The organism is Weissella uvarum (assembly GCF_016908785.1).
Classification (GTDB): domain Bacteria; phylum Bacillota; class Bacilli; order Lactobacillales; family Lactobacillaceae; genus Weissella; species Weissella uvarum.
This window is the reverse complement of the sequence record NZ_JAFBEO010000001.1, coordinates 115,343-230,685: the sequence shown is the minus strand read 5'-3', so window position 1 is coordinate 230,685 and position 115,343 is coordinate 115,343. Positions and strand designations below refer to the sequence as shown.

Genomic DNA, 115,343 nt, shown 5'->3' with positions numbered 1-115,343 from the left:
CATCAGCAAGTTGCGCGGTATGTGTTTGATTGGCCACCATCCCCGGACTTAGTGTTATAATATTATTAGTCATATAAATATGTTCCTTTGAATGATGGAGTTAGGCGGATAACGTCTAGCTCCTTTTTTTGTGTGGCTACATGTTATTTAATTGCCATAGTTGATTGCTTAATAGTTCAGCTAATTCACCGAGTGTTTGCTTATGTGATGTGCCATCTTCGTTTGGTACGTAACCTAAAGCATCATAGTCATCTAGCGCACGGTATAGCGTGTGACTAATATCTTTTACTATTTGGATGGTATCGGCATCATCATCGGAAATTAGGTACATGCCCTGATAAATTTCTAATGCGTCATCTAATTGGCGTTGCAAAGAACGAATGACTACCTTATTTAGCTCATCTTTGCTAACCTCTTGTTCCAATGCATATACAATATTGGTTACCATTTCGCTGAATGGCTGTTCGCTATTGTGCTCGGATAGTTTTACATCATTTTCTTCTGATAACGCGTCAGAGGACATTAGAGTACCACCTAGTGACTGGGATAGATCTACAGCTTGTAATTCAAACTGACTTAATGCATCAGTAACATTGGCACTTGTCGCAACGCTTAAATCTGGGTCGGCTTCAGCGAAATAAATAGCACTTAGCAACTCATTCGCTGTCCGGATAATTCCGTACGTATCTTCTACTTCAATGTATGCTTTGGTCATATTCAATTCTCCATTTTTATATTTTTGGTCGTTTAATTTGATTGGGAGCTGATTTGATACCGCAGTATCTTATTTATTGTGTTAACTGTTGCTTAATTTGTTGGTAGTCCATCCCCAATTCAATGAAATTAGCGATGATTGTCCGGTAGTGTTCTACCTTGTTTAATTCGTCAGTTGTAAGGGCTTCTTGAGCGTTTGAAACTTTGCGAGATTGCTTTACTTGTTTCGGGCTCTTATCGATAGCGACTTTATAGGCTAGCTTGTGGAAAGTACTATACATAAACGGTTTGTCCGGGAAGTGTTCTTTGATGACTTCGCTCAAGTCTTTATTAGTTTGATGATTACGTTCTAGCAAAACACGTTTTTCTGACAGTTCCTTTTTAACTTCAAAGAACTCGTCGACAAGAGCCATCTTGAATTTAATTACTTGGCGTGTATTTTTCATGAAGGTAATAAATAAAGTGGCTTGTCTTTGATTGTAGTGCCAGATTTTTCGACTTTGCCCGCTAGGCATAGGTGCGATTTCAAATCTCATCTTTCCAAATTGTTCGAGCTCTTTTTTATGTTCATTTGTTAGCTTATTTATGCTTCGTAAACTAACGCCACTGAATTCAGCGATCACATCACTAGTTGTATACGGCTCATCTTTAATGTTGTGGTAAAACACGAGTTCGTTATCCATGTTATAATCTCCTTGTTGTTGTTCAGCACTATCTCTTTATTGAGGTGGTGCTTTTTTGTGCATCCCCTAGTTAAGGTCATTGAAGTAGGGTTGAATGTAGCGAACGCCTAACTGTTGAGACAGATAGAACTCAAACTGAGTAAGCCATGTATCTGTGCGATCTTTTGAATAACGCCCTGTTAGTGTGTATGTGATGTTGGATTTAGAAATGTGGTAATGTTCTGCTAAATCTCCAAATGTGATATTTGCTCGTTCCATATTTGCTCTGACTGTCGAGCACCTTTCTTTTTCTTCTTCTGTTTGTTTTCTTGGTCGATGTTGTGGCATTTATTTGCTCCTTTCTACTTATTAACGTTAATTGACAAGTAAAACTACTTCGACTATAATTCGAAGCGTAATCGAACGTACAACACGGTTGATATAACTGTATTTATAGCTTGGTAGGCGAATATAGTATTTGTTAGTATTGACCGTCTTATCTATTAATTACTTAACAATTAAAAGTATAGTCAAACTACTTTGACTTTTCAAGTGAGAAACAGTAAAACTACTTCGACTTTATTTTTTCTTAATATTTGGAGATTAAATATGACTCTTTTTGAAAGAACAAAACAGATTGCAAAGGAGCGTGGCTTAACTCTTAGACAATTAGAAAAGCAAGCTGGATTAGGGGATAAGTCAATTTATGCATGGAAAAGGTATACGCCTCGTGGAACTAATTTAAAAAATGTGGCTGACGTATTAGGTGTATCAGTAGACTATTTGCTTGGTGAAACGGAAGATAAAGGAGAAATAAATAATAATAGTGAAACAAGTCAAGATTTTTTTAAGATAGACTTATCCGATATCCCAGAACAGGAAAGACAACGAGTTATTGATCAAATGGAAGAAGTTAAAGAAATTTTGACAAGAGATATGAAATGAAACAAATCAATGATATTGACTTTCAAAATAGTGACGTTTATTGGTACATGAATAAATTTGTTAGAAAAATTCAAATATTAGTGTCTAACTATGTTCAGAAACGGATTGGTGAATTATGCTATGACGATTATCTTTACTATGCAAAACAAAATATAACAAATTTTAAGTTTCAGAAATTTCCAATAAGAGGTGGTTATCTTGGTGATCATCTTTCTGGGATGTTAGTTGTCAAAAAAGATGTAAAGATTTTTATAAATAGTAATTATGAACTTGAGGAACAGCACCAGGCCTTTTTTCATGAGTTGGTTCATTTTTATCGGCACGCTGTGATGAATAATGAGAAGACACAGACGTTTTCAGAACTTATTAATTTAAATTATTACCCGTTTGATGATCGTTTGTGCGAGACTGAGGCAAATTATGGCGCTGGATTTTTATTATTACCAAGTTATACGATTGATCAACTTATAACATTTAATTATCCGTGGAATGAGGTAATAAGTGAATTTGAGATAAGTTCAAAAAGATTAACAAAAAGACTGCTGGATTTTTTAATTTTTGAAAATTCTGTAGACTTTGTTCGGGCAGATAGACTTGTTAGTGAAATGCAAAATAACGGGTTTGGTATCTTGTCAGAAATTGAGGTTGGTTGGAGAGAAAAATACATGACTTTTCCGGAAGTATCTTATGATTATATAAGATGTGCTATTAGTAAATATGTGGCAGAAAGTGAAAGAAACGCCTATCTTTATAAAGTCAATGGTGATTTAGGAGTAGCTTATGAATAAAATGTTTAAACTTGGCATTGGTTGTGCAGTTGCTGTTGCTTTAGTGGCCAGTGGTGTGTTTGCGGGCAGTTATCACGCACGGCAAGAAAAAATGCGTGAAGAATCCAGTTTGAAGAGTAAACAAAAAGAGGCGAGTATAAGCAAAAAAGAAGCAAGCTTAAAAAAGCGAGAGGCAGAAAGCTTGGCGTCGAAGAAAGCAGAGTCTGAAAAGCAAGAAAGCTTAAGGCAGTACGAAATACAGCAGTCGGCACCAGCACCACAGGAACAAGTTGCCCCGAGTGCCCCTGTAAACAAGCCCAAGGATAAGGCTACTAAGACATCTACAGAGATTACGGTAGAATTTGGACCAATCAAAGAATCAGTTAGTGAACTTGATAAGGAAACGAAGGCTTACCATGATGCAGGCGTAATAAACCCACAAGGGGATACAAAATATAGCCCTGATATTGAATCTAAAACGCAATCTAATCTTAAAAAAGCAAATGATATGGCCGAGTGATGACGTGATGATATGTTGGGTGGTTTAGCTGCTATGTAGGCCTAATAGTCTTGTGTATAGTACCTCTAATGGACACCCCACCAATAGCAGAAGTGATACAGTTGTTAGTTATCTGAAATCCGTATGGGTTTCGGTATAAAAATGTTGGAAAATGTAGGAGTGGTTTAACAACAAGTTTTAACAAGTTTTTAGCTTAATTGTGATGCAAGGGGGATTTTAGTTGGGTAATAGCGGTTATTGTCTTTTCGTAAAACCTATTAAAACCTATGCCTATTCTTACCATATTTCATTCTATCCATTTCTTGGAATACATAGCTTGGTAGGCTGTGAAAGGAACATAGAGATATGGCAATTACTAAAAAGAATAATGGCAAGTATCAAGTACGGGTTTATGTTGGATATGATCATATTACAGGAAAGCGTAAAACCAAGTATGCAACGTGCGAAACAATGCGAGAAGCACGTTTGAAAGAGGCACAGATACTTACTGATGTTGAAACTGGTGAGTTGATACCTGAATGGGATAAGCCCAAGGAACAGAAACACTATACCTTTGATGAGGCTTTTTATGAATGGTTTGATATTTACAGTAGGCAAGGTCGGTCGGATGCGACAGTTGCTAAAACCAAATACTACTTTGAACACTATCTATTAAAGCCGGAATTATTCGGTGGCCTGTACTTAGAACGAATGACTAGGATTGACACACAACGACGTGTTAATCAGTTCATCCCCAAGTATGTCGAATCTAAAACGATGATTAGTTACGCTAATATGGTACTTAAATGGGCTTATGATCATGAAGAGATAGCCTGTGATGATAATCCATTAGAGCACATCCAAATGGTGCAAGCCAAGAAAGCTAAGAAACGTGAAACAAAGTTTTATGACGAGCGCCAAGTAAAATTATTTGAAAAAGGGATAGAGGAGTACTTTAAGAACGAGCCTATGTTCCATGCTATCTATACGTTGTTATTAAGAACGGGGATGCGTGTAGGAGAGCTATTAGGGTTAAAGTGGGAAAATATTGATTTTGCTAATGATGTCCTTATTCTGAATGGACGCATGACATTTGCAACGGGGTCTAAGAAATATGAGCCCGGTTTAAAAAATGGAGACACTCAACGTTCTATTGAGTTTGATAAGGTTGTACACAATAAATTAAAGGTGTGGCAACACGAAAAAAGGCTTAGTTCATTTGCTATTGGTAGTCCAATGTCTGATGATGATTTTGTATTCAATGTCAGCCGTACTTGTGTTCAAAGCACGATATATAAGTTTTATGATTGGTACAACGAAAACCACAAGACTCAACTCCCTAAATTAAATATCCACGGTTTTAGACATACCCACGCTAGTTTATTGCTTTCTAGTGGGGTGGACATAAAAAAGGTTTCGGAGAGATTAGGGCACAAAGACATCACTATTACGGCAAATATATATGCTGATGTAACACCGAAAGCTAGGAGAGAAGTGGCGGACAAGTTTAGTGAAATTATGGGAGACAATGCTTAATACTATACGCGATATTGTGTTGCGTTTTGTGTTGCGTCTCACTTTAAAAAAGTTGAGTAGCTGGTACTATTGCGTTTTATAGGGTTAGTGTTATACTTACTTTTAGTAAATTAAAAGGAGGCCACGACATGACTGAACGAATGGATTTAGCGTCAGCGCGACGCAAAATGAAGAGCCCAAACATCAAGACCCGTAAGCTGGCTTTAAAGGCTTTGCATGATGCGGCCCGACAGAACGGTAAAAAATAAGCTTTAAAGCAATCTACTTCGGTGGGTTGCTTTTTTTATAAAAAGCCTGAAGAAGCCTTTGTTTTGTTGTAACAATGGTATAATACAAGCAGCAGTTGAAAGGAGTTTGTAATGGTGAAAAAAGAATTAGTGATTGTCACCGGGATGAGTGGGGCTGGTAAAACAGTTTCAATGAAAGCCTTTGAAGATTTAGGCTATTTTACTGCCCAAAACTTACCCGCTAATCTCTTACCACAAGTTTGGCAAATGATTTCCAGCGAACCAAATATTGAACGTGCGGCCATTATGATTGATACGCGGTCACGCCAGTTCTTTGAAGATTTGGATGAAGAATTATTTGGGATGGCCCAAAATAATCATGATGATTATAATTTACGAATTCTATTTTTGGATGCGGATGATAAAGAATTAGTCGCTCGCTACAAAGAAACCCGTCGGCAACATCCGTTAGCAGAACAACAAGGGACTTTGTATGGATTAGAGCAAGAGCGAATTCTGATGGCCGATTTGAAAAATATGGCAACGGATTATGTTGATACGAGTCAAATGGATGCCAAAGAATTGCGCCAATATATTATTAATCATTTTGGTTCTGAACATGATCGTCAATCTTCGTTTAGTGTGCAAGTGATGAGTTTCGGCTTTAAGTATGGTCTACCTACTGATGCTGACATTGTTGAAGATGTCCGCTTTTTGAAGAATCCATATTATCAACCTGAATTGCGTGAACAAACAGGTCTTGATCAACCGGTTTGGGATTACGTCTGGGATAATGCCGATGCTGAGAAAATGTATCAGATGGATTTAGAGCGTTATCGTTGGTTGTTGCCTAAATATAAGGCGGAAGGCAAGGCGACGTTAACGATTGCGTATGGCTGTACAGGCGGACAACATCGTTCGGTTGCATTTGCCCATCGCTTAGCGCAAGATCTTGGAAAAGATTGGGTTGTTAATGAAAATCATCGTGATCGGACCCGACGAAAGGCAGGGTATGCACAATGAAGCAAAATGAAATCGTGAATACGCCACGAATCGTAGTGATTGGCGGTGGATCAGGTCAGCCAATTATTTTAAAAGGGCTTAAACAGTATGATGTTGATTTGACGGCTGTAATCACTGTGGCGGATGATGGTGGTTCATCTGGGACCTTACGGGATTATTTGAATATCATCCCACCTGGTGATGTACGTAATGTGATGGCCGTGATGTCAGATGTTTCTGATGAATTAATTGATATTTTTCAATATCGCTTTAAAAAAGAAGATGAAATGCTTGCCGGACATGCGCTGGGGAATTTGATTATTGCGGCAATGGCGGAAAAGGAAAATGATATTTTTCGTGGCGTTCAGATTCTTTCACGGTTAATGAACGTGGAAGGCCATATTTATCCAGTGGCTAATGAGCCATTAGTTTTACATGCCCAGTTTAAAGATGGGACTGAATTATCTGGAGAAGCAGAGATTACTGCAGCGCATAAAGTGATTGATCATATTTGGGTGACCCCACAAGAAAATTCTCGGATGAAAGAAGCGCAAGCACCAAGTGAGGTGATTAATGCGATTTTGAATGCCGATGAAATTGTGCTGGGGCCTGGAAGTTTGTATACCAGTGTTTTGCCCAATTTGGTGGTGCCTAACGTGAAGGAAGCATTGAAATTGACGCCAGCTAAAATCACGTATGTAGCCAATATTATGACCCAAAAGGGCGAGACTGATAATTACACAGAATCTGATCACGTGCACGCAATTAATCAACATATGGGTGAAAATATTGTGGATGCGGTGATCATGAATTCCGCACCAGTACCGGAAGATTATATTGATTGGCAACGTTGGAATGAAGTGTCGCATCAAGTACAATCTGATCCAGAAGATGTTCGTAAAGAAGGTGCGGTACCCATCACAGGTAATTTATTACAACTTCGTGATGATGGGGCTTTTCATGATGGTGATATGGTTGCCAGTTTAATTATGCAAATCGCTGAGGATAAGACAAAGCGAGATAATAGCATACAGTAAGGAGGGGTGAGGTGTGTCCTTTGCCAGTGATGTAAAAAAAGAACTCACCATGCTCGAAATCAATAATCCTGAAAATGCACGAGCTGAGCTTGCGGCTTTACTTAGGATGAATGGCTCGCTTGGTTTGAGTAACATGCACTTTACATTAAATGTGCAGACTGAAAATGCGGCGATTGCGCGTCGGATTATCAGCTTATTGCAGAAATTTTATGATTTGCCAGCCGAAATTTCGGTTCGGCGTCAAATGAAATTAAAAAAGAATAACTTATATGTTGTTCGGATTGTGCAGGGTGTCGAAGGTTTACTGCAAGACCTCTATATTTTAGATGATTATGAAATGCGGCCAACTCCGCCAGATGAATGGCTTGCCTCAGAAGGGATGGCACGTTCATATTTGCGTGGTGCCTTTCTGGCAGCCGGGTCGGTTAATAACCCGGAAACGAGTCGTTATCATTTAGAAATTTATTCCCTCTATGAGGAGCAAGCACAACAGCTAGGGGATTTGATGAACCGCTTTGATTTGAATGCCAAAGTAGTTGATCGACGGTCTGGTTATATTGTTTATCTGAAGGAAGCGGAAAAAATTGCAGACATGTTGAATGTGATTGGTGCCACGAACGCCATGCTTAAGATGGAAGACATTCGTATCATGCGCGACATGCGTAATTCGGTTAATCGTTTAGTGAATGCAGAAAATGCTAATCTAGATAAGACCGTTAATGCTAGTCAAAAACAAATTGATGACATTGAATTTCTTGATGCAGAAGTTGGTTTAAATCGATTGCCAGAAAAGTTACGTGAAATTGCGCAAGTGCGTTTAGATCATCGGGAAGAGCCGATGTCAGCATTGGGCGATTATGTTCCTTCTGGTCCAATCTCTAAATCTGGCGTCAATCATCGTTTACGCAAATTGACGAAGATGGCGGACGAATTACGCGAAACAGGTCGCTTACCTAAGGAACTTCAGCAAGAATAAAAAACATTTGACCTTTCTTGACCAAGTGTTAAAATAGTTAGAACAAGTTCAATCGATTATTGGAGGAATGAATATGTTACCAGTTCCATACGTTATTGAACAATCATCGCAAGGTGAGCGTTCATATGATATCTTTTCACGTTTGTTAAAGGATCGCATTATCATGGTGACCGGTGAGATTAACTCACAAATGTCAACGACGATTATTGCGCAATTGCTATTCTTGGATGCCCAAGATCCAGATAAGGATGTATATATGTACATCAACTCACCTGGTGGTGAGGTTAATGCCGGAATGGCGATTTACGACACGATGAACTTCATCCATCCGGATGTTCAAACAATCGTTGTTGGTTTGGCGGCTTCAATGGCCTCTGTCCTTGCATCATCTGGTGCTAAGGGTAAACGCTTCATGCTACCAAATTCACAATTCATGATTCACCAACCATCTGGTGGTGCACAAGGTCAACAAACTGAAATTGAAATTGCCGCTAAGGAAATTTTGAAGACACGTTCAAAGATTAATCACATCTTGGCTCAAAACACTGGTCAATCATTTGACAAGGTTGAAGCTGACACAGAGCGTGATCACTGGCTTGATGCTGATGAATCACTTGAATACGGTTTGGTTGATAGTGTCATTACAACTAATGACGAACAAAAAGAAGCAACTAAGTAATCTAAAAAGCACCTTTATTTTTAAGGGTGCTTTTTTTGTGCCAAAATAAAGATTGACAGTTACTTTGTGAAGTATAATACTAGTGGTGTAGTAAAAATTCTCTAACGATTAAGAATCGAGGCAGATATGATGAAGGCAGCAGTTTGGCATGATTTTAAAGATGTTCGTGTAGAAGAAGTTGAGCCTAAGCCAGTTCAACCCGATGAAGTGCGGGTACGGGTGGCTTATACTGGAATTTGTGGAAGCGATGTCCATGCTTATGAAGATGGTGCATTTATTCCGGTTGATGAACCAAATCCAATTACGCATGATAAGGCCCCACTTGTCTTAGGGCACGAGTTTTCTGGTGTGGTTTCTGAAGTGGGTTCAAATGTCACTGACTTTGCGGTTGGCGATCATGTTTCAATTGATCCAACTTTGACGACTGGTGTTGCACCAGATGATGAAGATGTCTATCATGGCTATGCCTTTATCGGCCTCTCAACGGATGGTGGTTTGGCACCATATGTTAACGTACCCGAATCAACGCTATTCCACTTGCCACAAGACTTCTCATTACGCTTAGCAGCCTTGATTGAACCAACGGCTGTTGCTGTTCAAGCCCTTAAGGAAGGCGACTTGCGGTTTGGTCAATCAGTCGCAGTCTTTGGTGCTGGTCCAATTGGCGCGTTGATTGCGGCGGTTGCGAAGGCAGCTGGAGCAACTAAGATTATTGCTATTGATCTATCTGAAGAACGTTTGGCTAAGGCCAAGCAACTTGGGGCAACGGATGTGATTAATCCGGCCGAAGTTGAAGATGTTGTGGCTGAAATTCATCGCTTGGTCCCTGGTGGTGTCGATGTTGCTTTTGAAGCGGCTGGTGTTCAACCAACCTTTATCCAAGCAGTTCACAGTGCCAAGGCGCGTGGAACGGTTGTGGTGACCTCAATTTTTGTGAAGCCAGTTGAGTTTAATCTCATGGACTTGACGGAAACTGGTGTAAAAATTACGAGTTCACTAGGTTATTCAAAGAAAACCTTTGGTGAAACTGTTGACCTGGTTTCGAGCGGGACCATTCAAGTTGAAGATTTAATTACAAAGGAAATCGAATTGGATGACGTTGTCGAGCAAGGGCTCGAATTACTTACGACAGATAAAACGCAGGCCAAAGTATTAGTTAATTTAGAAAAAGAAGCGGATTAATTTCAAAGCGACAGCGCCTTAAGTAGGAGTGTCACTTTTGATTGCAAAACTTATGTATATAACAAAAAACACCTCTCATAATTGAGCGGTGTTTTTTTAATGGCTTTGATTAGTCTATACCAACAAATATTATAAAATTATGGCAATCTTACATCTTTTGTTTAATGGTATAGTTAGCTATGTGATATAATTAAAAAAATATGAGTGAGTATTGACTAATTGAGATTAAACAATGGGTAGAGAATACCAATTAAAACCAAAATGGCTAATAGAATTGCAAAGCTAGCTTGCAGCCAACGTCCTTTCTCTTTTTGTGGTGTAATCTTTGGTTTTTCGGCGTTTTCCGATTTAATTCTTTGGTCAATGTCTTGATCGAGTAGGGATTTTTGTTTGTCATTTTTCATAATCCTAATTATAAAAGTAAAGCAACTTGATTACAAATGAGTTGTAAAGCTAACTGAGAGGATTTAGCGATTAATATGCAAGTTTTACATACTGAGCAGCGCTATCAACGCATTGTAAAAAAAATCAAGAAATTAATGCTAAAATATGCTGATATGTCCGATGAAACATTGCAAAGTCAGACAGCATTATTTCGAGAGCAACTAGCCAATGGCGCTAGCTTACGCCAATTGTTACCCGAAGCTTATGCGGCAATATGTGTTGCGGCTGAACGTGTTCTGGGAATGGCCCCTTTTGATGTCCAAATTTTAGGTGCGGTTGTTATGGAATATAACAATATTGCTGAAATGAAAACGGGGGAAGGCAAAACCTTAACGGCTGTCATGCAGATGTATTTACATGGTCTCACAGGGCCCGGAAATTTTTTGATTACCGCTAATGAATATTTGGCAAATCGTGATGCCGAGCAAATGGGTAAATTATACCGCTGGATGGGCTTAAGCGTTGCTTCAGGCGTTGCCAAAGAAGGCGAAAATCCTAAAAATCGTGATTTGAAGAAGATTTACCAATCTGACATTGTTTATACGACTAATAGCGCCTTGGGTTTTGATTATCTTTTTGATAATTTGGCCACAACGCCAGCAAAACAATATATTCAGGCTTTTAATTTTGCACTGATTGATGAAGCGGATGCGGTGCTTTTAGATACTGCCGAGACACCTTTAGTGATTTCTGGGGTACCACGCGTGCAATCAAACTTTTATGAAGTCGCTGATTCAGTGGTTAAGTTAATGGTTGAGGATGAAGACTATGAGCGTAGTGACGATTTGAAGAAAATCTGGTTTACACCGCAAGGAATTGTCAAAATGGAACAATATTTTGATATTGATAATTTGCTGAGCGATGAGTGGAAAGATTTATATCGGCACACCTTATTAGCTTTGAAGGCCAATTATACTTTGCAACGCGACCGTGACTATGTGGTAGATCATGATGAAGTGGTTTTGATTGATAGCGAAAATGGTCGTGAATTGACTGGCATGAAAATGCAGGCAGGGATGCATCAAGCGGTTGAAGCTAAAGAACACGTTGAGATTTCAAAACAGCAGCGTGCCATGGCCTCAATCACCTACCAAAACTTATTCCGTATGTTTAAGCAACTGGCTGGCATGACGGGAACAGCGAGTTCGGATGCCGCAGAGTTCATGGAAGTCTATAATTTAGCAGTAGTTAAGATTCCAACCCATCGCCCAAATCAACGGATTGATTATCCTGACCAACTCTATATCACGAATGATGCTAAATTATTTGCATCTTTGGAAGTTGTTAAAGATGAGCATGCTAAAGGCCGACCTGTGTTGGTTGAAACCGGATCACTATCGTTATCGAATTTATATTCACGATTACTATTAAGAGAAAAGATTCCGCATAGTGTTTTGAATGCACGGAGTGCCGCTAAAGAAGCTGAAATTGTAGCTCAAGCCGGCGAATATGGTGCGGTCACTGTCGCAACTTCGATGGCTGGACGGGGAACAGATATTAATATTTCCAAAGATGTCGTCAATTTAGGCGGTTTGCTCGTGCTCGGGACGGAACGCATGCTTAACCCACGTGTGGATAACCAATTACGTGGACGAGCCGGACGTCAAGGAAACCCAGGTGAGAGTGTTTTCTATTCTTCACTTGAGGATAAAATTGTGGTTGAAAATGCGCCAAAGCGCGTTTTGAAGTTTGCTAAGAAGCATGCTGGTGATCAACAACAAGCTTTGAAAAAACATGGACGTTTCCATCATGTGATTGACCGGGCTCAAAAAGTCGTTGCGAATCAGCAGCGGGCTAATCGTTTCGAAACGCTCCAGTATGGTGAAATTTTCCGTGTTCAACGTGATAGTGTCTATGAATATCGGAATGCCTTGATGCGGTCAAATAATTTACAGCCGGTGATTGAAAAGTTTATTAAAAAAGTACTCAAGCAATATGCCCATGCTTATAAGCATGGTGATACGACGCTTGAACCGATTAATTTTATTTATGAAAATATTGATAGTGCTTACGAAGGCACGCTTGATTTAAAGCAGCTTTCCCAACGTGAATTAATGCAAACGCTACAAAAGTTAGTGCAAGAGCAGATGGAAAAAAAGCATCAAGAATTACCGGCTCAACCACAATGGATTTATTATCAACGCCTTTGTCTTCTGAAAGCGGTTGATGATGTCTGGGTTGATCAAGTCGATGCCTTAGAGACGCTAAAGGTATTGACGCGTAATCGCAGTATTGCTCAGCGAAATCCTCTTTTTGAATATCAAAAAGAGGCCCAAAAGAGCTATCAACAGATGCGCACTAAAATGGAAAGACAATCCATTCAAAATCTCATGCAAGCTGAAATTAAACCGAAGAAAGATGGCACGGTTGATGTTCAGTTCCCATGATTAAAAATAAAGGTATTTGTAATGTTAAAACAACATGATTTATTGAAACGCGTCAGCTGGGCGCTGTTGATTGTGTCGGTTTATTTATTGGGACAATCAATTACTTTGCCATTAATTGACCCCGCAGTGGCCAAAGCGAGCTTGGCGAATCGGACACTTTTGCAAACATTCGGTGTGATGACTGGTGGTCAGTTCACATTGCCAACGCTTTTCACTTTGGGTGTGGGTCCATATATGACAGGGATGATTATCTGGCAGGCCATTAGTGCCTTGAATTTAGATGGCGTTAACCATCTGTCACAACGCCAAGTGAGCTATATCCAACGGTGGTTAGCCGTTGGATTAGCTGTGTTACAAGGGATTCAAATTGTGTATTACACAAAATCAGCGTTACTACCATTTCCTTTTGGCGGTGGAGTCACGGTAACGATGGTGATTGTCTTAGCAACGTTATTAGCGGGTACAATGTTTTCAATCTATTTGGGTGACTTAAATGCGCAATACGGTTTAGGGGGCATGTCACTTTTAATTTTGCCAGGAATTATTCTGGGCTTACCCAAGACGCTTACTGCTGGTTGGGGTAATCCTAACTATTCGTTAACGAATGAACATCTTTTGGTTGCAATTGGCTTAACGGTCATCGTGCTTTTTATTTTGGAAGCGTTAATGCATGCCGAACGACATTTACCCGTGGAACGGCTAATGATGGAAGGCGATTTAACGCATTCATATTTGCCCATGCGGTTATTGACGGCCGGAGCAATGCCTTTCATGTTTTCGATGAGTTTATTCATGTTGCCACAAACGCTGTTTAATCACAGAGCTAAATATGTAGATTGGATGCAAGCGTTGTTGCATTTAACGGATTATCGAACTTGGGGTGGGGTGTTCATGTACGCCTTAGTATTGATGTTTTTGGGGTATGCTTTTGGGTTAATTAGTATTCAACCTGGAAAAATCGGTAAGAATATGAAAGAAACCGGGGACTATTTTATTAACGTCTTTCCAGGGGAACAAACAAATAATTATCTATTTCGTGAATTCTTCATCTTAACCACCTTTGGTAATTTATTCTTAGTTGTGTTAGCCATTTTGCCAATGGCGTTGGCAATTGTTTATAAGCAACCAGGTTGGGCGAACTTTACGCCTTACTTTGGAAGCTTGGCCATTTTGATTTCGATTATGGATAATGTCATTGCCCAATTTAATGCGTTGCGTGAAAAGGGTATGTATCGTCTATTTTAAAAAATATAGAAAGGAGACCTGGAATGGCACTGTTAATACCAAACTTTGACCAAACCACTAGTCGACCAGAGTTTGACCCGGCGATAGTGGTTGCCGACATGTTTGAAGACAATGCGCTACCTAATCAATTAGTTTTTGTCGATGAACAGCCTGAATTGCGCTGGATGTTGCGGCAAGCACATTTGGAACAATTAGATTGGTGGAATGTTTTTGATGTTATTCAACAAGTGGAGATTCGCCAATTAAAACCAGTCATGGTTCGTGACATTATGGATATGGCAGAATACGAACCCTTTATGAATGATGCGGAAACCTACTATTATGATCAACAGGGACGTAAAGTTTGCCACGTACGACTTAAAGAACGTCAATTTGTGACAACTGTCGAAGTCTTTTTATCAGATGGTGGCCAATTAGTGCAGTACTATGATGATCGTGGCTTTTTATCATATCAAGAGCATATGGCAGCTGATGGTACGCCGTTAGAAAAAACTTGGTATACACCAGCCGGGGAAACTGTGATGACGCAGCATGCAGATGGGAAAGTTGATATTGCTAAAGCGCACCAAGCACGCTTTGTACAAGTGCAGTATCCAAATCTGGATAAACTAATTGCAGAGCAGGTTAATTTATATTTGGATGCGCAAACTAACCATCGGACCTTAATTGCGGATATGAACCATCCGGCCCTAAAGTGGTTAAACAATCAGCCGCGAGGGCGTTTAAAGAAGTTTTTGATCTTGATGCAAGCAGGGATTGATGTCACACAGCCTTTGCCAGCTCAGGCTGAATTAATTTTTCCAAGTCAACAGGCGCAAGATGCCTTAACGGAGCAACAGCCGCTTGAACAAACAAGTCACGTGTTGGCACAATATCCAACAACGCTTGATTTAGGGACTAGTAACGAGCAAGCTCAGACGATTGTGTATCTGCGTTATGCCACTTATGCTGAGCAAAAGGAACGCGTTTTTATTGAAACGATTTGCCAGATGGTTGCTGACGATGATCGCTTAGTCTTTGAAATTGATTTTGAAACAGTTGATGTGGCAACGTCAGCCTTCCAGGCTAAAATATTAGCCTGGATTGGTCAATATTATGCCGTCAACTTTTCGAGTGAACATTATCAACGGTTTGAAGCGGCTTTTGAAAAATTTGATGATTTAACGGAAGCTGAAATGCTGGATTTCTTAGACGCACAAACTGAATCAGATGATGAACCTTTGATTGATGAAGATGAACAAGAAAAATTTGTGGCGGCTTATCAGATGCGACAGCGGATTAACTTCGTTGTGCAAAGGCCCGAAGATGAGCAACAAGATATTTTACATGTGGCGCGACTTTATATTGATTTGCATGCAATTACTGATCAAAGGACCCAGATGTTAGCGGTCAGTGCTGGAATTCCTCAAATTGTTATGGGGGAGAATGAATTGATTGAAAATTGGGTCAATGGGGTTACGGTGAGCGATATTGATGAAGTTGTTCCCGCAATGGATTATTTCTTATCAAATATGCAGCATTGGAACCAGGCGGTTGTGACAAATGTTGAAAAAATTGACCAATACTCTGAAACTGTTTTGGTGCATGCGTGGGAAGAGGTGATGCACGATGGCCAGTAAAAAACAAACGCCAATCATTCACATTGGACAACAACGTTTAGAACTAGATGAAACACTATTAGGTCCTGATTTTGTTTATATTTTCTGTACGGCAGCGCCAACTGATGAAAATTTGGAAGTTTTTCCTGAAAAAATGTTATTGAACCCTAAGACGGGGCGACTTAACCGACAATTTGCTAATGCAATTTTTCTAATTGATGCAGATTTTCCTTGGTTAACAAATCTTGGCATGCTGCGACGCTTACCTGCTAACCAAATTTTATATTTACCAGAATTGGTACTATCTGATGAAGTACAAGCATTATTGGACTTTAAGGGTGCTTTTGCGTTTGATTTCCAAGATGTGAATCGGTTGGCCATGGAGTTGCGGTGTTATTTCTTTATCGGTTCGGATGGTTATCGTTCGAATAGCGTTAACTTTCGGGCTGGCGTAGGGATTACGCAACCGGTAGAGCGATTTGGAAATGTTTACACGGAATATACCGTTGATTTTGATGATGACTGGCACATCATGGCTTACCATGATGCAGGGGCAGATCAATCTAACTATGTGCCACCATACTTGGTAGATCATATTAATTTAGAGTATGCATTGCTGGACCCAACTGTGACGCTTAAATTGAAAGTTAACAAAATTCGTTTGAATGATCATGAGATTGAGGAAAGTTTGGAAGCCGTTGGTGATGATATTATTGCCGGTTTAGATGTGCCAGGTGGTGCAACGGGTTATATTTTCCAAGTTTTGGTTTATGCGAAAGGGCATGGACGGGTGCGGCTTGGTAATATGCATACCCGGCGTTCCCGTGGTGACTTTGGAACGTTTATGTTAAACGGTCAACGGATTATCAATGGCAAGTTGCACGATGATATTGCGTATTATTTTGACCCAGGTGACATGCAACCACCTTTGAATGTTTATTTTTCTGGTTGGCGAACCAAGGAAGGTTTTGAAGGTAACCGGATGATGCAATCTTCAGGGAAGCCTTATATGTTGGTTGCTGATGAACGGTTAGAAGGTGGCGCTTTCTATATGGGTGATGAGAATTTTGAACAAACATTAGTGCAAGTTATTCAAGAAAAATTAGATTTGCTCGGTTTTAATCGACACGATGTGGTTTTGGCAGGGATGTCGATGGGGACATTTGGGGCCTTGTATTACGGTGCTAAACTGAATCCAAAGGCGATTGTCGTTGGAAAACCATTAACCAATTTAGGTGATATTGCTCAAAATGGTCGGATTAAACGGCCGGTTGATTTTCATACCGGAGAAGATATCCAACTTTATTATGAAGGCGATTTGTCTGATGAAGCGAGTGAACGTTTAAACCAACGCTTTTGGCGCGTCTTTAATCAAGGTGATTTTAACGATACGACTTTTGCGCTAGCCTATATGGAACAAGATGATTATGATGATAAAGCCTTTGGACGCATCCAAGCGAGTGTTAAAAAACGCTATGAGCAGGCTCGTATTTTATCTAAAGGTTTTGAAGGTCGACATAATGATAATACGGCCGATGTGGCGCAATGGTTTAAATACCATTTGAACCAGGTTAACCAAGCCTATCAGGAATAATCAGAGGAGCTTAACATGGACGAAGTTTATATTTTTACTTGGGAGACCAACTCGGCGAATGCCTACACATATGGTTCAAGAATCCAAAAAGATTTAAATGGCGCGGTTCATTTTAAGAATGAGTTACATCCAGTTGGGCAAGCGATTTACAGCTGGCGGAATATGTCGGGAAATACAGCAGGTGACCAGGGTGTCCGTGCAAGCGTTGTCTTACCATCTTTGCAACCAGGCCGCGCATATCATTTCGTGTTGTCAGCTGATGCTACACCGCAAGATTCAATTGGGTTAACCTTGGATTTCTTTGATCGGACTGGCACCATGATTGAACACCTAGTGTTTACAGAACGGGAAGCTGATTTTGTCTATCCAGAAGGCACGGTCGATTATCGAATTGATTTAGTGCGGTTTAATAATACAGCACTAACTTTCAATTGGTTATTGCTTTTGCCAAGTGATTGTTGGAAAAAGTATGCTATTGTAAAGAATGATGGATTAAATACACTCGCGCTCGAGCGACGTGGAGTTGCTTCGCCGCAAACAATTAAGCTGATTTTTCAAAGGCAACACGAACCGCTCGATGTAGGATATATTGATTCAAAATTTGATGCCATCTATAATGTTTTATTACCAAGCCGTTATATGCGTTCGGATGATCAACTTGAGGCATATTTAAAGGAACTGATTCATCACTTTAAAACGAGTTGGGATGCTGCTATTCAAGTTGAAGTCCAAGGAATTGGGCCAGCTATGAAGCATGTACTAATGTTATTTGAGCCGCTATTAAAAGAAACACAAGTAGAATAGAAAGTAGGAAGAGATATGAATTTCTTTATTAATCAAGCGATGGGGATGGGAAATTCCGGTGTAGAACACGCACAATTTTATCGAGCTGATCGGTTCGATCAAGCGGGATTGCCTTATCGTTACATTTTTTTGAGTTTTGTCCCCGAATTACATAAAGCTGCCGATAACTGGCATTTAAAGGATAATCAAATTATTAATTTATGGGAATACTTAGTTTTGGGTGGCGATTATCTAACCAAAGGTTTGGCCAAGCGTCAAAAGCCTGATGAAGGCGAATTGGTGATTGATAAGACGAATACACATCGGAAGCGTGAAGCAACAACCGATTCAGGGATTCGCTATGTGGAACACTTTGTAAAGGGGCCTGATAAGCACAAGCCTGATAACAATATCTTACAAGTATCACGGTATCGGACAGAAATGTATAATGCCAAAACTGGTGAACGAAAGGTGATGTTTGAAGTAATTGATGATCCACATCGTAAGTCAGTCATTTCGAATATTCACTTGTTCAATCAAGATGGACAACACATGTTTTTCCGTAATTTGGAAGGTTTGCACCGTTACTTCTTCGAACAACTTGATGCTGCTTTTGGTGGACAAAGTAACTTCATTATTGATCGCGGTGAATTTGCTGATGATGTTTTGATGCAACACCGGATTCCAAACTCAAAGATTATCTATATCGTCCATGCTGATCAATTAGCTAATCGTGACGATAAAAAGTATCCACTTTGGAATGACCATTACGAATATATGATGGAGCATATGGATGCAGTGGATAAGGTCATTACGGCTACCAAGCGGCAACGTGAGGATATGTTGGTTGATTTCCCAAATGATGCGGACAAGATTGTTGCAATTCCAGTTGGTGGGGTTAGTGATGATAGTAAAAAGATTCAAACAACGAAGATGCATAAGCCAATGCGCTTGATTACTGCTTCACGTCTCGCTGCCGAGAAGCACGTTGATATTGCCGTTAAGGCGGTTGCAAAATTACATGATGCCGGACACGATGTTATTTTTGATATCTATGGTCAAGGTGAAAAGAAGAAAGAAATCGAAGATACCATCAAAGAAGTTGGGGCCGAAGATTACATTTCAATGAAGGGACTTTCAAACGATCTTGAGAATATCTATCCTAAATATGATGCGTTCATTTCAACCTCTTGGTCAGAAGGCTTTGGCTTAACATATATCGAAGCTTTGAATGCCGCGTTGCCGGTTGTAACTTTCGATGCGCGTTTTGGAGCGCAAGAATTAGTGCAAGATGGGGTGAACGGATTCTTGCAAGATCTCAAGCGTGACGATGAAGATTATGATGTTGACCAAATTTATGAAGGATTAGAGCGTTTGCTAGCTGCTGATTACAAGGAACTTAAGGAAGGTACTCAAAAGTCAGTTGAGCCATTCCAAAACCATGTGACAGCCGAGAAGTGGAAGGAGTTAATCGATGGATTACGAACTAGTAAATAATATTGCCCCAGGCACTGAAGCGTGGGATAACGCAAAAGCTAATTTAGCTAAAAATAATGGTCAGGTGATTACGTTAACGGCAACACCTAATTTTTATGGTATCTTGCAAGAACAAGGCGTTGATGGGGTGAATATCATCGATAAAATTACTGGTCGTACGTATCAAGCCGATCAATATCGTTTCTTTAATGATGTACCAGTACCAACTTGGTCTAAAATTAACATGAATAGCGATGGTAGTATCGTTGTTTTGAATCAAGGTGATCAAATTGCGCGAGAATACCTTTTCCCAAACACACGGAGGGCTGTGCAAGACATCCGCTATACGAACTTAGACGGCACACTTGATTTCATTGAAGAATTTGCTAGTGATGGGAATAAGTTTAGTAATTTGTTCTATTCAGAAGATGTTTTACAAGAGATTGTTTTCTTCAATAATCATGAAGAAGGTATTTTACGATATTACTTTTATGATGGTGTGATTAATTACATTACAATTGAAGATCCTAAGACGCATAAAGTGATTAAAGACTATGCCACTCTAGATGATTTTTTGATTGACCAAGTTGCAGAAATGGTCACAGCCGACGATACAGTCACAATTCACTACATGGGGATTGAGATGACGGCATTGCGTAATGCAAAATCTCATAATATCTTGCAAATGAGTGAATCTGTTTTAGATGAAAATGGTCTTGTTCGTGGTAATCTGGCTTTAATTTTACAAGATAAATTAAAGAGTATTAATGAAGTGCTGGTCGACCAAGAAGGTTATCAGGCTTTGAAGCAAGCAAAGATGCCATTAAATAAGGTTTCTGTCATTTGATTTGTAATGTGCAATCCATAAGGCTTACAGATTAATGACCTTACAATTAAATATTATGATAAAAATGTGGTTTTTTTAATCGTTTTATTTTAAAATATAGTACATATACCATTACATTGGTCTATGTACTATTTTTTATATTTATAAAAAAATGATTCGAAAATGGGTAGAATCAAAAAAAGGAGAGTGTGTATGAGCAGGTTTAATCCGAACCGCCGTTCCGAAATTTTCGATAATAATAAGAAAGTTCGGTATCGTATGTTTAAAGCCGGAAAGCAATGGTTAGTTTCTGGTACAGCTTCAATTAGTGGTGTGGTGGGAAGTTTCTTCCTTGGTGGCGCAGGTGCGTTCGCTGACACGACAAATTCAAAGACAGTTGAGGTGGATGACCAAAGCGTCTTGGCTAATACTGATACGGCGACGATTCCAGCTGCTGATTCAAATGCTATTGATGAAAGTGATGCGCAAGCCTCAACTTCAACATCAACTACATCTGAATCAACTAGTTCGGAGTCAACTTCTACGAAGTCAGCTTCAAATAGTGAAACTTCAACAAGTCAATCTGATTCGAAGACTTCAACGAGTGCAACTTCAACAAATTCTGAGAGTAAGACAGATGGTTCATCCGCCAGTCAATCAACACAAAGTGCCTCAATGGCAAGTCAATCTGAGACAAGCACGGATGTAGCCTCAAATAGCACATCAAGTGCCAGTGTTGAAGATAATGCTAGTGTCTCAATTAGTGCTTCAACAAGCTTAGCTAAGAATGCGAGCGCTTCATCAAGTGCCTCAATTGCTGACAGCACTAGGACATCTGCTTCAATTTCAAAGGCTTTTGTTGATGGTTCAATGAGTAAGTCACAAAGTGTTGCAGATAGCATTAAGGCTTCAACATCAACCTCTATTTCAAATTCAAAGAAATATGCTAGTTTGACCACAAAGACCCGTAAGGCCATGGTTAAAGCTACAACAAAGGCAACCGTACCACCTTCGACTTCTACGCCGGGGCATCAAGCTAATGTAGATTCAGGAGTTGATTCAGGACAAGGAAACATCTTCTTGAGTGGAGTCGATGCATTGCTAAAGCCATTTGGTACCAGCTTGTCACAATTAGGTTTGTCAACCAGTGTGGGTGACATTCTTTCAGCCACGACTTATATCTATGACAGTACCACTGGAACAATTAAAGTGACGCTTAATCAAGGATTCTTCAGTTCATTTGGTCGTATGGATGGAACATTGTACTTCTGGAATCCAAATGCTAACAATGGACAAGGAGCTTGGCAAGAAGTTCCCGGCTCATCTGAAGCCTTAGCGGGTGCTTCTACTGGTGAGACCAGTGTGCCATTTAACCCATCTGATTACGGTTTTAAGGAAGGTGACACTGTTTACTTCCAAGCCGGTGTTAGTTCAAAGGGTCTAATCCAAGCGATTGCTGATCGAATTTCTGCTGATTATCCATCAATTAGTGGGGCAGTTCAATTACTTGCTGGTGCTTATGAATCAACAATTGGAACTGGAAATAGTTACGAGTATTCTGATGTACAAGGTGCGCTAGTTGTTAAGGATTATGATTCACTATCACAATCCGCTTCTACTAGTTTGATTGAGTCACAAGATGTCTCAATTTCAAATAGTATGGCCACGAGTTACAGCATGGCTCAAAACAGTGAATCATTTGGATCCGATTCACTCCAAAGCTTCTCTGAGACGCAAGAATCATTAGATGCGTCACTTTCAAAGAGCTTAACTGATTCAGCCTCAGCCTCAGTTTCATTCTCAATTAGTGTTTCTGATTGGAATGACGTTGCTGAAAAGAACTGGAGTAGTGTGTCTAAGAGTGCGTCAATTCTTGATTCACAAAACAAGTCACAAAGTGATTCAGCAAGCAAGTCAATTTCAACTGCTTCGACATCAGCAAGTAAGTCTGCTTCAACATCTACAGCAAATGCAACGGCAGAATCACTGGCTAAGAGCATTACGGATGGACTTACGTCAACAAGTACTTCACGTTCAGAGTCAACGTCAGCTTCGACTGCAAGTAAGTCAGCTTCGACTGCTTCAACTTCTGAGAGTAAGTCAACATCAACGAGTGTAAGTACTGCCCTTCAACAATCAACGGCTGCATCAAAGTCAGTTTCAACTAGTATTTCAAATGCTGTTAAATCTGGTTTCCTTAATCTACAAGTTAATTCAGAATTGAAGAAGTCATTGGATGATTCAGTTAGTGCCTCATTGTCAGCTAACAGTGCGGCAAGTGCCTCAGATTCAAAGAGTATTTCAGATTCAAATTCTGCTTCATTGTCAGATAAGTACGTTGATAGTGCACCAAAGAGTAAGTCACTTTCTGAAGCCGTATCAATTTCAGATTCAGAAAGCTTCTCAATTTCACAGTCACAGACTGCCGAAAGTTATTCAATTTCGAAGTCATTGGTTGATGCTAGCGTTGAAGCTTCACAATCACAAAGTACAGCTGATCTTGATAGCTCAACTGCAGCTTCATTATCAGCAAACCAATCTTTGAATGATTCTAATAATACTTCGCGAAGCCAGTCATTGTTAACTTCATTGGAAGCTTCAGCATCAACGTCAAAGTCAGTCGCTGATTCACAATCAGCTTCAGCTTCAAAGTCAATTGAAGATAGTATTTACTCTGGTAGTACGTCACAGTCTTTGTCACGCTCAACGAGTCTTTCTAAATATGATTCAGCGCAAAGCCAAAGTGATTATGATAATTTGCCTTGGCGAATCTTAAATCCAAGCGCTTACGATTCTCAAGTTGCTTCTAATTCAATTAAGCGCATGGAGTCAGTTCGAAGTTCACAAAGCACATCATTAGCAGAACGTCCTTCAGTGTCTGATTCACTTTCAACATCAGTATCTGATGTTTATAAGTCAGTTGATGCATCGCATTCAACATCAACGTCTGATAGTAATTCAACTTCAGCGTCAATTGTTCAAAGCAATAAAGATACGTCAGCATCAACATCAACTTCGACATCCGGATCAATTATTAGTAAGTACGAACCTTACTATGAAAATAAGTCACGGATGGATAGTTTGAGTGCTGCGTCAGAAAGTGCTTCAGCTTCAAAGGCAACTTCTGAAAGTGAATCAAAGTCAAAGAGTGAGGATATTGCAAACTCAAAGAGCGATGCCGCAGCCAGCGCATCAGTTTCATTGAGTGAATCAGAAGCGGCCTCAATTGAAAAATCTGAATCACAATCAACTTCACGTGATGCTACATCAGAATCAGCCGCTGAATCACGTGCCAATACGTTGTCAGCAAGCAATGACTCACAAAGTGCTTCACAATCAAAGTTAGATTCTGAAAATGCTTCAATTAGCGCAAGTCAATCAATTCAAGACAGCATTTCTGATGCGTCAAATCAAGCTTCGGATTCTACAAATGTATCTGATTCAGTAAGTGCTTCAATTTCTGAATCAAAACAAGATAGCTTGTCAGATATTTCTAATAGTGTCTCAGCTTCAAAGTCTGATTCAGAGAGTACACGCGCTTCGAAGAGTCAAGGCGACAGCATTAGTGATACAAGTGCGTCAATTTCTGCTTCAATTTCAACATCTGATTCAGAACGCGATTCAAAGTCAAAGACACCAAGTTCTAATGACTCATCATTGAGTAAGTCAGCGAGCGCTTCAACGCAAGCTTCACAGGCGGCCTCAACCGAAAAGTCTCAATCAGTACTTGAAAGTGTATCTCAAGAATCATTGAGTGCTTCAGCATCGACTAAGAATTCGGCCAGTGCGTCAACTTCAAAGTCAATTTCTGAAAATGAAAGTGCAGTTGATGCTTCAAAGAGTGCTTCAGCATCATTGTCAGGTTTGTTGAGTCAACAAACTTCAAAGAGCTCAAGTATTTCATTGAGCACATCGATTGCTTCAGATAGTGCCTCTGTTTCAACTTCATTGTCAGATAGTGTATCGGCCTCAACTGCTTCACAATCAGATGATGAAAGTCGTTCAATTGACGCTTCAATTTCAACAAGTACATCACTATCTGATTCTGTTTCAGAATCAAAACGTGTGATTGCTGAAAGCGAATCAGAAGCGGCTTCACTTTTAAAGCAACAATCAGAATCGGTTGAAGCATCAATCACTTTGTCACAAAGTATTAAGGATTCGAATGATGCGGCATCAACTTCAGCCCTAGATTCAACGGCTGCTTCAGAGGCTGCATCAAAGTCAGCTTCAGCTTCGCTAAGCGAGTCATTATTGGATTCAAAGAGTAAGTCAACATCACTTGAAGACTCACTTAACAGTTCAATTGAGAAGTCGGAGAGTTTGTCACAATCAATCTTTGATTCTGTAAATTCACGGTCAGTATCACGTTCGCTTTCAGAATCAGCTTCAACATTATTGGTTGCGTCACAATCTGCATCGGATTCAGCTTCAATTGCTAAGTCAGCGTCATTGTCAGCTGCTAATGAAAGTGAATCAAATTCTGCTGCTGATTCAAAGGCAACGTCTCAAGCAAATTCTGTTTCAACTTCAGTCAGCGATAGTCAATCAGCTGAAAGTGCTTCAATTTCAGCAAGTGAGGCTGCGAGTGCATCGGTTAAGCAATCAATTTCAGCTTCAAACTCTCGTAAGGATTCTGAAGACAGTGTTGCAGCGTCACTTGAAACGTCACGTTCAAATACTGAATCAACAACAGATCCTTCATCAGAATCAGATGCTCAATCAACTGTTGACTCAATGAACCAATCAATTAGTACGAGTGATTCATTGGCCAATAGTGTTTCTGATGCGAGTGCTTCAGCGAATGCTTCGACTGTAGATTCAGCTTCAAAGAGTGCTTCAAAGTCAGCTTCAGATGTGAAGAGTGTCAGTGATGCAAGTGCCTCTGCAAGTGCATCTATCTCAGATGCCGCTAGTGCTGTGGCTTCAAAGAGTAAGTCAGCTTCAATTAGTGCTGAGGATGCTTCACAATCTGCGAAGGCGTCAACATCATTGTCAACGAGCGCCTCAAGCTCAAAGAGCTTCTCGGATTCAATATCAGTAATTACGGATTCAAATTCAAACGCAGCATCTGACTTGGCTTCTAAGGCTACCTCAGAATCAACATCTGCTAAGAATTCTAAGGCTGATTCAACGGCAAGTTCACGTTCAACATCTGATGCATCAACAAGCGCTTCGACTGCTGACTCAATTTCAGTTTCAAATGAATTGAGTAATTCAGCACAAGCCTCACAAGATGCTTCAAAGTCAGCAGATTCAACGAATAAGGCTGACTCAACGGCAGCATCTAACTCAACTGAGGCGTCAACAAGTCTTTCACTTGTTAATTCAGCATCATTGAGTACTAGTTTGAGTGCTGCTTCTGATAGTGCTTCAGCTTCAATTTCAAAGAGTGCTTCAGATTCTGCATCTAAGGCGATTTCAGAAAGCGACACTTCAGCATCAGTCAGTGCATCACTTGAAAAGTCACTCTCAACTAGTGTTTCAATTTCAAAGAGCGCTTCAACTGCTGCTTCACAAAGTACTGCATCTGAGAGTGCAGCAACGTCATTGAGTAAGTCAGAAGCTGCTTCAACTGAGAAGTCAGCTTCGCAAGAGAGTTCACGTGCAGTTGAATCACAATCAGCAGCTGATTCACGTTCAAATACGTTGTCAGCAAGTAATGCATCGCAAAGTGCTTCACAATCAAAGTTAGATTCAGAAAATGCTTCAAAGAGCACGATGAAGTCAATTCAAGATAGTATTTCTGCAGAATCAGAAAGTGCTTCAGCTTCAACTGATCTATCTAACTCAGTCAGTGCTTCAATTTCTGAATCACATCAAGAGAGTCTTGCTGAAACTTCAGAAAGTGTCTCAGCTTCTAAGGCCGATTCAGAGAGTACGCAAGCTTCAAAGAGCCGAGCTGATAGTAATGTTAATATCAGTGAATCGGCCTCAGCTTCACTATCAACGTCAATTTCTGAACGTGATTCGAAGTCAAAGACACCTGATTCAAATGACAAGAGCTTAAGTGATTCAGCTAGTGCTTCAACGCAAGCTTCACAAGCAGCTTCAAATGTAAAGTCACAATCTGTGATGGATAGCGTTTCTGAGGCATCAGCCAGTGCGTCAGCATCAACAAAGGCCTCTGACAGCGCTTCAAAGTCACAATCACTGTCTGAAAATGAAAGTGCTGTTAATGCCTCAAAGAGTGCGTCAGCATCATTGTCAACGATTTTGAGTGAACACACTTCAGTTAGTGCAAGCATTCGATTGAGTGCCTCAATTGCTTCTGATAGTGCTTCGGCTTCAACGTCAGAATCTGATCGGATGTCACTATCAATGGCTTCGCAATCAGATGATGATAGCCGTTCAGTTGAAGCGTCAATTTCAACAAGTACATCACTATCTGATTCTGTTTCAGAATCAAAGCGTGTTATTGCTGAGAGCGAATCAGAAGTGGCTTCACTTTCAAAGCAACAATCAGAATCAGTTGAAGCTTCAATTACTTTGTCACAAAGCATTAAGGATTCAAATGATGCTGCTTCTAAGTCAGCCCTAGATTCAACAGCGGCTTCAGAAGAAGCTTCAAAGCTAGCGTCAACTTCGATTGAGAAGTCTTTGGATGCCTCTATTTCTGCATCAAACTCATTGTTAGATTCAGTCAATAGTTCACTTAAGACTTCAATTTCAGAATCGGATTCAACGTCAATTTCTGATTCAAGAAAGTCTTCAACTGAAGCATCAATTACTAAGTCAGCGTCAATTGCTGATTCATTAGCAAGTGATGCAAATTCAGTGCAAGCTTCAACCGAAGCTTCTCAAAATGCTTCAGTAGCCGATTCAAAGGCAACATCTGAATCAAACAAGGCGGCCTCAGAATCTGCGCAAGCTTCTGAAACAGCTTCTGTCGAAAAGTCAATCGAAGCCTCAACATCACGTAAGACTTCAGAGGATAGTGTTGCTGCTTCACTTGAACAATCACGTTCAAACACAGAATCAGTCACAAATCCATCCTCTGAATCAACGGCAGCTTCAATTGTTGATTCAACAAATAAGTCAATCAGCGAGAGTACGTCAATTGTTGATAGTATTTCTGATGCCAGTCAATCAGCCGAAGCTTCAACAAATGCCTCAGCATCTGAAAGTGCTTCAAAGGCTGATTCGACAAACAAGAGTGTGAGTGACGCAAGCCAATCTGCTGCTGCTTCAGCTTCTACTGAAGCTAGCGAGAATGCTTCAGTGAGTGATGCTGCTTCACTTTCAGATTCATTGACATCAGAGTCTGTGCAAGCTTCAATCTCAACGTCAGCTGAAGATTCAATTGTGAAGAGTATTTCTGATTCAAATTCAGCTGCATCAAATACAACTGATCCAGACGCTGAGTCAAAGGTTGCTTCAGAAGCCATCGCTGAGTCAAATTCAGCCCAAGCTTCAAAGGAGCTATCAGAGGCAAACTCAAAGAGTGATGCATCGGCATCAGCAACTGCTTCAGAACAAGCTTCAACTGAGCTTTCAGAGAAGTTGAGTAACTCAACCAAGACGTCAGCTTCAGTGCAAACATCAATTTCTGAACAGAATAGTCGCGCCTCACAAAGTGTGATTGATTCAACAAATGCTTCAGAACAAGCTTCAGAAGTAAAATCAACATCAGTTAGTGAGAGTCTCAGCGAAGCTTCAAATTTGGCTTCTGCTTCAAAGGCTGAGTCACACTCAATTGAACAATCAATTAGTGTTTCTGGATCAAAGTCAGTCAGTGCTTCTAATTCAATTGTAACTAGTGTTTCTGATTCAATTGCCAAGAGCCTGTCAGTATCAATTTCAACCAGTGTTTCTGGATCAACTTCAAAGAGTTTGTCAGAATCAACTTCAACAAGTCTTTCTGATTCAATTTCAAAGAGCATTTCAGAATCAACCAGTCTTGAAAATCTAGATTCAACGGGCAAGAGTATTTCTGATTCAGAATCAACCAGTGTTTCTGATTCAAATTCAGTCCAAACTTCAATTGCAAAGTCACAATCAGACATGCAATCAATCGTTGATTCACTTGTTGAAAAGTCAACTTCTGCGGAAGCTTCAACGGAAGCTTCTCAAACAACTTCAGCAGCTGAGTCGAAGGCAACATCTGAATCAAATAAGGCTGCGTCTGAATCAGCCCAAGCTTCAGAAACTGCTTCAGTTGAAAAGTCAGTTGAAGCATCGACTTCACGTAAGACTTCAGAAGATAGTGTCGCTGCTTCGCTTGAACAATCACGTTCAAATACGGAATCAAACACTAATCCATCTTCTCAATCAACGACTGACTCAATTATTGATTCAATCAATAAGTCAATCAGTGATAGTACGTCTGTTGTTGATAGTGTGACCGATGCAAGTCGTTCTGCTGAAGCATCGACGAATGCCTCAGAATCAGAGAGCGCTTCAAAGCTTGATTCAATCAACAAGAGTGTCAGTGATGCGAGTCAATCTGCTGAAGCTTCAGCTTCTACCGAAGCTAGTGAAATTAATTCATTGAGTAAGCTAAATTCAATCTCAGAATCACTTCAATCAGAATCTGTTCAAGCTTCACAAACAGCTTCTGAAAAGGACTCAATTGTGAAGAGTATTTCTGATTCAAATTCAGCTGCTTCAAACACAACTGATCCAGATGCTGAATCGAAGGTTGCTTCAGAAGCCATTGCTGAATCAAATTCAGCCCAAGCTTCCAAGGAGCTATCTGAGGCTAACTCAAAGAGCGATGCATCGGCATCAGCAACTGCTTCAGAACAAGCTTCAACTGAACTTTCAGAGAAGTTGAGTAACTCAACTAAGGCTTCTGCCTCAGCCCAAGCATCTGAAGCTGAGCAAAACAGTGCGGCTTCACAAAGCGCAATCGACTCAACGAATGCTTCAACGGAAGCTTCAATTAATCAATCAATTGCGATTAGTCAAAGCCAAACTGACGCTTCAAAGTTAGCTTCAGCCTCAAAGTCGGTGTCAGAATCAACGTCAATTAGCGAATCTAACTCAAACTCAAAGAGTGTTTCAGAATCAAAGTCAACAAGCATTTCTGTTTCAACTTCAAAGAGCACGTCAGTTTCAACGTCGACGAGCATTTCTGTTTCAACTTCAAAGAGTACGTCGGTTTCAACGTCGACAAGCGTTTCTGTTTCAACTTCAAAGAGCACATCAGTTTCAACATCAACGAGTGTTTCGAAGTCAGGCTCAAAGAGCACATCAGTTTCAACGTCAACGAGCGTTTCAAACTCAAGCTCAAAGAGTGCGTCAGCAGTAGCAAGCGCAAACAAGTCGCTTTCAGTGAAGGCTTCTAAGTCAGCAAGCGCTTCGACATCAACGAGCGTTTCAACGTCAACAAGTACTTCAAACTCAAGTTCGAAGAGTGCATCAGAAATCGCAAGCGCAAAGAAGTCACAATCAGTGAAGGCTTCTAAGTCGGCAAGTGCTTCGACATCAACAAGCACGTCAGTTTCAACATCAACGAGCGTTTCAACGTCAACAAGCATTTCATTGTCATTGTTGAAGTCAAATGGACCTGATTCATCACGTAAGGCAAGTGAATCTGCCTCAACGTCAACCTCAGTAAGTGCCTCAGCGTCAAAGTCTGCGGCAGCAGGTAAGGGAATTGGTTCAACTTCAAATGCTAGTGAATCAAATGGTTCAACTAGTGCAGTTGCATCAAACTCAAGCTCAAATATGAGTGAATCAGCCAGTGCTTCAACTTCAATGATTTCAGCTAGTGAGACATCAAAGAGCCAAACTTCACAAACTTCAGGATCGGCACAAGAAAAGTTGCCAAATACCGGAGTTGAAGAAGATGCCAACATGGGTGTGCTAGGAGCAGCAATGCTTGGAGCATTAACATTGTTTGGACTTGGTAAGAAGCGTCGTAAGCGTGAGGAAGACTAAAAACAATTGTTAGAATGATTTCTCACAAATAAAAGACCTTGGATTTTTATATCCAAGGTCTTTTTTTTACAATCACAAACAAAATGTCGAATCCGTTTACAATTGCTTAAGTAAGGGCTTAACGGTAATTGGTTCATGTAGAGTGAATTGTGATAAAATGAGATTGTGAAAATACAACAGGAATAAAAAAACGGTAAAACAATTTTATCTTGTTGACTATTTCACAAGAGCACAGTATAATAATTTTTGTTAATTGATCAGGGAAATCCTGATTATCACATATTGGAGGAATATATCATGAAGATTTTTGCTTATGGCATCCGTGACGATGAACAACCTGCTTTGAAGGAATGGGAAGCAAAGCACCCTGAGGTAGAAGTGGAGTTCACTGATAAGCTTTTGGATCCAGAGACAGCTAAGCTTGCTAAGGGAGCTGATGCGGTTAACGTGTACCAACAATTGGATTACACACGTGACACACTTTCAGCATTGCATGACTTAGGTATTGATAAGATGTCATTGCGTAATGTTGGAATTGATAATATCGATTTGCCAGCCGCACGTGATTATGACTTTAAGATTTCAAATGTGCCAGTTTATTCACCAAATGCGATTGCTGAACACTCAATGATTCAACTTTCACGTTTGCTACGTCGGACCAAGGCACTTGATCGTAAGATTGCTAACCACGACTTGCGTTGGGCACCAACAATCGGCCGTGAAATGCGGATGCAAACAGTTGGTGTAATTGGAACTGGAAATATTGGTCGTGTGGCAATCAAGATTTTGCAAGGCTTTGGTGCGAAGGTCATTGCTTATGATAAGTTCCAAAATGATGACATTAAGGCCCAAGGACTTTATGTTGATACATTAGATGAATTGTATGCACAAGCTGATGCTATTTCATTGTATGTGCCAGGCGTTGCTGAAAATCATCATATGATTAATGCCGATGCCATTTCAAAGATGAAGGACGGCGTTGTCTTGGTAAATGTTTCTCGCGGAAACTTGATGGATATTGATGCGGTTATCGATGGTTTGAACTCTGGTAAGATTTCTGACTTTGCAATGGATGTTTATGAAGACGAAGTTGGCCTATTTAACGAAGACTGGTCAGGTAAGGAATTCCCTGATCCAAAGATTGCGGACTTGATCGATCGTGAAAACGTATTGGTTACACCACATACAGCCTTCTATACAACTAAGGCGGTTTATGAAATGGTGACCCAATCAATGGATGCTTCATTGGCATTTATTAAGGGTGAAACACCAGCAATCGCGATTGAATACTAAAATATTGACTGCGGAGTAGGAGAATTATGACTAACGAATATTTTGATGGTAGCTATAAGTTTACTTTCAAAGACTTCTTTTTTAAGATTTTGAACGGTTCAGCACAAGGAATTTTGATTGGTGTTTTGCCTTCAGCTGTTTTGAAATATGTCCTTTTGCCATTTATTAAAAGTGGTCAAAGTTGGGCAATTGACCTTAATTCAATTTTGGTACTGTTTAGTTCGTTCATTCCAATTTTGATTGGGGTTGCCATTGCTTTGCAATTCAAAATGAAGCCACTTGATGTTGGTGTAATGGCGATTGCAACTGGAGCAGCATCTGGTTCCATTAAATGGGCGACGGTTCCTGCTGGTTTCGTTAATCCGATCACTGGCGTTAAAACAACGGCAGCAAGCACAGTTTACTTTGCCCAAGGCGCCGGAGATGTGATTAATGCCATGTTGGTGGCTGCCATTGGGGTCTTGGTCATTTGGCTAGTTGCTAAGTATCTGAATGGTTTCGGCGCAGTCGCAATCATTTTGAGTCCTTTGTTAATTGGTGGTGGTGTGGCCATGTTGGGTCACTTCTTGGCACCATATGTTGGAGCAATTACAACTGCAATCGGTAATGGGGTTGAGATGTTTACGCAACTACAACCATTGCCAATGGCAATTCTGATTGCGATGGCCTTTGCCTTCTTGATTATTACGCCGGTATCAACAGTGGGAATTGCTTTGGCAATTTCATTAGCAGGAATGGGAGCCGGTGCAGCTGGAGTTGGAGTTGTTGCGACAACGGTGGTGTTGTTGATCAACTCATTGAAGGTTAACAAGCCTGGTACGACGGTAGCCATCTTCTTAGGGGCAATGAAGGGAATGATGCCAGCTGTCTTTAAAAAGCCAATTATGATTCTATCATTCTTAGCAACGGCAGCTGTTAGCGCCTTGCCGGTGGCCTTGTTCAATGTGCAAGGAACACCAACGTCAGCCGGATTTGGTTGGATCGGAATGGTTTCACCAATCCAATCAATGTTAGCTGAAGGTGCTGACAAGGCCTTCGTTAGTCACGTTGTTTCAATTCTCCCAGGTATTGTGACTTGGTTTATCGTGCCAATTGTGGCCGGATTTATCATGGATTATCTTTTCACAAAGGTTTTCCATATGTACAAGCCTGAAGACTTCAAACAAGATATGTAATTAATAAAAAACCTTTAGTATGTTGATACTAAAGGTTTTTTATTTTATATAAATTCAAAATTTAGCTAAAAATATATGTGAAAAACTGAACTTGTGTGGTAAAATCAATATTTGTGGAAGGATGACATACATATTCACTAGAAATACATTCATATTGGAGTAAATCGATGACAGATTCAACACAAACTTTTGATGGTTCTTATCACCTCACAGTGAAAGACTTCTTTTTTAAAGTCTTGAACGGTTCAGCGCAAGGAATTATTGTTGCGGTGTGTCCGTCGGCGATTGTAAAATATTTGCTCATGCCATTTGTTGAAAGTGGACAAACGTGGGCGATGGATTTAAATGCAATTTTAGTTCTTTTTTGTTCTTTTCTACCTATTATTATTGGCGTTTTAACAGCTTTACAATTTAATATGCGCTCATTAGATGTTGGCGTCATGGCAATCGCCACAGGCGCTTCAACAGGCTCATTTAAGTGGGCGACCGCGCCGGAATGATTTGTCCATCCAGTTACAAAGATTGTGGCTAAAGAGCCAGGAACGATTTATATGGCCTTCGGGGCGGGGGATGTGATTAACGCGATGATCGTAGCGGGAATTGCAGTCCTGGTCATCTGGCTCGTTGCTAAGTATTTAAATGGTTTTGGCGCATTAGCCATTATTCTAAGCCCAATCTTGATTGGTGGCGGTGTTGGTCTTTTGGGACATACAATTGCACCGTATGTTGCTTCAGTTACCACAGCCATCGGAGAATTCGTTGCAATGCTAACGGCGTTGCAGACCTTACCAATGGTTATTTTGTTAGCGATGGCATATTCATGCTTGATTGTGACGCCAATTTCGACTGTCGGCATTGCGTTGGCAATTTCATTGTCGGGGCTTGGTGCAGGTGCGGCCGCCATTGGTGTCGTTTCAACAACTGTGATTATTCTAATCAATTCTTTGCAGGTAAATAGTTTGGGAACATCTGTGGCAGTCTTTCTGGGCGCCATGAAGGGGATGATGCCAAGTATCTTTAAAAATCCCAAAATGTTTGCCGCTTTTACATCCACAGCAGCAATTAGTTCGTTGGCGGTGAAGTTCTTTAATGTCCAAGGGACTCCAACGTCAGCTGGCTTTGGTTGGATCGGCATGGTGGCGCCAATCCAATCAATGGTGATGCATGGTAGTGATTCGGCCTTTATGAATCATGCGGTAGGCGTGATTCCGGGTTTGATTACTGGTTCGTGGTACCAATTTTGGTGGGCTTGGTTATGAATTATATCTTTACACGTGTTTTGAAGTTCTACCAGCCAAAAGATTTAAAGCAAGAAATGTCATAAAAAAAGCACGTCTCATTTGTGAGACGTGCTTTTATTTTCTAAAATTATAAACAATAAAAAAACACCAGCAAATGCTGATGTTTGATTACTTACTTAGAGATAACTTGCTTACCCTTGTATGAACCATCTTTGGCAACATGATGGTTACGTACATAAACGCCGTTTTCGTTCAAGTGGAGTGCGCTAGTCTTAAGACCACCACGACCACCACGACGCATGCGCTTCTTCATCTTTGATGTCTTACGTGCAGGAACTGCCATAAATAAATCCTCCCTTACACCGCCGAGCTGTAAAAGAAGGCAGTGTTATTTATAATCGATTATTTTTTCAACTGTTCTAAATTACCTGATTTTTGGGAGTTTGTCAAGTTTTTAGATAATTTTACTGGTTTGGGACGGATGTATTTACAAAGTTGCGGGATAAGTTCATAATTTAGGTGTAGCAAAAAATTAATCATTTCAAGAGGAGAATTTAGTATGGTTGAACCTAAGCGTTTTAAAAATATTTTAGTTGCGGTAGACGATTCTGATTTGGGACAATTGGCTTTAGTCAATGCGATTCACCAAGCACAAGAAGATGGGTCAAAGCTAACCATTGTGTCATTTTTGGAACCTAATCAACTCAATACGTTCGATGTCTTAAGTAAGGATAAGTTACAAGCTGCTCAACAAAAAGTCCAAGACGATTTAAAGCGATTCCAAAAGCAAGCTTTGGATGCTGGTGTCGCTGATGTTCAACCGGTTTATGCTGAAGGTGAGCCAGGTGAAGAGATTGTTAAAAACATCATCGATGATACGAATGCTGATTTAGTTGTGATGGGTGCTCATTCAAAGAAAAGTGGTCGTCACTATTTTGGATCTCAATCAAATTACGTGGCCAACCATGCCGAAATTACGGTAATGATTGTACGCTAGAGATGTGTGATGAATCAAGGGACGTGTAAAACGTCCCTTTTTTACGCTAAAGCGTTTTGACGATTGTGCATAGGGAGTTCGGAATGGAACTATTAAATGAATACATAGAAGCTTATTTATCGACTTTGAGGTACTTGGACGAGGTGATTGCTGAGCCGGCGGATGAATATGGTTTGTCCTTTGAACAATATCTGATTATGAACCAGGTTGCAAAAGAGGATGGCATTACACTTAGTGCGATAGTGAATAATCGCTGAGTGACGCGAGCGGCGATTTCACGGCAAATCAAAACGTTATTGCAACGTCAGTATGTCTATCAGGAACCAGATCACGGTGATCGACGACGGATGCTCTTGCATCTAACTGAGCGGGGGATGGAAATTGAAGCGATTGTTACCGAGCGGGTACAATTACGATTTGATGGGTGGGTTGAAGTCTTTGGAGAGGTGAAAGCGCGAGAAATTTTAACATTTATTCAGGCCTTTGATGCTAAAGTCGTATCACGGTCGAAGACCTATGCGCACCAGTATGAATAACTTGTCAACTTTGCACCGCTGTTGTATAATTAAAAAGTTGATTTTTGGGCATTAGCCAAGCGGTAAGGCAATGGTTTCTGGTGCCATCATGCGCTGGTTCGAATCCAGCATGCCCAGTAAAAATAAAAGCCTCGGGAAGTTTCCCGAGGCTTTTTTTTCTACATATTTAAGTTATTTGAGAAGAGACTGGTTTAGTGGCCACCTTCAGCAGCTTTAATGCCAGCATCTAAATCATCAACATCGGCATTGTGATCACGGAAGCTTTGATCTTCGATTGGCAGATGCAATTGGAAATCGCTAAATGATTCCAATGTTCCAGTTACTTGTTGGGTTTGAACTTCAAGTAAGTGGCCACCAAAAGTGTGGTCGTCACTTAAGAAATGCAAATGCCATCCAGCGGCTACAGTACCTTGATAGAGGCTGGGAGAGAAGTATCCAACAATTGTACCGCTGACCTGGTCAGCGGTGAATGTAGGTTGCTTTTTTGAGACTTCAAGCAAACTAGGATAAGGGACCTCTGACTTAGGCGCTGCTCGTACTAGCACATGTTCGAATTGTCCATGTAGACGTAGCGCTGCAAAGTTATTGGTAAAGTGATAAACATCTTGTAGGTCGGCTAAGCCAGCAAAATCAGTCGCAGCGACATCAATATTTTGCGCTACATCACTGGCAAAATGAACGGTTGCAAAAGGTAAGGTCGTTTGCATATCGGTGATGTGATTGACCTTGCCGAATTCATCGGCTTGATAGACGTCTCCATCTAAAATGATGACTTCACCATCGACACCAGCTAAAGTACCGATTCCAGTATCACCATGGGTGAGCAAATCACCAATTGTTGTCGTTCCCTGCATTTGTTTGGCCATAAGGGCAGCAAGCGTGCTGTGTTGATAAATTTTTGACATGAATTTTTCCTCCAAAAAAAGCCGCTATGAGCGACCTAGTGTACATTAACCTTCTGATTCAACCAGTTCAGCTAATTCGTAGTTATGTGAATAATCAACGGGGATGTCGACAACGACAGGTCCTTCAGTGGCAAAGGCTTCATCTAAGACAGCGTCCAATTGATCAGGTGATTCAACCCGTAAGCCTTTGGCACCCATTGATTCAGAAAATTTAACTAAGTCAATTGGGGCAAATTTAACCCCGGCTGATTGACCTTCGTATTTCTTCTCTTCTTGGAATTTGACCATGTCATAGTTGGCATTGTCGTTCCAAACTAAGCTGACGGTATTAAGTCCTAATTCAACCGCTGTTGAAAGTTCTTGAGCAGAAAAATAGAAACCACCATCACCTGAGACAGAAACGGCTTTGGCATTTGGGCGCACCATTGCAGCGGCCATCGCCCAAGGTAAACCAACACCAAGGGTCTGCATACCATTAGAAATTAGGAAGTGACGTGGGACATAAGACTTGAAATGGCGTGCCATCCAAATGTAATGAGAACCAATGTCGGTTGCTACAGTCATGTCATCAGTTACGTGAGCTTGTAACGATTTGATGATATTAAGGGGATGGTTCAAATTAGGCGCAGCTGGTGTGTAATTTGGTTCATCAGCTTCGATGAGCTCTTGTTTATAACTAGCTAACGTATCTAATGAAGCATTTGGCAATTCGTATCCGATAATACGTGATTGCAAAGCATGCATCGTGTCGGCAATATTACCAATTAATTGACGTTCAGGTGCGAAGTTATTATCAATTTGAGCAGCTGCGGTATCTAATGCTACGATGCGCAAGTTCTTTTCGGCATTCCAATTTCGTGGCTCGTATTCAATTGGATCGTATCCAATTGTAATCACTAAATCAGAATCTGCTAACAAGCGATCACCGACTTGATTCCGGAAAAGGCCAATGCGTCCAAAGAATGAAGCTTTTTCTAGCTCACGTGAAAGGACACCAGCACCTTGGAAAGTTTCGACAACTGGGAGTGTGGTTTGCTCCAATAATTCATGAAGCGCATGAGTTGTTTCATCATCAGAACCACGTTGTCCAACTAACAAAACGGGGAGTTTAGCAGCTTTAATTTGATCAGCTAGCCAATCAATGTCTGTAAGTGATGCAGCACCCATTTTTGGTGCGTGAACGGCAGGAATCGCTTGTGTGTCGATTGGTGCATCATCAACGTCTTGTGGCATTGAAACAAAGGCAGCACCTGGCTTAGGACCACCTTTGGCAGCAACGATGGCATTTGAAACGATTTCTGAAATATTATTAGGGTCTTGAATTTCAGCAGAATAATTTGTGATGGGCTTGAAGATTTCAGTTGATGGTGTACTTTGGTGGGTTAGGCGATATAAATCTTTTCGAGGTACTTGTCCCCCAATTGCTAAGATTGGGTCACCTTCAGCACTAGCGGTCATCAAACCAGTTGCAAGGTTTCCAACACCTGGACCAGAGGTGGCAATAACGGCACCGGGCTTACCAGTAATGCGGGCAAAGGCCTGCGCCATGAAGATGGCATTTTGTTCATGCCGAACAACCACAAGGCGGGGTGAAGTTTGTCCAGCAAGTGGATGTTCGAGACGTTCGAAAAGCCGGTCAATTTTAGCACCAGGAATTCCAAAAACTAAATCAATATCATTATTATTTAATGTGTCGACAAGTAAGTCGGCACCGTAACGTTGTGCATCAGGCATGAATGTCACTCCTATTATATATATTATGATGTAAGTAACGGTTCTAGGACCGTTCAAATCTGCTTTCATTGTACAACAAAAAGAGCGGGGAAATAAGGTTATAAATTTCAAAAATTTCAATTGAGGCGCCGCAAATAGAACAATTTGAATTAAAAAAATAAAAAATGACCCCGAAAAAAGTGCAAAAGTTTTAAATATTTTAATGAAGAAAGCGCTTTAATATGTTATTATTTCAATTGTAACAAAAAGATTAAAAAAATTTCATAAAACACTTGCACTCTTGGCCGATGAGTGCTAATATAGATAATGTAAGTTAGGAATTAGGAATTAGGAATTAGGAATTAGGAATTAAAGATAATTTAGAAATTAATAACGCAACTTTTTCGCGACCTAACGTACAGATTACAAGTACAAGTTAATGTATAGAAATAAGGAGGCCGCATTTATGGCACAAGATACATTTGGATTTTCAGATTTTGACGATATTTTTCGTATGATGAATGATGATGCATCACGTTTGAACCGTGCACAAATGTCACGGTCACAACAAGATCAGATGCGTGGACAACGCAAAGCACAACAACCTCAACAGGAGAAAGGTTTGCTTGATCAATATGGCATTAACATGACCGAGTTAGCTCGTCGTGGTAAGTTTGACCCAGTCATTGGTCGTGATGAAGAAATTGATCGCGTCATTGAAATTTTGAATCGTCGTTCAAAGAACAACCCAGTTTTGATTGGTGAACCTGGAGTTGGTAAGACGGCGGTTGTAGAAGGCTTGGCACAAGCAATTGTTAGTGCTAAGGTACCTGCAAAGCTACAAGATAAGGAAGTCATTCGTTTGGACGTCGTATCACTTGTTCAAGGAACTGGTGTACGTGGTGAATTCGAAGAGCGGATGCAAAAGTTGATGGATGAGGTTTCAAAGCGTAAGGATGTCATCTTGTTCATTGATGAAATTCATGAAATCATGGGCGCCGGTGGCACCGGTGAAGGATCAATGGATGCTGGAAACATTTTGAAGCCAGCTTTGGCTCGTGGTGATTTCCAACTTGTTGGTGCAACCACATTGAATGAATACCGTGACATTGAAAAGGATGGAGCGATTGCTCGTCGTTTGCAAACAGTTATGGTTGATGAACCATCAACTGATGAAGCGGTACAAATTTTGAAGGGTATTCAACCTAGTTACGAAGAGTATCACAAGGTAAAGTACTCAGATGGCGCAATTGAAGCTGCGGTTGATTTGTCAAACCGCTACATTCAAGATCGTTTCTTGCCTGATAAGGCCATCGACTTAATGGATGAAGCTGGATCAAAGAAGAACCTTTCATTGAAGGTTGGGGATCCAAAGGAAATCCAAAAGAAGATTGACGCAGCCGAAGAGAACAAGAAGCAAGCTGCTGATGATGAAGATTTTGAGAAGGCTGGATACTGGCGTGATCAAGTTAACCAATTGACATTACAATTAGAGGCGGTTCAAAACCAAAAGCCTCAAAATGATGCAACGAAGACGGTTACTAAGCAAGACATCGAGAAGATTGTTGAAGATAAGACTGGTATTCCTGTCGGAGAAATGGCAGATTCTGAGCAAACACAATTGAAGAACTTAGATAAGCAATTAGCTGACCACGTTATCGGCCAAGATGACGCGACTGAAAAGGTTGCCAAGGCTATCCGTCGTAACCGTGTTGGCTTTAACAAGTCAGGTCGTCCAATTGGTAGCTTCCTCTTTGTTGGACCTACTGGTGTTGGTAAGACTGAAACTGCAAAGCAATTAGCTAAGGAACTCTTTGGAACTGAAGATAGCATGATTCGTTTCGATATGTCTGAATACATGGAGAAGCAATCTGTATCTAAGTTGATTGGTGCTCCAGCTGGTTACGTTGGATATGAAGAATCAGGTCAATTGACTGAAGCTGTTCGTCGTCATCCATACTCAATCGTTCTACTTGATGAGGTTGAAAAGGCTCATCCAGATGTCATGAATATGTTCTTGCAGATTCTTGACGATGGACGTTTGACTGATGCACAAGGACACGTGGTTTCATTTAAGGATACAATTGTCATCATGACTTCAAACGCTGGTCAAGATGCTCCTGAAGGTACTGACTTGATGGACCGTTTGGCTCCATACTTCAAGCCAGAATTCTTGAACCGTTTCGATGCGATTGTTGAATTTGATCCTTTGAACAAGGAGAACCTATACAAGATTGTTGACTTGATGTTGGATGATATGAATAAGACTATCTCAACTAAGGGCTTGCACATCTACGTAACAGATGCTGCTAAGGACATGTTAGTTGATATGGGTTACGATCCTAAGATGGGTGCTCGTCCACTTCGTCGGGTCATCCAAAATCAACTTGAAGACAAGATTGCGGACTTCTACCTTGACAACCCTGAAGTAAAGGATCTTCGTGCCGAAGTACACCATGATGAAATTGTGGTTGTTGCTGAGTCAGATCCTAACCAAGAAGTGGTTGATCGTAAGGAAGAAGCTAAGGATGCAGTTGAAGAAACTGTTGACGAAAATGAAGAAAAGAAGCACGTTGAAAACGACGAATTGAACCCAGATCCTGAGGGCTAATGCTTCAAAAGGAACGCTGAATTCAGCGTTCCTTTTTTTGTGTTGTAAAATCAATTAAATTGTTACATTGTCGTAATTTAAGAATTTCTAAAGCTATGGTAAGATAGTGAATGTGAATTGCTGAATTTGTTTCTTTGACGTAATGACCAACATTGATTGGATGACGTCATTGAATTGAAAAAAGCTATTTATGTTTCTGCAAACAGAAATGGTTATAATGCAAATTACTTTTCGCGTTCATCAAATACATACAACTAAGAAAATAAACTGGAGGATGGATAACATGAATACAACCGCTAAGAATACCCTATTAGCAACTGCCGGTGCTGTTGCGGCCTTTGGAGGCGCAACTGCTGTTGCTTCAGCCGACTCAGTTACTGTTAAGTCAGGTGACACGCTTTACTCAATCGCCAAGGCTAACGATGTTTCAGTTAGCGAACTTGCAAAAATTAACAAGGTTACTAACCCTGATTTGATTTTCGTTGGTCAAGAATTGAAGGTTTCAAAGTCAGCTTCAGCTGCTAAGCCTGCTAGTCAAAACACTGCAGCGACAGCGCAAGCTACTACCACGACTGCAAGCACTCAAACAACTTCACACGCTGTGACAGATGCTTCAAACACTTATCCCGCTGGACAATGCACATGGTTCGTAAAGAACGCTTTGCCATGGGTTGGTAACAACTGGGGTAACGCAGTTAACTGGCCAGCTAGTGCTGCTGCTGCCGGTTTCAAGGTTGACGGAACACCAGCTGCTGGTTCAGTAGTTGTCTTTAGTCACGGCGCTGGCATTAACCCAGCATACGGACACGTGGCTGTTGTTGATTCAGTTAACCCTGACGGTACAATTAAGATTTCTGAAGGTAACTATGCTGGATTGGCTTACCACACTCGGACTATCTCAGCTGCTGGATTGACATTTATCCATTAATCATAAAAGTCTCGTTGTAACGAGGCTTTTTTTGTATAATGAAAGGAGGAGGAGCCGTAATGTCATATCAAATTGAACCGGGACGGGTAGTCCATTTAAATGACGCCAATGAAGTGGATAGCGAAATTGAATTTCGACCACCAGAGGGGGAACGGGCTTTTGAGATTATTTCGGCCTACTTCACTCCTGGCACGAATACGCAAAAAATACAGAATGACATGATGCAATTGGTGATGGATAGCATGCGTGATCAGCTGTGGGCGGTTGTTGAAACGGTATTGGGTAAACCTTATCATTTGCAAGGGAATCGTTTAGATACAGGCTTTGATATTGCTGGGCTAATTCAATATGTTTACAATCATATTTATGGTGTTAGTTTTCCATTAGATTTAAAAACGCAATTGGATCGCGTCCAACATGTTAGTTTGGCCGAAGCCATGCCTGGTGATTTGTTGTTCTGGGGGACCCCAGCGTTAATTACAAATGCGGGTGTGTATTTAGGACATGCTGAGTATTTGACGGTAGATTTAATGGCACAGGTGGTCTTAATTCAGAAAGTTGCACCGAGTTGGCAACCTGATGTGGTCGGCAGTTTACGTTAGGAGAACGAGATGGCGCAAGCAATGAAATACGAATCAGGACGTATATTTTTAACTGATGACAATGATCAATTAGTTGGTGAGATTCGTTATACACAAACAGACAAAAATCACACTTGGCCAGTAACCCATACCTTCGTTAACCCAGCTTATCGGGGGCAAGGAATTGCTGAACAATTACTGGATGCTTTAGCAAACTTGGCGCGGGAAAATGAAGTGCTTTTAGAGCCGGTCTGTCCTTATGTTAAGCAGGCTTTTATGCGGCAGAGTAAATATGCAGATGTTGCAACACCCAAACATTAAAAACTTATTGCGAGCCAAGGGGTTCGCTTTTTTAATGACCTAAATTTAGGTATAATGATTGTAGTTGTGTTGCATGTAAACACAGTTAGAAATGAGAAAAAAGATGACAAGAAAATTTGAAATTGTAAGTAAATATCAAGATGCAGATTTACCTTTACCAAAGCGTGCCACAAAGCAAGCAGCTGGGTATGATTTGCAAGCAGCAACCGATTTTGTACTGCCTTCTGTTTGGCGTGTGCCATTTTTACGGGCGTTGAAGAAAATTCGGATTAGCGAACAATTAACGAGTGCAGAATTATTAGAAGCGCAAACGACACTCAAACCGTTCTTGGTGCCAACTGGCGTTAAAGTTTATTTGAATGAAAATGAATATTTGATGATTGCTAATCGTTCATCAAATCCATTGAAACGTAGTTTAGTCTTACCAAATGGGGTGGGGATTATTGACGCAGATTATGTTGATAATCCTCAAAATGAAGGCGAAATTTTTGTGCAAATGATTAATTGGGGTCTAACGGACCGGACTATTAAGCAAGGTGAGCGGATTGCCCAAGGAATTTTCATGCCTTACTTAGTGACAGATGATGATCAACTGAATGAAAAAGCCACGCGAACTGGGGGCTTTGGTAGTTCAGGGGTTAATTAAGGAGAACACATGGCGAAAACAAAAACCCAATTTGTTTGTTCAAATTGTGGGAATGTCTCACAACGTTATATGGGACGCTGTCCAAATTGTGGTGCTTGGGGAACTTTGGTTGAAGAAGTGCAACAACCTGAAAAAGTGGACCGCAAGTCGCGGGTGAATTTGGAAGGGCAAGTTGCTAAGGTTGAAAAACTTGATGAAGTGAATATTGAAGAGACACCACGAGTTTTGACTGATTCAGATGAATTTAATCGGGTGCTTGGTGGTGGCATAGTGCCAGGTTCTTTAGTATTAATTGGTGGTGATCCGGGGATTGGTAAATCGACATTGTTGCTTCAAATTTCTGGAGAACTTTCGAATCATGGACAGCGAGTTTTGTATGTATCTGGGGAAGAAAGTGCGTCACAGATTAAATTGCGGGCCGAGCGTTTAGGCGTTCGGGGGGATGCCGAGTTTTACTTGTACCCAGAGACGGATATGGCATTGATTCGCAAAGCGATTGATGAGGCCAAGCCTGATTTTGTGGTCATTGATTCGATTCAGACAATGCAACAACCTGATATTCAATCAGCAATTGGCTCGGTGGCACAAATCCGTGAGACAACGGCAGAATTATTGCAAATTGCAAAAACGAACGGCATTACGATCTTTATTGTCGGTCATGTGACAAAGGAAGGCGCGATTGCTGGGCCTAAAATTTTAGAGCACATGGTCGATACGGTTTTGTATTTTGAAGGGGATAATCAACGTAGTTATCGTCTGCTTCGAGCCACAAAAAATCGTTTTGGGTCAACTAACGAGTTAGGTGTTTTTGAGATGGTTCATGAAGGCTTACAGGAAGTTACTAATCCATCGCAAATGTTTTTAGAAGAGCGTTTGGAACATGCAAGTGGATCGGCAGTGGTTGTAGCATTAGAAGGCACGCGACCAATCTTGGTTGAGGTACAGGCGTTAGTAACGCCAACTGTATTTGGAAATGCGCAACGGACAGCTTCAGGGATTGATCGTAATCGGATTTCAGTCTTGATGGCGGTGCTTGAAAAGCGAGCTGGTCTATTGATGCAAAATGAGGATGCTTACGTGCGTGCTGCTGGTGGTGTGAAGCTTGATGAACCAGCGATTGATTTAGCTTTAGCGGTTGCGATTGCTTCAAGTTATCGAGATAAAGAAACACGTGTGGGAGACGCCTTTGTTGGTGAAATTGGTTTAACTGGCGAAGTGCGACGTGTACCGCGCATGCTAGATCGGATTTTGGAAGCACAGAAATTGGGCTTCAAGCGGATTTTTGTACCTGTTAAAGCGATTGATGCCAGTCAGGAGCAGGCGTTGGATACCATTGAGGTTGTTGGTGTGAAAACTTTATCAGAAGCTTTGGGTAAAGCATTAGATTAAAAAAGGAGGTTTGAGTGGATGCGAAAAAGAATTATACAATTAGTTTACGTCATTATCGGCGGCGCACTGGCTTTAAATATCATGCCGCTGTTATGGCAACTAATTGGTTTTCAAAACAATTTATGGCTGAATAATTATATCGTGAACTTTTTAATTGGTGGGGTGTTATTTTTTATTCTGAGTTTGCCAACCTGGCGCTTGGTAGATAACTTTATTCACCGTTTAGAAAATATGTTAAATGCACAGTCACCATTGATGTTGCTTGTAGGTTCGCTAGGAACTTTAATTGGATTAGTTCTGGCAGTTGTGATTACGGTACCTCTACAACGAATGGATAATGTCTTGTTGAGCTCAGTGATTCCCGTTATTATTATGCTCTTATTCGGTTATTTGGGATTTCGCTTGGGAACAACACGGATTGATGAATGGCGGAATCTAATACCATCGTTAAATAACGTTTCACGCTTAACAAAGATTCGTGGCAAGACAAAGAAAAATGACGAGACAGTTGATGCAGAGAATGAGCCAAATTACCATCATTACAAGATTTTAGATACAAATATTTTGATTGATGGACGCATTTTGGATGTTGTTAAAACTGGCTTTATCGAAGGAACTTTGTTGGTCCCTAACTTTGTTTTGTATGAGCTACAGTATCTAGCTGACAAAGGAGAAGAATTAAAGCGTGTTCGTGGCCGACGTGGTTTAGATGTGTTAAATGAATTGCGAGAAATGGATGCGGTGCCTTTGGAAATGTGGGAAGGCGATTATGATGACATCAAAGAGGTTGACGAAAAGTTAATTCGTTTAGCAAAAGATTTAAACGGAGCCTTAGTGACGAATGATTTTAATTTGAATAAAGTGACCCAGTTCCAAGATGTACAAGTATTGAACTTAAATGAATTAGCGGGTGCTTTACGACCAAGTATTAAAGTTGGCGATCATTTACAAGTGCTTTTGGTTAAAAACGGTACTGAACGTCAGCAAGCGGTTGGTTACTTAGATGATGGGACAATGGTCGTTGTTGAAGATGGCCGTGACAAGCTCCAAGAACGGGTAACTGTTGAAGTCACGTCAGCTTTGCAGACGGATGCAGGTCGCATGATTTTTGGTAAGCTGGTTTAAAACGTTGAATCAAGAGCGATTCGGCGGTATATTAGAATGGACAAAAAGATAAGGAGTCAGATTTGACTATGACTGAAGAAACAGAGAAGAAGATTCGGGTTCGGTATGCACCATCACCAACTGGACATTTACACATTGGAAATGCGCGAACAGCTTTATTTAATTGGTTGTACGCTCGTCATTACAATGGTGAATTTGTCATTCGGATTGAGGATACTGACCAAACGCGTAATATTGCAGATGGTGAACGTTCACAATTGGATAATTTGGCTTGGCTTGGTTTAGATTGGGATGAATCACCTGAAAATCCTGGTGCTTATGGTCCTTATCGCCAATCAGAACGTTTGGATATTTATAAGCCATTGATTCAAGAACTTTTGGATCGTGGTTTGGCTTATAAGTCATATAAGACTGCTGACGAATTGCAAGCTGAGCGTGAGGCGCAACAAGCTGCTAAGCAAGCACCTCACTATGTTTATGAATATGCTGGCATGAGTGATGATGAAATTGCAAATGCTCAAGCTAAGGCTGAAGCAGAAGGTTTACCAAGTGTTGTGCGTTTGCACGTTCCTGAAAATAAAGTTTATGCTTGGGATGATATGGTCAAGGGGCATGTTGAAATCAACTCAGACACAATTGGTGGTGATTGGGTGATTCAAAAGGCTGATGGCATGCCTACGTATAATTTTGCGGTTGCTGTTGATGACCACATGATGGAGATTTCACACGTACTGCGTGGAGATGATCATGTGTCAAATACGCCAAAGCAATTGATGATTTACGAAGCCTTTGGTTGGGAAGCACCAATTTTTGGCCACATGTCATTGATTATCAACGCTGAGACGGGTAAGAAGCTTTCAAAGCGTGACGAAACCATTTTGCAATTTATCGAACAATACCGTGAACTGGGGTACTTGCCTGAAGCCATGATGAACTTCATTGTGCTATTGGGGTGGTCTCCAGTTGGCGAGAAGGAAATCTTCAACAAGAAGCAATTGATTAAGCAATTTGATGAAGAACGTCTTTCAAAGTCGCCCGCTAAGTTTGATAATAAGAAGTTGGAATGGATTAATAATGAGTGGATCAAGAATGGCGACCAAGACATGGTCTTTGACAAGATGATGCAACAACTTGTTAAGTCAGAGCTCGTAGATCCAAAGGAATTGACAGCAGAGAAGATGCAATGGTTACGTTCAGTGATGAATGTTTACATGGATGGCGTTTCGTATACAGCTCAAATTGTGCCGTTGATTGAACCGGTCTTTTTCAAGATGCCAAAGGCTGACGAGATTAGTGATTCACAAAAAGAGTGGATGGCTGGCGAAGATGTGCCAATGTTGTTAAATCTCTTTAGCGAGAAATTAAAAGCATTACCAATTTTTGATGCTCATAATATTTTGGCAGCAATTCGTGAAATTCAAAATGAAACTGGCATTAAGGCTCGCGCGCTTTGGAATCCATTGCGGATTGCCACAACACGTCAAGAGCAAGGGCCTAACTTGGGTTCATTGCTTGAATTATTAGGTCGTGAACAAACGCTCGCTAATATTCAAGAATTTTTATAAGCTAAATTAAACACAGTCCTAAAATTTGGGACTGTGTTTTTTAGCTGGCCGTGTAGGAGGCTATGATAATTGGTAAAAGAATGTTATTATAGTAAGGATTAACAGCTAAAATAATAATTAAAAATTGTTGAAAAAAGGAAGATTAGAATGGCGAATCCAATACGAAAAGTTATTGAAAGTGATCGAGGTACGCTCCGGCGTTTGTCTCGTACCGCCGATAAAGTAATGTCATATGAAGATGACATGGCGGCGCTATCAGATGAAGAATTACAAGCAAAAACGCCTTATTTTCGTGAACAATTAGCAAATGGGAAAACGCTGGATGATATCTTGCCTGAAGCCTTTGCCGTTGTTCGTGAAGCGGCTAAGCGTGTGCTAGGACTTTTCCCATTTAAAGTGCAAATCATGGGTTCTTTGGTCTTGCATGGTGGAAACATTGCTGAAATGCGGACTGGTGAAGGAAAGACCTTGACGGCGACGATGGCGGTTTATTTGAATGCCTTACCTCAAAAAGGGGTTCACGTTGTGACGGTTAATGAATACTTGTCTGAGCGTGACGGTGAAGAAATGGGTCAATTGTATAAGTGGCTTGGCTTAACGGTTGGCATCAACCTATCAGAATTATCACCAGAAGAAAAACGTGAAGCTTATAACGCAGATATTACTTATTCAACCAATTCAGAAATTGGGTTTGATTTCTTACGTGATAACATGGTTGGTCGTAAAGAAGATCGTGTCCAACGACCTTTGAACTTTGCATTGGTCGATGAAGTTGACTCGATTTTGATTGACGAAGCGCGAACACCATTGATTATTTCTGGAGCACCAGCTCAAGAAAATAAGCAACTCTTTTACAAGGCTGACCGCTTTGCCAAGAAACTTAAAGAAGGTGAAGATTTCACTGTTGATTTGGAAACAAAGACAGTTAACTTGACCGATGAAGGTATCAGTAAGGGTGAAGAAGAGTTTGGCTTGCCAAACCTTTATGCGGCTGGAAATGCGGCCTTAACACACCACATTGATCAAGCTTTGCGTGCTAACTACACGATGTTCAACGACAAGGACTATGTTGTACGTGATGGGGAAGTTGTCTTGGTTGACTCATTCTCAGGTCGTATTCAAGAAGGTCGTCGTTTCTCTGATGGCTTGCACCAAGCTTTGGAAGCTAAGGAAAAGGTACAAGTGCAAGAAGATAATCGGGCGATGGCTTCAATTACTTACCAAAACTTGTTCCGTCGTTACAACAAGTTGTCAGGTATGACGGGAACGGCGCAAACTGAAGCCGAAGAATTCCGTGAAATCTACAACATGGAAGTTATTACGATTCCAACCAACCGTCCAATCCAACGTGTGGACGAACCAGATTTGTTATATCCAAACTTGCATTCAAAGTTTAATGCGGTGGTTGACTTGGTAGATCAATTGCATTCAGCTGGTCAACCAATTTTGATTGGTACTGTCGCGGTTGAAACATCAGAATATCTTTCAAAGTTATTGGATCAACGTGGCATTCCGCACAATGTGTTGAATGCCAAGAACCACGCCAAGGAAGCTGAAATTATCGCAAATGCGGGTCAAAAGGGTGCCGTTACGATTGCCACTAACATGGCTGGTCGTGGAACTGACATTAAGCTTGGACCTGGTGTGAAGGAATTAGGTGGATTGGCAGTTATCGGTACTGAACGTCATGAATCACGACGAATTGATAATCAATTACGTGGACGTGCTGGTCGTCAAGGTGACCCTGGTTACTCACAATTCTTCTTGTCACTTGAAGATGATTTGATGCTTCGTTTCGGTGGTGAACGCCTAAAGAATATGATGGAATCAATGAACTTGCAGGATGAAGATGCGGTAATTAAGAATCGTTTGATTACACGTTCAGTTGAATCTGCGCAACGGCGTGTTGAAGGTAATAATTATGATTCACGTAAGAACGTTTTGCAGTACGATGATGTCATGTCACAACAACGTGAGACTTTCTACGCTAATCGTAATCAAGTTATCGATGAGGAGCATTCCTTGAAGGATGTTATCTTACCAATGGCTGAACGGACGATTAACCGGGTCGTTGATAACAATACGAACGGTAAAGAAAGTGATTGGGATTTGTTTGCCATCAATAACTTTGCGCGTTCAGTCTTAGTCCCTCAAGATGATATTCAAGTGTCAGACTTGCGCAACAAGACCCCAGAAGAGTTGAAAGATTACTTGTATCAACGAGCTAAGGCAGTTTATGACGAAAAAGAAGCCCAACTTGATGATGAAGAACAATTCTTGCAATTTACCCGAGTTGTGATCTTGCGGGTTGTTGATAATTATTGGACTGAACATATGGACAATATGAACCAATTGCGTGATTCAATTCAATTACGTGGTTATGGTCAATTGAACCCTTTGATTGAATATCAAGAAGAAGGCTATCGTATGTTTGAAGAAATGATTGCATCAATTGAGTATGATGCAACGCGTCTCTTCATGAAGTCTGAAATTCGTCAAAACCTACGGTCTGAATAAGACAAAAAAGCCGGGAGTCTTTCCCGACTTTTTTATTTAAGAAGAAATGAGGTGCTTATGGAAATTGCAGAGGCGCGTAATCGCTTAAATGAGATGCGGACTGAAGTCGAAAATTTTGGCGAGTCATTGGATTTGGATGCCATGAATGATGAAATTGCAGCCAATGAGGATGAAATGAGCCATCCTGATTTTTGGAATGATCACGAAGCAGCACAAAAAGTGATTGATCAAAATAATAATTTAAAGAATCGTCGTGATAACTATGTGCGTTTGACGCAAGAAGTTGAAGAAGCAACGGCGGCACTCGAATTGTTACAAGAAGAGCCTGACGATAGCGATATGCAAGCTGAAATTGAAGACAACTTGGAACGCTTGGCAACTGACTTAGACGCTTATCGTTTGGAACAACTTTTGAATGAGCCATATGATAAGAACAATGCCATCTTGGAAATTCATCCGGGGTCTGGTGGAACGGAATCAGCTGATTGGGGTGCCAATATGCAGCGGATGTATACCCGTTGGGCTGAACAGCATGGCTTTAAAGTCGATATTTTAGACTATCATGCGGGTGATGTTGCTGGAATTGATTCGGCTACGTTAAAGATTACGGGAAAGAATGCGTACGGTTACTTGCGGTCTGAACGTGGGGTACACCGGTTTGTGCGGATTTCACCGTTTGATTCAGCGGGACGGCGCCATACGTCATTCGTTTCAATTGATGTGATGCCTGAGCTAGATGATTCAGTTGATGTTGAAATTAATCCAGCTGACGTTAAAATGGACGTCTATCGTGCTTCTGGAGCTGGTGGTCAACATATTAATAAAACTTCATCAGCGGTGCGTTTGACTCACGAACCAACTGGAATCGTGGTGGCTTCGCAACAAGAACGTTCTCAGTTCCAAAATAAGGATTTAGCCTATAATATGTTGCGGGCTAAGTTGTATCAATTAGAAATGGACAAAAAAGAGACTGAACGTTCAAAGATTGCTGGTGAGCAAATGGAAAATGGTTGGGGTTCACAGATTCGTTCGTATGTTTTCCAACCATATCGCATGGTAAAAGACCATCGGACTAATTATGAATCTGGTAATCCACAAGCAGTGATGGATGGTAACTTAGATCCGTTCATTGATGCTTATCTGCGCTGGAAGCTTGCTTCAGAAAATCCGGAATAAATAAAAACAAGCTTAGCCAATACTGGTTAAGCTTGTTTTTGTTTATGATTTAGAAGAACATGTAAAAGGCACCGGCAATGACACCGAATAACAATACTAAGAGCATACCAATCACAAGGGCGCGAACCCAAAGCGGATAGGGGGTAGGTTTAGTATCAGTTGCTTGATTAACGGCATGATTTTCATATTCGCGTAGTTGCGCTTCGGGATCATCATTATTTTTTTGTGATTGCTTTTGCGCGGTTGGTTTTTTCTTGCGTGACATAAGATTACTCCTGATTTCGTTAGTTTCTTGTGACAAGCATATATAAATTTACTGCTAATTTCAATCATATGGGGGATTTCGCAAGAAAATTTTGGAAAAAAGCATAAAAATCTTGATATTTCTCAAGGAGTAAGTATAATAGTTTAAGTAAGCTAATTTGTTAGCGAATGGCATGTCTCCGTAGCTCAGTTGGTAGAGCAAGGGACTTTTAATCCTTGGGTCCACGGTTCGAGTCCGTGCGGGGACATTCCAAAAGCACATACGTCTAGTATGTGCTTTTCTTTTTGCCGGTAGTATTATAAAAAGCGCCAAGCTGGGGAAACCAGCTTGGCGCTTTTTATTTTGTATTTAAATGGCAATGGCATCAACTTTTTGTGGAACCAGCTGATCGGCAATATCAGTGAAGATGCCGTCAACGCCGTTTGCTTCTAGCTCAGCGACAACATTCAAATCGTTTACAGTGTAGACATTTACGCCGAAACCACGTTCGTGAATAGTAGCGATATTTTCAGGTGTTGCATCTGAAACGTCTAAGTGAATGTAGCTCGCGTTGCAAGCGTCCGCAACTAATTGCCAGTCAGGATAAAATTGGCCGGCGTCATAGAGGACGGCATATTTTAAATCTGGTGCAAGGGCATGCATTTTCATAAGCATAACCGGGTTAAAGCTTGAAATGTAGAGATCCACCAATGTATTTAAGTAGTTAAGAGTTGGTGCAAGTTTTTGTATCAATTCATTTGCGAGTTGTGTACCGTTAGGACCGGTAATCCCTTTGAGTTCAAGATGCAAATTAACATGTGATTCTTCAACGATTTGAACTAAATCGTTGATGGTAAGTAAACGGGTTTGTGCGAAGTCAGGCCCAAACCAACTACCAGCATCGGCATCGACAATATCATCGAAGGTTAGGTCAGTGAGTTCACCAGTGTGGTCAGTTGTCCGGTCAAGCTTATCATCATGTAGTAAAACGAGTTGGCCATCGGCTGTGATTGAAACATCGGTCTCAAACCAGTCTAATTGGTACTGTTGCATGGGTGCAAAACTAGCGAAGGTATTTTCAGGGGCAATGGCTGAAAACCCACGATGGGCAATAATATTAGTCATAATTTTATCTCTACTTTTCCTCATTTTCGGCTTTGGTGACTAAATTTGGTAGTCCTTGTTTGACTACAGTTATAGCTTAAACTTTTTATGTAAAAGCACAACACATAAGCCGATATTTAACGTAAAGATTTTAATTACATTTGTTATAGGAATGTGATTTAAAAGTACAGATTACCCCAAAATACTACGATATGAGAGCTAAGCCACGTTACATTTTTAATACATTTTACCTGTGCTTTTGCAATAAAAAAAGGCCATTAACAAAAGTTAATTAGCCTTGCGTGTTTTGCGTTGTTTAATTCGTTTGAATCTTTCGGTTGCTGGAGTAAAAAACTCAGCAATCGCTTGGTAATTATCAACCATATCAACCAAGACACTTTCCCAATAGTGAGGTAAAGCAGAAGTACTTCCCCACATATGTTTTAGGATGATGTCCTTTTCCATTGGTGATAAGTCTGTGATTTTTTCAGCATTCCGGTAAGCCACTCGGGGATGAATATAAGCATGTGTGCCTAATTCAAACTTGGTTTCACGCCAATCATAAAAGAATAAATCATGGAGTAAACCGCCACGTGCGACCGCTCGTGCATTTAAATGGAACCGCTTTGCCAATACATAACTCTGATATGAAACATTAATGGAGTGGGTTAGGCGGTCTGAGTGATGATGCTGAACGTATTGACCCAATTCCTGTACGGCTGGATCACGCAACAAATCACTGACAATGTCGACATATTCGGTATCTTCACGCCAATCGCGCATCTAATCCCTCCCTTCAATCTTTAAGATATAGCTAGCTTACTCTGCTAGGGTTAATGTTGGCTTAAAGCGAACATGGCAATCCCAGCGGCCACTGCAACGTTCAATGACTCGGCTTCACCACTAAGTGGAATATAGAGATTCTGTGTTGTAGCTTGGACTAAGTCGTCTTGCATGCCTTGACCTTCGTTACCCATAATTAATGCGAAATCAGTTTGGGCTGGAATGGTAAAGAGATCAGCCGCTTGTTCGTCTAATTGAGTTCCGTAAACATTCATGTCATTAGCTTGGAATGTACGTGTCCAATTTAATAAATCACCGGTTGTGATTGTTAAGTGAAATTGGCTACCTTGCATTGCCCGAACTGCTTTAGGGGCATAAGGGTCAACTGAACCTTCACCGAAGACAACCCCAGCAAATCCAGCTGCATCAGCTGTACGTACCATTGTACCAACGTTTCCAGGATCTTGAATGTGATCCAAGAAAAGCCAAGCTCCTTGGTGAATATATTGTGGCTCACGAGTTGCGTTAGGCAATGAAACTTCGGCGAAAATACCTTGTGGCGTCACGAGATCAGATAATTTTTTGGCAATATCAGCAGTGATTTCAAATAGCGGAACCCCTTGGGGAAATTCATCCTGGTGTTCTGTTAATTGAGCTGATGTCCCCATGATGGCATGTAAGTGGCCATCATGATGAATTGCTTCCTGGACTAGATGCCAACCATCTAAGAGGTAAGTTTGACTCTTATCGCGACCCTTTTTGGTCTGTAATTTTTGCCATGCTTTCACACGGCTATTTTGATTTGATGTTATATTTTCCATAAAGTTCATTATACGCTGATTCTGTAAAATATGCTTATGTTATAATAGAATAATCTTATAAAGTAATTGAAAAGAGGGATATACCCATGCCAGTGTTAGATTTAAACGACCCTCAAGCGGTCGCACGTTATGATGCTTTTGTGCGTCAATCACCTTATGGTCAAGTAACCCAAGATTTAGGTTGGGCAGAAGTTAAAAATAATTGGGAACCAATTGATGTTTATTTAGAAGACGACAATGGAGACATCAAAGCAGCGATGTCAATGTTGTTGTCAGATACTAAAACCGGTAAAAAGTTTGCTTACGCTTCAAAAGGACCAGTGATGGATGTTACTGATCTAGATTTGTTGGATCAATTAGTTGATGAAGCGGTGACTGCTTTAGACGGTCGCGCATATGTGTTGCGCTTTGACCCTGAAGTTCCTTATAGTGATGAATTAAATGAGGCTCTAATGGCTCGCGGTTATAAGACACGTAATAAAAACGTGGCTGACCAAGGCATGCATGCAACGATTCAACCAAGGTTAAACATGGTGTTGGATTTGACTAAGTTCCCCGATGCCCAGACGACACTTGATTTGTATCCTTCAAAGACGAAGAGTAAGATCAAGCGTCCATTCCGTGATGGTGTTGAAGTACACTCAGGCAATACGGCAACTGAATTGGATGAGTTCTTTAAAACTTATCAAACGATGGCCAATCGTCATGGTATTTCATACCGTCCAATTGAGTATTTCCAACGCATGCAGGCAGCCTTTGATGCTGATACGATGCAAATTTTCGTGGCGGAACGCGAAGGTGAATTACTTTCAACTGGGATTGCAATTAAGTATGGCCCAAAGATTTGGTACATGTATGCCGGTTCAATGGATGGTAATACTTATTATGCCCCATATGCCGTGCAATCTGAGATGATTCAATGGGCGATTGATAGTAAGGTTGAGCGTTACGACCTTGGTGGAATTGAATCTGAATCAACGGATGACAGTTTGTATGTCTTTAAGCATGTCTTCGTGAAGGATGCCCCAGTTGAATACATTGGAGAAATCGATAAGGTGCTTGACCAAGCCGCTTATGATGAACTCGTGCAAGATTAATGAAAAAGTCATGACTAGGGTCATGACTTTTTTTGCAGGAAAGGATAAATAGATGAAAAAGATTGATGCGCATTTACACTTGGTACAAAATATCGCTGGCTTTAATGGTAAGGGACGTTTAAACGCACTTGGAAATGGGGATGCAATCTGGGATGATGGGACTCTGATCCATTTGTTGCCAAATGAATATGGTGAGACTGATTTCACGGCGGAAGCGGTGCTGCGATTAATGGACACCAATGGTATTGACAAGGCAATGGTGCTGCAAGGTAGTTTAAATGGTTATCAAAATTATTATACTTGGCAAACGATGCGCCAGTATCCAGACCGTTTTATGGGTGCTTTTTCGGTCGATCCCTTTACGGAACAGTTTATGACGATTTTGCAAAGGCATGTCCGCGATTTAGGCTTTCGTTCGATGAAGTTAGAAATTAGCGCGGGTGGTGGCATGCATGGTTACCATGTGACGACGCCATTTCGCCTAGATTTGGATCCACGGGTGGGGCAAATGCTCCATTATTTAGCAAATTATCCTGGATTTAATATTATCGTTGATTATGGTTCTGCTGATCAGATTAGTCATCAGCCTGAAGCGATTGTGAACTTGGCACAACGTTATCCCATGTTAAATTTTGTTGTGTGCCATCTCTCGTTTGGCCAAACCAATCAATTAGCTTTGTATCAAAACACGCTGGATCAATGGCAACCTTTCACAAATATTTATACTGATCTAGCAGCAATTCAAGATATTAATGATGAAACGAGCCAACCCTATATGGCTTCAACAGAATTGGTAAAGCGGGCTTATCAGACCTTAGGAAGTGAGCGCCTACTCTGGGGAACTGATTCGCCATGGTCGGCGACATTCAATGCGTATGCTGATTTAGCAAGTTGGCTCGAAAAAGCAGATATTATGCCGACATCAGCTTTAGAAAATGTTTATTATCAAAATGCTGAGCGCTTATATTTTAATTCAGAAGCAAAACGAGCTGTACTGGAAGCAGTCGACCCTTCCCAGTGCTAAGCGAATAATAAGCGTTTTCTTAGAAAAAAACGGTGCTAGGTGTGTTGTGTTTGTTGACTTTTAGTAATAGAATGAAATAGACAGATTAAAGACGAAACTTAGCATGAGGAGGAAAATCAGATGGCAGATAATACAGCAACCGCACCAGAAAATGTACAAATTTGTGATAAGTTTGCAGCAACGTTTGAAATTTTGGGGCGTAAATGGAATGGATTGATTATTGAATCACTTCTAAATAATGGCACAATGCGTTTTAAAGATTTATCACAAACGGTGGTGAAGTGTTCTGATCGTGTATTGGTTGAACGCCTAAAGGAGTTGGAAGCTAATGACATTGTTGAACGCCGGACATATGATGATTCATCATTGATTGAGTATGCCTTGACTAAAAAGGGTGAATCAATGCGCAATATGATGGAAGTTGTGCATGAATGGTCTGATAAATGGAATGCAGATTGCACTGCCGAAGCATAGGACTTGCAGGAGTGTCTGCATTTTTAGTAGAATAGCATTATCGACAAAGAATGGTCAGAAGATAAGCGCTTTTATTTAGCGAGTTGGGGACAGTGGGAGCCCAATTAAAGGACTTATTTAGATTCAACCAGGAGTTAAAGTGTTGTTAAGGCACTTTCGTGTTGTTTACGTTATCAAACTAAGTGAGGATATAGCCAGAAGACTATATTAAAGCTGGGTGGTACCACGTTTATAACGTCCCTTTAGTAAAACAATGTTTTGCTAGAGGGCTTTTTTATTAGCAAAAGGAGTAACGAATGAGCTTACAAACGGAATTACAAACGTTGCGTGACCAAGCAATGACACAAATTGATGGTGCGCAAACGTTAAATGAATTGAACGATGTACGAGTTAAAGTGTTAGGTAAAAAAGGTTCTTTAACTGAAATTTTACGTGGCATGAAGGATTTATCAGCTGACGAACGACCTGTAGTGGGCGCGATGGCCAACGATGTCCGAAATGAATTAACGGATCAAATTGCTAATAAGCAAACTGAATTAGAAACAGCGACTTTGAATGAACAACTAAAGTCAGAACAAATTGATGTGACACTACCTGGCCAACCAGCTATTCAGGGACAACCCCACGTCTTACAACAAATTATTGAAAGTTTGGAAGATCAATTTATGGGGATGGGCTACCAAATTGTGGAAGGTCCTGAAGTTGAACAAGATAAGTATAATTTTGAAATGATGAACCTGCCTAAGGATCATCCTGCTCGGGATATGCAAGATACCTTCTATATTTCAAATGAATTATTGATGCGGACCCAAACTTCACCAGTCCAAGCTCGTACATTGGAGCAACATGATTTTTCAAAAGGACCTTTGAAGATGATTTCACCCGGTCGGGTTTATCGTCGTGATACCGATGATGCAACTCATTCACACCAATTCCATCAAGTTGAAGGATTAGTTGTGGATAAGCATATTACGATGGGTGATTTAAAGGGAACTTTGCTGGCCGTCGCCCATCAATTATTTGGTGAAGATCATGATATTCGTTTGCGCCCTTCATATTTCCCATTTACTGAACCATCAGTTGAAGTTGACGTCTCATGGAATCCAGTGATGCCCGATACCAAGCCAGAAGATATTGACTGGATTGAAGTGCTTGGGGCTGGAATGGTGCATCCAAATGTGTTGGAAAAAGCCGGTGTTGATTCATCAGTTTATGGTGGCTTTGCCTTTGGCTTAGGTCCTGATCGTTTTGCCATGTTGAAGTATGGAGTTGAAGATATTCGTAATTTCTATTTGAATGATGTGCGCTTCCTCACTCAGTTTGATCAGAAAGGATAATAAAAGATGAAAGTATCAGTTAATTGGTTACGTGAGTATTTACCAATTGCATTACCTGCTAATGAGTTAGCGGAAAAAATTTCACGTACGGCCGTAGAAGTAGAAGATCAATACCGTCCACAAGGTGATATGAAAAAGGTCGTGATTGCGAAAGTGCTTTCCGTAACACCACATCCTGATTCAGACCATTTGGTCATTACACAATTAGATGCAGGTGAGGATGAGCCAATTCAAGTTGTGACTGGTGCACCTAATGTAGCTGAAGGACAAACAGTTGTACTTGCTAAGCACGGTTCAACAATTGGTGATGGTAAAAAGATTCGCCGTGGTAAATTGCGTGGGGAACCATCAAATGGTATGTTGTCAGCCTTGCAAGAATTAGGTTTAGATAACCAAGTGGCACCCAAGGATTTGGAAGAAGGCATTTGGGTCTTTAACGATGCCGATGCTGCTGATTTAACACCTGGGGAAGATGCCTTTGCAGTGCTAGGTTTTGATGATGATATCCTTGAATTGGGGATTACGCCAAACCGGGCGGACATGCTTTCAATGAATGGGACGGCCTATGAAGTTGGGGCAATTTTGGATGAAAATGTACAATTGCCTGATTATACGCTGACAGAGTCAGACGAAGCGACGGCTGATTTAATTACAGCTGAAGCACCTGCTGATTTGGCTAAAAAGTATGCAGTACGCGTTGTTAAGGATGTGCATGTTCAAGATTCACCACTCTGGTTACAACGTCGTTTGTGGAATATGGGGATTCGACCAATCTCAAATGTGGTTGATGTCACGAATTTGATGCTTTTGACATACGGACAACCTTTGCATGCTTTTGATTATGATCAATTACCTGCTAAGCAACTTAAGGTGCGTACCGCTAAGGAAGGTGAAAACATCAAGACGTTGGATGGTGAAGACCGGACGGCTAAAGCTGGTGATATTGTGATTGATTCGAATGGCGAAGCACTAATGTTTGCTGGCGTCATGGGTGGTGCTTCAACTGAAGTAACTGACCAAACGACCAATGTTGTGTTGGAAGCAGCGGTTTTCGAGCCTAAAGCAATTCGACACGCTGCACGCGACCAAAACTTGCATTCAGAATCAGCACAACGCTTTGAACGTGGCGTGGACGTTTCAGCGACCTTCACTGCGCTTGATCATGCAGCGGCCTTAATTGCAGAATTGGGCCAAGGAACGGTGACCAAGGGACGGGTTGTTGCACAAGACTTCGACTATGAAGCACCTGTCGTGAAGATTTCAACTGATGAAATTAATAATGTGCTTGGAACTCAAATTGAAACAGCTGAGATTGCCAAGATTTTTGACCGGCTTGGTTTTGGTTACGAAGAACTTGATGGTAAGTTTAGTGTTGTGATTCCATCACGACGTTGGGATATTTCAATTCCAGCTGATTTGATTGAAGAAGTTGCTCGTTTGTATGGTTATGATAATTTGCCAGCCACTTTACCAGTCGGTGCGACAACACCAGGTCAATTGACGGAGAAGCAAAAATTGATCCGTGATTCACGCCATACCCTTGAAGGTTTGGGATTGAATCAAGCGATTTCATATGTTTTGACCACACCAGAAAAGGCAACGCAATTCCAATTGGACACAGATAATGAACCAGTTGAAGTCAATTACCCAATGTCACAAGATCGGCGTGTGACACGTGGTAGTTTATTGACTTCATTGCTTGATGATGTTGCTTATAATCTAGCACGTAAACAAGCAGATGTTGCGTTATACGAACAAGGACGTGTCTTTGCATCAAATGGCTTGCATGATTTGCCAAATGAAATCGAACATCTTGCAGGGGTTGTGACTGGAAATGTTCGTGAACGTGATTGGGATCAAGCAGCGCAACCAGCTGATTTCTTCTACTTGAAGGGCTTGGTTGAGCAATTATTGACGGATTATGGCTTTACTGATGCCATTACTTATGTACCAAATCAAGATCGGCCTGAGATGCATCCCGGTCAAACCGCTGACATCTATGTTGGGGATACATTGGTTGGTTTCATTGGACAAATTCACCCCACAACTGCCAAAATGTATAAGATTAATAAAACATTTGCTTTCGAATTGAACCTATCAACGATTTTGACTTTGCCACGTTTGAAGTCAACTTATGAACCAGTTTCAAAGTTCCCTTCTATTTCACGTGATCTTGCCATTCTAGTTGATCGCGATGTACATTCAGCTGACTTAGTTGAAACGATTAAGGCGCATGGTGGGCAAGATTTGCATGATGTCAAGGTCTTTGACGTCTATACTGGTGAAAATGTTGCGGATGATAAGAAGTCAATTGCGTACGCTTTGACGTTCGTAAATCGTGAACATACATTAGTTGATGATGATATTAATGCGGCAATTGAGCGTATTACTAATGCACTCGAAAAGCAATTCTCAGCAGAAATCCGTTAAAATGTGGCGCTTGCTGTGAAGAGAGCGCCCTGCTATACTGGAAAATAGTTTAAAACTTATATTCGTAATGAAGGAGTATATTCATGTCTGAGAATGAATACAAATCGAGAAAGGCGAATAACGCAAATCAAAAGCATAAATGGTATGATTTAAGCTTTTGGCAATGGGTTATTGTGATTGTATTGGCATTGTTAGTGGTTGGCGTCGGCCACCATATCTATGCCCAACATGATCGTACCAACTACTCGGCACTAAATAAGGATGATAAGAAAAAGAAGGAAGTCCAAATTAAGGATGGTTCTTCAACTTCAATGATGGCAAGTAGTTTGAAGGATGCGGGCGTATTGCGTTCTAAGCGGGCCTTTAAGTATTATGTAGATCAACATAATTATGCAGATTTGAAGGCTGGATATTATGAATTAAGTCCAAATATGACCGTGCCACAAATTGTTACCGCTCTTCGATTGGGCGGTTCTACGGTTCCAACAAACAGTAAAAATGTTGTGGTGGTTCGTGAAGGTGAAGGCATTGACGATATCGCGGATGAAGTTGGTAAGAAGACTGACTTTAGCGCAGCATCGTTCCGTAAGGCTACCAATGATCCAAAGTTGTTCAAGAAGTTGCAACAACAATATCCTGGACTTTTGGACTCAGCGGCTAAGGCTAAACATGTGCGTTACCGTCTAGAAGGTTATTTGTATCCGGCTACTTATAGTTGGCGGGATGCTAAGAATGTTGATGATTTGGTCGAGATGATGGTGCAACAAGAATATGTTGCCTTGCAACCTCGTTTCCAAGAAATTAAGAAGTCAAAGATGTCAATTCAAGAAGTTTTGACATTAGCTTCCCTCGTTGAACGTGAAGGTGTCGATAATGATAGTCGTCGTACCATCGCAGGGGTATTCTTGAACCGTCTCGATGATGACATGCCAATTCAATCTGACGTGGCAACCAAGTACGCGCTTCGCACAAAGAAGACGAACTTGACGAGCAAGGATGTCCAAAACAAGAGTCCTTATAACTTGTACAAGTATACTGGCCTTGGACCTGGACCATTCAATAACCCAAGTGTTAATTCAATTGATGCGGTATTGCATCCTAAGGATCGTGACAAGGGTTACCTTTACTTCGTGGCTAATTTGAAGACTGGTAAAGTTTATTATTCACAAAGCTTTGATGAACATTTGAACAATCAAAGTGGTGTTGAAGAAACTAACCAACAAGTTGGTGCTGAAGACGCAAAGAAGCAAAATTAATAAAAAGCCAGCTGCAAACGCAGCTGGCTTTTTTGTTTGTAGTTTGAATGTTTTTAAGCAAGGGTGGTTGGGAAGCGCCCTTTGAAAATGGAACGTGATTTATTAAATGATGGATCAAAAAAAGCGCCACTGTTAAGGTAGCGCTTTTTCTTTTTAGAAGTTTTCCAAAGGCTTGACTGATAGAATTTTTACTTCCATCGTGTCGTTATTTGGAAGTGGTACTTCAACAATGTCACCAACATGATGGCCAATCAAAGCTTGGGCAATTGGTGAATCGTTTGAGATTTTACCTGAGAATGGATCAGATTCAGCACCACCAACGATTGAGTATGTTTCTGGTTCTTCATCTGGAAGCTCTTGGAAAGTCAATGTCTTACCGGGAGCAACTTCGTCTTCTGAGAATTCAGAAGAATCGATAATCACGGCGTTATCAAGCATGTTACGAACAGTGTTAATACGACCTTCAGTGAAAGCTTGTTCGTCCTTTGCTGATTGATATTCTGAGTTTTCTGATAAATCTCCAAAACCACGGGCAGTTTGAATGCGTTGTGTGATTTCGGCACGGGTTTCGGTTACAAGCGTATTTAATTCTTCTTCTAACTTACGCTTACCTTCTTCCGTCATTGGAAATTGTTTTTCTTCAGCCATAATTGGCCTCCTATAAGATAATAATAGTTTTAGCAACCTTCTATAAAAGGTTTCATGAGATACATTACCATGGTCCCATAGGCTTGTAAAGCGCTAACAGGGACGAACTGACGCTTATTTTAATCGGTGTTGTCGTTTAGAATCTTCAGACCAAGCCAGCCCCAACATGAAGAGGAGCGTACCAATTGAAATTGTGACGGCCGTCTTCAAGAGTGGTACCACATACTTGAAGGTGACGCGGTGTTCACCGGCTTTCATGGGTACGCCAATAAAAAATTTATTCAAGGTCACCGTATCGGTTTGCTTTCCATCAACATAAGTTTGCCAGCCCGGTGTATTAGGGATGCTAGTCATTAACATTGTCTTTTCGCTAGGCATATTAATTTTTCCACTTAATTTAGTTTGTGTCACATGATCTAGCTTTAAGCCATGTTGTTGGATGGATTGTGCTTGTTTAGCAAAACGTTTTGCATGACCTTGATAGAGAGAAACGTTTTGTAACCACAAATCTTTTTTCTTGAAAATCAAGGTTATCTTTTCAGTGGTTCCTTGCTTGCCTGGTAATGGCAAGATAATGGTGTGCCGATGATCCGGAATGGTCTTAATTGCTTGACCATTGATTTGAATCTCAACATTGTCATCATTCATATCACTACCAAGTGTTAGATAATAAGGGTTATTGTTTGTTGGCTTGTAGTACAAGTCAACACTAGCCGCGGCATGGGTGTTGTCCTTGCTGAGATACGTGCCAGTAATTGTTTTAGGTGCTTGTGTGTTGAATGCTTGCACACGCGTAAAATTAGCGATATCAAAGACATTTTGACTTTGGTAGCCGTTTAGGTTGTTCCACATCCGTTCTTGATTTTCGATGGGATCATCAGTTTTAAATTTGGTATTCAAAGCATTTTGACTCGCTGCAAAACCAACCGGTAAAGCATATGGATTTTTAGACAAAAGAGTTAAATCATTTGATTTGACCGGCTCGTAAATGCCATCGGTATCTTGACGTGGAAATTGCGTCGTGTTGGCTGGTGTGCCATCTCGGTCGGCTTCTTGTCGGTTGTCTTGGAGCAGATAACGCATTGATAAAATACTATCTGAAACGATTGTGCCACTAGAATAGTCGACATAATTATCACCTTCTGATTGACCAATTAAAGCCATAAAGCGACTTTGTTGATATTCCAAGGCAGAACTGAAGGCTGAGCCGCCATTATAACCACCTTGGAAAGGATCACCTTTAGTGCGTTGGAATGTTTGGGCAACACGGAAGAAATCGTGAGAGTTCGTATGCTTCAAGTCCTTGGTTATGTTATTTAAGTTTCGAATGTAAGTTTGATATTCGGAATTTGATAAGTAGCTAAAGTTATTGAGGCTAAGTAGGGCACCACAAGTCATTTCAGCAACAACAATGAGACCAAGCAGAGCTTGCCAATACCAATCCGTGCGTTCGATGGTCATAAGCAAAAGGACAAGTAAGAAGAAGCAACTACCGATAATGAGTTGATTTTGGTCAAGGAAATTAAGCTTTTCCAAACGCGTATAAAGATAGCCAACTGCGGCGCCCGCAATGATCAGTAAGCTGCCGGCCTGTAACCAAGTCAGTGATAGACGTGGTTGCCAGATTGATGCGCCAAGCCAAATTATCCAGAAACAAAAGATAAACGAGAAGCGATAAGGATACCAAACTGGGAATTGGAACCCATGCCAAAGTAAATTCAAAGGACCGTACATCATTGAAACAACTAAGAAAGCGGTAATGAGAATCGTGATGACACGAACTTGCCAACGGACGGTCCGCGAAGTAATAAAGAACCAGAACAAAATTAGCGGTAAACTACCAATGAAAATGTTAGGGAGTCCCGAAGGCATTTGATCAAAATTGAAAGTACCAACAAAAAACTTTCCAAGAAAATCCGGAGGAAAATAATCAAAGCGCCAATGCAAATTTTCAAGCATGTATTGGCTTTTGCTATTCATTAAGGTATAAGCTGTAGGTAACCAGGCAAAACATGATAGGCCAATACTGATTAAGGCTCCAAATGTGAATTTGAGCCCCATCCGTAGCCGTGTCTTCCATGGATAGGCTTCCCAAAAGATACGCCAAATGATGTAAAGCACTAAGAACAAGCCAATCATATAGGCCATGTAATAGTTAATAATCATGATGGCCGTTAATGGCAGAACAAACCACCAAATTGAGTGGTTGTCGATTGCCTTTTCGAGGCCTAAAATAATAAGTGGTAGTAAAATTGCAGCATCAAGCCACAGTAAATTCAATTGATTGGCAACAAACCAGCCCATGAAGGCATAAGTAACACCAAAGAAGATGAGGCTAAAACCTTTTTGCCAGCGCATTTTATGCAAGGCAAAGGCAAAGGCCCAGCTGGTGAGACCATATTTGATGACGGTTAATCCGAGAATCGCTGCTGGTAATTGAACATTTGAAAAAGGTAATAGGAGGAGATTTAAGGGGCTAAATAGATAGTAGGCCCAATCACCGTAAGTTTCACCACCTAGTCCTTTGGAAAAGCTATAAAACCATTGCGAAGGATCTTGCGTCAGCATGTGTTTAAAGGCCACAAAAAAATCAATGTACTGTTGGCCTAAGTCGACCGTTAAAATAGTGTTATTTCCAAATGGGGCCATATGCCGCATGGCAAAATAGATGGTCATAATTAGTGCTGGCAATAAAAAGGCCGCCCATAAGGCGAGCGTGTTTTTTTGCCATTTAGTTGGATTTAAAAATTTAGGCATGTTGTTACTCCAGTAAAATAAGTTACTTCTATTAAAACACATTTGTAATTATCATACCTAAACATATTTTTATGGTTAGGTATGCTACAATAGAAAAAGTTATTCATGTAAAAAAGGGGTCATATTATGCAAGCACCAAAACGACGCGGTCGTCGTGATAATGGATCTGCCATGTCACGGATTCCTGCCCGTCTAAACGTATTACTTGGTATTGTTATTGTAATTTTAGGTGCATTAGGATGGCGCTTAGGTTCATTACAACTAGCGCAAGGCGCCAAGTTTAAAGCTGAAGTAAATAGTTCCGATTCAAGCATTGAGCAAATGAGTGTGCAACGTGGAATTATTTACGATAGCTCGGGTAAAGCGCTTGTTACCAATAAAGGATCACAAGCAATCACATACACCAAGCCTAAGAATGTTACTGATCAAGATATGTATAAGACGGCTAATGAAGTGAGTCGTTATGTCAAGATTGATACCAAAGGGCTATCACAAAGCAATGTTATTAAGTATTATATTCAAGATTCAAAGCGTGCTGAACGTTTGGCTAAGGAAGGTAAAATTGTTGCCGCACCTGGAACAGATCAGTATGTTAATCAGTTGACTGATTATGCCGAAAAGCATCGGAATGAAATTAAGCTAGATGCGAATGAAAAGAACGCAGCCATGCTCTTCCAGAAAATGGAAAATGCATATTCACTTTCAACTGTATATTTGAAGCAAAAAGATGTTACGCAAAATGAAATTGCTAGCGTTGGTGAACGCCAGTCGAAGATGCCTGGGGTGAACGTTGGTATTTACTATAAGCGTGAAGGCGCAACTAATTCTGACAAGTCATTACAGATGATTGTTGGAACGGTTTCAAAGACCGGATTGCCAGAAGATCAAGTTAATTCATTGATTGAAAAGGGCTATTCTCGTGATGATAATGTTGGAACGTCGGGGCTTGAGCAACAGTATGAAGATATCCTTAAGGGTACCAAGCGTAAGGTAGAGTTTAAGACTGACGAACAAGGAAACACAAAGCAAAAGGTGCTTTATAAGGGCCGTTCTGGTTCTGATTTGAAGTTAACCATTAATGCGAAGTTCCAAAAAGATGTGCAACAAATTCTAAAGAATGAAATGCCTGGTGGCGCAACGCAAGGTGCTTATTCTGTTGTTATGAATCCAAAGACTGGAGCTGTTTATGCCATGGGTGGTGTCAACCGGACGACTGATGGTGGTACCGAAGATGATGCGCTCGCAACGATTAATCGTGCCGAAGTTGTTGGTTCTGTTGTTAAGCCAGCCATGATTGTGAATGGTTTGATGCGTGGAACGATTACGCCAACTAATAATACTTTCGTTGACCAGCCAATTCATGTTGCTGGAACATCGGTTAAGGCTTCATACTTTAACCAAAAGGGTCAAAACTCAATTCCATTGACGGCGTCAGACGCGTTGGAAGTTTCTTCTAACTCGTACGTTATGCAGTTAATGTTGAAGATGTCAGGACACCCTTATGTTGAGAATATGTCACTTCAAGAAGTGCCAACAAGTATTTTCCAAAAGATGCGTGAAGGCTTTAACCGTTTTGGATTGGGAGTTAAGACCGGAATTGATTTGCCTGGTGAAACTGCTGGTCTACGTGGTGAAACTGATCGTTCACACATTGGTAATGCCTTGGATGAATCGTTTGGACAGTATGATACTTACACGACCATGCAATTGGCTCAATATGTTTCAACGATTGCCAATGGTGGTTACCGAATTCAACCACACGTTGTCGACACGATTGAACATCAAGATGATAATTCAAAGGTGTTGAAGACGGAAGAAACAGTCCAGCCAAAGTCATTGGGATCAGTTGGTTGGACTGATGCCCAACGTCAAGTTATTTGGGATGGAATGGATAAGGTTGTTAATGGTACTAGTCAATTCGTTACTGGTGGTGCTTTGAAGAACCTTAAGCCTGGGGTCTATGCGAAAACTGGTACAGCCGAAACCTTCACGAATGGTGAAGCAACGGTTACTTCATCATTGATTATGTTCTCACCTAATCATGATGTGGCTTTGTCAGTTGTGGTACCTGGTGTTTCTCAAAGTGCTGAATCAGTCAACATCCCAATTGCTAAGGAAATTTACAATGCTTACTGGAAGGATGTTGAGTCTAGTAAGAACAACAATTAAGTAAGTGTGTTAAACTGAGTCATGGAAATGACTCAGTTTTTTTGTGAGGAAAATGATGGCAGAAACAAAGCAATTTTATCGGCAACAAGCTTTAGCTCGCTTACAAGCATTAAATGATGAAGCGCGAGCGGTCTATGCGCAATTAATGACTAAGCAAATGACTGAACGCCCAGAATGGCAAGCAGCAAAGGTGGTCGCACTGAGTTTGGCGCAGGATGATGAATTACCTACGCAGTTACTAATTCAAGTGGCCTTAATCCAGCATAAACAAGTGGTCTTACCTAAGGTTCGGCCACAACATCAAATGGATTTCATTCCAGTAGATGCGGAAACGGTTTATGAGCGACATAAATTTGGGATGTTAGAACCAGTTGGAGACCCATTGCATGATTTAAAGGCAATTGATGTAGTCGTTGTACCAGGCTTGGCTTTTGCTGCTGATGGGGCACGGCTTGGCTTTGGTGGTGGCTATTATGATCGATGGCTACCAAAAGTTGAAGCGCCTACTTTTGGGTTTACGATTCCTGAAAATTATTATCAAACAGCAGCGTGGCCCACTGAAACTACAGACCAACCGGTTGATCATGTACTTGTATTAAAAGGAAACCAAATAGATGACAGAGATTGAAAAAGGATGGCGAGGATTTAAAGCAGCACCAATGACTTGGACATTGACCGGGGTGATGGTGTTGGTCTTTTGTATTGAGTTAGTGCTATCACGCTCACTATCGATTAACTCTCGTGTATTATATGAAATGGGTGGGGCCTATTCACTCAGTATTTTGCATGGCGAATGGTGGCGTTTGCTTACGGCCGGCTTTTTACATGGTTCGTTTCTGCACATTGCATGTAATTTAGTTGTTTTTGTATGGATGGGCCGGATGTTAGAACCTCTTTTGGGCGCCAGCGGCTTTCTCATTCTCTTTGTAAATGGTGTTTTGGCTGGTAATTTACTATCTTTGTGGTTATCACCGGTTTTAACGCTTAATATTGGTGCTTCAGGTGGTATCTTTAGCTTTTTTGCTAGTTTTATTGTCTTTTGGCTTACGGCTTGGCATCGTCAATATTGGCAAGAACAAGCTAAGGGGATGGCGGCGTTTGTGGTGTTATCGCTCGTGTTAAACATTATGTCACCGAATGTGAGTGTTTGGGGACATGTGGGTGGCTTTATTGGTGGCCTGGTTCTAACGCTCGGGGTGATGTGGCATCGTCAGTTAAAGACGCAGTTTAAAGTTAATTGGATGAAGATTGGCTTGAGTTGGCTCAGTATGCTTGGATTATACGCAGGAGTACTCGTGCTGATTCAGCAACGATTTGGAGGTTAATATGGCAATGCGAACATTTTTAGATGTCTTAGACTTACTAAAAAAATATGATATTTATATTCATCTTGGAAAACGTTTGTGGGATATTGAATTGGCTGCGATTGAAATTGATAATCTTTATCGAGCCAAATTATTATCACCGCAAGAGTACGCGCAAATTAAAATGGTTTTGAATCATGAGCACGAAGCTGAACAACAGCGTGAAGACAAAAAAGAAAAATAAATTCTAAGTAAAATTTTATTTGTTTTAGAGGGCGGATAAGCTATAATAGTATCTGTTAGTTTGAGGGAAAGCGGTTACACCGCGTCTCAATATGAATAAATGAATATATTAAATGGAGATAAAGCACATGGCAAAAGATAAGTTAATTGGTGTTGACCTTGGTGGCACAACTATTAAATTCGCGATTTTGACGCAAGATGGTGAAATCCAACAAAAGTGGTCAATCCGGACCAACATTCTAGACGAAGGTTCACATATCGTACCTGATATTATTGATTCAATTAATCATCACTTGGATCTATTCCAACTTTCAACAGATCGCATTATTGGAATTGGAATGGGAACGCCAGGAACGGTTGATTTTGATAATGGAACAGTTCGTGCAGCCTACAACCTTAACTGGAGTGGGGTACAAGAAGTTCGAGCACAAATCGAAGCCGGAACTGGTTTGCCACTAACTTTGGACAACGATGCCAACTGTGCTGCTTTGGGTGAACAATGGAAGGGTGCCGGAGATAACGAACCTGATGTTGACTTCATTACACTCGGAACTGGTGTTGGTGGTGGACTTGTTATGAACGGTAAGTTGGTTCATGGTGCTGCTGGATCAGCCGGTGAAATTGGACACGTTGTGGTTGAACCAGATGGTTACCAATGTACTTGTGGAAACAAGGGTTGCTTGGAACAATATGCTTCAGCAACTGGTGTGGTCCACTTGGCGCAAGATGCTGCTGAAAATTATGTTGGTAAGGCCCGCCTTAAGGAAATGATTGATAATGGTGATGAAGTCACTTCAAAGATTGTCTTTGACTTGGCTAAAGAGGGTGACTACCTTGCTAACGAAGTTGTTGATGAGGTTGCGCACTATCTAGGTCTTGCTTGCGCTAACTTGGCTAACATCATTAACCCAACGAAGATTATCATTGGTGGTGGTGTCTCTGCCGCAGGAATTTTCTTGTTGGATCGTGTTAACCAAAGTTTCCAAAAGTTTGCTTTCAGTACTGCTCGTGAAGCGACAACTTTGAAGTTGGCTGAACTTGGTAATGATGCTGGGGCTTACGGTGCTGCTTCAATTGCTTTGCAAAGTGGACGTACAATCGATTAATAACGAAAAAAGAGCCGGAGACGACTCTTTTTTTGTTGAAAAACTATAATTTGGTAAAAATATATCAATGAATACGTTTTAATATGAAAAAAACTGGTAAAATAGTTTAACGAAGATTGCCATTTTGGGTAAAATGACGAAAGGGGGAGTGAAAATGCTTAATCTTATTTTGACTGCGTTATTGACGATTATTGTCGTTTGGTTAGGTTGGACGGCAGTGATGTGGTTATGGACACGGCATTTAGCTAAGACGAGCGCCACTGTGTTGGATTCACAAGATTTTGATGAACAAAGTCGCGGGCACCAAATTTTTGATTTACGTGATTCACAAGCGTTTAAATCAAAGCATGTTTTAGGTGCACGGAATGTGCCATATGCAATGTTGAAAGAAAATCATTCAGCAATTCGTAAGGACCAACCAGCATTCTTATACGATACAAATATGCAAGGGGCCGCTCGGTTAGCGCATACGTTGAAGAAGGATGGTTATGATAACCTATATATCCTAAAGAACGGTTTTGCGACTTATCATGGTCGGACCAAGTCAGAAACGCACGCATAAAAAAAGATATGATGTTTTAGCATCATATCTTTTTTTATATGCAAATATTAGTAACGTGAGGCGTGTGAATGAGCAGCCTTACGGGCAGACTTGAATTCTGTCTCGTCAAACTTAGCTTGCTCTTCTTCCAAAGGTTCAATTTCAATCTTGTGGTAAGTAAAACCTGCGGCAGCAGCGGCAGCAATTGTGCCAGCGATTCCAGTAAGTAAACCAACTCCGAATTTCTTCATAATGGTTAATCCTCCAATTAATTGTTATCATTATTTTAACACACTTAAATTGAAAATAATAATTCAATACAAAGGACAAAACGATGCAAAAAATAATTGTAATCATTGGCCCGACCGCTGTTGGAAAAACGGCGCTGTCGTTAGCCTTAGGACAACAATTGAATGGTGAAATTGTTTCAGTTGATTCTATGCAAGTTTACCGACATCTGGATATTGGTACGGCCAAAGCCACGCCTGAAGAACAAGCGCTTGTGCCACATCATATGTTAGATTTGGTGGAACCTGATCAACCATATTCTGTCGCTCAATTTATTGAGCGAGCACAGGGTGAAATTGCAGCCATTGGGCAACGAGGGCACACGCCAATTATCGTGGGCGGAACAGGCTTTTATATTCAAGCCCTTTTAGGTGATCGGCCACTCGCGAAAATTGAAGAACAGCCGGATCCTGATTTTGAAGCCACCTGGGACGCGCGAGTGCAAAATGAAGGTGAAGCACCATTGCGTCAAGCTTTAGCGCAGCTTGATCCAATTAGTGCGGAACGTATCTTGCCTGGTCAAATTCGCCGATTAAAACGGGCTTTGTTGGTAAGTCAACAAACGGGGCAGCCTTTTTCTGATTTGCAGCCAGAACCCAAGCGGATTTATGATGCGTATATAATTGGTCTAAATACAGAACGGTCTGTTTTGTATGACAGAATCAATAAAAGAGTGGATGATATGCTCGAAGCGGGGCTGCTTGATGAAGCACGTTTGGTTCAACAATTACCTGATTCGGCAACGGCTAAGAAGGCAATTGGCTATAAAGAATTGTTTGGCTATCTTGATGGTACGATGAGCCTTGAAGCGGCTAAAGATGCCCTAAAACAGGCATCACGCCGGTATGCCAAACGGCAGCTAACTTGGTTCAATAATCAAATGCACGATGTGGATTGGGTTGATTTAGTACAAAATCCTGACACGTTAAACGATTTAACAGGAAAAATGCAAGAGTTCATGTCAGAATAGCTGACATTTCATTTTAAATATGAATTTTAGAATGGTATACTGTTTGCATAGGAGGTTTTGATAGATGCCTGAACGAGAATTAAAACGTGATTTAGCAATTTTGCCGATTAGCGTTGTCCGTGAATTAACGGGTCTATCAGACCGCCAAATTCGTTATTACGATCAACAAGGATTAGTGACACCAGAGCGTGGAGCTGGAAAGCAGCGCCGATTTTCTTTGAATGACATTGATCGACTATTAGAAATCGCTGATGATTTGGATAGTGGCCTTTCAGTCGCTGATATTCGTGAATTAGATGCGAAGCATGCGCGTCAAGAAAAAGAGAATCAAGAAGCTGATTTGCGGAAAATTTTTGCTGATGAGTTGATTCGTATTGGTCGTTTTGACGATAACCGTCGCTACTAGGATTTTATCAAGGAGAATCTATTTCATGGCTAAGCATTATACTAAAGCGGATATTCGAGAGTTAATCCAAACTGAAAATGTCGAATTTTTGCGACTACAGTTTTCTGACGTCTTTGGTACGATTAAGAATGTTGAAGTACCAATTTCTCAATTGGAAAAGGTTTTGGATAACAAGGTGATGTTTGATGGTTCATCAATCGATGGATTCGTCCGCATCGAAGAATCAGATATGTACCTTTACCCAGATTTGGATACATTTATGATTTTCCCTTGGGCAACTGACTCACATGGTGGTAAGGTTGCGCGCTTGATTTGTGATATCTATACTGTTGAAGGCGAACCATTTGAAGGCGACCCACGTAGCAATCTTAAGCGTGTGCTTCGTGAAATGACGGATATGGGTTATTCAAATTTCAATTTGGGAACTGAACCTGAATTCTTCTTGTTTAAGCTCGATGAACATGGTAATCCAACGACAAAGTTAAACGACAAGGGTGGCTATTTTGACTTAGCGCCATTGGACTTGGGTGAAAATACCCGTCGTGAAATTGTGTTGGAAATGGAACAAATGGGCTTTGAAGTTGAGGCAGCCCATCACGAAGTTGCTCCTGGACAACACGAAGTGGACTTTAAGTACGCCGACGCCCTAGCAGCGGCCGATAATATTCAAACATTCAAATTAATCGTGAAGACCATTGCGCGTAAGCATGGTTTGTACGCAACATTTATGGCTAAGCCAGTTTCAGGTATCAATGGTAATGGAATGCACGTGAACATGTCATTGTTTACAAATGGCGAAAACGTCTTCTATGATGAGAATGGTGAGGAAAAGCTTTCTGAAACAGCTTATCATTTCTTAGGCGGTATTTTAGATCACGCCCAAAACTTTACAGCGATTACAAATCCAACAGTTAATTCATACAAGCGTTTGACACCTGGCTTTGAAGCACCTGTATATATCGCTTGGTCTGGTTCAAACCGTTCACCAATGGTCCGTGTGCCAGCTTCTCGTGGACAAAGCACACGTTTGGAACTCCGTTCAGTTGATCCAACTGCTAATCCATATCTTGCCTTCTCGGCAATTTTGGCTTCAGGTTTGGATGGTGTTAAGCGTGAGCTACAGCCAACTGATTCAGTTGATCAAAACATTTACTTGATGGATGAATCAGAACGTCGTAAGGCGGGTATTCGTGATTTGCCAGATACATTGTTAGACGCGGTTAATGATTTCGAAAAGGATGAAACCGTTAAGGATGCGGTTGGACAATATATTTCTCGCACATTTATTGATGCTAAGCGTCTTGAGTATCGTTCTTATCGTCAAGAAGTATCTGAATGGGAAATTAACAACTACCTCGAGGATTACTAAAAATAAAAGTTTTCTAAATGTTTTAAAAAAAGTTCTTCATCTTTGGCAGATGGAGAACTTTTTTTGTGGTTGGCGGTATGATAGAGAAGTATAAATAGATTAAAATAACAAAGTTTAAAAACTGGAGGGATTCACAAATGGAGAATATGCCCTATATCCAATCTGAAGTACCGGATAATCAAGAAGTCTTAAATAATAAATTAAAAGCCAAGGTGAGCTACATTGAAAATGTCGCTACGGCTTTGAATCAAGGTGATGACCGTCGTGTCTATGAATTGATTGATAGTAAGAAATATAATGAATTAATTCGAGGCGTTGAACATGCTGATGATAACTATGCCCTTTCAAGTTTGGTAGCTGATTTGCAACCTGATTTGAGTCATCATTTAGGTCAAAAGCTAATTGCATATTTGTCAGAAGTCTTCCCATTTTTCTATTATCAAGAAAGCAATTTGGGCGTGTTTGAATTGTATTTTGGTAATTGGTGGGACCGGGCTTACTTTGGTCGTTTAGATCCTATTAATGTCCAATTTAAATTCAAGGCTGAAGAATATGAAAAATTAGTTGAATCAGTTAAGCTTGCTGCCCAAGGTGAACGTTACCATGCAGCACAAATTGACGAATTGACTAAGAAGAATGAAGAATTACAAAAGTTAGCTGACACACAAGATGACCGTAACAGCCAACGTAAAGAATTGGAACGTCGCCTAGATGAATTAGAAGACAAGGGTGGCTTCTTTAACCGTTCTGCTAGTGAAGAAGAACAAGCTGAGGTTAAGGCACAATTGAAGAAGTTGGATGAAACTGATCAACAAGTCGCCGATGTTCCAAATCAAATTGAAGCTAACAACGCGAAAATTTTGGAATACTCAAAGGAAGATACGATTTTGATCTATGAGCAACGGGCCATTAATGAACAATTTGGTTCATTTGATGAATTTAATGCCAAGGTTAAGGCGCTTTATGTTGATTATGTGAAGCACTTGGCCGAGCAAGCAGGAGGTTTAGAAGATGCCTAATCAATTACAACAACGTGTTTCAAATTACGTTGATTTATTGAACAATGATATCGTTGAAATTCAAAATAATTTAAATGATACGCAAACGCTGGCGGAAAGTAATGATCCTGAGACTTTACATACGACAGCCGAACGCATGATTCAACGGCAAATGAATCCAGCTTGGGTGCAAGTACCCCGTCAATATTCAGCAGCAGATGATTATTTAATTGCGATGGACCGGTTCATGCAATTAGCTGGTGTAGTTGGCTATAGTATTTTGTTGCCCGTTGATACAGAAGCAGTTACGTTGGTGATGACTGATTTGAATACGCCAGCCGCTTTTGCCTTTGAAACCAATAATGATCAAAATGGTGGGGCTTTCTTTACTGAGTTATCTACTGGAGAACGGCTATTCTATTGGTCACTAGAACGAAAGCAAATTCTCTTTAATGCACGGGGCATTGTTGACTTATTGGTTGATCGTTTCAGCAAGAAGAATGTGACCGTCAACCAAAATCGTGTGATTGCAGCTATGCTAACTGAATTTGGTCGTTATATGGAACGTGTCTTTGGTTATAAGGTCGACTTTAATATTCTTGAAACCTTAGACGATTATCATTATGATTTGATTCAACATGCCGAACCAAAGGGAATGTTAGATAAGTTGTTTGTGTTGTCAGGTGAAACAAACTACTTCTTGCAAGGAATGCCTAATGGTGCCGCCATCATGTTGGGTGATCAAACAGAAGTTCGTATTTTCTTCATCAATGATGCGAATGCCCTAGGGGCACAACGTTGGCATTTCCAAGTGGTTGATGGGCGTGATCAATATTCTTGGTTAGATGTTTTGTTCAATTATGACTTTATTGCTAAGTGGTATTTGGACGAACAAAAGACGATGGAAATTGCTTATGATGAACTTGTCTTTGCCGTTCAAAAGTCGCGTCCTGTGGACATTCAATCAATCTTTACGGCGCAACAAGGTTTGATGCCAATGATGCCACAAGATATTGAAGCTGAAAAAGCCAAAGCCGCAGCTGCAGCCCAAGCTGAACAAGATCGTTTGGCACAAGTAGAAGCGGAAAAGGAGGCGCAAGCTAAGGCGGATGCACAAGCAGAAGCTGACCGCACCACTGAAGCTGATGATGCAGAACAAGACGATGCCGATGAAGCAGCGGTAACGCGTGAAGTGACAACTGATGAAGGTGAATTTGAAGTTGGAGCGGAAGCTCAACCAGTTGCTGATGATGCTGAAGAGGCTGCTGAGACACCTAATGAAACTAAGACAAAGTCATTTGATGAAGAAATTCAAGAAGCTTTGTCATCATCGAATAATTCAGAAGGTTAAGCGATGTTATTAGATTTTGCAGCGTATTTACGTGAAGCACGTGAGATGTATCGAGAAGTGGCCGGTGAGTGGGAGCGTCCATTGCCAAAGGATGATTTAATCTTGAATGATTATTTGAATTTGGATGTGACTTTGAGCCAATTGATGCAACAAACGCGGGCATTGAATCCGGATGTGCCTAACCAGGCACAACCAACTGATCAATCTGTAGTTGATACTTACGCGCAAGGGCTAGTGCAATTTTTGTTGATTAGCTTAAAGCAACAATGGACGCACTTGATGGTGTTAGAAGACGACGATTTAGCGCAATTCAAGCGCTTCCCACAACGGCATCTGTTGCATCAATTTGATGGCATCAAAACGATGTTGTTAAATAGCTATCATCAAAAGCGCCAAGCTGATTTTTCACACGCATGGCGTTCGTATCTAAAACTAGGCTTGAATGAATTAGATTTGGATCCAACGGAATTGGACCAAAGTGTGCGACAGATTTTGGCCGCAGAGAATTAGCTTGTGCCAAAGCTATATTCGCATTATAATGTTTAGATGGTTGTTGAAAGACAGCCATCTTGTTGGACCTATAGCATAACTGGATAATGCACTCGGTTTCTACCCGAGCGACTGTGGGTTCGAGTCCCACTGGGTCCATTTGCTGTGTTAAGATAAGGCTAATTATGTGCTGGAAGCGTTGATATAATGGTGTTTTCGTAAAATGGGGTAAATTAGTTTAAACTAAATTGTGTTGTTTTTGAGTGGTGTTTGTGTTGCGTTTTGTGTTGTGAAATTGAATAAATTAGCCTACTAAGCTTGTCCGTCATCCATGGGGGGTGGCGGTTTTTTTATTGTTAAAAGTAGATGAAGTTTGTAACGGTATTGTTTCAGTAATTAACAATTACTCAACAACCAAAATTTAAAGTTGATTTAAGCTAAAAGCACTCTGTAAAATCTGAAAGGTTGAAATTTAATTTATAGAGAAGAGGTATTTTTTATGTATGCATTAGGAGAATATTGGACACAAATGTTTGACTACACTGATCGGACTGAGCGTAAACCGTTCTGGATTGGATATTTAGGGAATGGTGTATTAGTCGGTGTTATTTATATCTTTTTATCATTTATCATTGGAGCAGTTACGGGCTTTGTTGATGCCGATGAAAATACGATGGAAGCAATTGTGATTATTGTTTTAATCATTTTATATTTAATTTATTGGATTGCTGGTTTGGCTGCTCGGACGCGTCGTTTACGAGATGCAGGGTTCAATCCGTGGTGGATTTTATTGTCGTTTATTCCAATTGCGTCCGTCGTGGTTTTCATCATGTTATTCTTCCCAACGAAAGTTACAACAACGCAATACAATGCCGGTCAACATTTTCAGGATGTAGTAAAGGAAAAATAAAAAATGATTTTACAAGACATTTTGAATTATTGGAAAAAGATGTTTAATTACAATTCCCGTATCTCAAGAACGGAATTTTTTGTAGGTAGTATTGTAAATGCTATCTTAGGTTTTCTCACTTATTATATTTTGGCCTATGTTCTTGGATTTATCGGCGGGTTAACGGATGCTGACCTCGGAACATTGGAAGCAATTGTTTTATTTTTGGTAGTCATTTTTTGGGTTTTATATACTTTAGCTGGTATTAGTGCATTAAATCGACGATTACGTGATGCAGGATTTAACCCATGGTGGACTGTTGCCAATTTTTTTCCAGTTCTACAACTGGTTCCATTTGCAATGAGTTTTTTCCCATCGCGATTACCTAAAAAAATACAAGCCACTAATCGAACGATGACTAGGACATAATGGAGAAAATAGATGAGAAGAAAGCACAAATTGAGGCGTATTGTTAAGCAAGTAGGCTTAATGGGAGCAGGGATTTTAGTACTTTCAACTATTGGGACGTCTGTAATTTATGCGGCCGGTGTTATGAACATTAACTATACAGGTATATTACCCAATGGGTTAAAGACAACTGCTAAAGGGACAATCCGTTCAATTGATGATATTAGTAATGGAAACTTAAAAGTTAAATTGACGACAAAATCTGAAGATGACCCGAAAAAATTAAATGATTATGTTGTGAAAGGTGCCCTACAGGTTAATGCTAATTCAAGTTTCAAATTGTTAAGTGGAAAACCTGTTGAGAGTGCACAAAATAATTATCGCTTTGATCCCAAAGATAAGAATAGTCCTATGCCAAGTGTTTTGATTACGAATATTGGGGAAACCAAAGCTGGTCAAAAAATTGATGCCGTATGGACCATGACGAGTTTTAATAAACCTGATGGCGAGAGTAAATATTCTCAAGAAAAAACAATGGATGTGGTTGACGAGGATGTCCAGGCAGAAGCAAATAAGATGCGTAATGTGAAGGATACGGAGTCAAAAACATTAGGGAAGCTGGCTGAACAGCAGGGCTTAGCTGGTACACAAACGAAGCAGACTGATACTGAATCCGCTGAACGGCATGATGAGACTAACGATGATGATAAAGCCAAAGAGGATAGTTCAAAAGCAGCTAAGAATCAGGTTGAAAGTCAATCGATTAAGACAGACAAGAGTGAACAAACTAAGGCAGATTCGAAGACCAGTGAAGCCGAGACAAAGGCAGTTAATAATAGCTATGTGCGAATGAGTGTTGGTCAAGGTGGCGCCTTAAGTGTCAATATGCGTGAAATGGGTGGCGTTGACTATACCGTTAAATTCTATAAAGCAGGAACTCGGACGCCCCTTAACTTATTAATGTATCCTGTTGTGAATGATATTGACTATTCACAAGTATTCGGAATTAAAAATGCGACGTTACTAGGGCATGGTTCTAACATTACAAGCCCGGATGGGAACACTTTAGTATCAGATAGTTCAGGAACTGATGGGTTAGTAGATTTTCCCAATGGTGGTGGTGTCTATCAATCTTTTGGTAGTGAATTGAATGTGCACTATAACTCTAAAGGTCTAAATGGTGTCAATATTGGTGTCAATGGATTTGATCTATTAGGTAGTTATGGGTCAGTAAAAAATATTGAAGTTAGTAAGCCTGATTTTGGTCCAGTGAAGATTCCAAAAGCTAAATGGGAAATTGATGAAAAAGACTTTAAACCAGGTAAGGAGGTTAAGGCTAGCTTTGTCCAGCCAATTAATCATTTAGATAAAGATATTAACCATCGCTATAAAAACTGGGAGACAACTTTAACGGTTCCGCAAGCAATTAAGCAAGCGAAAATTAAAATGGTTGATGCTCAAGGCAATGCGATTCCAACAACGCAAAAGGATTTGGGGAATCAACGTTATCAGCTTAGTGTAAGTTCTGAAACGATGAAGAAACTACGTTTTGCAGGAGAAACTTATCATTTTGAAATCACAGGTCAATTGGATGATCAATTAGTTGATCAAACAGTATTAGCATTTAAGGCTGATACGAATATTGATGGAATTAAAGATACCATTCAGTATAAAACGAAGCCAATTGAGCACAAGAGTTCTGTGAAGTTGCATTTCAAGTTCAAAGGGACAAATCAAGAAATTGCGAAAGCTAAAGAGATAAAGGTTGGTTATGGTAAGCCTTGGCAGGTTAAGTTGAAAGAACTAAAAGGGTATACCTTAGATAAGCAAAATTCAGCTAAGCTTTCAGGCGATAAGGTTAACTTTAAGAACAAAGAAATTACACTCTTTTATGAACCTAAAGCTCAAAAATTACAGGTTAATTATTTAACTGAAGATGGGAAAAGTTTAGGCAAAAATGATGTTAAAACAAAATATCATGAAATCTATGGGACATCATCTAAGGATATTGATGATGTTTATTCACTGATTACAGAAAAGTTACCTAAAAATGCAGCAGGCTTCATAAATGATCGTGATGAAAAAGTTAATTACTATTACCGTAAAACACGCGGTTATTGGGTTGAACTAAACTATGGGGCGCAAGCGATTACTCGAGTTGATTATCATGGCAATATTCGTTCAAATGGCATTGAATATAACGATGGTGAAATTATCACTCTGGTTAATACAGAGAATGGTGTCGATGTACAGCATGATCGTAAAGGTCAAGGGGCTTTGACTGATAAGCCCCTTGGAATTGGACAATCAACGACTTTTCGTGCTGCCAATGGTGATATCATTAAGATTACGGTGAATAGTAGCCAGCAAGCAATGATTTATCGTGATAGTTTTGGTTATAAGATGAAGACTGACATTAACCAAGGAAACATTACGAATACAACCGGCGTTTATAATGGTGGTGAAACATTAGCACAAGAGTATATTGACGTTGTGAACGGTGTTACAGGCACGAAGATTAGTCGCCAAATTAAAGATTATTCACAAGATGGCTATACAGCGACTTCCGAAGCAGTTACAAAAGGTAAAGGCCAACGGAACACTTCGGCCGTGAATACTGCTGGAACAAGCTTTAAACGGTCAGCTAAAGTTGTTTCTGCAACACCAAAAGTTGCGCAATTCAGTATGCCGGTTAATGATGAAGTAGCTGACGATGACGAAATTGCATTGGAAATAACAGATCCAAAGCTGGAATATACGGACGAACTAAAAGGTTCAGCGGATCAAGTTGGCGAAAAATCTAATCAATTTGGAGCTGGTCCGACAGGAGATATTGTTGACGACCAGCGCGCAAATCAAAATTTGACTGGTAAGCAGGAGGTTAAAGTCTACAAGGGTAAGCAACTTGTAAAGCAAGGTCAGATTAAGAATGGCGAAAAGTTGAAGATTGAAGCTATCGAAGATGTGCCGGATAAACAAGGTAATAAGCAAGATAGTCAGTCAGCAGAGAAGCGGAAAAGCAATCCAGCAAAGCAAGCTGGTAAGTCAACTGTAGAGCATCACCCAAATAAGCAACCAAAGCCTCAAGGAGAGCCAAAGCATAATTCAAATGCAAAAGCGGGTTCAGCCTCTGATAATGCTAATCCAAAACCAACCATGCCAACGGATGCAAAAGGAAACTCAGCTGAAAAAGGGTCTAATTTTGAAAAACGTTCAGGCTTTTTGCCTAAAATGGGATGGAATCGGGCAACATGGTTAACAGTATTAGGTAGTGTAATCTTGAGCTTTCTGGCTGTTTTTGTTATCAGTCGGTTCGTATGGAAAAAGTATAAGGACCACGGAGGTAAAGGAAATGCCTAAGTGGTTTAAAAAGTTTTTAAAGCGATTTAATATCTTCATGGTGGCAGTACTGGTAATCAGTACTCTAGGTGTCTTACCGTCTGCTTTAACGCCAAAACAAGTGAAGGCGGCCGAGAAAGTTTTAGATGGCCGTTATCAAAAGAATATTGGTGAAACTGAAGTATATGGGCAGCAAAATGATCAAAAGCCACGTTACCAAAAGACAACCAAAGTTGATTATGATCGACCAGGAAGTAGTAAAAAAGTAGCCAAGCCGACAACATATGGTTTTTGGGGATTTTTGAAGAAAACTGCGAAGAAGATAGGGCGGGGGATAAAAAAGACTGTTTCTCGTGGTTACAAAGCAGTTAAGCGCTTTACCGCGCCAATTTGGAAACCTATTAAACGTGTCGTTAGCAATGTTTGGCGTCCGATTTCACGCGCAGTTAGCAATGTCTGGCGTCCAATTTCACGTACGGTCGGCAACTGGGGTAGAAAAGCTGCTAGCTGGGGATATAATCGGACAAAAGCTGCGAAGAAGGCTTATAAAAAATGGGTTGCCAAAAAGAAAGCCGCTAAGCGAAAAGCTGAAAAAAAGCGAAAAGCGAAACTAAGAGCCAAAAAGAAGAAAAAAGCTAAAAAGAGTCTTACAAAATTCATCAAATCCTTTAAAAAGAGCTTAAAAAAGAGTACTAAAAAGCTTAGAAAGAGTATGAATAAGCAGCTTTCAAAGGTGAAGAAAGCTTTGAAGGGAATCGCAAAATTAGGTCGTAAGTTAGGAAAGAGTTTTGCGAAGAATATAAAAAAGGCTTTTGGTAAACAATTTAAAAAGATTCGAAACTTACAACGACGAATGACCTATTTAGTTAAAAATGCCGGAAAGCATTCAGCTAAGTGGATTAAAAATCAATTGCGATCTTTAAAGAAGATACAAAAGAAGATCAAAAAGCAGATTAAAAAGCTCGTTAAAAGAACGAATAAAATTTATAAAAAGACGCTTAAAAAGGCTAAACAATTAAAACGTGAAGCGCAACGAAAGCACAAGAAAAAAGGCCATAAGAAGAAGTCCCCATTACGAAGCTTAACGAATTGGTTGGGTAAGACCGCTAAGAAGGTTGGAAAAAAGGTCGTAAGTACGTATCATGCGACAAAGAAATGGGCTAAACAGAATAAAAAGGTATTACTTGATGCGGCCGATATTGCCGGTGATTTTATTGGGGCCAAAGACGCTTGGATCTTAGTGACTGGAAAAGACTGGCGAACGGGAAAGAAAGCATCTCGTGCTCAAGCAGCGGCTTGGCTAGTAGTTGGGTTCACTCCTGCAGGAAAAGCAGCTAAAGCGGCTAAAATTGCGGGAAAAGCTGTGTCAAAGTCAGGGCGTCTTTCAAAGACACTTCTTAAGTCTAAACGAGGTGGCTCTGCGCTTCGCAAGGGCGCAAAGAGCGGAAAACGGTTTAAGCCGAAGTCCAAGAACGGCAAGACTGGAAAGAGTAAACGAAACCAAGCGATTAGTCGGATAAAGTCACGACGTGCCGAACGCAATGCGCCAGTAAAGCAAGGCATGTTGCTGGTTAAACAGATTAACCCAAAAACTGGTCAAATTAAGGTGTTCCGTATACCGGGAATGTTAGTCAAAAAGCAGGTTAAAAGTGGAAAAACGGCTGCTAAAAAATTGACGGGTAAACAAGGTATAAAAAGCACAAAGAAGACTCCACAATCTAATATACCTAAGTATAAAATTAGTAAAAAGCCTAAACCAATAGCTAAAGTTACCAAGAATAGTGAAGGTAAAACAGTACGATTTGTAAAAAATGGAGAACAAATTGCTAAAACAGGTAGGAATGGACGTAAGGAACTGAAAGTAAACATTGCTTATAAAACTGGTAAGTCTGGTGCAGAACATACAACTGATAGCTTAGGGCGAATTGACCGTGTGAACCTTAAGGAATTAAAATGGTTTAGTAAGGATAAAAGAATGAAGAGAAATGGACACTCTCAAAAGGTAGTTGGACGGGAAGATAGATTACCTGGCGATCATGGTGGGCACCTTATTGGTCATCAGTTTGGTGGTTCTGGAGATTTGGACAATTTAGTTGCTATGAGCTCTAACCTTAATAAATCGGGCGGTAAATGGTTTGAAATGGAAAAAGAGTGGGCTGCGGCGATTAAAAAAGGTAAAAAAGTAACGGATATTAGAATAAGTCTAACTTATCGAGGAAAATCACAACGACCAAGTAGTTTAAAAGTAACTTATAAGATAAATGGTGTTAAAATTACTCAAAACTTCCCCAATAAATAAGGAGTTATTGAATGGAAAACAAGATGAATGAACTCAAAAATATTTTCAATATCATAAAACCTTTTGTAAAAGATAAATATGTAAAGCAAGTTTGGTTTTTCGGGAAAAGTTCAAATGGATGGGAATCGGCTGACTTTTGGTATATAAATTCTAATAATGAACTTGTGATTTTTTCACAAGATATTGAAGATGATAAAGCTTTCGATGATATGATTTTTGAAGTTGAAAACTTAAAAAAAGTTTTGAAAGCTGATGCTGACATTACATTCAGGTACATGGTAGTTAAATATGAATTTATGAATGGTGAAAAAATTGAGGAAATAGAATTAGATGATATAGACTGGGTAGACGAGGGTTATGATTCTTTGGATATACTTAACTATTATTTAACTAAAACAGTTGGAGAAAGTTATGTGTTAGGATATCCTGAAGAAAAGGATGTATACTTGGATATAGTTCATAAAATGCAAGAACATAATCAATAGGCGAATTTAGAAGACAGTCATTAAAATAATAGCTGGCTTTGCTATAGTTATTGAACGATGAATTTAAAAGGAGACCTTATGAGCTTTTTTTCTAGAATTTCAAGAAAAATAGAAGAAGTTAATACTGGTAAAGCAGCCCCCCAGGAGTTATCTGATGAGTTGTATTTGAATGAATCTAAAGCTGAAGAAATTTGGCATGATATGCAACCGAACCTTGTTAGCAACGTTGTAAAAGCTGTCGACGATTCAGTCGAACGTGCATTTATTTTTGTTGATTTTTCGGGTGACGCAACAATTGAAACATTTTTTCAAGTTGATGGAGAAATCGTTTCATGGGAGCAATTAACGAATTCAAGGTACGTGGATAAAATACAAAACCAGTTGATGGTGCAGGCACAAGATATTGCAGATTATGTCAATGGATTATTTAAGCAAGAAGGGCGTTCAAAAATAAAGTATGCTGAATTACAATACGAAGCCGCTTCAGGAGCATGGTTTAGCCATACTATTTACGAAGGAGCGGATGGAAGTGAAATTTCACGAGAGAAAATCCTAAGCGGCTGGTATGATTTACTTAAAACTGAAGTGCCTAAATATGCCCTTGATAGTGATGAAAAATTACCTTGGTTTCCAAATTAAGAGGCATGGTTAAAAAAGAGCTACCTTAACGGGTGGCTCTTTTTTATGTTGAAGTGTAAATTCAAATGAATGGTCTTTGATAAAATATATATTTATCTAGGTGAGCAATAAGAATTCGATGATAAAACTTCGTTTAACTGCATGATTTATGGTTATCAACTACAGGCTGCAGTAACTTTTTCTCGGTTTGATCAGTATCGCCATTATCGACGTATGCTTTTTTAAAATTTTGCCTTCGCTTTATTAATGTGATTAGTCGTTGTGTGATACTCATAAACTAGCGTTTCAGCAGGTTGATCCTCATTCTTAAAAGCGATAACAATAGCTATTTCAATTATTCTTGGCGCTATGGGTGTGTTCTTAATACGATTGGCTAAGGCTGATTATATAAGACGCAGTGATCCCAATTGCAAAAAGAAAAACGACCATTCAAAAGAATAGTCGTTTACCACGTTAATACTCAACACTTACGGCGTTAGGTATGGTTCAGATACCTAGCGCTTTTTATGTATATTATTATCTACTTAACACAGTTAATTGTCAACGTGATGAGACAAGTCAAATACAACAAAATTACTTAATAATAATTGACTATAGGTTGTTGCTCTGAAAAATCATAGGTAGGCTTAAATGCATCCCCGAAATTGGCCTATGCAATGTTTAGTAGCTGTTGATTTCTTCTAGTGGTTAGACCGGTAATAGCGCTAATATCCCGCAAGGGTAAGCTAAGCACATAGCGTAAAAAAATTACGTTGCTTTGCTTGTAGGGCATGCTAAGAAATATCTCAAATACTTGGCTAATAATCTCATGACCGAACTTGCTATTTTCTCCTATTGGTTCAGGGAGATACATATATTCACGGTTGTAGTGAGCCATTGCTAGCAGGCGTGGCCATTCAGTATTAAACCACTTTCTAATTGCTTGAATGTTCATGCTTGCGCTCCTCATAGTATTCAGTAATAGGTTTCATCATGGCGTCTTCAGTAACGTCATTATCCCCAAGAACTTTATAACGCCTAGTGAAGCGGTTAGCTAGGGCTCTAGCTTCTTTTTCAGTGATATTGAACTGTTGAGCAATAGTGCTAGGCGGATTAATAGACTTATTAGTCTTGCCGTACATTTCAGCGATAATATTTTGTTCTTCTGGTGTGAAGTAGGTGAGTGCTTGTCTAATGGTGTCGCGTTGATTTATAAGCAACGGAAGGGCTTTAGAATGTGTCTGAGTGTATATGTCATTAGACCGTTTACCAGCTTTATAATCATCCACTGTTTTTTGGCATGAATTAATCCTAAATTCAGTTGGATCAATATAATACATTTTAAAAATTTCTGCGTATTTTCCCATTCTTCTTTACCTCCCAAATGGTACAATTGAAACACCGAGAACATTTGAAGGCGCCTAGCATTTGCAGGGCGTTTTTTATTTTACAGCAAAGTGATAACTGTGATTTGGGACTAAGTACCTGTATTTTTCTCCAACATCTCATCCCCGGTATTTTCCAATGAAGGGTTACCATTTTGCGTTGCAGTATCTTAGCATTTCTTAGTATGTAAAGCGCTTATCCAATGCGGAATATAGTGCTTAAAACTCCTTCAAATGGGCTTTGTGAGTGTCGCAACCAGTACAACGTTTTTGAGACGCGTTGCAGTTTAGGGGTGCACTTTTACATAAAAAAAAGAACCTAGTTTCAGTGATGAATATTCCGGATATTTTCCAAGCTATTGACGGTATTTTCTTACCCTTTTTTCGGTAGTTTTTGGCGCTTTTTCAAAATACAAATGCCTTTATACCGGCGTTTTTAGTCCATTAGGTACAAACTTTTTACCTTTTGAAACTGTCATATATCGAGAGAAAACCGTGACATGCATGGTTAGTCCAAAAACGTTTTAAGGGGCGGGGGATGTTTTCTAAAACGACGGCAAACTTGATATTTTATAAAAACAAAACATAAGTATATCAATGCTTTGGGGATTTACCCCCCCTCTACCTAAAAGTTTAAAAATTGGCCTGCGTGCAAGACGTGACACCTTGACTAGCGGTATCCTTTTCAAACCCATACCCGGGGTAAAAATGGACAAAAAAAGAACAACCCTTAAAAAAGGTTGCTCCTTTCATTATTTCAAAGTTTGATTAGCGAGCTGTAATGATAATAACCTAGGCTCGTCATTGGGCACATCCATGAGCGTTTTACCATAGTCGGCAATCAGCTTTTGTCTAAAGGCGTCAATGATTTTAAATTTATCACGGCGATTAGCTTGCTTAACTTGTTTGGCCAAAGTGTCATCAGCTTTATGAATGAGTGCGCGACTTTCACGAATGCTTAACACTTGTTTAATGCGACTAAGTGGCTGATTAAGTTGTTTGGCGATGTCCTCAATAGTCATCCCCTGTTGGCGGTACTTAAGATATTGATCATAGATAGCTTGTTCAGACATTCTCGTATAGGTTGCATGTTCTGAATGCTTGGAAAGTAGGCGCTTATGTTCTTGGTTAAACCTAGCCACCATGCCATTTTGATAATAGTAATTTTTACCGTGTGGACTTTGATACATAATATCAGCCACGGATTGGCCAGCTAATCGTTTAGCCTCAAAGTCTTTGTATTCTTGTTCATCCATGGTTTAAGCTCCAATCACATCGAGATAATTACGTGATAGCTTAGCAATCTCTTTAAAGTCAGAGGGATGAATCGTTTGATATTTCATCAGGGCAGAAAAATTGCTAATGGTTTGACGATTAACCGCATTTGGTTCGCTCGTGTCCATTAAGTAAGTCATGGATACAGCTAATACATTGATTGTGCCATTCATTAATTCTATTGCTTCTAATTCATTAAGCTGGGTGCCGTCAGTTAATACGTTATCTTGCCAATGCTGTGTAAACCAACCTAAAGCATTGATTGCATTTTCTAACATGAATGGGTTAGTTACGACTTGGCTATATTGTGCTTGTTGCCAAGTGATAAAATCTTTTTCGTTATTGTTGATGAAATTCATGAGTTTATTGTTCATTGGTCGGATTCTCCTTTGTATGTAGTAATTTACTACATGTTTACTACTTGATTACTACAAATATTATTGGCGGTATCCATTGGCGCTCTGAAGGTTTTGGAAATTTTACTACAATTACTACCTTTTTTTGGAATTACCCCACACACACTTGTATATATATAGGGGTTATTTTCTTTATTCTCTATACGTGGGAACTATAAAATAATGTAGTAATTGTAGTAATGTCTTATAAATGCCTTTATATCAGTAAAAAGTGTGTAGTAATTTTTGTAGTAACGATGTAGTAATGTGTAGTAATTAATCTTTGTAGCCGAAATTTTTTAGACGATTGCGTTTAGCCTTGCTATAGTCGTCAATGAGTTCATTGTCGACGCTTTTTCCGTATCTTGGAGTTATTTCAAATTCAAAACCTTTTTTATTCATGGCTTGCGTAAACTCTTGTGCAGTCATCCGATCATCAGCTTCTACATCAAGAAATTCATTAAAGCGGTCTAGTAGATACGGACGACTAGCCCCGTATAGCCCTTCAATTGGCACGATATACATATCGGTAAAATGCTGTACATAATCGGTACTTTGTAACCACTCCTCTGTGCGTGCCTTTGTTTCAGGTAAGATAGTGAGCTCTTTATTGGCCATGGCTCGCTTTGCTTGCTTAATGGAGTAACTTACAAACTTCGGCAGTTCCTTTAACATCTTTTCCATGCTGTACTTGTCTTTAAATGCCTTCGGGTTGTCCATGGTTGAAATGGCGGGAGCGCCTGCATGCAATAAGACAAAACGCCGTCTGAACTCTGGTTCGTTCTCGATTGCTGGTAAATTGTAGTTAGCTGAAACGATAAACTTAGCAGTATTGATAAATGTGTAGGGCTTCTTGCCTTTAGGGTTTGCACCGACTGGGTCGCCACCAGTTAGCTTTTTAATGAGGTTTAAGCCATTCTCTGTGATGTACGGGTCGCTTTCGGCAATGATATTAACTTGCTTGCGTGATAGTTCATCAAGGAAACGGTCTCCGTCTCGTCCGTCCAATTGAGAAATAGAATAACCGCCGGCATATTGGCCAAACGCTTGCGATAGGGTGTGCAAGAGAGTGCTTTTACCATTTCCACCAGTTCCTTGGATAAAGACAATGTTATTCATAGTAGCCATATCATTAAAGAACATATAGCCAAACCACTCGCTCAACGTTTGGACTTCATCTCCAAGTAAATGTTTAGCATACTCATAGACAAGGCCACCTTGATCACTATCTTCATAGTTAATCGGTAAAAGTTTTGTGATGTAGTCGTCTTTATTGTGGGGATGCATTTTATTAGTAGCTAAATCAAGGGTACCATTGGCAAAATTAGCGTAATTCTTCTTATCAAATTGAACGGGTTGCTCTTTGGTCATACCTGCCTGTACATAGCTATAGATTTTAGACAGGATAGGGTTAGGGAGCTTACTATAAAGTTTCACGGTCTCAATTTCATCAATGCAAGCCGTTTTAATCACTTCTTTGGCTTCTCGTTTGCTATCGTATTCTTCCCAATGTTTGCCAGTGTATAAAATACCGTTTTTATATTGAGGTGTGAAAATCAAGGGTAGTTTTTGCTGAATGGCCTTTAAAAACTGTTCATAGTTAATACTGTGGGCAATTTGTTTAGTTTTGGGGTCATAGTGGTGTAATAGCCACTTGGGGGAAATGTCAGATAATTCAGTGAGTAGTTGGTCTAAGTCATCAGGCAATTCTTTAGTATCATCTAGTGACTTGGTAATAAAATCATTGATGTGTTGCCGTGTTTCCCAATAAGTAACATGGCGTGGTTTACCATGCTGTTGTGTGATTTGCTGTTTCTCTTCATCGGTTAGCGTATCAGCCAATCGTGAGTGTTCTGTTGTCATGTAATGGGTTCCTTTCTAGTAATGCCAGTGTTGCAGCCAACTTTTAAACTTTTTAGTGAGTTCACGGTCAGGTATCGGGGCTGTTCCTCGATTGTTGGTATCTTGGACAGCGTCAGCAGTTAAATCTATATCGCCTTGCGTATTCTTAAAGACCCAACCGCCAATCGTCGTTAGCATATTGTCCCAACCGCCGAAAGCGGTGTAATGGCTCTCGGGATCAAGTAGGGCACGGATAATTTTACGGTTGTTTACTGCCCACCTAGGAGTATTGCTATTCACGGCAGGGGTTGGCAGGTTCTTTGATTGATTAACCTTAGGTTTTATTAGGTTTTCGTACTTACTCAAAAAGAAGGCAGTATTTAAGGCTGTGCCGTCATTTTCAATAATTGGCGCATTGTGGGCGTTCTGCGTCGTTTTAACATAAAGTCCTTGGAGTTGTTTGAATGCTTTATGCAGGGTCAGCTTTGAGACGCAAGTAATGTGTTAAGACTTGCCACACTTGGCTATATTCAGTGGGCGTTAATTCAACGTCTAAGGGGATAGCTACCCGTAAGCGTTCACCTTGCTTGATGGCGTTGTTAATTGTGGGATAAATAACGTGGTTAGTGCTGAATGCGCCTAAGAAGGTAGCGATATGATTAGCGTTTGTTTGGTAGTCTTTACTGCTGTCGTCCACATCAATAAATAGGATTGAACGGCTAGTAATGTCACTCGTGCCACGTTCGAGGCCTGTGCTCGTGCCATAAATTGCATAAGGGGCATTTGTATGCTTGTAGGTGTCTAATTGATTGGCTGTGAGGTTATTTAAATTAGGTGGATTAGCGACTGCATTTAGGAGATGGTGCCAGTCATCCCCATTGACTTGTATATATTGACGTTGCATGACACCTTGCGTTGTATAGATCATAAAAGCCCCCTACGAATACCTTCCAGTAAAAGGTTCAGTGCGTATTCTTGTTCATCTTGTTTTAAAGGGGGAGTCAAGACGATTATTTAAAATGCTAACCATACGTGTTATGGAGTCATTTGCATTGTTTTCAAAAATTAGTGTAGCTGTGACGATTGCATGCATATAAAAAAATATGCGGTCGTTGTTCCAAGGGTGTAGATATAAATCAAGATATTCACGAGTGCCCCTAACTCTACCGTTTGTTGATATATGGTTGTTATTTTGTTTATCTTCATGCATAATTAATTTGCTCCTTAAAAGCTAAGAGTGTGTTATTAGGCAACTTTGGTCGGATGCTAATAACGAGAATAATAAGCTGGTTGTGTTTCTTCCGTTTCACACATCGGCTTTTTCTTTTGACCAAAATTCTGTTAAATCAATTTGAAGTAAGGTATCAACTCGTTTTAATTCAGCATTTGCTTGTCGACTTAATGGACGTACGGCATTCTGTAATTCTTGTGGGGTCTCAATTAAGTAATAGCCTGTTGGTTCATTACGACTTGAGCCAATTTGGCTCTGATTTTTAAGGATTAAATCGTTGATAATTTGACTAACCAAGCGAGGCGTCACTTTGAATTGCTCGCTTTGTTCCAGTAGGTAAATTAATTCATCTTGTGGTCGTGGTCGCTCAGCACCTTTAGGCAGTAAATCATAAACGGCTTGTTGCAGTTTGCTTAATTTAGGCATATTGGGTACCTCCTAGAATGAATGCCGTGAGTTGTTGTGTGGTTGGTTCTTTGTGCCAAGGGAGCACGGTGCAAGCTAAAATTAAATCGTGAATTTCAATCATTGATAAGCTCTTACGATCTAAATCAGTTAAACAGTTTAAAAAGCGTTATGCAGTCGCATTAAGATTAGGGGAGTAAAAAAATAGCTTCACTTGAGTTTAAAAAGGCGAGCGCGTACTCTGTAAGTTCAAGTAGGGATACATGCATAGTTTATTTTCCTTTTACTGCCCAACCGTCTAGTTGGTGCCATAAGGCTTTAAAATTAGCGACTTTCTTTTGTTCGGATAAGTCAGCGTGATTAATCACTTCACAGTTATCCATCAGTTCTAAAATAAATTTGTTACTCATATGTTGGGCTTACGGAGTCATGTGTCCAGTCCTTTCTTGACGGCGTCCATAATAATGGTGTTCGTTTGTTCTTTAGATAACGCTACGTTGTCGGATAGTAGACTATCTTTAACTTGTTGGGTAACATCCCCGACAATATGTGCAATAAAGTTCTGATAATCGGGGATGTCTGCAATTAAATAACTTCGTCGGCTGTGGGGATTACGTGGCCGAATGAGCGTGATGAGTTCATCTAAATCATAGAGTTTGGTGCCTCCTTCGATATGGGGGTGTAATTTGCCTTGTTTTGTCCAATTAATAATTGTCATGACAGAAACATCAGCCAATTGGGCGGTATGTGTTTGATTAGCCACCATAGCGCCATGAAGTGTTACAATATTAGATGTCATAGTAAAATGTTCCTTTCATAGTTGGTTAGTACCTCTGTGAGAGGTATGTAAGCGGTCTAGGTCTTCGTAATGCCTAGGTCGCTTTTTGTGTTTGGGACACGTTAAATTTGGTCGGATTTATTAATGAGATAATAAGCTGATACATGTTTTCCATGTCTAAGTAGATACCGCAGTGTCTACTGTGTAACGAGTGTTAACTGCTGTTTGATTTGTGGGTAGTCCATCCCCAATTCAATTAAATTAGCGATAATGGTGCGGTAACGCTCTACCTTGATGTGAGTGCGTCTTGGGCATTAGTCACATTACGGGCTTGTTTGACCTGTTTCGAGTTCATGCCGATGGCAACCTTGTATGCTAGATTGTGGAACGTGCTGTACATAAATGGATTGTCGGGGAAGTGTGCTTTAATGACTTCGCCTAAATCCTTATTAGTTTGGTGATTACGTTCTAGTAGAACTTGTTGATTAACTAATTCTTGTTTTGCTTGTCTGAATGCAGTAACAAGAGCAAACTTGAAATTAACAACCGTGGGCGTATTATCTAGTAACGTTATTAGAAAGGTTGCTTGATCTTCATTTAAATGAATTTCTTTGATTGGGCGACCACCTTTTGAACCTTTGAGAGGTTTACGCATTTCAAATGCCAAAACTCCCAGCTCTTCAAGTTTGTTTTTGTGACGGTTAATTAATTGCATAATTGAGTGACGTGAGTTTTTAGTAAACTTTTCTATAATGGAAACAGTTGTATATGGTTCATCTTTTAAATTGTGGTAAAATACGAGATCTGTATTCATGGTATAATTCCTCCTGGACATTGTTATGTGAGCGCCATCTCTTTATGGAGGTGGCGTTTTTTTGTTTTACATATGCTTGGTAGGCTGATTTGTATGATTTAGTTGTCTAGTTGTTCGATTAACCAATTATTCACGGCTGTGAACGTTTTGCTATTAACTGCAAAAGGGGGCTCTGTATCCAGAACTGCTTGTACAGTCGGGCGAGATAATTCTAGTTCATTCGCTAACGCGGTACGGGACAGTCGATTTAAGGCCTGCTTTTTGAGTAAAGCGTTTTGCTGTGCTTGTGTAATAATCGCTTGCATTTGTTAACTTCCTTTCGTGTTTTCAAAATGGGGTGTAAGCAAATAATAAAACACCCCAAAACGAAAATCAATCATTATTTTTCAAATTGGGGTATTATGCTATAATAAATTGTAAATATGTAGTTTAGAAATTGGCGGTTAAATCGATGAACAGATTGAAAGAAGTTAGAAAAGAAAATGGATTGACACAAAAAGATGTTAGTGAAGGTGCAGGGATACCAACCAATACTTATTCAAATTATGAGCGAGGAGATCGTGAGCCCAAGCTTCAAACTTGGAAAAAATTAGCTGCTTATTTTGATGTTGATGTTGGTTACTTGCAAGGAATAACTGATGTAAAAAATAGTTGGGATGAAAAATATATTAATTACCCAAAAAAAGAATATTCTTCAGTATCAATCAAGGAAGATGAAGAAGCCTCAACTTCACGTCTGCAAGGAGGTCGATCAGATGAATTGTCACAAATATTAAATATTATGCACTTTGATGATCTGAATCAGAAATTGGCGAATATTGAAGATCGTAATTCAGTTGATAAATTGTTAGATGATATCTTGCTTGCTATAGATATTACATATTCAAACGATAGAGGTGATGAAGAAGGGACTAAATGGGATTGGTTAATTTCTGTTGAAGAGTCTGTGAGTTCTATTATAAATGAGGAGATTAAACAATCAGATAAGGCAATTGAACGGGCTAAATATATTGAAAAAAATGATTAAAGAAGCACAAGCAAACAATAATATTGATTTACCAGATAATTTTTTTTGAAAATGATAGGCAAAAAGAACGAACAAAGTATTACTTGGATACGTATGGTATTGACGTAGATTTTATAAGTGATACTCAAATCAAAATAAAATTTTGATTTGAATGTGGATGAAATCCTCGCGCTTAACTATTCGTTAGTAGTCTCCTCCCGGAGCTTGGAATAAGGTTTACACCAAATCGGGCGAATACTCATTTTTGAGTAAAAAGGGGGGTGGCAAGTCACCATCTCCCTTACGAACTGGGGTCGCAATTCACGACCTCTGTTTATAAACCAACGCGCCATTGGATAGCATTAGCAATTTAGGGTGTCAGCAATATTACCGACACTTGTTTAATTTACTCGGACCAGATTTGGGCCGAAGCAAATTTGCGTTGGTGATGAGGTAGGCGGACACTTCCGCCGACCGTTTAATTTGGCAGTCCAGATTTGGACCGCGAGATTTAAGGTTGCGAACTTTTGCGCAGACCTATTTAGCTAAGCATGTCGTCCATTAGTGGGGATGAGATGTATCCGATCTTGGTTGACCTGTTAATTTGGCGGGCTCGGATTTGATCCGAGAGATTGTTATGTATTAGACGGCGCAGATTTGCGCCCACGATATTAGCTGAGGTACGCCCGTTCAATAACAGACGTAACTAAGGGATTTTTATGGGCGTACTTCAAGGTGCACCCATGACGATAAAGGGGATGAGTTATGAACTTAAAAAACTTGGTGCAGTTGGTAATTGATAATACAGACGGTTACGAATCGTTTCCGTTCAATAAAGACAATAGTCATGAAAAAATTGTGTGGCATGTCATTAAGCATGAAAGCAATAACAAGATTATTGCGCTAGTGTTTGAAAAAGATGATGAGTTGCTGATTGATTTGAAGTTAACCATTGAGCATGGGCAACAAATGAGACTATTAAGAGGCGTTGGGGCTGGTTATCATATGAACAAAGAGCACTGGAATACGGTACATGTTAATGATACAGACGTGTCAGAGAGCGAGTTAATTAATATGATTAAAGAGAGTTCTGATTTAACTAGCTAAAGTTCCGGTGACGTATAGTGAGGTAAGAAATGATGAAAAAATTAGTATTTGCATTAGCAGGAGTTGCGATTATCGGAATGGGTGCATATATCGGATATGAGCACGTAAGTTCAAAAGATAATCCAGATACTGATGTACAAGTGGCACCAAAACAATCGAGTTCGGAAAGCAAGAGTGCAGAAGAAAATGATACAGAAGTATCGACAGAACATGTGTCTGATGAGAGTAATACCATAGATGATACACAGCAACAAGGAAGTGGTTCAGAAGTGGATGATTCTTACAGTAAAGGTTATGCAGCGGGTGTTGAGATAGGTAAGGAAGATAATCGTGTTGGGTTTATTGGGCAAGCGTCTCCTGGTATTAATGTGGGTGGAAATTTTGTACGGGGTTGGGAAGATGGTCGCAAAGCAACGGATAGGCCAGGACTAAAACCACAGTCAAATGGGGTCAATCTATCGGCCGAGGAACAACTTAGTCAAATTGCTAACGACCCTTCGAGTCACCCAACTCCTGATCAGGAACGAGCGATGAGTCCTGAACAGCGCCAAACTTTTGAAAAAACACATCATATTAACTAACGAATTTTATAGATAAGTTATGTCGTATTGTCATCAGTTGAAGTTGAGTAACGAATATGAGGCGCTAAATATTTAACCCCCCTATGGTTGTCAACAAAAAGGAGCGCACACAGTTCGCCGTCTTACAAAAATGTTGAATTTTCAAAACTTTTTTCTAGGGGGGATACCTTGCTAGAAACGTTGATATAAAGGCATTCTAGTTTTAAAAAGTGCGGTTATATGCCGTGTTTTTAGAACAGAGTTAGCATGTTGAGACGCTATAAACGTTGATATATCAATGCTTAGACTATGGTGAGCACTTTACTGCATGATTAAAGTGTTGATATATAGGCATTTATCGCTGCTATGTATGACCTTATTTTGTAAGGAGTACGCTAAAAAGCACTGTGTTTTGGCAGAGGTGGCAATAAATAATACCTTTCTTTAGGGTGTTCGAAATGTCAGGATACATCCCCAATTTTTGATTAATAACCGAATATCTTAGATGTGATTAACCTGTTTCATCCTATCCATTTAATGGAATACATAGCTTGGTAGGCTGTGAAAGGAACATAGAAATATGGCAATTACGAAAAAGAAAAATGGGAAGTATCAAGTACGGGTGTATGTTGGCTATGATCATATAACTGGTAAGCGTAAAACCAAGTATGCAACGTGTGAAACTATGCGAGAAGCAAGACTAAAAGAGGCACAGCTAATCACGGATGTTGAAACGGGGGAGCTTGTCCCTGAATGGGATAAACCAAAAGTACAGCAACATTACACTTTTGATGAAGCTTTTGAGGAGTGGTTTGATATATATAAACAACAAGGTTTTACGCAATCTACTGTAGATAAAACGGAACAATATTTTAAGTTACATCTTTTACAGCCCGAATTGTTTGGTGGGATGTATTTAGAACGGATGACGCGTAAAGAGGTGCAGGATCGTGTGAATGTGTTTTTAGCAAAGTATGTTACAGCCACGAAAATGCTAGGCTATGCTAGCCAAGTGTTTAAATATGCCGTGGATAGTGAACATATTAAGTGCGATGAAAATCCATTGGATCATATCCGTAAAGTTCGACCTAAAAAAGCTCAGACAAGGAAAGTCAAATACTACAACGAGGGCCAGGCTCAATTATTTGAAGCTGGATTTAATGAATATTATGATGATAAGCCAATGTATAAAGCAGTGTACACTGTCCTATTACGTACGGGTATGCGAATCGGCGAGCTGTTAGGTTTGCAGTGGCAAAACGTGGATTTTGCTAACAATTTGTTAACACTTAATGGACGTATGACATACTTAGGAGATGGCACAAGGAAATATGAAAGTGGATTGAAAAATGGGGATGGTGTTAGGGTTATAGAAATAGATAAAGTAACACACAATAAGCTTAAAGACTGGCACAAAGCACAACTGCTAGAAGGTTTTAAAAGTGGTACTCCAATTCAAACTGAAGATTTTGTATTTCCGTATGCGCGAACTTCAATTACAAACAGCTTTTACAGATTTCAAGATTGGTTTAATAAAAATCATGAGGAGCAACTACCACATCTAAACCTTCATGGACTTAGGCATACGCATGCTAGCCTTTTGATTTCGGATGGAGTGGAATTAAAGAAGGTTGCTGAACGTTTGGGTCATAAGGATATTACAATTACAGCAAATATTTATGCGGATGTGACACCTAAAGCTCGACGTGAGGTTGCGGATAAGTTTAGTGAAATTATGGCAAAAAAATAGCTATGCTATATGCCGTATTGTAGTGATTTTTGTGTTATGTAATATGCCTTTAACATAAGAATGCCGATATATAGGCGTTTTTAGAGGTCACAGTCGAGTCCCACTGGGTCCATATACAAGGCTAATATAGAACTGCTTACAGAAAGTATGATAAGTTAGATGAACTAATTGCGTTGCTTTTGCGTGCTGTCTGTGTTGTAAATTTAATAAATTAGCCTATTAAACTTGGCCGCCGTCCTTTTGGATGGCGGTTTTTTAATTGATTGATGTTATATGACTAAAATTGAAGGGGAAGCAGTATTTAAGCCAGGATGGTTATCCAAGAAATCTATTAAAACGAAACGAGATATTTCTTCATTTCGTAAGGATTCAAAGAACGAAAAATGCTTTAAACCGAAGTCTAAAAAGATAAGAGTGAATGGTATCAAGCTGTTAGTCGGATGAATTCACGGCATGCCGACCGCAATTTGCCAGCAAAGCAAGGTATTTAAGCACTTAAACCGCTTAATTCAAAAACCAGGCAAACTAAGGTATTTCGTATACCAGGAATGTTAATCAAAAAGGCGGTTAAAAGTGGTAAGATTGCTTCGAAGTTTCATTAGAAAAAATATTGGAAAAATACGGTAAATGATTTTAATTATAAACTAGGGGTGTGGAAGTGATGGATGTATATAATCAAGCAAATTCAATTATTCGAGAGAATAAGAATAATCTGGACATAATTACAGCAAATGCTACGGATCAGGATATTATTTATGCGGAAAATAGATTATCTGTAACATTTCCAGCTGAGTATAAGCAATTTCTAAATGATTATGGCTTTTTAATATATGGTGGAATGGCAATTAAGGGGCTTAACCACGAAGCATTAGATTCTGATTCTACATTTAATATTGTTTGGGTGACTGAGACTGAGAGAGCAGAAGGATTGCCTAGTAATTATCTTATTTTAGAAGAGTCGGGTATGGGAGAATGGTATGTGCTAGATGTATACAGTGAAAGGGTTGAGCTAATAGATGAAGCTTCTTATGAACTTGTTGATGAACCTGAAGAATCATATAATAGTTTTTCAGCTTATTTTTATAAAAAAGTAAAAGAAGAAGACGAAATCGATAGTTAATTAGCGATATGATAAATTATTTCTATGATTAGAAATGAAAGACTAGCTTTTAATAAGGTGTTTTTTTAACTCAATAGTTTTAAATAAATTAGTTATATTGATATAACTAATTTCATTTGGGAAGTCTAAAATCATTATTTAATAGCAGAAGAAGCTGTTTCAAAATTGAACTTCCAAGAACGGCGTGCGACTAATTAAGAAGGGTATCCTGGTTCAAAGGAGGATGTCAATAAGGTCAACGTTAAGCGCAAAAAAGAAAAAGACTTAAGACTACTAAGAGTAAGACTTGGAAAAAGTCCGCTGAAAATTTTTGTCGTGAAACTATGTATGTTCGTCGGAATGGGTATTAAATGGATCAAGAGAAAAAAGGGTGTGGCTCAGACTTTAATAATTTATGGTGATGATTGGAATGATGAATATCAAGAGTATTTATACGCGTACCCAGTTTATGCTGAACATACGATAGTCACAGCAGGAAAATATGATTTAAGTGATGATGATGACATAGATAAAATTGCATACGTCAATTTTCCACTATTGTATAAGCATTTTGTAGCAACCGTTGATAGGGAAATCCAAGATGGTTATAGTAAAAATCCAAAAAGATTGCGTGACTTGCTGGCAGAGACCAAAACGGCTTTTGGGCTGGATAATTAAAAAAAGTGGGAGTTCCTGCACGATGGGGAAATTATAAATATAATGTTTCTGTTTCGAAAGAAGGAAGGTAAGCATAAGGCAACTGAAATGAAGTCATTCACAATTGGTGAGAAGCATCCGGGAAATCGTCAAGGCTAAGTATTTTTGAAAAGGGGAAAAAGCTTTTGGAAGCAGCAGCCTTTTTAGGGTATAACTAATGCTGTGCTAAAGCGAGTCGCTCTCGTAATTTGGCATGCACGTTTCAAAAGTAAGTGTTAAGACACCGCGTTTACAGTAAATCTTACAAAACGGGAGGTGGTGGCTTGGCACAAACTAGAGAAGGGTGTTTGAGTTTGATAGACTGGTCTATCTTTCTTGTAGCTTTGGGTAAATTCCTAGTGTATTTATCGATTGCTTATGAAAACAAGAAAAAAGCCGATCACTTCGATAAGAAGTAACCGACTTTAACACTCAAAACACTTACAAAACGTGTTGCGTTAGGTAATTCGCACTTACCTAGCGCTTTTTCTATACCTAATTGTAGCTACTTGGATTTAAAAAGGCAAGGCATATTTTAGTACCTGTGGTGGGGTATTTCAGACTGCGTGACTTTATCATGTGACAAGCCTATAATGTGCCTTGACGTTATTAAATGGAGGATACTATGGATTTAACAGAGAAGCTGGATGCCTTACGAGATAAAGCAGAAAAGATTAAGGATAATGGGGCCGAGTTAGGCAATGACTATGCTCAATTAGGTAAGGAAGTCGGTCAAGAATATCAAGATAAGGCTCGCGCCGCTAAGAAGATTTTTGAGGATGATAAAAAATGACAATGACAATGACAATGGCCCTTTGGGTGAATACCTTGGTATTAGTGGTGGGTTTTATTGCCATCATTGGGATTCCTTTCGTACAACAACGTAAAGCCAAACGAGATGCTAAGCGTAAGGTGTTGGATGTGACGTTGAATTTTATTAATTATATTTATGATGAAATTTTGACTAAGCAACAATATGATCTTAAAAAGTTGGATGCTTACAAGAATTTTGAAACGTACAAAGTTGTGATGTCGATTACTCGAGTAGATGACGATTTTGCCTATACATTCTTGGATGATGTTGATGATGCGTTAAAGCAAATCAATGGTACGAGTGATAGTGTATTCCAAGCCTATGAATTGATTAAAAACTTGTACATGGACGCGCAAGAAAAAATTGATAAAGGTGATTTATAATCACGTGACCTCTTAATTCATGATTTTTATGAATTAAGGGGTTTTTATTTTTAAAAGAGTGGGGCTACTGAATTTTAAAAGCGCAAACTTATTTAAAAAAATTGAAATTTTGTCGTATATATTTACTAATCTAAAAATAATAAAACTTTTCTTAATCCCATAATAAGAGAGTTGTAAACGGTTTCCAAACGGTTTACTTACTAAAGTATCCTGGAAGTTTGAAATCAAAACATGATAAAATCGTAATAATCTCGCAACATAGATTTTATTTCGTGAAACTGATGCATTGGGGGGATAATCCAAAAATGTTTAAAAGACATGCCAATTTTTGGCTTTTTATCGTGAAGACATTGTTCTACACGATCGTCTTATTAATTTTGTTATATCTATATGGATACCTTGGACATGGTCAAGGTAACTTCATCTACAACGAATTCTAACAGGTACGGAGAATAATCATGAAGATTGAAAATATGCTTACGACCATCGATAATTATGCAGCAACACAAGGTGACCAAGCTGTGTATGATGTCTTAGGTGAGCATCACACTTATGCTGATTTAAAACATGATTCAGATGCAGTGGCAGCCTATATCGATGGTTTGAATTTGCCAGCTAAAGCACCAGTGATGGTGCTTGCTGGACAAGAGTATGAAGCCTTGGTTACCTTTGTTGGTCTGTCTAAATCAGGACATGCCTACATTCCAGTTGATATTAATTCGGCAAATGAACGCTTAACGTCAATTTTGGAAATTGCACAACCAGCGGCAATTGTCGCAGTTGATCCATTACCAATTGATGGATTAGATATTCCGGTGGTTGAACCACAAAAGTTACGCATTGTTATGCAAGCTGATGTGGACTATCAAATGGAACACGCTGTTAGTGGGGATGATAACTACTATATTATCTTTACTTCTGGAACGACGGGTAAGCCTAAGGGCGTGCAAATTTCACATAATAATCTACTTTCATTTACGAATTGGATGATTACAGCGGAAGCATTTAGTGCACCCAAGCAGCCACAAATGTTAGCACAACCACCTTATTCATTTGACCTTTCAGTGATGTATTGGGCACCAACCTTGGCCTTGGGTGGTACGCTATATGCTTTGCCACGTCCAGTTATTGAAGACTTCAAGCAATTGTTTGCGGTCTTACCTGACTTGCCAATTGAAGTGTGGACATCAACGCCTTCATTTGCAGATATGGTGATGCTATCGGATGACTTCAATGCTGAAAAAATGCCACAAATTAAGTATTTCTACTTTGATGGTGAAGAATTAACGGTAAGTACAGCTCAACGTTTACGTGAACGTTTCCCAGATGCTCGTATTGTAAACGCTTATGGGCCAACTGAAGCAACGGTTGCCTTATCAGCGGTGGCGATTACTGATGAGATGTTGGCTAGTGGCGAACGCTTGCCAATCGGTTATACGAAGCCAGATTCACCAACTTATATCTTAGATCTTGATGGTAATGAGGTGCCAAATGGTGAGAAGGGTGAAATTGTAGTGACTGGACCTGCTGTTTCTAAGGGATATTTGAATAATCCTGAAAAGACAGCAACGGCCTTTTTCGAATATAATGGACAGCCGGCTTACCATACTGGAGATTATGGGATTATGGATGATGATGGTTTGCTACATTATGCCGGCCGGATGGACTTCCAAATTAAATTCAATGGTTATCGGATTGAGTTGGAAGAAGTGTCACATATTCTTAACCTTTCAGATATGGTCGAATCAGCGGTGGCGGTGCCACGTTACAATGATCAACATAAAGTTCAACAATTGTTGGCATATGTGGTACCAAAGCCTGGTTTGTTAGAGCAGTATGATAAGCCATTGAAGTTAACGCAAGCCATTAAGGCGACGTTGTCTGATGATATGATGCCTTACATGATGCCTTCACGTTTTATTTATCGTGATGAATTACCACTTACGCCAAATGGGAAAGTGGATATTAAAGCCTTGATTGCCGAGGTGAATAAGTCATGACAAATTGGTTAGCAGCTCTGCCGAATATGCAGCCTTATGCTGACCCAATGTACTTTGGCTATTTGATTCTAGGGCTAATCCCAATTGTGATTGGTTTGTTCTTTGGCCGTCGTTTTCAAATTTATGAAGCAGTTTTCTCATTTGTGTTCATTCTATTGATGTTTGCCGGTCCCAAATGGCCACAGTTTTACGCGTTGGTCGGATACATTATTTGGCAAACGGCCTTAGTACAGTGGTATCAATATTATCGACGAAACAAGGATGGTAATTGGACGTTCTACATTATGGTGGCGTTAGCGATTTTGCCACTGGTTATTGTTAAATTACATCCGGTCTTTAATCAAGGGAAAGCTTCAATTATTGGGTTCTTAGGAATTTCATATTTGACCTTCAAATCAGTGGGAATGCTGATGGAAATGCGTGATGGCGTCTTGAAGCATGCTAAAGTGTGGTCAACACTCCGGTTCTTACTCTTCATGCCAACGCTTTCGTCTGGGCCAATTGATCGTTATTCTCGTTTTGAAAAGGATTACGAGAATGCGCCAAGTCGTTCTGAATATGTCGACTATGTGCAAAGCGCGGTTTGGAATATCATGCTTGGTTTCTTCTACAAGTTTATCGTGGCCTACATGATTCAAACTTTCTTGTTAACGCGTTTTCAAATGTCCGCTATGGCCCACGGTGGATTCTTCAATCTACCAACAATTGGTGTGATGTATAGTTATGGTTTCTATCTTTTCTTTGATTTTGCAGGATACTCGCTTTTTGCGATTGCTATTTCAAAATTGATGGGAATTAATACACCAATCAATTTCAATAAGCCGTTTATGGCTAAGAACATGAAGGATTTCTGGAATCGTTGGCACATGACTTTGAGTTTCTGGTTCCGTGATTATGTCTTTATGCGTTTAGTCTTAGTCTTAACGCGAAATAAAGTATTTAAGAATCGTAACGTGACTTCAAGTGTGGCTTATCTTGTGGATATGTTGGTCATGGGATTCTGGCATGGTGTAACATGGTGGTATATCCTATATGGCTTCTTACATGCGATGGGCTTGATTGTCAACGATTGGTGGCTTCGTCAAAAGAAGCAGAAGAATTTGGCCCGTAAGAAGGCCGGTTTAGCACCATTGCCAAGCAATTGGTTCACACAGGGTGTTGCCATTTTTATCACATTTAACTTTACGATGTTTACATTTTTGATTTTCTCAGGTTTCTTGAACCGACTATGGTTCCATTAATTATTAAATAAGGGGTATTTACAATGGACGTACAAGCAGAAGTAATCGCAACAATCGAAGATTTATTTATGGAAGATGTTTCAGATATGATGGATGAAGACTTGTTTGACGCAGGTGTTCTTGATTCAATGGCTGTTGTTGAATTAGTTGTTAACCTTGAGGCTAAGTTTGGCATTAAGATTCCTGTTTCAGAAATGGGCCGGAATGATTGGAATACAGCTAATAAGATTGTCGAAGGTGTAAAGGAATTACAGAATGCGTAAAAAACTTTGGCTGATTTTTGGGCCACTGTTATGTGCGATGGTATTAGTGGTTGGATGTATTTTTGCAGCCAATACGCATCCAAAACACAATTTATTGCAAGAAAAGCGGGCGGCAGTTGCCACGTCAGCGACTGTTTTCAAAAGTAGTGTTTTGAAAAACCAAGCATTGGGTGATCCAAATCATCGCTTTGTACCATTTTTTGGGTCAAGTGAATGGACTCGGACGGATTCAATGCATCCAGCAGTGTTAGCTGACCGTTATCACCGAGGTTATCGTCCATTTTTGTTAGGTCAAAAAGGAGCAACCTCATTGACGCATTATTTTGCAATGCAACAGATGTTACCAGAAATTCAGCATAGGCAAGCCGTATTTGTGATCTCACCACAATGGTTTGTGCCTGATAATAAAAGTACATTGAAACAGAGCTTCCCGATTTACTACAGTAATGCTCAAGGACTTGATTTCTTGAAACATCAACGTGGTACAGAAGTTGATCGCTATGCGGCTAAGCGTTTCCTAAAAACAATGCCTAGCAGCTCAATTAAAGGTATGATGCAAAAGGTGGCTGATGGTCAGCCATTGAGTAACTGGGATCGCAAACGTATTAATTTGCAGTTATCAATGAACAATCATGAAGATGCTTTCTTCAGTGATTGGAAGATGAGTAAAAATTATGAGAATCGGATTGTGGCAAATAGCAAACACTTACCTAAGACTTATAATCGTCAAAAGTTAAGTGAAATTGCTAATAAAAATGCGACGGCTAAGACAGATAACAATGATTTTGGGATCAATAATACATTCTATATGAAGCGCTTTAAGGGTAACCCAGCACGCTTTAAGAATACCCAAAAGCATTTTTCATATGAACAATCACAGGAATACAATGATTTCCAATTGGTTTTGGAGCAATTTGCTGCTTCAGATACAAATGTGATGTTTGTGATTCCACCGGTGAATGAAAAGTGGTCTCGTTATACTGGATTGAGCCAGAGTATGTATCAGAAATCGGTTGCCAAAATGAAGTATCAATTACATTCACAAGGCTTTAACAATGTGGCCGATTTGTCACGCGATGGTGGTAAGAAGCACTTCATGCAAGACACGATTCATCTTGGCTGGCAAGGTTGGTTGGCATTTGATGATCATGTGGCACCATTCTTGATGCATAAACAAAAGCAACCACATTATCAAATGAATCATAAATTCTTTGATAAGAGTTGGGCTAATTACAAGCCTAAGCCTCACGATAAATTCACACAATTTAAACAATAAAAAAAGCGCGGGTGGCAGGAATGTCATGCGCCTTTTTTGGAGGAAGTTATGCCGATTTCAGCGACAGCAAGAGCATTAAATCAAAAGTTAAAAGAAACTAAGTATCGACAAGAGTTGATGAATAATTTTGCGCAGACTTACGAACAGCCAATTGACGAACGTCCGCTTGATGATACATTTCCACAAAGTGTTCAGCGCGAGCAATATTACTTAGATGAGCGGTTAGTTCAGCGGTTAACCCTCACTGACACCATCAAAGGTGAATTATTCATGATTCACGGTGGTGGTTTTGTGATGGAACGTTCGCTGGCGTTTAACCGAATTGTTACGGCCTTTCTAAAGATGGGGTATGCGGTAACTGTACCGGATTATCCATTAGCACCAGATGATACAGCGCGGATTCAGGGATGGACGTTACAGGTTTATCAAAATTGGGTGCAACAAACGACTGGATCCCATTTCATTTTTGGTGATTCAGCGGGGGCCAATATTGCGTTGCGCTTAGCCTTTGATATTCGAGACCAAGGGCTAGCGCGTTATTCAGCCATGGAGTTGTTATCTCTATGTCCTGATCGCACATTTTCAGCAACGCCCGAACAAAGAGATGCCGATTTAGTCCTTGATGCTGATCAGATGCAACAAATGCAAGAGGATGTTGCGTTTACGCCATTCGATTTTATGCATGAAACAAACTATGCTGATTTGGGGCAGGTGCGTTTTGATAGTGGCGAGAATGAGGTGAGTGTACCAGCCGTTGAGCAGTTAGCTGAAACAATGGCACAGGAACCAGGTAATCAAGTTACTTGTGAGATCCATTCAGAGATGATTCATGATTTCTTGATGTGGCAAATGTTGCCAGAAGCGAAAGTGGCTTTACAAGCGGTTGACCAGTATTTTATGGATAATAAGCATTAAAAAAACGATGGAACGCAAATTGCGTTTCATCGTTTTTGTTATTTGAATAGATTTTTAACGGCTTCAGCGACACGTTTACGGGCATGGGTATCCATTTGCTTATAGATATTCTCAGGTAATTGTGAACGTTGTGCCGGCGTTAAATGTTCCTGACGAATGGCATTTTTTAATGCCATAATTAAATCAGATTCATTATCAACGACTGGTCCAACAATATCGTGAGGGTCAATTTCAAAGTGCCGGTTCTCAACCAGTTGATCAAATTGATAATAAATGACCGGACGGTTTTGGAGGGCGAAGTCAAAACTAATACTTGAATAATCAGTAATCATGACTTGGTTGCGACGCAATAGATTTTGCAAATCATTGCGGGGTTCCTTCATGACTTTAACAAACTTTGATGTGAACAAAGGCATATATTGTTGCATAGCTGGGTGCAAGGCAAATGAGATATGCAAATGCTTCTTATCAGCTAGCTTTTTCAATTCAGGGCTATTGATAAGGGACATATAAGTTTGATAGAACGTACTCTCCTTGAAATCATCGTCAGACAAGTTAATTAACTTCCGACGACGAGTTGGCATAATCAAGACGTGGCGACGAGCCTTAAATGATGACCAAGCACGATTCCGCAAGATACCATCAAAACGTGGCATGCCTGTTAACAAGATTTGCTTATCGGTGTAATCAAATTCTTCCTTAACGAAGTTGGCTTCACGGTCTGAACTAACCACGATTTGCGTATTTGGCAAAGGCTTGACGTCTTTAGGTTGCGCCTTTAAGCCAGCGATACCATGTTGTAAATCAATCTTTGGTGTTTGGATGATTTTTTGCATGAGGTATTCTGAATCAAATGGCATTAAGTATGTGACGAAATGGGTGTACAAGAAGGCGTCAGCCATTAAGAATAGTTCTAAGTGGCGCGGGGTTTGAAAATCAATAATGTGGTCATCATAACGTTCAATATTGTCACGTTCTGATGAATCCTTGGCAAGAACATAATACGTATCAAATTGCTTAGCGTAATAGCGATTCAAATAGTTAAACATTACTGAGCCATTATCATGGGCCGAATTTACCGTCTCCATAATCAAAATAATCGGCTTGTCATGTGGTGCTTGTTGTTGGAGCGTCGGATTCTTGGCTTGGTAAGCCGCTAATTGAATTTGGAGTTCCTTGGGCACAAAGCTGGTTGAATAAGTTAGTTGACGCTCATTCGTCAAAGCTGGTTGTGCGAGCAAGCAATTTTGTTGATCATAGCTAAGATAGAGTTCCTGGAAATCAGGCTGATTATCAATCTTCAAAGCTTGCGTCACATTTTGAATATCTTGTTGATCTTGATCAATGTTCAACCAGAAGGTGAAGGCTACTTTTTCACCATTTGGTTGTTTTTGGGGCGTGAAATCAAAGTTCTTGCTAATTGAAACTGGTGAGAATTCACTAATCACCCGACTTTTAAAGATACTTTGACCCATATCAAAAGTTGATGTCACGGCTGTGGCAATGTGGGTACTTTGTTCAGTGTTGTTTTCGCCAATAATTAATTGGATATTGGCTGGTGTGACAACATTGGAATAAACATCGAGGGTCACCTTGATGTTGTCCTTAGTTTGTTCCAAATTAACTAAATTAGCACTTCTAAATAGCGCGTAACCGCTTGGTAACTGGTTAAGCGTGAAGCACATATTGCCATCAGCATCCATAAATAGATACACATGGTCACTGCCAACACTAGCTGATAGTTTATTTTCAGGGACTAAAAAGTTCTCATGCTTTAAATCAATCGTTTCAGCATCAACGGGTGAACCAAAAACAACACGTGCGCTGATGATGTTTTCTGATTGCATAAAGTTGATCACTTGCGTAGCATCAATCGTATACGAATGAGCACCTTCATCAGAAAAATAGGTTTCTGAATTAATGCCTTCAACCCGAAGACTCGGTAATACCCTTTCACTTGAAATAATAAACTGGCCCTGTGAATAGTGAGCCTTTACATAAGTAGCCATACTGCGCACATCCCTCCATAAAAGTTTCTGTTTCGTCAACACATATTGTACAATGGTCCCAATGGTAGTTAAACGAATTTAGCCTATCCTTAAGGGTTCATTAATGAATTTATATAATCTTCAATGGCCCATTGCATGCTGACATGTCATTCTGCATGGACGATATGCTCGGCTTATGCTAAAGCGTGGCAGCAATTAGTAGATAAATAGGCTTAGTCGGCAGAATTATGCTTGAATTCATGGGCCCATTTATGTATAATACTTATGTTGTGTTTGTGTGACCCACAAACTGCAACCATTCGTCGCCCGTATTAAGTGGTCTAAGACCCGCAGGCACGGTGAGTCTAAGTTGTCGCTAGCACTGCTAGCATTATAAAATTATAGGAGGTCTGCAGACTCATGGCAGCATATGCAATTATTGAGACTGGTGGCAAGCAATACAAGGTTGCCGCTGGTGATACAATCTACGTCGAAAAGCTAGATGCCCAAGCAGGTGAAAAGGTTACTTTTGACAAGGTTATCTTCGCTGACGGTAAGTTCGGTACACCTTATGTTGATGGTGCATCAGTAACTGGAACTGTTGAGAAGCAAGGTAAGGAAAAGAAGGTTGTTACTTTCAAGTACAAGCCAAAGAAGCACTCACACTCAAAGCAAGGTCATCGCCAACCTTATACTAAGGTTGTCATTGACGCCATTGCCTAAGACATCGGAAAGAGGAGGATTTAAATCATGGAATTAAATTTGAACAACTTGACGATGCTTGCTCACCACAAAGGTGGAGGTTCATCAGCCAATGGTCGTGACTCAGCTGGACGTCGTCTAGGTACGAAGCGTGCAGATGGTCAAGATATCAAAGCTGGATCAATCATTTACCGTCAACGTGGAACTCACATCTACCCAGGTGTAAACGTTGGTCGCGGAGGCGACGATACTTTGTTCGCCTTGACTGATGGTGTTGTAAAGTTCGGTCGTATGGGCCGTGACAAGCGCCAAGTTTCTGTTGTTTCTCGTGAAGAATACAACGAAATGATCGCTAAGTAATTAAACTTAATTAAAGAGCCTTACCATTTTGGTAGGGCTCTTTTTTGATGCTTAAAGTTTAAAAATAAAAGCGTTGCACCACCAATTGGGGATGCAACGCTTTTTTAGTTTAGTTTTCTTTCATCCATTGGTAAGTACCATAGAATGAATTCAATAACATAATGATATTCGTCATCAACATTGTGGTAGAACCAGCCTGGTCTTGTTGGAGTAGGTGGATATAAATTACTACGTTCAAGACATTAATGGTAATCCAGAACAACCATTGTGAGCGTTGACCAAATGACATAAGAATTTGGCCGACAATCCCAAGTGGTAGCAAGGCGGCTTCAAACAATGGCAAGACACCATCATTCGCCGCAATGTTACGGTTCAAGATGAAGTATAGTACGACCGCCGCCAACAAAACTAAGATGAATTGGAGACGTGTTAAACGCTTGGCATGGACATGATCACTGTTGTTCGTATTCATATCCTTTTGCCAGAAATACATTCCTACGAATTGCATGACGATGTAGAAGTATTGCGTATAAGTTGAACCAATTTGATGATTCATCATGGCAATTACAAGCCATGCAATCGCAGAAATTAAGCCCCAGGCATAGTTTGAAAGTAACCCTTTGTTAACAAAAATAAGGGAAACGACCATGGTTAGACCAGCCACGAGCGAAATGATGGCACCAGTTGAATAATCATGGACTGAGAAAAAGACAATTAATTGTGCTAGCAACATGATAGCCATTAAAGCCCAATCAACGACATTGAACTGCTTGATTTCTTTGGCCTCATATTTTGGGCTGAAGGCATGTAAGCAGCCTTGGAAAGTCGTTTCAAATACTGAACCAGTCTTAGTTACAATTGCGTTAAACATCATAGTTCCTTCCTAATTAAATACCCTAAGTTAAAAAATGCAGCGTGTTTATGTTTATTATCATAACAGCAAGTCTCATTAAAAGTAATAATACCAATTCATTTGTAATCTTATTGTGATATTTATACTATTTATTATGATTTACCAATAATTATCATCGTATTTAAACGTTTTAAAAGCAAACGATATAGTGAGAACCTTCTTGGTCAGTTAATTCAAAAATATGAGGAATAATTTAAAAATTGTATTTGATTCTATTTTGAGTATATCATTACCTATTTTTGTTATGTATATTTGAGTGTGGGATAATAACTTTAAAGTAATTAACAATAAGATATGCAAAAATGAATAAATAATATGCATAGTTTCGTAGGTGGTCAAATGGAGAATCTTAAAATAATAAAAACGAAAAATTCAGTCGAAACTGTAAAGGATTTTCAAAAAAATTTAGAGGAAAGTGGCGAAGTTAAAGATTTTCCTCTACAGTATCCGACACTGTACATTGGCCATGCAAAAGATAAGAATGGGATACATAAGGCTTATGTAGGTGAAACAGATAATATCATTCAACGTACAAAAGAACATTTGATGACTAAAAACGAAGATTCTTTAAAAAAATTGAATGGACTAAATGCGGAAGGAAAAGCTGACTTATATATTGTAAAACATAGAAAATTCAATAAAAGTGCAACACTCTTACTTGAACAGAAATTTATGGATTATTTGTTAGGTGATCCTAAGTATGAAGATATCAATTCTGATGATGGGGACGGTGAATCAGTTCTAAATCGAAGAAATAATGCCCAATCCGATTTTTATCAGAAAGATTTGTACGAAAAAAATATCTTTCCAACAATTTGGAATGAGTTGTTTGAGAACGGTGTTGTTTCAGATATGGCAGAGGTAGAAAATTCAGCCTTGTTTGCGAATTCCCCTTTTAAAGACTTATCTGATGAGCAATTCCAAGCAAAACTTGAAATTGAAGACCTAATTCAAGAATATTTAAAGGAAGATTCAGAAGAAACTAAGGTTATTAAGATTAGTGGTTTAGCTGGTACAGGGAAAACTGTTCTGATGTCAGCTTTGTTTAAGGATTTGTATGATATGGGGCAGACATCCGAATCAAATAAAACGGTACAGTTATTAGTAAGACAACCTCAACAACTCAAAATTTACGAAGAGATGGCAAACAAATTGAATATGAAAGATGGCGTTTCTTCCGTCTCATCATTCGTATCTAATAAATTTATTAGGGATATTGTATTGGTGGATGAAGCACATGCGTTGTGGTCAGGAAATCACGGTAGAGTAAATTCAGAAGAATGGGACCCAGATTTAATATCAATTACTGAGCAAGCTAAAATTGTGGTCTTAATTTATGATTCTAATCAAGTAACAACTGGAAAATCATATTTATCTCAAAATCAGCAAGAAATAATTGATAATGCTAAAGAGATTAAGTTGACAAATCAATGGAGAATGGAAGCTTCTGAAGAAATGAGGAATTTTATTCAGGGATTGGGGAATTTAGAAGTTGGAATACTAAATAAGTCTGTTCCAAGAGATGATAAATTTGGTTATGAGCTGCATTTTTTTGATTCAGTAGAGGACATGTATCAAAAAATTGTTGAAAAAGACAAAGAAAATGGTCTATCAAGAATGTTGGCAACTGTTGATTGGCATTTCAGTCAAACAGGAAATATAGATGATTGTATGGTAGAAGTGGGTGATTTTAGATTACCCTGGAATTTAAAGACTGATGAAGTTATCAAGGGACAAAAACAAGGAATCCCGTGGCAAGAGATTCCAGAATCTATCAACGAAGTAGGATCCCAGCATACGGTTCAAGGATCAGATTTAAACTATGTTGGGTTAATATTAGGCCCTTCTATTCAGTATGACGAAGAAAATGAATCAATTAAGATTGATCCGACAAAATCACAGTCATATGATGCGTTAAAGAATTACAGTATTTATGAAGATCCAAGCGGTGAGGAGTTACGGGAGCACCAAATCAGTAATTTGAAGCATACGTTGAATATTTTATTAACACGTGGTGTACATGGTCTATATATTTATGCTGTTGATTCAAAACTACGAGAAAAGCTCTTACAACTTAATCAGAACTAGTATAGAGCTGATTTTATAAACTAAAAAAACTGTTTCCACAGATTGTGGAAGCAGTTTTTTCGTTTATATAAAATTGTTTAATGTTGATTTTGGCGACGTAATTGCTTAAGTGCTTTTTTGCCACCAATCATGCGGTTCAACTTAGTTTGTTCAATCATTCTAGCATCCATGTCACCGTATTGTGCTTCTAATTGAAGTTTTTGATAATTTTCAAAACGTTCCTTCGAAAGTTCGCCAGTTTGGATCGCGGCTTTAACAGCACATTTTGGTTCGGTGGTATGCGTGCAATCATTGAATTTGCATTGCACTGCTAATGCTTCAATGTCTTCATATGATTTAGTAATGTCAGTATTACCAACGCCTAATTCACGCATGCCAGGGGTATCAATCACAATGCCCAAATCATTAGGTAATACATATAGATCACGGCGCGTGGTGGTGTGATGACCTTTATCGTCATTACGTAAACCATCCGTTTCAATATGTGCGTCGCCAATAAAATGATTGATAATGGTTGATTTACCAACACCAGATGAGCCGATGAAAGCCGCTGTTTTACCCACATGTAAGTGTTTTTGAATGGTTGCATAACCATCTTTCTGGGCATTGGTTGTTAAAATCACATCAACGCCGAGAGCGATGTCCGAAATTTCTGCTAGCCTAGCTTGAATATCTGAGCAGAGGTCAGACTTCGTTAAAACGATGTAAGGCATCGCACCGCTATCCCAGGCAATGGCTAAGTAACGTTCAAGGCGCCGTAAATTATAGTCTTCATTAAGTGACATACAAATAAAGATTGAATCAATATTTGTGGCAATTAGTTGTGTCTCAGTGCTATTTCCGGCACTTTGTCGAGTCAACGTACTCTTACGTGGTAAGACGTCTTGAATGATTGCAAAATCATCCGAATCAGGGTAATGATTTAGCGTAACAAAATCACCTACTGCTGGGTATTCTTCGGCAGAATTGATTTCGTAAAAATACTTACCTGAGATTTTAGCGAAACCTTCACCATGATCGGTTAGTACTTTATAGATATCTTTGGATTGTGATGATATACGGCCGATTATCTGATTAGATTCTAGTGTAGCTGCAGTTTCAGTGGTGTAACCAAGTGTTTTTAAGTTATAGTGTGTCAATTTTTTATCCTCCAAAAGTTGAAAATGTCATTTCAAAACTTATGAGAGGCAAATTGCAGTTGCTTCTATTTATTTTGCAAGTGCCTCTCGGCGCATTACAATGTCCAACTGTTGTTCAGTCTTTTTAAGCATAAAACTGATCTCCTTTTCTAATTACTATTGCGGTAGTTTAGCATGAGTGAGGGGATGCGTCAAAGATATATGCAAGAAAAGATAGCTTAGTAGGGCTGATTGGGTTTGGGTAAAATAAAAGTATGATAGGCTTGGATAAACAAAAACAATATGGTGGGGAGATATGTAATGGGTGACAATATAACAAGATGTGCCTGGGGTCAGATTGAAATTAATCAACAATACCACGATACAGAATGGGGGCGACCTGAACACGATAATCGACGTTTGTTCGAAGCACTGACTTTGGAGATTATGCAAGCGGGGCTTTCATGGCAAACCATCATGAAGAAGCGTGACAATTTTAGAAATGCATTTGCCAATTGGGACTATGCAACGGTTGCTAATTACGATGAAAAACAGGTTGAATTGTTACTGCGGGATGCTGGTATCATCCGGCATCGTAAAAAAATTGAGGCAACAATTGCGAATGCGCAGGCTATTGTCAATTTAGCGCCAATGACCTTCGATGAATATGTTTGGCAATATACGGATGGTCGCACGCTTATGAATCATTGGGCAGACGAGCATCAAGTTCCTAGTACAACGGTACTCGCACAAACCATGAGTAAACAGTTTAAAGCCGATGGATTTCAATTTGTGGGGCCAAAAACAATGTACGCTTTTATGCAGGCAGTTGGCATGGTGAATGACCATATTGAAACTTGTGACTTTAAATATATAGGTGAATAAAGGCCTTAAATATTTTGAGATACATAATGCAATTCTAGATGTTAGAATGGCTATTAAACAACACAAAATGAGGTAAACAGCATGGCAACTGAGTATGAAAAAATGATTAATGGAGAGCTATACATTTCAGCTGATCCAGAATTGGATGTGATGCGGAAAAAGGCGCATGCTTTGAATCGGGAATACAATACTTTGGATGAAGATGATCCACGGCGTTTTGAAATTATGCGTGACTTATTCCAAGATGATGATATTGAAGCTTACCTACAAGGGCCAATTACCTTTGATTACGGGCTTAATACCAAAATCGGTAAACGTAGCTATGCAAATTTTAATCTAACGGTACTTGATAGTGCCAAGGTGACGATTGGCAATGATGTGATGATTGGGCCGAACGCAGCCTTTTTGACGCCAAATCATCCTTTGCGTTATGAGGATCGTAACTTACGAAAAAATGCATCAGGAGCTTACATCAACTATGAATCAGCATTACCAATTACCATCGGTGATAACTGCTGGCTTGGTGGTAATGTAACAGTACTCGGTGGTGTGACAATTGGCGCTGGTGCTGTGATTGGTGCAGGGAGCGTTGTCACCAAGGACATTCCTGAAAATGTGGTAGCAGTTGGTAATCCTTGTCGTGTCCTACGTGAAATTACGGACGCTGACAAAATTGACTTGCCAGAAGAAAATTAACTCTCAAACAAAAAAGCCTGACCATCTATTTGGTCAGGCTTTTTCTGTACTCTCGCGGGCATCAATTTTGAAATCAATAAATGTAGAAGTTAGTGCATTGGGATGAAAATCGGTATCCAATAATTCTTGCATCGCTTTTTCACCCATGGCCCGGAAATCTTGGGTGACCGATGTTAGGTTTGGATGCATCATCCATGTAAGTTCAGTGCCATCGATGCTAATGAGTGTAAGATCATCTGGCACAGTTAGGCCAAGGACTTGCGCTTGGTTTAACAAGCCAACCGTAACTAAGTCACTACCGCCGACAATCGCCGTCGGTGTATCAGCCTGTTGATGATAAGCTGTCATCGCTTGTTGTCCAGTAGCATAAGAATAGTCGCCGGTATGAATTAATTCATCCGGCATCGCTAATTCATGTTCTGCTAGCGCAGCTAGATAACCGGCTTGACGTTGTTCACCAACATAACTAGTTGGATCAATTCCGGCTAAACCAATCTTAGTATGTCCAGCCTCAATGAGATACTCAGTGGCTTGATAACCGATTTGGTAATCATCAGAACTAATAAATGGAATCTCTGTTCCCGGATACGCCATTGAGACGAATAGGTAGGGGATGTGAGTATCATGCAATTGCATTAAAGTGACTTCAGTAAAAGGCACCGAAATAATTAAGAGGGCTCGCACTGGCCGTTCAGATACTGTATCTAAAGCAGCTTGTTGTGAAGCGGCGTCATCCCCAGCGTAAATGACCATAATGGTTAAGCCGTTTTGCTGAGCTACGCTGAGAATGCCTTGCATAATTTGTGTTGAAAAATTAGTCGCAGAATGATTGACCATCACCATGACAACGTTGCTTTCTTGCGTTACCAATTCGCGGGCGCTGGTATTAATTTTATAGTCCAAGTCTTGTACGGCTTGATGAATTTTA

General features: G+C 40.0%; 107 protein-coding genes, 3 tRNA genes, 1 pseudogene and 2 other annotated features (2 of these 113 running past the window's edge). Of the genes and pseudogenes, 80 read left to right on the top strand and 31 right to left on the bottom strand.

What is annotated here, in order from left to right; translation table 11 throughout:
* The 4 genes from JOC36_RS01130 to JOC36_RS01115 form a co-directional block, all read right to left on the bottom strand.
* Positions 1-73, bottom strand: the 5' end (the start) of a protein-coding gene (locus tag JOC36_RS01130) for a MerR family transcriptional regulator (RefSeq protein WP_205144667.1). 299 nt of this gene lie to the left of the window's left edge; only the first 73 of its 372 coding nucleotides appear in the window; its start codon is at positions 71-73; the stop codon falls past the left edge of the window.
* 63 nt (positions 74-136) lie between these two features.
* Positions 137-715 (bottom strand): hypothetical protein, encoded by a 579-nt coding sequence (locus tag JOC36_RS01125; RefSeq protein WP_205144666.1) that lies wholly within the window; start codon positions 713-715, stop codon positions 137-139.
* Between the two features lie 73 nt (positions 716-788).
* Entirely contained in the window at positions 789-1,397 is a 609-nt protein-coding gene (locus tag JOC36_RS01120; RefSeq protein WP_205144665.1) for a Rha family transcriptional regulator, read from the bottom strand.
* A 66-nt stretch (positions 1,398-1,463) separates the two neighbouring features.
* The gene (locus JOC36_RS01115; protein WP_205144664.1) at positions 1,464-1,724 is read right to left on the bottom strand and encodes a helix-turn-helix domain-containing protein; all 261 of its coding nucleotides are present in this window, start codon (positions 1,722-1,724) and stop codon (positions 1,464-1,466) included.
* Between the two features lie 261 nt (positions 1,725-1,985).
* Here JOC36_RS01115 and JOC36_RS01110 point away from each other — a divergent pair, with 261 nt between their 5' ends.
* The 10 genes from JOC36_RS01110 to JOC36_RS01065 all read left to right on the top strand — a co-directional run bounded on the left by JOC36_RS01110 (position 1,986) and on the right by JOC36_RS01065 (position 10,226).
* A complete protein-coding gene (locus JOC36_RS01110) occupies positions 1,986-2,321 on the top strand; it encodes a helix-turn-helix domain-containing protein (protein ID WP_205144663.1) in 336 nt (111 codons plus the stop codon).
* Complete coding sequence (locus tag JOC36_RS01105; RefSeq protein WP_205144662.1) at positions 2,318-3,109, top strand: ImmA/IrrE family metallo-endopeptidase; 792 nt, start codon at positions 2,318-2,320, stop codon at positions 3,107-3,109. The genes JOC36_RS01110 and JOC36_RS01105 overlap by 4 nt, the downstream gene beginning before the upstream one ends.
* Positions 3,102-3,608, top strand: coding sequence for a hypothetical protein (locus JOC36_RS01100; protein ID WP_205144661.1), 507 nt, complete (start codon positions 3,102-3,104; stop codon positions 3,606-3,608). Before JOC36_RS01105 ends, JOC36_RS01100 begins: the two co-directional genes overlap by 8 nt.
* Positions 3,609-3,953: 345 nt before the next feature.
* Positions 3,954-5,123 carry a site-specific integrase gene (locus JOC36_RS01095; RefSeq protein WP_205144660.1) on the top strand — a complete coding sequence of 390 codons (1,170 nt, stop codon included), beginning with the start codon at positions 3,954-3,956 and terminating at the stop codon, positions 5,121-5,123.
* Positions 5,124-5,251: 128 nt separating this feature from the next.
* The gene (locus tag JOC36_RS01090; RefSeq protein WP_205144659.1) at positions 5,252-5,371 is read left to right on the top strand and encodes a putative metal homeostasis protein; all 120 of its coding nucleotides are present in this window, start codon (positions 5,252-5,254) and stop codon (positions 5,369-5,371) included.
* A 111-nt stretch (positions 5,372-5,482) separates the two neighbouring features.
* Entirely contained in the window at positions 5,483-6,373 is an 891-nt protein-coding gene (gene rapZ, locus JOC36_RS01085) for an RNase adapter RapZ (RefSeq protein ID WP_205144658.1), read from the top strand.
* Positions 6,370-7,389 (top strand): gluconeogenesis factor YvcK family protein, encoded by a 1,020-nt coding sequence (locus JOC36_RS01080; protein ID WP_205144657.1) that lies wholly within the window; start codon positions 6,370-6,372, stop codon positions 7,387-7,389. Before rapZ ends, JOC36_RS01080 begins: the two co-directional genes overlap by 4 nt.
* Before the next feature lie 13 nt (positions 7,390-7,402).
* A complete protein-coding gene (gene whiA, locus JOC36_RS01075) occupies positions 7,403-8,365 on the top strand; it encodes a DNA-binding protein WhiA (RefSeq protein WP_205144656.1) in 963 nt (320 codons plus the stop codon).
* Positions 8,366-8,438: 73 nt separating this feature from the next.
* On the top strand, positions 8,439-9,044 hold the full coding sequence (locus JOC36_RS01070; protein ID WP_205144655.1) for an ATP-dependent Clp protease proteolytic subunit: 606 nt from the start codon (positions 8,439-8,441) through the stop codon (positions 9,042-9,044).
* A 129-nt stretch (positions 9,045-9,173) separates the two neighbouring features.
* A complete protein-coding gene (locus tag JOC36_RS01065) occupies positions 9,174-10,226 on the top strand; it encodes a 2,3-butanediol dehydrogenase (RefSeq protein WP_205144934.1) in 1,053 nt (350 codons plus the stop codon).
* A gap of 215 nt (positions 10,227-10,441) precedes the next feature.
* Here JOC36_RS01065 and JOC36_RS01060 read toward each other — a convergent pair whose 3' ends face one another.
* Positions 10,442-10,630, bottom strand: a complete 189-nt coding sequence (locus JOC36_RS01060; RefSeq protein WP_205144654.1) for a hypothetical protein — start codon at positions 10,628-10,630, stop codon at positions 10,442-10,444.
* Positions 10,631-10,705: 75 nt separating this feature from the next.
* Here JOC36_RS01060 and secA2 point away from each other — a divergent pair, with 75 nt between their 5' ends.
* The 11 genes and pseudogenes from secA2 (at position 10,706) to JOC36_RS01005 (ending at position 34,191) form a co-directional block, all read left to right on the top strand.
* Positions 10,706-13,057, top strand: coding sequence for an accessory Sec system translocase SecA2 (gene secA2 / locus JOC36_RS01055; protein ID WP_205144653.1), 2,352 nt, complete (start codon positions 10,706-10,708; stop codon positions 13,055-13,057).
* Positions 13,058-13,078: 21 nt separating this feature from the next.
* A complete protein-coding gene (locus JOC36_RS01050) occupies positions 13,079-14,302 on the top strand; it encodes a preprotein translocase subunit SecY (protein ID WP_205144652.1) in 1,224 nt (407 codons plus the stop codon).
* Between the two features lie 23 nt (positions 14,303-14,325).
* Entirely contained in the window at positions 14,326-15,921 is a 1,596-nt protein-coding gene (gene asp1, locus JOC36_RS01045) for an accessory Sec system glycosyltransferase Asp1 (RefSeq protein ID WP_205144651.1), read from the top strand.
* The gene (gene asp2 / locus JOC36_RS01040; protein WP_205144650.1) at positions 15,911-17,494 is read left to right on the top strand and encodes an accessory Sec system protein Asp2; all 1,584 of its coding nucleotides are present in this window, start codon (positions 15,911-15,913) and stop codon (positions 17,492-17,494) included. Before asp1 ends, asp2 begins: the two co-directional genes overlap by 11 nt.
* 15 nt (positions 17,495-17,509) lie before the next feature.
* The gene (gene asp3 / locus JOC36_RS01035) at positions 17,510-18,298 is read left to right on the top strand and encodes an accessory Sec system protein Asp3 (protein WP_205144649.1); all 789 of its coding nucleotides are present in this window, start codon (positions 17,510-17,512) and stop codon (positions 18,296-18,298) included.
* A gap of 15 nt (positions 18,299-18,313) precedes the next feature.
* The gene (locus JOC36_RS01030) at positions 18,314-19,774 is read left to right on the top strand and encodes a glycosyltransferase (RefSeq protein ID WP_205144648.1); all 1,461 of its coding nucleotides are present in this window, start codon (positions 18,314-18,316) and stop codon (positions 19,772-19,774) included.
* Positions 19,752-20,600 carry a hypothetical protein gene (locus JOC36_RS01025; protein WP_205144647.1) on the top strand — a complete coding sequence of 283 codons (849 nt, stop codon included), beginning with the start codon at positions 19,752-19,754 and terminating at the stop codon, positions 20,598-20,600. Before JOC36_RS01030 ends, JOC36_RS01025 begins: the two co-directional genes overlap by 23 nt.
* Positions 20,601-20,792: 192 nt before the next feature.
* Positions 20,793-30,464 carry a KxYKxGKxW signal peptide domain-containing protein gene (locus tag JOC36_RS01020; RefSeq protein WP_205144646.1) on the top strand — a complete coding sequence of 3,224 codons (9,672 nt, stop codon included), beginning with the start codon at positions 20,793-20,795 and terminating at the stop codon, positions 30,462-30,464.
* 297 nt (positions 30,465-30,761) lie between these two features.
* Entirely contained in the window at positions 30,762-31,757 is a 996-nt protein-coding gene (locus tag JOC36_RS01015) for a D-2-hydroxyacid dehydrogenase (protein ID WP_205144645.1), read from the top strand.
* Positions 31,758-31,783: 26 nt separating this feature from the next.
* Positions 31,784-32,932: a PTS sugar transporter subunit IIC gene (locus JOC36_RS01010; RefSeq protein ID WP_205144644.1), complete on the top strand. Its 1,149-nt coding sequence runs from the start codon at positions 31,784-31,786 to the stop codon at positions 32,930-32,932.
* A 167-nt stretch (positions 32,933-33,099) separates the two neighbouring features.
* Positions 33,100-34,191 (top strand): annotated as a pseudogene (locus JOC36_RS01005) (PTS sugar transporter subunit IIC).
* A gap of 154 nt (positions 34,192-34,345) precedes the next feature.
* Here the strand turns inward: JOC36_RS01005 and rpmF are convergent.
* Complete coding sequence (gene rpmF / locus JOC36_RS01000; protein ID WP_205144643.1) at positions 34,346-34,516, bottom strand: 50S ribosomal protein L32; 171 nt, start codon at positions 34,514-34,516, stop codon at positions 34,346-34,348.
* Positions 34,517-34,732: 216 nt separating this feature from the next.
* On the opposite strand from rpmF, the gene JOC36_RS00995 reads away from it, so the two are divergent.
* From JOC36_RS00995 to JOC36_RS00985, 4 genes are all read left to right on the top strand, one after another.
* Positions 34,733-35,170, top strand: a complete 438-nt coding sequence (locus JOC36_RS00995) for a universal stress protein (RefSeq protein WP_205144642.1) — start codon at positions 34,733-34,735, stop codon at positions 35,168-35,170.
* An 83-nt stretch (positions 35,171-35,253) separates the two neighbouring features.
* Entirely contained in the window at positions 35,254-35,427 is a 174-nt protein-coding gene (locus JOC36_RS08815; protein ID WP_338061811.1) for a hypothetical protein, read from the top strand.
* Complete coding sequence (locus JOC36_RS08810; protein ID WP_338061810.1) at positions 35,428-35,706, top strand: hypothetical protein; 279 nt, start codon at positions 35,428-35,430, stop codon at positions 35,704-35,706.
* A 45-nt stretch (positions 35,707-35,751) separates the two neighbouring features.
* Positions 35,752-35,823 (top strand) — tRNA-Gln (locus tag JOC36_RS00985).
* A gap of 74 nt (positions 35,824-35,897) precedes the next feature.
* On the opposite strand, the gene budA is transcribed toward JOC36_RS00985, so the two are convergent.
* On the bottom strand, positions 35,898-36,611 hold the full coding sequence (gene budA / locus JOC36_RS00980) for an acetolactate decarboxylase (protein ID WP_205144641.1): 714 nt from the start codon (positions 36,609-36,611) through the stop codon (positions 35,898-35,900).
* Between the two features lie 45 nt (positions 36,612-36,656).
* Positions 36,657-38,345 carry an acetolactate synthase AlsS gene (gene alsS, locus JOC36_RS00975; protein WP_205144640.1) on the bottom strand — a complete coding sequence of 563 codons (1,689 nt, stop codon included), beginning with the start codon at positions 38,343-38,345 and terminating at the stop codon, positions 36,657-36,659.
* 445 nt (positions 38,346-38,790) lie between these two features.
* Between alsS and JOC36_RS00970 the strand changes: the two genes are divergently transcribed.
* The 10 genes from JOC36_RS00970 to prfB all read left to right on the top strand — a co-directional run bounded on the left by JOC36_RS00970 (position 38,791) and on the right by prfB (position 51,183).
* The gene (locus tag JOC36_RS00970) at positions 38,791-40,935 is read left to right on the top strand and encodes an ATP-dependent Clp protease ATP-binding subunit (RefSeq protein ID WP_205144639.1); all 2,145 of its coding nucleotides are present in this window, start codon (positions 38,791-38,793) and stop codon (positions 40,933-40,935) included.
* 283 nt (positions 40,936-41,218) lie between these two features.
* Positions 41,219-41,863 (top strand): COG3942 and LysM peptidoglycan-binding domain-containing protein, encoded by a 645-nt coding sequence (locus tag JOC36_RS00965; protein ID WP_205144638.1) that lies wholly within the window; start codon positions 41,219-41,221, stop codon positions 41,861-41,863.
* Positions 41,864-41,922: 59 nt separating this feature from the next.
* Positions 41,923-42,465 carry a C40 family peptidase gene (locus JOC36_RS00960; protein WP_205144637.1) on the top strand — a complete coding sequence of 181 codons (543 nt, stop codon included), beginning with the start codon at positions 41,923-41,925 and terminating at the stop codon, positions 42,463-42,465.
* A 9-nt stretch (positions 42,466-42,474) separates the two neighbouring features.
* A complete protein-coding gene (locus tag JOC36_RS00955) occupies positions 42,475-42,765 on the top strand; it encodes a GNAT family N-acetyltransferase (RefSeq protein WP_205144636.1) in 291 nt (96 codons plus the stop codon).
* Between the two features lie 103 nt (positions 42,766-42,868).
* Positions 42,869-43,411, top strand: a complete 543-nt coding sequence (locus JOC36_RS00950) for a dCTP deaminase/dUTPase family protein (RefSeq protein ID WP_205144635.1) — start codon at positions 42,869-42,871, stop codon at positions 43,409-43,411.
* Positions 43,412-43,420: 9 nt separating this feature from the next.
* Positions 43,421-44,800 carry a DNA repair protein RadA gene (gene radA, locus JOC36_RS00945; protein ID WP_205144634.1) on the top strand — a complete coding sequence of 460 codons (1,380 nt, stop codon included), beginning with the start codon at positions 43,421-43,423 and terminating at the stop codon, positions 44,798-44,800.
* An 18-nt stretch (positions 44,801-44,818) separates the two neighbouring features.
* A complete protein-coding gene (locus JOC36_RS00940) occupies positions 44,819-45,925 on the top strand; it encodes a PIN/TRAM domain-containing protein (protein WP_205144633.1) in 1,107 nt (368 codons plus the stop codon).
* 68 nt (positions 45,926-45,993) lie between these two features.
* A complete protein-coding gene (gltX, locus tag JOC36_RS00935) occupies positions 45,994-47,490 on the top strand; it encodes a glutamate--tRNA ligase (protein ID WP_205144632.1) in 1,497 nt (498 codons plus the stop codon).
* Positions 47,491-47,637: 147 nt separating this feature from the next.
* Positions 47,638-50,007 carry a preprotein translocase subunit SecA gene (gene secA / locus JOC36_RS00930; RefSeq protein ID WP_205144631.1) on the top strand — a complete coding sequence of 790 codons (2,370 nt, stop codon included), beginning with the start codon at positions 47,638-47,640 and terminating at the stop codon, positions 50,005-50,007.
* A gap of 57 nt (positions 50,008-50,064) precedes the next feature.
* On the top strand, positions 50,065-51,183 hold the full coding sequence (gene prfB / locus JOC36_RS00925) for a peptide chain release factor 2 (protein ID WP_205144630.1): 1,119 nt from the start codon (positions 50,065-50,067) through the stop codon (positions 51,181-51,183).
* Between the two features lie 49 nt (positions 51,184-51,232).
* Here the strand turns inward: prfB and JOC36_RS00920 are convergent, their stop codons facing one another.
* Positions 51,233-51,448 carry a hypothetical protein gene (locus JOC36_RS00920; RefSeq protein ID WP_205144629.1) on the bottom strand — a complete coding sequence of 72 codons (216 nt, stop codon included), beginning with the start codon at positions 51,446-51,448 and terminating at the stop codon, positions 51,233-51,235.
* A gap of 174 nt (positions 51,449-51,622) precedes the next feature.
* Here JOC36_RS00920 and JOC36_RS00915 point away from each other — a divergent pair.
* Positions 51,623-51,695: transfer RNA gene (locus JOC36_RS00915), tRNA-Lys, on the top strand.
* A gap of 101 nt (positions 51,696-51,796) precedes the next feature.
* Here the strand turns inward: JOC36_RS00915 and JOC36_RS00910 are convergent.
* The 3 genes from JOC36_RS00910 to JOC36_RS00900 all read right to left on the bottom strand — a co-directional run bounded on the left by JOC36_RS00910 (position 51,797) and on the right by JOC36_RS00900 (position 54,135).
* Positions 51,797-52,552, bottom strand: coding sequence for a glycerophosphodiester phosphodiesterase family protein (locus tag JOC36_RS00910; RefSeq protein WP_205144628.1), 756 nt, complete (start codon positions 52,550-52,552; stop codon positions 51,797-51,799).
* A gap of 267 nt (positions 52,553-52,819) precedes the next feature.
* Positions 52,820-53,314, bottom strand: coding sequence for an HD domain-containing protein (locus JOC36_RS00905; protein WP_205144627.1), 495 nt, complete (start codon positions 53,312-53,314; stop codon positions 52,820-52,822).
* Positions 53,315-53,364: 50 nt separating this feature from the next.
* Positions 53,365-54,135 (bottom strand): TrmH family RNA methyltransferase, encoded by a 771-nt coding sequence (locus tag JOC36_RS00900; protein ID WP_205144626.1) that lies wholly within the window; start codon positions 54,133-54,135, stop codon positions 53,365-53,367.
* Positions 54,136-54,221: 86 nt separating this feature from the next.
* On the opposite strand from JOC36_RS00900, the gene femX reads away from it, so the two are divergent.
* The 6 genes from femX (at position 54,222) to mltG (ending at position 61,753) form a co-directional block, all read left to right on the top strand.
* Positions 54,222-55,232, top strand: coding sequence for a UDP-N-acetylmuramoylpentapeptide-lysine N(6)-alanyltransferase (femX, locus tag JOC36_RS00895; protein WP_205144625.1), 1,011 nt, complete (start codon positions 54,222-54,224; stop codon positions 55,230-55,232).
* Between the two features lie 52 nt (positions 55,233-55,284).
* Positions 55,285-56,256, top strand: a complete 972-nt coding sequence (locus JOC36_RS00890; RefSeq protein ID WP_205144624.1) for an amidohydrolase family protein — start codon at positions 55,285-55,287, stop codon at positions 56,254-56,256.
* Positions 56,257-56,376: 120 nt separating this feature from the next.
* Positions 56,377-56,730, top strand: a complete 354-nt coding sequence (locus tag JOC36_RS00885; RefSeq protein WP_205144623.1) for a winged helix-turn-helix transcriptional regulator — start codon at positions 56,377-56,379, stop codon at positions 56,728-56,730.
* Between the two features lie 37 nt (positions 56,731-56,767).
* Positions 56,768-56,975 (top strand) — a binding site (T-box leader).
* A 51-nt stretch (positions 56,976-57,026) separates the two neighbouring features.
* Positions 57,027-58,067 carry a phenylalanine--tRNA ligase subunit alpha gene (pheS, locus tag JOC36_RS00880; protein ID WP_205144622.1) on the top strand — a complete coding sequence of 347 codons (1,041 nt, stop codon included), beginning with the start codon at positions 57,027-57,029 and terminating at the stop codon, positions 58,065-58,067.
* Positions 58,068-58,073: 6 nt separating this feature from the next.
* Positions 58,074-60,497 carry a phenylalanine--tRNA ligase subunit beta gene (pheT, locus tag JOC36_RS00875; RefSeq protein WP_205144621.1) on the top strand — a complete coding sequence of 808 codons (2,424 nt, stop codon included), beginning with the start codon at positions 58,074-58,076 and terminating at the stop codon, positions 60,495-60,497.
* Positions 60,498-60,580: 83 nt separating this feature from the next.
* Positions 60,581-61,753: an endolytic transglycosylase MltG gene (gene mltG, locus JOC36_RS00870; protein WP_205144620.1), complete on the top strand. Its 1,173-nt coding sequence runs from the start codon at positions 60,581-60,583 to the stop codon at positions 61,751-61,753.
* A gap of 153 nt (positions 61,754-61,906) precedes the next feature.
* Here mltG and greA read toward each other — a convergent pair whose 3' ends face one another.
* Together greA and JOC36_RS00860 are read right to left on the bottom strand one after the other, a co-directional pair.
* On the bottom strand, positions 61,907-62,401 hold the full coding sequence (greA, locus tag JOC36_RS00865) for a transcription elongation factor GreA (RefSeq protein ID WP_205144619.1): 495 nt from the start codon (positions 62,399-62,401) through the stop codon (positions 61,907-61,909).
* A 114-nt stretch (positions 62,402-62,515) separates the two neighbouring features.
* On the bottom strand, positions 62,516-65,158 hold the full coding sequence (locus tag JOC36_RS00860; RefSeq protein WP_205144618.1) for a YfhO family protein: 2,643 nt from the start codon (positions 65,156-65,158) through the stop codon (positions 62,516-62,518).
* Between the two features lie 126 nt (positions 65,159-65,284).
* On the opposite strand from JOC36_RS00860, the gene JOC36_RS00855 reads away from it, so the two are divergent.
* From JOC36_RS00855 to JOC36_RS00830, 6 genes are all read left to right on the top strand, one after another.
* The gene (locus JOC36_RS00855) at positions 65,285-67,327 is read left to right on the top strand and encodes a peptidoglycan D,D-transpeptidase FtsI family protein (protein ID WP_205144617.1); all 2,043 of its coding nucleotides are present in this window, start codon (positions 65,285-65,287) and stop codon (positions 67,325-67,327) included.
* A gap of 55 nt (positions 67,328-67,382) precedes the next feature.
* The gene (locus JOC36_RS00850) at positions 67,383-67,955 is read left to right on the top strand and encodes a 5-formyltetrahydrofolate cyclo-ligase (RefSeq protein ID WP_205144616.1); all 573 of its coding nucleotides are present in this window, start codon (positions 67,383-67,385) and stop codon (positions 67,953-67,955) included.
* The gene (locus tag JOC36_RS00845; RefSeq protein WP_205144615.1) at positions 67,942-68,652 is read left to right on the top strand and encodes a rhomboid family intramembrane serine protease; all 711 of its coding nucleotides are present in this window, start codon (positions 67,942-67,944) and stop codon (positions 68,650-68,652) included. Before JOC36_RS00850 ends, JOC36_RS00845 begins: the two co-directional genes overlap by 14 nt.
* A gap of 7 nt (positions 68,653-68,659) precedes the next feature.
* On the top strand, positions 68,660-68,875 hold the full coding sequence (locus tag JOC36_RS00840; protein WP_205144933.1) for a YqgQ family protein: 216 nt from the start codon (positions 68,660-68,662) through the stop codon (positions 68,873-68,875).
* A 127-nt stretch (positions 68,876-69,002) separates the two neighbouring features.
* Entirely contained in the window at positions 69,003-69,980 is a 978-nt protein-coding gene (locus JOC36_RS00835; protein WP_205144614.1) for an ROK family glucokinase, read from the top strand.
* Positions 69,981-70,134: 154 nt separating this feature from the next.
* Positions 70,135-70,542, top strand: a complete 408-nt coding sequence (locus JOC36_RS00830) for a rhodanese-like domain-containing protein (protein ID WP_239517487.1) — start codon at positions 70,135-70,137, stop codon at positions 70,540-70,542.
* 47 nt (positions 70,543-70,589) lie between these two features.
* Here JOC36_RS00830 and JOC36_RS00825 read toward each other — a convergent pair whose 3' ends face one another.
* Positions 70,590-70,772 carry a DUF3042 family protein gene (locus JOC36_RS00825; RefSeq protein WP_205144613.1) on the bottom strand — a complete coding sequence of 61 codons (183 nt, stop codon included), beginning with the start codon at positions 70,770-70,772 and terminating at the stop codon, positions 70,590-70,592.
* 83 nt (positions 70,773-70,855) lie between these two features.
* Between JOC36_RS00825 and miaA the strand changes: the two genes are divergently transcribed.
* The 13 genes from miaA (at position 70,856) to JOC36_RS00760 (ending at position 84,451) form a co-directional block, all read left to right on the top strand.
* Complete coding sequence (gene miaA / locus JOC36_RS00820) at positions 70,856-71,779, top strand: tRNA (adenosine(37)-N6)-dimethylallyltransferase MiaA (RefSeq protein ID WP_205144612.1); 924 nt, start codon at positions 70,856-70,858, stop codon at positions 71,777-71,779.
* Between the two features lie 64 nt (positions 71,780-71,843).
* Positions 71,844-72,185, top strand: coding sequence for a MerR family transcriptional regulator (locus JOC36_RS00815; RefSeq protein ID WP_205144611.1), 342 nt, complete (start codon positions 71,844-71,846; stop codon positions 72,183-72,185).
* Positions 72,186-72,210: 25 nt separating this feature from the next.
* Positions 72,211-73,554: a type I glutamate--ammonia ligase gene (glnA, locus tag JOC36_RS00810; protein WP_205144610.1), complete on the top strand. Its 1,344-nt coding sequence runs from the start codon at positions 72,211-72,213 to the stop codon at positions 73,552-73,554.
* 137 nt (positions 73,555-73,691) lie between these two features.
* Positions 73,692-74,573 (top strand): hypothetical protein, encoded by an 882-nt coding sequence (locus JOC36_RS00805; RefSeq protein ID WP_205144609.1) that lies wholly within the window; start codon positions 73,692-73,694, stop codon positions 74,571-74,573.
* A complete protein-coding gene (locus tag JOC36_RS00800) occupies positions 74,566-75,903 on the top strand; it encodes a hypothetical protein (protein ID WP_205144608.1) in 1,338 nt (445 codons plus the stop codon). Before JOC36_RS00805 ends, JOC36_RS00800 begins: the two co-directional genes overlap by 8 nt.
* A gap of 3 nt (positions 75,904-75,906) precedes the next feature.
* A complete protein-coding gene (locus JOC36_RS00795) occupies positions 75,907-76,413 on the top strand; it encodes a dUTPase (RefSeq protein ID WP_205144607.1) in 507 nt (168 codons plus the stop codon).
* Positions 76,414-76,477: 64 nt separating this feature from the next.
* Positions 76,478-76,551, top strand: a tRNA-Arg gene (locus JOC36_RS00790).
* A 340-nt stretch (positions 76,552-76,891) separates the two neighbouring features.
* The gene (locus JOC36_RS00785; RefSeq protein ID WP_205144606.1) at positions 76,892-77,302 is read left to right on the top strand and encodes a DUF805 domain-containing protein; all 411 of its coding nucleotides are present in this window, start codon (positions 76,892-76,894) and stop codon (positions 77,300-77,302) included.
* A gap of 3 nt (positions 77,303-77,305) precedes the next feature.
* Entirely contained in the window at positions 77,306-77,710 is a 405-nt protein-coding gene (locus JOC36_RS00780) for a DUF805 domain-containing protein (RefSeq protein WP_205144605.1), read from the top strand.
* A 12-nt stretch (positions 77,711-77,722) separates the two neighbouring features.
* Positions 77,723-81,049, top strand: coding sequence for a MucBP domain-containing protein (locus tag JOC36_RS00775; RefSeq protein WP_205144604.1), 3,327 nt, complete (start codon positions 77,723-77,725; stop codon positions 81,047-81,049).
* On the top strand, positions 81,042-83,327 hold the full coding sequence (locus JOC36_RS00770) for a DNA/RNA non-specific endonuclease (protein WP_205144603.1): 2,286 nt from the start codon (positions 81,042-81,044) through the stop codon (positions 83,325-83,327). The genes JOC36_RS00775 and JOC36_RS00770 overlap by 8 nt, the downstream gene beginning before the upstream one ends.
* Positions 83,328-83,338: 11 nt before the next feature.
* Positions 83,339-83,812 carry a hypothetical protein gene (locus JOC36_RS00765; RefSeq protein WP_205144602.1) on the top strand — a complete coding sequence of 158 codons (474 nt, stop codon included), beginning with the start codon at positions 83,339-83,341 and terminating at the stop codon, positions 83,810-83,812.
* A gap of 57 nt (positions 83,813-83,869) precedes the next feature.
* Positions 83,870-84,451, top strand: a complete 582-nt coding sequence (locus JOC36_RS00760; protein ID WP_205144601.1) for a hypothetical protein — start codon at positions 83,870-83,872, stop codon at positions 84,449-84,451.
* Positions 84,452-85,100: 649 nt separating this feature from the next.
* Here JOC36_RS00760 and JOC36_RS00755 read toward each other — a convergent pair.
* The 12 genes from JOC36_RS00755 to JOC36_RS00700 form a co-directional block, all read right to left on the bottom strand.
* Positions 85,101-85,385 (bottom strand): sigma-70 family RNA polymerase sigma factor, encoded by a 285-nt coding sequence (locus JOC36_RS00755; RefSeq protein WP_205144600.1) that lies wholly within the window; start codon positions 85,383-85,385, stop codon positions 85,101-85,103.
* Positions 85,366-85,797, bottom strand: coding sequence for a hypothetical protein (locus JOC36_RS00750; protein ID WP_205144599.1), 432 nt, complete (start codon positions 85,795-85,797; stop codon positions 85,366-85,368). The genes JOC36_RS00755 and JOC36_RS00750 overlap by 20 nt, the downstream gene beginning before the upstream one ends.
* Before the next feature lie 770 nt (positions 85,798-86,567).
* Positions 86,568-87,071 (bottom strand): hypothetical protein, encoded by a 504-nt coding sequence (locus tag JOC36_RS00745; RefSeq protein ID WP_205144598.1) that lies wholly within the window; start codon positions 87,069-87,071, stop codon positions 86,568-86,570.
* 3 nt (positions 87,072-87,074) lie between these two features.
* Positions 87,075-87,464 (bottom strand): hypothetical protein, encoded by a 390-nt coding sequence (locus JOC36_RS00740; RefSeq protein WP_205144597.1) that lies wholly within the window; start codon positions 87,462-87,464, stop codon positions 87,075-87,077.
* Between the two features lie 297 nt (positions 87,465-87,761).
* A complete protein-coding gene (locus JOC36_RS00735) occupies positions 87,762-89,348 on the bottom strand; it encodes a DNA primase family protein (protein WP_205144596.1) in 1,587 nt (528 codons plus the stop codon).
* A 15-nt stretch (positions 89,349-89,363) separates the two neighbouring features.
* Positions 89,364-89,525 carry a hypothetical protein gene (locus JOC36_RS00730; protein WP_205144595.1) on the bottom strand — a complete coding sequence of 54 codons (162 nt, stop codon included), beginning with the start codon at positions 89,523-89,525 and terminating at the stop codon, positions 89,364-89,366.
* Between the two features lie 271 nt (positions 89,526-89,796).
* A complete protein-coding gene (locus JOC36_RS00725; RefSeq protein WP_205144594.1) occupies positions 89,797-90,255 on the bottom strand; it encodes a hypothetical protein in 459 nt (152 codons plus the stop codon).
* A 378-nt stretch (positions 90,256-90,633) separates the two neighbouring features.
* Entirely contained in the window at positions 90,634-90,984 is a 351-nt protein-coding gene (locus JOC36_RS00720; RefSeq protein ID WP_205144593.1) for a hypothetical protein, read from the bottom strand.
* 251 nt (positions 90,985-91,235) lie between these two features.
* The gene (locus JOC36_RS00715; protein ID WP_205144592.1) at positions 91,236-91,373 is read right to left on the bottom strand and encodes a hypothetical protein; all 138 of its coding nucleotides are present in this window, start codon (positions 91,371-91,373) and stop codon (positions 91,236-91,238) included.
* 17 nt (positions 91,374-91,390) lie between these two features.
* Entirely contained in the window at positions 91,391-91,762 is a 372-nt protein-coding gene (locus JOC36_RS00710; RefSeq protein ID WP_205144591.1) for a MerR family transcriptional regulator, read from the bottom strand.
* A 265-nt stretch (positions 91,763-92,027) separates the two neighbouring features.
* Positions 92,028-92,555: a Rha family transcriptional regulator gene (locus JOC36_RS00705; RefSeq protein ID WP_205144590.1), complete on the bottom strand. Its 528-nt coding sequence runs from the start codon at positions 92,553-92,555 to the stop codon at positions 92,028-92,030.
* A gap of 98 nt (positions 92,556-92,653) precedes the next feature.
* Positions 92,654-92,860: a hypothetical protein gene (locus JOC36_RS00700; protein ID WP_205144589.1), complete on the bottom strand. Its 207-nt coding sequence runs from the start codon at positions 92,858-92,860 to the stop codon at positions 92,654-92,656.
* Positions 92,861-93,006: 146 nt separating this feature from the next.
* On the opposite strand from JOC36_RS00700, the gene JOC36_RS00695 reads away from it, so the two are divergent.
* From JOC36_RS00695 to JOC36_RS00630, 14 genes are all read left to right on the top strand, one after another.
* A complete protein-coding gene (locus JOC36_RS00695; RefSeq protein ID WP_205144588.1) occupies positions 93,007-93,582 on the top strand; it encodes a helix-turn-helix domain-containing protein in 576 nt (191 codons plus the stop codon).
* A gap of 744 nt (positions 93,583-94,326) precedes the next feature.
* Positions 94,327-94,668: an MmcQ/YjbR family DNA-binding protein gene (locus tag JOC36_RS00690; protein ID WP_205144587.1), complete on the top strand. Its 342-nt coding sequence runs from the start codon at positions 94,327-94,329 to the stop codon at positions 94,666-94,668.
* 29 nt (positions 94,669-94,697) lie between these two features.
* Positions 94,698-95,249, top strand: a complete 552-nt coding sequence (locus JOC36_RS00685) for a hypothetical protein (RefSeq protein ID WP_205144586.1) — start codon at positions 94,698-94,700, stop codon at positions 95,247-95,249.
* 559 nt (positions 95,250-95,808) lie between these two features.
* A complete protein-coding gene (locus tag JOC36_RS00680) occupies positions 95,809-96,978 on the top strand; it encodes a site-specific integrase (protein WP_205144585.1) in 1,170 nt (389 codons plus the stop codon).
* A gap of 661 nt (positions 96,979-97,639) precedes the next feature.
* Positions 97,640-98,098 (top strand): SMI1/KNR4 family protein, encoded by a 459-nt coding sequence (locus JOC36_RS00675; protein ID WP_205144584.1) that lies wholly within the window; start codon positions 97,640-97,642, stop codon positions 98,096-98,098.
* 339 nt (positions 98,099-98,437) lie between these two features.
* The gene (locus JOC36_RS00670) at positions 98,438-98,755 is read left to right on the top strand and encodes a hypothetical protein (protein ID WP_205144583.1); all 318 of its coding nucleotides are present in this window, start codon (positions 98,438-98,440) and stop codon (positions 98,753-98,755) included.
* 643 nt (positions 98,756-99,398) lie between these two features.
* Complete coding sequence (locus tag JOC36_RS00665) at positions 99,399-99,566, top strand: hypothetical protein (RefSeq protein ID WP_205144582.1); 168 nt, start codon at positions 99,399-99,401, stop codon at positions 99,564-99,566.
* Positions 99,563-99,970 carry a hypothetical protein gene (locus JOC36_RS00660; RefSeq protein ID WP_205144581.1) on the top strand — a complete coding sequence of 136 codons (408 nt, stop codon included), beginning with the start codon at positions 99,563-99,565 and terminating at the stop codon, positions 99,968-99,970. Before JOC36_RS00665 ends, JOC36_RS00660 begins: the two co-directional genes overlap by 4 nt.
* A 305-nt stretch (positions 99,971-100,275) precedes the next feature.
* On the top strand, positions 100,276-100,410 hold the full coding sequence (gene dltX, locus JOC36_RS00655) for a teichoic acid D-Ala incorporation-associated protein DltX (RefSeq protein WP_205144580.1): 135 nt from the start codon (positions 100,276-100,278) through the stop codon (positions 100,408-100,410).
* 18 nt (positions 100,411-100,428) lie between these two features.
* Positions 100,429-101,970 carry a D-alanine--poly(phosphoribitol) ligase subunit DltA gene (dltA, locus tag JOC36_RS00650; RefSeq protein ID WP_205144579.1) on the top strand — a complete coding sequence of 514 codons (1,542 nt, stop codon included), beginning with the start codon at positions 100,429-100,431 and terminating at the stop codon, positions 101,968-101,970.
* The gene (dltB, locus tag JOC36_RS00645) at positions 101,967-103,211 is read left to right on the top strand and encodes a D-alanyl-lipoteichoic acid biosynthesis protein DltB (RefSeq protein ID WP_205144578.1); all 1,245 of its coding nucleotides are present in this window, start codon (positions 101,967-101,969) and stop codon (positions 103,209-103,211) included. The genes dltA and dltB overlap by 4 nt, the downstream gene beginning before the upstream one ends.
* A 23-nt stretch (positions 103,212-103,234) precedes the next feature.
* Positions 103,235-103,474 (top strand): D-alanine--poly(phosphoribitol) ligase subunit DltC, encoded by a 240-nt coding sequence (gene dltC / locus JOC36_RS00640; protein WP_205144577.1) that lies wholly within the window; start codon positions 103,235-103,237, stop codon positions 103,472-103,474.
* Positions 103,467-104,750 carry a D-alanyl-lipoteichoic acid biosynthesis protein DltD gene (dltD, locus tag JOC36_RS00635; RefSeq protein WP_205144576.1) on the top strand — a complete coding sequence of 428 codons (1,284 nt, stop codon included), beginning with the start codon at positions 103,467-103,469 and terminating at the stop codon, positions 104,748-104,750. Before dltC ends, dltD begins: the two co-directional genes overlap by 8 nt.
* A gap of 48 nt (positions 104,751-104,798) precedes the next feature.
* Positions 104,799-105,665 carry an alpha/beta hydrolase gene (locus tag JOC36_RS00630; RefSeq protein ID WP_205144575.1) on the top strand — a complete coding sequence of 289 codons (867 nt, stop codon included), beginning with the start codon at positions 104,799-104,801 and terminating at the stop codon, positions 105,663-105,665.
* A gap of 38 nt (positions 105,666-105,703) precedes the next feature.
* On the opposite strand, the gene JOC36_RS00625 is transcribed toward JOC36_RS00630, so the two are convergent.
* A complete protein-coding gene (locus tag JOC36_RS00625) occupies positions 105,704-107,674 on the bottom strand; it encodes a CDP-glycerol glycerophosphotransferase family protein (protein ID WP_205144574.1) in 1,971 nt (656 codons plus the stop codon).
* A 283-nt stretch (positions 107,675-107,957) separates the two neighbouring features.
* Positions 107,958-108,030, top strand: a sequence feature (ribosomal protein L21 leader region).
* A gap of 43 nt (positions 108,031-108,073) precedes the next feature.
* Here JOC36_RS00625 and rplU point away from each other — a divergent pair.
* Entirely contained in the window at positions 108,074-108,376 is a 303-nt protein-coding gene (gene rplU / locus JOC36_RS00620; RefSeq protein ID WP_205144573.1) for a 50S ribosomal protein L21, read from the top strand.
* A gap of 27 nt (positions 108,377-108,403) precedes the next feature.
* Positions 108,404-108,715 carry a 50S ribosomal protein L27 gene (gene rpmA / locus JOC36_RS00615; RefSeq protein ID WP_205144572.1) on the top strand — a complete coding sequence of 104 codons (312 nt, stop codon included), beginning with the start codon at positions 108,404-108,406 and terminating at the stop codon, positions 108,713-108,715.
* Positions 108,716-108,824: 109 nt separating this feature from the next.
* Here rpmA and pnuC read toward each other — a convergent pair whose 3' ends face one another.
* A complete protein-coding gene (gene pnuC, locus JOC36_RS00610; protein WP_205144571.1) occupies positions 108,825-109,586 on the bottom strand; it encodes a nicotinamide riboside transporter PnuC in 762 nt (253 codons plus the stop codon).
* A gap of 381 nt (positions 109,587-109,967) precedes the next feature.
* On the opposite strand from pnuC, the gene JOC36_RS00605 reads away from it, so the two are divergent.
* On the top strand, positions 109,968-111,716 hold the full coding sequence (locus tag JOC36_RS00605; protein ID WP_205144570.1) for a DNA/RNA helicase domain-containing protein: 1,749 nt from the start codon (positions 109,968-109,970) through the stop codon (positions 111,714-111,716).
* A 77-nt stretch (positions 111,717-111,793) separates the two neighbouring features.
* Here the strand turns inward: JOC36_RS00605 and rsgA are convergent, their stop codons facing one another.
* Positions 111,794-112,855, bottom strand: coding sequence for a ribosome small subunit-dependent GTPase A (gene rsgA, locus JOC36_RS00600; RefSeq protein ID WP_205144569.1), 1,062 nt, complete (start codon positions 112,853-112,855; stop codon positions 111,794-111,796).
* Between the two features lie 300 nt (positions 112,856-113,155).
* On the opposite strand from rsgA, the gene JOC36_RS00595 reads away from it, so the two are divergent.
* Together JOC36_RS00595 and JOC36_RS00590 are read left to right on the top strand one after the other, a co-directional pair.
* The gene (locus JOC36_RS00595; protein WP_205144568.1) at positions 113,156-113,719 is read left to right on the top strand and encodes a DNA-3-methyladenine glycosylase I; all 564 of its coding nucleotides are present in this window, start codon (positions 113,156-113,158) and stop codon (positions 113,717-113,719) included.
* Positions 113,720-113,800: 81 nt separating this feature from the next.
* Positions 113,801-114,415, top strand: coding sequence for a sugar O-acetyltransferase (locus tag JOC36_RS00590; protein ID WP_205144567.1), 615 nt, complete (start codon positions 113,801-113,803; stop codon positions 114,413-114,415).
* A 33-nt stretch (positions 114,416-114,448) separates the two neighbouring features.
* Here JOC36_RS00590 and JOC36_RS00585 read toward each other — a convergent pair whose 3' ends face one another.
* A protein-coding gene (locus tag JOC36_RS00585) for a LacI family DNA-binding transcriptional regulator (protein WP_205144566.1) crosses the window boundary here: on the bottom strand, positions 114,449-115,343 show its 3' portion. 101 nt of this gene lie beyond the right edge of the window; the window shows 895 of its 996 coding nt (coding positions 102-996); the start codon falls outside the window, past its right edge — the gene reads right to left on this strand; it ends in the stop codon at positions 114,449-114,451.

Bases quoted from the DNA above. Each gene is read 5' to 3' on its own strand.
- JOC36_RS01125 (WP_205144666.1), bottom strand. From the start codon at position 715: ATGACCAAAGCATACATTGAAGTAGAAGATACGTACGGAATTATCCGG.
- JOC36_RS01120 (WP_205144665.1), bottom strand. From the start codon at position 1,397: ATGGATAACGAACTCGTGTTTTACCACAACATTAAAGATGAGCCGTAT.
- JOC36_RS01115 (WP_205144664.1), bottom strand. From the start codon at position 1,724: ATGCCACAACATCGACCAAGAAAACAAACAGAAGAAGAAAAAGAAAGG.
- JOC36_RS01110 (WP_205144663.1), top strand. From the start codon at position 1,986: ATGACTCTTTTTGAAAGAACAAAACAGATTGCAAAGGAGCGTGGCTTA.
- JOC36_RS01105 (WP_205144662.1), top strand. From the start codon at position 2,318: ATGAAACAAATCAATGATATTGACTTTCAAAATAGTGACGTTTATTGG.
- JOC36_RS01100 (WP_205144661.1), top strand. From the start codon at position 3,102: ATGAATAAAATGTTTAAACTTGGCATTGGTTGTGCAGTTGCTGTTGCT.
- JOC36_RS01095 (WP_205144660.1), top strand. From the start codon at position 3,954: ATGGCAATTACTAAAAAGAATAATGGCAAGTATCAAGTACGGGTTTAT.
- JOC36_RS01090 (WP_205144659.1), top strand. From the start codon at position 5,252: ATGACTGAACGAATGGATTTAGCGTCAGCGCGACGCAAAATGAAGAGC.
- rapZ (WP_205144658.1), top strand. From the start codon at position 5,483: ATGGTGAAAAAAGAATTAGTGATTGTCACCGGGATGAGTGGGGCTGGT.
- JOC36_RS01080 (WP_205144657.1), top strand. From the start codon at position 6,370: ATGAAGCAAAATGAAATCGTGAATACGCCACGAATCGTAGTGATTGGC.
- JOC36_RS01070 (WP_205144655.1), top strand. From the start codon at position 8,439: ATGTTACCAGTTCCATACGTTATTGAACAATCATCGCAAGGTGAGCGT.
- JOC36_RS01065 (WP_205144934.1), top strand. From the start codon at position 9,174: ATGAAGGCAGCAGTTTGGCATGATTTTAAAGATGTTCGTGTAGAAGAA.
- JOC36_RS01060 (WP_205144654.1), bottom strand. From the start codon at position 10,630: ATGAAAAATGACAAACAAAAATCCCTACTCGATCAAGACATTGACCAA.
- secA2 (WP_205144653.1), top strand. From the start codon at position 10,706: ATGCAAGTTTTACATACTGAGCAGCGCTATCAACGCATTGTAAAAAAA.
- JOC36_RS01050 (WP_205144652.1), top strand. From the start codon at position 13,079: ATGTTAAAACAACATGATTTATTGAAACGCGTCAGCTGGGCGCTGTTG.
- asp1 (WP_205144651.1), top strand. From the start codon at position 14,326: ATGGCACTGTTAATACCAAACTTTGACCAAACCACTAGTCGACCAGAG.
- asp2 (WP_205144650.1), top strand. From the start codon at position 15,911: ATGGCCAGTAAAAAACAAACGCCAATCATTCACATTGGACAACAACGT.
- asp3 (WP_205144649.1), top strand. From the start codon at position 17,510: ATGGACGAAGTTTATATTTTTACTTGGGAGACCAACTCGGCGAATGCC.
- JOC36_RS01030 (WP_205144648.1), top strand. From the start codon at position 18,314: ATGAATTTCTTTATTAATCAAGCGATGGGGATGGGAAATTCCGGTGTA.
- JOC36_RS01025 (WP_205144647.1), top strand. From the start codon at position 19,752: ATGGATTACGAACTAGTAAATAATATTGCCCCAGGCACTGAAGCGTGG.
- JOC36_RS01020 (WP_205144646.1), top strand. From the start codon at position 20,793: ATGAGCAGGTTTAATCCGAACCGCCGTTCCGAAATTTTCGATAATAAT.
- JOC36_RS01015 (WP_205144645.1), top strand. From the start codon at position 30,762: ATGAAGATTTTTGCTTATGGCATCCGTGACGATGAACAACCTGCTTTG.
- JOC36_RS01010 (WP_205144644.1), top strand. From the start codon at position 31,784: ATGACTAACGAATATTTTGATGGTAGCTATAAGTTTACTTTCAAAGAC.
- rpmF (WP_205144643.1), bottom strand. From the start codon at position 34,516: ATGGCAGTTCCTGCACGTAAGACATCAAAGATGAAGAAGCGCATGCGT.
- JOC36_RS00995 (WP_205144642.1), top strand. From the start codon at position 34,733: ATGGTTGAACCTAAGCGTTTTAAAAATATTTTAGTTGCGGTAGACGAT.
- JOC36_RS08815 (WP_338061811.1), top strand. From the start codon at position 35,254: ATGGAACTATTAAATGAATACATAGAAGCTTATTTATCGACTTTGAGG.
- budA (WP_205144641.1), bottom strand. From the start codon at position 36,611: ATGTCAAAAATTTATCAACACAGCACGCTTGCTGCCCTTATGGCCAAA.
- alsS (WP_205144640.1), bottom strand. From the start codon at position 38,345: ATGCCTGATGCACAACGTTACGGTGCCGACTTACTTGTCGACACATTA.
- JOC36_RS00970 (WP_205144639.1), top strand. From the start codon at position 38,791: ATGGCACAAGATACATTTGGATTTTCAGATTTTGACGATATTTTTCGT.
- JOC36_RS00965 (WP_205144638.1), top strand. From the start codon at position 41,219: ATGAATACAACCGCTAAGAATACCCTATTAGCAACTGCCGGTGCTGTT.
- JOC36_RS00960 (WP_205144637.1), top strand. From the start codon at position 41,923: ATGTCATATCAAATTGAACCGGGACGGGTAGTCCATTTAAATGACGCC.
- JOC36_RS00955 (WP_205144636.1), top strand. From the start codon at position 42,475: ATGGCGCAAGCAATGAAATACGAATCAGGACGTATATTTTTAACTGAT.
- JOC36_RS00950 (WP_205144635.1), top strand. From the start codon at position 42,869: ATGACAAGAAAATTTGAAATTGTAAGTAAATATCAAGATGCAGATTTA.
- radA (WP_205144634.1), top strand. From the start codon at position 43,421: ATGGCGAAAACAAAAACCCAATTTGTTTGTTCAAATTGTGGGAATGTC.
- JOC36_RS00940 (WP_205144633.1), top strand. From the start codon at position 44,819: ATGCGAAAAAGAATTATACAATTAGTTTACGTCATTATCGGCGGCGCA.
- gltX (WP_205144632.1), top strand. From the start codon at position 45,994: ATGACTGAAGAAACAGAGAAGAAGATTCGGGTTCGGTATGCACCATCA.
- secA (WP_205144631.1), top strand. From the start codon at position 47,638: ATGGCGAATCCAATACGAAAAGTTATTGAAAGTGATCGAGGTACGCTC.
- prfB (WP_205144630.1), top strand. From the start codon at position 50,065: ATGGAAATTGCAGAGGCGCGTAATCGCTTAAATGAGATGCGGACTGAA.
- JOC36_RS00920 (WP_205144629.1), bottom strand. From the start codon at position 51,448: ATGTCACGCAAGAAAAAACCAACCGCGCAAAAGCAATCACAAAAAAAT.
- JOC36_RS00910 (WP_205144628.1), bottom strand. From the start codon at position 52,552: ATGACTAATATTATTGCCCATCGTGGGTTTTCAGCCATTGCCCCTGAA.
- JOC36_RS00905 (WP_205144627.1), bottom strand. From the start codon at position 53,314: ATGCGCGATTGGCGTGAAGATACCGAATATGTCGACATTGTCAGTGAT.
- JOC36_RS00900 (WP_205144626.1), bottom strand. From the start codon at position 54,135: ATGGAAAATATAACATCAAATCAAAATAGCCGTGTGAAAGCATGGCAA.
- femX (WP_205144625.1), top strand. From the start codon at position 54,222: ATGCCAGTGTTAGATTTAAACGACCCTCAAGCGGTCGCACGTTATGAT.
- JOC36_RS00890 (WP_205144624.1), top strand. From the start codon at position 55,285: ATGAAAAAGATTGATGCGCATTTACACTTGGTACAAAATATCGCTGGC.
- JOC36_RS00885 (WP_205144623.1), top strand. From the start codon at position 56,377: ATGGCAGATAATACAGCAACCGCACCAGAAAATGTACAAATTTGTGAT.
- pheS (WP_205144622.1), top strand. From the start codon at position 57,027: ATGAGCTTACAAACGGAATTACAAACGTTGCGTGACCAAGCAATGACA.
- pheT (WP_205144621.1), top strand. From the start codon at position 58,074: ATGAAAGTATCAGTTAATTGGTTACGTGAGTATTTACCAATTGCATTA.
- mltG (WP_205144620.1), top strand. From the start codon at position 60,581: ATGTCTGAGAATGAATACAAATCGAGAAAGGCGAATAACGCAAATCAA.
- greA (WP_205144619.1), bottom strand. From the start codon at position 62,401: ATGGCTGAAGAAAAACAATTTCCAATGACGGAAGAAGGTAAGCGTAAG.
- JOC36_RS00860 (WP_205144618.1), bottom strand. From the start codon at position 65,158: ATGCCTAAATTTTTAAATCCAACTAAATGGCAAAAAAACACGCTCGCC.
- JOC36_RS00855 (WP_205144617.1), top strand. From the start codon at position 65,285: ATGCAAGCACCAAAACGACGCGGTCGTCGTGATAATGGATCTGCCATG.
- JOC36_RS00850 (WP_205144616.1), top strand. From the start codon at position 67,383: ATGGCAGAAACAAAGCAATTTTATCGGCAACAAGCTTTAGCTCGCTTA.
- JOC36_RS00845 (WP_205144615.1), top strand. From the start codon at position 67,942: ATGACAGAGATTGAAAAAGGATGGCGAGGATTTAAAGCAGCACCAATG.
- JOC36_RS00840 (WP_205144933.1), top strand. From the start codon at position 68,660: ATGCGAACATTTTTAGATGTCTTAGACTTACTAAAAAAATATGATATT.
- JOC36_RS00835 (WP_205144614.1), top strand. From the start codon at position 69,003: ATGGCAAAAGATAAGTTAATTGGTGTTGACCTTGGTGGCACAACTATT.
- JOC36_RS00830 (WP_239517487.1), top strand. From the start codon at position 70,135: ATGCTTAATCTTATTTTGACTGCGTTATTGACGATTATTGTCGTTTGG.
- JOC36_RS00825 (WP_205144613.1), bottom strand. From the start codon at position 70,772: ATGAAGAAATTCGGAGTTGGTTTACTTACTGGAATCGCTGGCACAATT.
- miaA (WP_205144612.1), top strand. From the start codon at position 70,856: ATGCAAAAAATAATTGTAATCATTGGCCCGACCGCTGTTGGAAAAACG.
- JOC36_RS00815 (WP_205144611.1), top strand. From the start codon at position 71,844: ATGCCTGAACGAGAATTAAAACGTGATTTAGCAATTTTGCCGATTAGC.
- glnA (WP_205144610.1), top strand. From the start codon at position 72,211: ATGGCTAAGCATTATACTAAAGCGGATATTCGAGAGTTAATCCAAACT.
- JOC36_RS00805 (WP_205144609.1), top strand. From the start codon at position 73,692: ATGGAGAATATGCCCTATATCCAATCTGAAGTACCGGATAATCAAGAA.
- JOC36_RS00800 (WP_205144608.1), top strand. From the start codon at position 74,566: ATGCCTAATCAATTACAACAACGTGTTTCAAATTACGTTGATTTATTG.
- JOC36_RS00795 (WP_205144607.1), top strand. From the start codon at position 75,907: ATGTTATTAGATTTTGCAGCGTATTTACGTGAAGCACGTGAGATGTAT.
- JOC36_RS00785 (WP_205144606.1), top strand. From the start codon at position 76,892: ATGTATGCATTAGGAGAATATTGGACACAAATGTTTGACTACACTGAT.
- JOC36_RS00780 (WP_205144605.1), top strand. From the start codon at position 77,306: ATGATTTTACAAGACATTTTGAATTATTGGAAAAAGATGTTTAATTAC.
- JOC36_RS00775 (WP_205144604.1), top strand. From the start codon at position 77,723: ATGAGAAGAAAGCACAAATTGAGGCGTATTGTTAAGCAAGTAGGCTTA.
- JOC36_RS00770 (WP_205144603.1), top strand. From the start codon at position 81,042: ATGCCTAAGTGGTTTAAAAAGTTTTTAAAGCGATTTAATATCTTCATG.
- JOC36_RS00765 (WP_205144602.1), top strand. From the start codon at position 83,339: ATGGAAAACAAGATGAATGAACTCAAAAATATTTTCAATATCATAAAA.
- JOC36_RS00760 (WP_205144601.1), top strand. From the start codon at position 83,870: ATGAATTTAAAAGGAGACCTTATGAGCTTTTTTTCTAGAATTTCAAGA.
- JOC36_RS00755 (WP_205144600.1), bottom strand. From the start codon at position 85,385: ATGAACATTCAAGCAATTAGAAAGTGGTTTAATACTGAATGGCCACGC.
- JOC36_RS00750 (WP_205144599.1), bottom strand. From the start codon at position 85,797: ATGGGAAAATACGCAGAAATTTTTAAAATGTATTATATTGATCCAACT.
- JOC36_RS00745 (WP_205144598.1), bottom strand. From the start codon at position 87,071: ATGGATGAACAAGAATACAAAGACTTTGAGGCTAAACGATTAGCTGGC.
- JOC36_RS00740 (WP_205144597.1), bottom strand. From the start codon at position 87,464: ATGAACAATAAACTCATGAATTTCATCAACAATAACGAAAAAGATTTT.
- JOC36_RS00735 (WP_205144596.1), bottom strand. From the start codon at position 89,348: ATGACAACAGAACACTCACGATTGGCTGATACGCTAACCGATGAAGAG.
- JOC36_RS00730 (WP_205144595.1), bottom strand. From the start codon at position 89,525: ATGCTAACGACGATTGGCGGTTGGGTCTTTAAGAATACGCAAGGCGAT.
- JOC36_RS00725 (WP_205144594.1), bottom strand. From the start codon at position 90,255: ATGATCTATACAACGCAAGGTGTCATGCAACGTCAATATATACAAGTC.
- JOC36_RS00720 (WP_205144593.1), bottom strand. From the start codon at position 90,984: ATGCCTAAATTAAGCAAACTGCAACAAGCCGTTTATGATTTACTGCCT.
- JOC36_RS00715 (WP_205144592.1), bottom strand. From the start codon at position 91,373: ATGAGTAACAAATTTATTTTAGAACTGATGGATAACTGTGAAGTGATT.
- JOC36_RS00710 (WP_205144591.1), bottom strand. From the start codon at position 91,762: ATGACATCTAATATTGTAACACTTCATGGCGCTATGGTGGCTAATCAA.
- JOC36_RS00705 (WP_205144590.1), bottom strand. From the start codon at position 92,555: ATGAATACAGATCTCGTATTTTACCACAATTTAAAAGATGAACCATAT.
- JOC36_RS00700 (WP_205144589.1), bottom strand. From the start codon at position 92,860: ATGCAAGCGATTATTACACAAGCACAGCAAAACGCTTTACTCAAAAAG.
- JOC36_RS00695 (WP_205144588.1), top strand. From the start codon at position 93,007: ATGAACAGATTGAAAGAAGTTAGAAAAGAAAATGGATTGACACAAAAA.
- JOC36_RS00690 (WP_205144587.1), top strand. From the start codon at position 94,327: ATGAACTTAAAAAACTTGGTGCAGTTGGTAATTGATAATACAGACGGT.
- JOC36_RS00685 (WP_205144586.1), top strand. From the start codon at position 94,698: ATGATGAAAAAATTAGTATTTGCATTAGCAGGAGTTGCGATTATCGGA.
- JOC36_RS00680 (WP_205144585.1), top strand. From the start codon at position 95,809: ATGGCAATTACGAAAAAGAAAAATGGGAAGTATCAAGTACGGGTGTAT.
- JOC36_RS00675 (WP_205144584.1), top strand. From the start codon at position 97,640: ATGGATGTATATAATCAAGCAAATTCAATTATTCGAGAGAATAAGAAT.
- JOC36_RS00670 (WP_205144583.1), top strand. From the start codon at position 98,438: ATGGGTATTAAATGGATCAAGAGAAAAAAGGGTGTGGCTCAGACTTTA.
- JOC36_RS00665 (WP_205144582.1), top strand. From the start codon at position 99,399: ATGGATTTAACAGAGAAGCTGGATGCCTTACGAGATAAAGCAGAAAAG.
- JOC36_RS00660 (WP_205144581.1), top strand. From the start codon at position 99,563: ATGACAATGACAATGACAATGGCCCTTTGGGTGAATACCTTGGTATTA.
- dltX (WP_205144580.1), top strand. From the start codon at position 100,276: ATGTTTAAAAGACATGCCAATTTTTGGCTTTTTATCGTGAAGACATTG.
- dltA (WP_205144579.1), top strand. From the start codon at position 100,429: ATGAAGATTGAAAATATGCTTACGACCATCGATAATTATGCAGCAACA.
- dltB (WP_205144578.1), top strand. From the start codon at position 101,967: ATGACAAATTGGTTAGCAGCTCTGCCGAATATGCAGCCTTATGCTGAC.
- dltC (WP_205144577.1), top strand. From the start codon at position 103,235: ATGGACGTACAAGCAGAAGTAATCGCAACAATCGAAGATTTATTTATG.
- dltD (WP_205144576.1), top strand. From the start codon at position 103,467: ATGCGTAAAAAACTTTGGCTGATTTTTGGGCCACTGTTATGTGCGATG.
- JOC36_RS00630 (WP_205144575.1), top strand. From the start codon at position 104,799: ATGCCGATTTCAGCGACAGCAAGAGCATTAAATCAAAAGTTAAAAGAA.
- JOC36_RS00625 (WP_205144574.1), bottom strand. From the start codon at position 107,674: ATGGCTACTTATGTAAAGGCTCACTATTCACAGGGCCAGTTTATTATT.
- rplU (WP_205144573.1), top strand. From the start codon at position 108,074: ATGGCAGCATATGCAATTATTGAGACTGGTGGCAAGCAATACAAGGTT.
- rpmA (WP_205144572.1), top strand. From the start codon at position 108,404: ATGGAATTAAATTTGAACAACTTGACGATGCTTGCTCACCACAAAGGT.
- pnuC (WP_205144571.1), bottom strand. From the start codon at position 109,586: ATGTTTAACGCAATTGTAACTAAGACTGGTTCAGTATTTGAAACGACT.
- JOC36_RS00605 (WP_205144570.1), top strand. From the start codon at position 109,968: ATGGAGAATCTTAAAATAATAAAAACGAAAAATTCAGTCGAAACTGTA.
- JOC36_RS00595 (WP_205144568.1), top strand. From the start codon at position 113,156: ATGGGTGACAATATAACAAGATGTGCCTGGGGTCAGATTGAAATTAAT.
- JOC36_RS00590 (WP_205144567.1), top strand. From the start codon at position 113,801: ATGGCAACTGAGTATGAAAAAATGATTAATGGAGAGCTATACATTTCA.